This window comes from Geomicrobium halophilum (genome assembly GCF_014207655.1).
GTDB classification, from domain to species: Bacteria; Bacillota; Bacilli; order Bacillales; family Marinococcaceae; genus Geomicrobium; species Geomicrobium halophilum.
Window position 1 is genome coordinate 1 of record NZ_JACHHJ010000006.1, and the last position, 115343, is coordinate 115343.

Genomic DNA, 115343 nt, shown 5'->3' on the forward strand with positions numbered 1-115343 from the left:
CTCTTGGTGCCGAGGAGATTGGTCTAGTCGGCGGGTTTGAATATGTAGATCAGTTGTCTGATTCGGAAATTGATCGCAGTGTGGCCAATTTTAATATGGATATGGTTGGAACGGCCTGGGAACCGGCCACTCAATTATATGTAAATGTGGTAGATGGGCAACCGAATACGGTTTGGGAGCAGGCAGATTCAGCTGCCCAAAGGTTAGATAACGACATCCTTTTCCTTTTCGAAAGAGGGGCGTCTGATCATGTTGCGTTTCATGAAGCGGGCATTGATGCTGCGAATTTTATCTGGAGGGAACCTGGAACCCATGATTTAGAGCCTTGGTACCACACTCCGGAGGACACCATCGATAATGTGAGCCCTGAAAAGATTCAACAGGTCGGTGATCTCATCGATTCGGCAGTATCTGATCTTATTCTTTCATAGGACAACGCTTGGTTTTAAATAAAAAAGGATATCGGAGGTTATGATGCTATGAAACTGGGAAAAACATCGCTTTTGCTTTTCGCGGGTTTTCCTCTCGTTATTTCCCCCATACTTCAGAGCGGATCAACAGCATATGCACATGCGGGGTTATCGGAATTTCCAGATCCAGTCGATGAAGAGTCCTGGGTATTGCCGAGGGATATGACGTGGGACGATTACCAACCAGTACCGGGGATTGATTGGCGGGATACGGAAATAGAAGCAGATCGGGAAATCCGGGGGGCCCTAATACTTGTTGACTTCCCTGACCAGGAATTTATTTTGAGTCAGCCTGAAGGATCCGATCCGGCGGGAAATCCGATCGCTGCGAGTGAAATTCCCGAGGAAGAGCTTGGGGAATGGTGGGAGGATTTCCTGAACACTCCTCAATCGCTTAATAACTACCGAACAGTCGATGAGTTTTGGCGAGAAAATTCCTATGGGGGTTGGGCTGTAGAACTGGACGCCTTTGGCCCTTATACATTGGAACATAAGGAATTTCAGTATGGGCTCAACGAATTTGGGCAACAAGAAAATATGCCTGAAGGTTATAGCACACAACATTTGGTTCCTGATGCTCAGGAAGCAGCTCAAGAAGACATTGAAGCCTCTGGGGTGGACTATGACTTTGAATTCATTATCCATTCAGGTTATGATGAATCATCTCTTTGGCAGGAATTTGGGGAGATGATGTTCGAGTCCCCTGAGGACGTCACGGATGAATTCGGATCACCTTTCGAAGATCACCCAAACTCGGCTACGACCCGTTATGTTGATTGGACCTCATGGTTTGCGGCTAAAAGTATTTGGTCTCATGCCTATCCGGGTGGATCTGTCCAGGCTGAAAATAGCGGTCAATCTGTTTTTGCTCATGAATTTGGCCATATTGAAGGGCTGGGGGATAACTACAACAATCCATATGCTGACCCTGTATCCCGTTCCTATTCAGGACCTTGGGAACTTATGAGCCGGGGGGCTTTCAATGGACCAGGCGGCCCTCACACTCGTTGGATGATTCCGGCAACGGAAGGGTCCAGCGCACCTTCTCATCATATGCTCAGAAATAAAATTAAACAGGATTTCGTTACTGAAGGTGAAGATTACCTTGAGATTGATCGTGATGATCTGGCTGCAGAAGGGCCAGTGTTCCAGGATATTTTAGCGCGTGCCGTACCGTCAGGGCCTGAATTTAATCGCGATGAATTACACGGTATTAACATCACTATGGATGAAGATTTGACGCCTAAAAATGATTTGGAGGATGATTGGCGCGCGGATATGCAAGCGGGCGAAGATTGGTACGATAACTACACGATTGAGGTAGTTGATCAGGTCGGCTTTGACTCCTTCCAGCCAGATGCGGGTGTGCTGCTCGCGAAGACGAAAGATGAAGAGAGGCCGCCGTTCATTTGGGCGATTGACGCTCATCCTGAGGATATCAACGAAGTGGATTTCGAAAGACCAGATGGAACAACGCAAATGCTTTCGAAGGGTGATTATCAACAGTTAGCTGATGCCCTCTTTAAAGCAGGAACTGCAGATGGGGTCGTTAGCGAATATAAAGATGAGCATAACCGCCTTCATTTTTATGTATTAGATAAAAATTATGATGAAGATGGGGCTCTTTCTTATCGTACAGCTGTCCGTCATATGGATGAAGCTGGCCCATATGAACGTGGTGTAGATGTGGACAAGAATACCGTTGTACGAGCCGAACCCGGGCGAGTAGCAGAGTATAACTTCAGTGTGACCAATAATGGCGAAGAGACAGACTTGATTCGTCTTAGTGTCGACATTGAAGATGAATGGGAGTACATGTTAGAGCATGACGTTATTGAAGTAGAGGCTGGAGAATCGGTTGATGTTCCGGTATACGTCGATCTTCCCGAACATGAACAAGTTCCTTCTCAACTAACGTTCACTGCCACCTCTGAGACCGATGCAGAACAAGCAGCATCCGTCGATCGCGGCGCTGGAGTAAGTGCAGCGAGTATGGAGGCACTTGTTGAACAATATGAAGAGGAGGGAGTGTTTGAAAATAGTCAAGCTCCCCGTTCCTTAACGCGGCATTTAACTGCAGTGAGTCATTATGAAGAGCAAGGTGACACAGAAAAAGTGATCACTCACATGGAAGGTTTTAAAGATTTGCTCGATCATCAGCTAGATAATGTGCTGATTTCTCAAGAAGCGTTTGACACGCTCTATATGTATACAAATGAATTGATCGAGAAGTTAGATTAGAAGAAACGCCACCATTCTCTGTGGTTAGGCGTTTCTGCCACAGAGGATGCTATTTAACTATTAAATGAGGAAAATAAGTTGGTCACAATAAATAGAAGCTTATCACATCGTCATGGACCTTCGAATGATTTGGTTAAGTTGTGTAATAGATGTTTCCAAACTTTAGGTAAGATGGAGGGGCATTACATGAAAAAGTGGTCAGTGATGGCTTTAGCAAGTGTATTTTTGGTGTCAACACTATCAGCGACTGCGGCTAACGATGTTGGTGGGGAGAACCAAGATACGAATAACCCTGAGGATTTGCAACTCGGTGTTGATGTATTACTTGAAGATGAACTGGATGAGATTAAGGATAAAAACGTCGGTTTGATTACAAACCCTACAGGGGTCAATCAAAACTTAAACAGTATTGTGGATGTATTGCACCAGCATCAGGACGTTAACCTTGTGTCGTTGTATGGTCCGGAACATGGTGTGAGGGGAGACGCTCAGGCAGGGGATGATGTCGAATATTATATTGACGAAAGGACAGGCCTTCCGGTTTACAGCTTGTATGGAGATACAAGAAAGCCAACACCAGCAATGTTAGAAGATGTGGATATTCTCCTGTTCGACATTCAGGATGTAGGTGCCCGTTTTTACACTTACATCTACACCATGGCTTATGCCATGGAAGCAGCTGGTGAGAATGATATTGGGATGATGGTTCTCGATCGTCCTAACCCCCTTAGTGGTTTGGGTGTAGAAGGGCCGGTGCTTGAACCGGAATATTCTTCGTTTGTTGGGATGTACCCGATTCCTTTGCACCACGGAATGACTGTTGGCGAATTAGCCATGTTATTCAATGAAGAGTTCAATCTTGACGCTGACCTTACCGTTGTGGAAATGGAAGGCTGGGAGCGTGAGATGTACTATGATGACACACCACTTGAATGGGTGCTCCCGTCTCCGAATATGCCCACATTCGACACGTCCATCGTTTACCCTGGAGCTGCCCTTATTGAAGGAACGAATGTATCGGAAGGAAGAGGCACAACGAAGCCATTTGAACTGATCGGGGCGCCATTCATTGATGGCACAGAGCTGGCAGAAGACTTAAATGCACTAGATCTCCCTGGCGTTCAATTTAGGGCCGCGTATTTTACCCCTATGTTCTCGAAACATGAGGGAGAGCTTTCCGGTGGAATTGAGATTCATGTCCAGGATCTCGAAGAATATGAACCCATTGAGACAGGACTCCACATCGTGAAAATGATTCATGATACCTACCCGGATGAATTTGAATTTACGGACTTCTTCGACAGTTTGATCGGAAATAGCTGGATTCGTGAGGAACTGGAAAACGGGACAGCAATCGAAGAAATTACCGGGATGTGGGAAGAAGAATTAGAAGAATTTAAACAAACAAGAATCGACTATCTTCTTTACTTTGATGGTGTATCAGAAATAAAAGCCCTTGTAGAGGATTATGTGGAGCAGGGAGCATTTGCTAACGAAGAAGCTGCGCGTGCATGGCTGAATCACATGACTACCGTGGAACGTTTTGAACAGCAAGGGAACATGGGAAAAGTCGTCGAACACATGGAAAGCCTCTACCATTTACTCGATCACCAGCAGGAAAATGATCTGATTTCCGAAGATGCGTATCACACACTCAAGGAAGATGTAGATACCTTCATGATGCAGTGGCAATGATAGGAAAAAGGGGCTTTCTAGATTCCCTGGATCTTTTACCTTATGGTCGGTATGCCAGGTAAAAGCAAGAGACTAAGCAATAGTGGTGGAAGGGTTTATAGGTGCTTTCTCTGATCACTAACGAAGCTTTGGCAAACTACAGCACCAAGGGAAAGCACTCGTTACAAAACTAGTGCACCGTGCCAGAAGTTGTTACTTCATTCGGCTATGCTGTGCCCCGCGCCGAAAACATTCCCCAAGCGCCGAATAATATGCCCAGTGCGCCGAATAAACGTGTTGTTGCGCCGAAAAACCTATCCCCCGCACCGAATCCGGTTTAGACGCACTCGACCATTCGTTTAAGGAATTCTCAATGGACGGAAAAGAAACTTTTGAAACATTGCACTTGTAAGCTCACAATCTTAGAAACTATTCTCTTTAATGTTTAAAAAGGGTAAAGGTGGTTTTGAAATGACCAAGCGATATTTTTCCAAGTCTATGATGATGGCGTTTGCACTTGCTTTTGCGTCTTCATCGTTCTTCCCTGCTGTGTCTTCAGCTGAACAAAATCAGGATATAACAGATAAAAGGGTGACTCACCTTATCGAGGATGGAGTCACTCAACCTCATTTTTCTTATGAAGATGCGGTTAGGGAGACGGTATACGTTGATACTGATTTGGATACGAATGGCGATGGAAACAATGATCAAATTGCAGCGGATATTATTCGTCCTGCCGAAAGTGAAGAAGGTCTTGATGTCCCCGTCATAATGATTGCCAGTCCTTATAATGAAAGTCTGGGACGAGGAGAAGAATCGGAGCTCAAAGAATATGAAGATGGCGCGCCGGTGAAGTTTCCATTATACTATGACAATTACTTTGTTCCACGTGGTTATGCAGTTATTCATGTGGATATGGTAGGTACGAGTCTATCAGATGGCTGTCCGACGACGGGTGGCTTTGAAGAAACAGAGAGTGTAACAGCCGTGATTGATTGGCTTAATGGCAGAGCAGATGCTAGTAATGAGGAAGGTGGGGATGTCAACGCTGATTGGAGTACTGGAAAAGTAGGGATGTACGGGAAATCCTATGACGGAACTTTAGCAAATGCAGCTGCTGCAACAGGTGTAGAAGGGCTTGAAACAATTATTCCTGTTACAGCGATCAGCAGTTGGTATGATTACTATCGTTCCAATGGTCTCCTTTATTTCTATAACGGTCCGAATGGCCTGGCAAACAGAGTAGTCAATTCTGAGCGGGAATCAGAATGCCAACCTGTATTCGATCAAATGGCTGAAGACATGGATGACGAAAGCGGCAATTTCAATGACTTTTGGGACGAGCGCAGCTATTTAGATGATGCAGATAACGTTTCTGCCAGTGTTTTTCTGGTTCATGGTTTGAATGATTTGAATGTAAAAACCAATCACTTCGGTCAATGGTGGGAAGAACTTGAGGAACATGATGTCGATCGAAAAATCTGGCTGACACAGACGGGCCATACTGAGCCTTTTGACTTTCGTCGTGAGGAGTGGGTCGACACGGTTCATCGTTGGTTCGATCATGAGCTGCTGGATATAGACAATGGCATCATGGACGAGCCTATGGCGGACGTAGAAAGGGCTGCCAGTGAATGGAAGACCTATGATTCTTGGCCAGATACAGAAGCATCCACAGTCCATTTAAACTTAGGGTCTGAAGATGGCGATCGTCCAGGCATCCTGACAGATGCTCCTGTTCAGGAAGGAGAAACGCAGAGCTTTACGAATGATCCACAATCAGAAAGCGAGCTCGTTGCTGACCCATTTGAAGATAATGACAATCGATTAATATTCCTTTCCCCGGAACTTGAAGAGGAAGTACGATTCAGCGGTACCCCGAAAGTGGATATTAACGCTTCAGTGGATGGAGAAGCTATGAACCTAACAGCTTTAATTGTCGATTACGGAAAAGATGAACGAGTCGATCATCAAAGTGGTTCCGGGGGCATGGGTATGTTAGATGAAGTTGACTGTTGGGGAGAAAGTACCGAAAGAGACAATGCCTGTTATCACAAACATGAAATCTTAACCCATGAACAAGACTACGAAATTGTCTCACGAGGATGGATGGACGCTCAGAACTATGAATCTGTATGGGAAAGCCGCCCACTTACACCTGGCGAAAACTATGAATTCCGTTGGAACACAATGACACATGATTACGCTTTTAAACCTGGCCACCGTATTGGCATTATCATTGCCGGCAGCAACACCACTTATACCGTGCCAAATGAAGATGAAATAGACATTGAAGTCAACCTTGGAGAAAGCCACATTGAACTTCCGGTTGTGGGTGGTGAACAGGCGATTGATTTTGGACTCAGTGCAGCCGGTATACAGGAAATTGTTGAGCAATTTAATGAAGATGGAGAACTTGAAGATGAAGAAACCGTTCGTTCCTTAAATCTTCATTTAACCTCAGTGAGCCATTATGAAGAACAGAGAGAAGCAGAAAAGGTCGTGCAGCACATGGGAGGTTTTAAGGATCTATTGAATAATCAACTAGAAAATGAATTAATCTCTGAAACAGTGTTTGATCATCTCAACGCTCAAGCTGATGCTTTGATTAACAAATGGGAATAGTTCATAGATGTATTTTTTGAACAGATGAATGCTCTAATCCTAAAATAATCCCGTATCACTTTAAAAGTGGTACGGGATCGCTTGTTTTAAGTTGATTTTAACGATTCAAAGTGGGGGTTGAAATTCAGCTTTTGCGAAAGTCTTTCATATCAGGCTTTTCGATTTATCTTTGTTTCTTCTCGTTTGACTAGCAAACCGCCGCCATTGTCCAGGTATTGCTCAATCCCGTCGGCAGCTCGGTATGCCATAGCACCAACGGTTTTGGTCGGGTGATAATTGGGGAAGTGAGGATATGCGGATGCTCCCACGACAAACAAATTCTCAGCATCCCACATTTGTAAATAGCTATTGACTGCTGATGTTTCCGGATCATTACCCATAATAACGCCGCCGGCATAATGGGCACCAATGTACGCGTTGCTAAAGTGTTCAGGGACTTCATCGACATCAACAATATCTGCCCCCATCTCTTCTGCCACTTCTCTACATTTATCGATCCCGAAACACGAAAGGTTTCGATCTTGATCGGTATATTCGTTGGTGACACGTAGGAGTGGATCCCCGTAAAAATCCGTATAGGTAGGATCAAGATCCAAATAATTATGATACCAAGGCATAACCCCATGTTGAAAGCGCAAGTAGATATTTCGATTAGCATAAAACAAAGACTTCTCTTTAAACTCCCGCCCCCAAGATGGGGTGCCGTTTGGAACACTATTACTTTCGATGGGTCTGTCTCCGTATTGTCTAACCTCAACATGCCCCCCGTGAATAAAATCAAGGTCCGTATGGTCGATACTATCTCCACTATAATCATCGAAGGTAGCCCCTAAACCACCAGCTCCCATATAGAGGTTGAACTTTTTATCATTAAAAAATGCTCTAGCTCCTAAAAAATTAACGGAGAATTGCCCGGTAAAGTTTTTACCGATCACACCCTGTCGTGTGTCAGGATTATAAGGTGTACCAATTTCTGAGAGTAATAAAAGACGTGTATTCGTAAATGTAAAACCGGCTAGTACAACGACATCCGCTGGTTGTTCATATTCGTTTCCGGTAGCTGTATCCACATAAATAACCCCGGTAGCTTGATTACCATCATAGAGTACTCTTCGAACATTTGATTTCGCTCGTAATTCAAAGTTACCGGTTTCACGAGCAGTCGGGAGCACAGTTACGAGTGGATCTGCCTTTGCACCATAATCACAACCATATGAATCGCAAAAAGCACAATACTGGCATTGAGCAATCGTCTGTCCGTCCGGATTTTCATAGAACTCTGTAATGTTGGCCGATGGTTGTGCATAGGGGTGATAACCGAGGTTTTCTGCCGCCTCCTTAAATAAACGAAGATTAGGGGTTTCAACCATCGGGGGATTAGGATAATCTTCTGATCGATAGGGGCCAATAGGATTAGGCTCCCCAGATATTCCCGCGGTTTTTTCAAAGCGAGTATAATATTCTTCAAATTCGTCGTATGTAATCCCCCAATCCTGGATCGTCATCCCTTCTGGAATTTTATCTTCCCCATAACGATCAACTGTACGGCTGTAGATTTCGAAATCATAGGGTAGGAACCGGAACGTAGCACCTGCCCAATGTACACTTCCGCCCCCCATATCATTTCCAACGATCATGCTATCTTGCATTCTTACCGGCAGGGCGGTAATATCCCTTTTATGCCGGGAGGTGACGGTTTCCTTTGATAAATTCTGCATCATTTCATAACGTGTTGAGAAACGTAGCTCATCTTTTACGTGAATGTAATCTTCGATCGATTTTTCATCGCCTCGTTCTAAACAGACGACTTGATATCCTGCTTTTGCCATTTCTGCACTAACAATCCCGCCTGCCCAGCCACTTCCGACGACGAGTACATCGACTTTATCTAATTGTGTCGGCATTTTACCCTCCTGAAAAAGATGATTGGTTAACTATTAATATCATAGATATTTTTCCTAATAAGGATATCAGTTGTAGTATATCTGGGGGTTGTTAAAATGATGCATTAACTCCAAAATTTATTTAAAGGATTTAGACGCAAAATGGGGGTACAGTTTTTTCTAGAGGGAGATATGTCACTGTTGATTTAATGGAGTAACCAAAGATACTGTTTTTACTTGATTCACGAACATTAGTTCTGTATAATATAATTATAGTACCTGTAGCTTTAAGGTTTGCTTTTTAATTGATCCATACGTTTGAAGGGGGAAATTGATGAGCTTAACAAATGAACAACTTCTGGCAGCGATACAGGGTCTTCAGTCAGAAATGAATGGCATGAAAATAGAGCTTCGAGAAGAAATGGCCGGAATGGAATCAAGGTTCAAGGAAGATCTGCAATCGGTAAGAAGCGAAGTCAATGATCGTTTTAATAAGATGGATGACCGATTTGAGCGAGTAGACGATCGTTTTAATAAGATGGATGACCGATTTGAGCGAGTAGATGATCACTTTAATAATATGGGCGACCGTTTTGATGATGTAAATGATCGCTTAGATAGGGTAGAAAAAAAGCAGGACACAGCAAATAAACAATTGGTAAAAGTTACAGAAGATTTGACGGATATTAAGGGAACCATCGATCATCACGAGAGTGATATTAAGTCTCTCTTTAAAAGATCTTTCGACCTTAAAGGAAAGGTCGAAGCAATAAGGGAGCGCTAGCGGTACTTTTATATGCCCTGTTCTCATGTAGTGAGGGTTAGCTTATGCTTTTCAGACACCAATCGCAAGCTCTGGTTGAAAAGTGGGAATAGACCCAAAGGCGGCAGGATCCCATTGTAGCTTTCGGCTGATAAAAAGAACAGCCTGCCGGGGTTATAATCCTCGGCAAGCTTCTTGTTTACGCCGTGGCCTCTGCCGCTCCGCTCTTACGGTCTATCGCTTTCTTACGCAACCAATGAATGCTGATGAGTAGCGCAAAGAGCGCGATACCGATGAGATCGGAAATGAAAGGGGGGTAAATGAATACAAGCGCGGCACTGAGGGCCAGCACAAATTCATACCAGCGGTATTTCACGAACATATAGTTTTGAATGACGGTAACGAACGCCAGTATGCCAACCAGGGCAGTGAATATGGCCCATGTGATTTCATACCAGGCATACATTCCTTGATTTTCAGGCAATAACAGGATGATCGTATTCATGGCGAACACGAATGGAAGCAATAAGGCCCCGGCGTCATACTTAAAGCCTTGAACACCGGTAATGATAGGGTCGGATTTTGCGATCCCGGAGACGGCATAGGCTGGTAAGTTCACCGGCGGTGTATCATCTGCAAGCACACCATAGTACAGAACGAATAAGTGTGCGGCCATAATCGGAAGATCCATTTCGATAAGCGCAGGCGCAATCATGGAAGCCAAAATAACATAAGTTGCCGTTGTCGGCAGCCCCAGCCCGACGATGAGACAGGCGATAAAGGTAAACAAGAGCACAAGAAGCAATTGATCGCCTGCAAATCCTACAATGATGGTAGGAAGGGAACCGGATAGTCCTGTTAAGTTAATAATCCCAATGAGAATACCTGCGGTGGCACAGGCGGCAATGACGGTGAGTGCTTTTCGTGACGCCATTTCAAGGCTGACCATTAACTCGCGCAACCCGAATTTAATAGGGGCAGAGTCAATCTTGAATTTATTTTGAAAGAGCACGAAGAACACACAAATAAAGGTGCCGATCGCGATCATGATGGAGATTTCAATGTGCCAACCGAATAAGTGGTGCATTCCATAAGACAACCCTGCCAATACCCCTGCGATCAGCAATCCTGCTCCGAAGCGTGCCCTTAGGCGATGGGCGAGAACAGCAACCGTCAAAAGCATAATAATCGAATAAAAGGCAGCATTAAAGATAGTGTTGCCGTCCATGACAAAATACACAAGCGCGATGATTGGAACAATCAGGTAGCCTTGTTGTAGCAAACTTTTTCGTCCGGAAACGAGCGATTCCCTCGGCAGTCCATGAATGTTGTGTTTTACCGCTTCAATGTGTACCATCCAGATGATCGCGATATACGTTAAAATCGCAGGAATTAAAGCGGAAATCATAATTTGTGCATAGCTGTAGGGCGTGTATTCAATCATCAGAAAGGCGGCAGCCCCCATAACCGGCGGCAGAAATTGCCCGCTCGACGACGAGGCTACTTCGATCCCGCCTGACGTTTGCGGCCGAAAACCTACTTTTTTCATGAGTGGGATCGTGAATGTTCCGGTGGTGACAGCGTTGGCTACCGAGCTTCCGGAAATGGAACCCATAAATCCGGAACCAACGACGGCTGCTTTTGCCGGTCCGCCCCGATAATGGCCGACCGCACGGAGGGCCAGATCGATAAACATTTTGCCTGCACCGGTCGCTTCTAAAATCGCCCCGAACAGAATGAAAATGAAAACATAATTGGCAGAAACAGATAAGGGTGTTCCCAAGATTCCCGTTGATGTGTACATCATTTCATAAATGAACTGCTCAAAATTTGCACGGCCGTGCCCAAAAGGTGGAGGTAAAAACTCCCCGAAAAAATAATAAGCGATGAATACAAAAGCTATAATCAATAAGGGTTTGCCCACAACCCGCCGCGCAGCTTCGAGGAGCAACAAGATCATGATAATCCCGGCGATCATATGGCTTGTCTCCATGTTTCCCTGCAATATCGTTTGGTGGGTTTGGTTAAGCATGACAAACGAACCCACAATGAGTACGAAGCTCGCGAGTAGCAAGTCATACCAGACGATGGTGGTTTGACCCAGCCCTTTTTTCCTTGGGAATATGAGAAAAATGAGGGTAAGGCCCGCGAGCAGGTGAATAAATAAATGTTGGTTTGTGGATACGATCAAACCGAAACCGGCCGTATATAAATGATAAAGGGAAAGCGCAACAGAGATGATGAGAATCAGTATCGCTTTCCAACCAAAGACGCTCCGGTCGCTTCCTTCTACTTCCAGCGCTTGCTCTGGCGTTTCTTGCGGAGCTTCGATGGGTTCTTTATTTTCTTCGTTCTGCTTTGAAGTATCTGTCATCACGCTATCCTCCTTGCACGTGAATCACGACGCGGCGATTATCTTCTTCTATTTCTGATAAATAGACCGTTTCATTTTTAAATTGAAAGGTGTGTGTATAGAGATTGGATGGGATTAATCGTAACTCTTCAACGACTCTGCCATCATCGGGAATGACGTAAAAGTCATCCTCTTTACGGATCGAGTCGCTCCCTTCATAGGGGATGCCGGCCCCGAAGGCCTGGGTCCACGTTTCTTTCGGGACGACTTCGAAATTATCGTTGATCTCAAAAACTTCCCGGATCGGTGTTTTCATAACTGAATGGATATATTCATGAAAAAACGTATCTCCCGGCTCAATCTCTTCTTCGAATAAAACGTCATTGGAGTCTGTAGCTACAACTTGTAACTTCGGCGCTTGCTCCCAAAAGAGTGCCAATAGCAGAAGGGTGGCAAGGAAGATGAGGGAGACTCTCCATCTCCCTTGAAAAAATGCTACGATGCTCCTCATGTTGTCACCTATTGATCTTCAAAGAACTGTTCCGCACCGGGATGCAAATCAATCGGCATTCCTTCCTGAGCGGTCTCGAGATCAATATAGCTGCCGGACTCATGGGCAGTCGCGAAGCTATCCGTGTTGTTAAAAATTACTTCCATGACTTCGTAAACGACCTCTTCATCCAACTCGTCATGGGCAACAAGCATAGCTTGCACAGCGAGCGTATTCACAGCTTCTTCGTTCCCATACAAACCTTCTTCTAGCTCATGCTCGGTATAGTACGGATATTCGTCAATCAGATCGTTAGTCACCTCTTCGTCGACGTTAACCATTGTAATATCCTGTTGGGCAGACAACGCTTCAATCGCGCCCGTCGGTGTTCCTGCAACGATCAACGCGGCATCGATATTTTCATCTTGCAAGCCATCGGCAGCGTTTTCAAAGTCCTGGTATTCCACCGTAATATCGTCATACGTAATGTCGTGGGCTTCGAGAATTTGTTGGGAAACCACTTCTGTTCCTGAACCTGCGTCCCCGACAGCAACACTCATGCCTTCCAGATCATCCACGGTTTCAATGCCAGATGCTTCCGTGGCTACAATTTGGATAACTTCCGGGTAGAGAGTAGCCATGCCGCCGAACCCTTCCAGGGGTTCTTCAAAATCAACTTCCCCGTTGACCGCATAGTAAGCGGTATCATTTTGCGTTAAAGCAAGGTCTCCCTGGTCACTAGCAATATCGTTTAGGTTTACGACCGAAGCGCTCGTCGCATAATGGGACGCATCGTAATCTTCCACATTTTCATTAATTAATGTAGCAAGCTGACCGCCTAATGGGTAATACGCACCTTGTTCCCCACCCGTTAAAATTTCCAGCTCTTCTTCAAAATCCCCACATGCCGACAATATCAACGCGAGCGAACCAATGGTGCATACTCCCAGAAACTTTTTCATAAATATAAGACCTCCATTTCATCATTTTGACGAGAAGACCCCCTGGAAAGTCATAAAAGAGGTCAACTCGCATATTGCGCAGTAAAATAGGTAGGGGTGACGCTTGGAACCGAGGTACTTTCAAGACATCCAACTGCCATGTCATTGCCTACATTGGACGAAAAGATCTTAGTCTTGGATATAATGTGAAAATAGTTTTTTTGCCATATTGACAACGTCTTGTGTAATAAAAGGAGTATAGGGTGATTCTTCCCAAATTAACGAGATTGAGCTCATATAATCTTTTTCCGCGATCGGAACGATTGTCACGAGTTCACCCGTCATGACGCCGGCCATATCGTCGGGCATCAATGTGACCCCAATTTCGTGGCCGATTAAATTTTCAATGGTCATGAGCTCAGGCCCGACACAGAGTGTATTTGGCACAAAACCGGCTTCCAGACATGCTCTCTCTAGTAAATAATAAAGAGACGGTGAATTATTCGGGTGATAGTGAATAAAAGATTCATACTTCAGATCTTCGAGATGAATGGCTTCACTCCCGGCAAGTCGATGGTTCTTTGATAGAATGGCTCGCAAGGGGTGTTGACTCAATTCCAAAGCCATCATATCCAGATCACGCAATTCATTTGGATCGGTAGGTGTACGAATAAATGCTATATGACTTTGTTGCTGCTTGACTGCTTGAATGGCTGCTTTTGAAGTTGTCTCTTCTATATATAGTTCGACAGGCCCCAATGTAGTACGCATTTTTTTCAGTAATTTCGGGACCCATAAACTTGCCGCTGATGGGACAGATGAGATTCGAACCGTCGTTTGTGGAATTTGTTTGAATTGAACAATATCATTGATGATATTCTCGATTTTATTAAAAGACGGTTGTAAATTTTCATAAAGGTAAGCGCCTTCTTCGGTAAGAGACACCTGACGTGTTGTCCTTTTTAACAGTTTAAAGCCCATTTCTTTTTCCAACGTTGATATTTGTTGGCTTAAACCTGGCTGGCTCACATGCAAGCGCTTGGAAGCCTCACTAAAATTCAGGGTGTTGGCGACCTCCAGAAAATAGCGAAAGGAGAGTAAATTCATCGTTTATACCCGCTCTTTATTGCTCGGAAAAGGTCGAACACTGTGGAATGGTAAACCATTTTCAATCATGGTTAATAATCCGGATTGTTGCTGTGTGATGAGCCGTTTTCCGGTGTTAATGATCATGGAAGCGGTTGCAGTATCCCCGAAAATGCCATTTGGGATCAGGAGATGAACCGGGTCCGTACCTTTGATTATCATCTCGTCTTTTTGTTCAATGCCTAAAGCCATCGTTAGCTCCATTTCAATGGTTCGTCCCTCTGAAGTCGTCGCTTTCGCTTTTTGATATTGTCCGCTTACGTCGCCCTGAGCCAATTGACACCATGATAGTTCGTAATCTTGATCGGCATATGTTGGTTCTAGCTTCGTTGTAAGCTCATCAATGTGGACGTTTAACCCGGCGGCAACCATTCGAACGGTTTCCTCCAAGCCTACATGGCCAATTTTTCCTTCCTTTGCGAGTTCTCGAAACGTCTCTTCGCTTTTCGCGATACCGACTTTTTTCTGTAAGGGCACCCGGCGCTCGCCTACATTCACTTGCCGAATCGCTTTGACGGATTGAATCTGATCGGTTACGGTTGTCGCCATTAACGGGAGGGTATCCATGACAAATCCGGGATTAATCCCTGTGCCAATTACAGAAAGCCCCTTACTTTTCGCATAATCATTGATTTCTTGACTCAGTGATGGGTAGCGGTCCCAAGGGTAGAGCATTTCTTCACAAGTTGTAACGACATGGTATCCTAAATCAAGCAATTGGCGGATCTGCGGCCAAACAGTCGGGGCACTTGATCCGGTGGCATGGACGGCAATTTTTTGCTGATAAGATTGCGCAATACTAGAAAGCTCGGAAACATCTGAAACGATTAACGCATTTGCCGGTGCCTCCGAAAATATGGCTGTAAGAGGCTTACCCACCAAATCCGGGGCAATATCGACACCACCGAGGACGTTAAACGCATCATCCCTGATGCCTTTCTTTAGAATTTCTTTTCCAATTGGGCCAAGCCCATACGGAACCAGTGCAATTTCTCCATCGGCCATCCTACGTCCCCCTATGTTCTTTTGTTATTAATAAGATATCATATATTAGGAAAATTTATAAAATAATTAATCATTATATATTTATAAAAGGTGTGCATGATAAAAAGAAGTAGATAAGCAGATCATGTTCATGAAGAGAATTGATGGGAGATTTTTGTTTCGTGGCAGGGGAGATAATAAGCCCGATAAAGGGCAAGGGAAGGGCATATTCTAAATCGTTGAGGGTTCAACTCAACGGATAAAAAACTTGGGGCGATGCCTACCAACACTGAAAACCCCTAACTGTATGTATCAGCTAGGGGGAACTACTTACCAGAGAAGGGATATAGACTTAGATTATTCACCTACCGCTCTATAGACTTATCTAAACAAGATATCTTAAGCGTTCGCTCTGTACTCTTTACAACTAAAAGTGAAAAAGTGTACCAAAAAGGGAACTTATGGTATCTCCATCTTCCTACCGAAATCGCCCATGCAAGTTATTTTGCTTAAAGTTCCCACCTACGGGAAATTCTTCGATATTCAACGATAGGGCGAGGTAGCTGGATTCATAGATGCTCGCGAAATCGTTTTTGAGCACTTCAAACAAAGCGTTGCCCACACCTTCTTTTTGCTCAGATGTACGCCCAGGTCCGATTTTTAAAGTGGCGTGGACGAAGGCGTCATCCTCTTTACCATCAGCAATGACGTAGTTTTCGAGCTTTATGGCGCGAACGCGGATGCCGCCTGTGGGGAAAACATCTTCTTTTGCCCGCAGTGTTTCATTTAAATGTCGTAAAACGTCTTGGATCGATATTCGTGCGTCAAGGTTGTCAGTATATTCAAGAATTAAGTGGGGCATTAATGACCTCCTACCCTTATTCTGGTTTTGCAATAATCGTATTTTTGAGAGTGCCGAGGCCTTCGACTTCAGCTTCGACAATATCTCCTGCATTGACCTTGGCAAGCCCTTTCGGAGTACCAGTAAGAATAACGTCATCTGGTTGTAACGTCATAAATGAGCTTAAGTATTCGATTAAAAATGGAATAGAAAAGACCATATCTTTTGTCGTACCCTCTTGGGTGGTAACGCCGTTGACTTTTGTTCGCAAGGCGAGATTCATAGGGTCTTGTATGGCTTCCTTACTTGTGATCCAGGGTCCAATCGGCGTACAGGTATCGCGGTTTTTTACTTTTAGATTTGGACGGTAATAGTTCTCCAAGTAATCGCGAATGGCGTAGTCATTGGCGATTGTATAGCCTTCAACATAGTCATAAGCCTCGGCTTGTTTAATATGTTTTCCCTGTTTGCCGATGACAACGGCAAGCTCGCACTCGTAATGCATATGTGTCGCTTCTTCCGGTCGTTTGGTTTCAGCATTATGTCCGATAAACGTGTTCGGCCCTTTTAAGAAAACAAGGGGCTCTTTGGGGGGCTCAAAAGCAAGTTCACTCGCATGATCGGCGTAGTTTAACCCTAAAACAAATGTCGTTTGCGGTTCGACGGGGGGAAGCCAGGTGACTTCTTCTTCCTTGTAAGTACGCCCGTCTGATAATTGTACACCGTCTTCTTGTTGTACGACTTCTTGTATACTGCCACCAATTGCAATGCGTCCTTTTCTCATCACTTGCTCCCTCCTATTCCGGCTGAATCGTGTTTTCCAAGATTCCTACTTTTTCAATTTCAACCTTTACCGTATCACTGCTTTTTACCCTTGGGGTTCCGTGTGGGACACCAACCATCAAAACATCCCCCTTGCCAAGTGACATGAAAGCAGTTACGTCACTGATGAGGTGGCGAACGGAGCGAACAAGTGATGAAGTATTTGCTTCATGCACAAGTTGATCATTTACGTACGTTTTTATTTGTAAATGATCAGGATCCGAGATTTCTGATGTATTCAACACCCACGGTCCAATCGGACAGAAACGATCCCGTGCTTGTTCTTTAATCGCCGGGCGATGCAGACTTTCGTGCGGAATATGTACATCGTTGACAACGGTATAACCTGCGACGAAATCGAGGGCGTCCTCAGGGCTTACTTGGGTGGCTGTTTGTTTCAAAACAACTCCGAGAGCCGGACCTGTCTGCAATTCACTAACATCCTCTGGTACATAAACGGGTGCCTGATGGGGTGTCCATGTATTTTTTGGTTTGATGTAGAGAACGGGTGCTTCAGGGGGCTTATTATAAGGCTTTTCTTGAAAGGCTGATTCATAAGCTTGCAGCGTTTCCCGGTAGTTGAGAGCTACACCGTAAATCGTCCCTGTCACCGGAACTTCCCAGTTCATTTCCGTGTCTCTCACTCTTCCATTTTCGTCACAAATGTCCCAGTTTTTTGTAAATTGGACATCCAGGTTTTTGGTAAGGGATGAACCTTGAATTAATGCTTTAGCATTCATGGTTGAACACACCTCCTGTCATTCTGTATGGTTTCAAATGCACGCAATGTATTGAGTTTATGTTGACGAGCAAATGCTTCGATCTCAAGAGATGACTTGTTTTCCACCAGCATTTTCAGCAGCTCTTCATGTTCAGTGACTGATTGCGGAGCTCTCGCTGGGAAAAAACTTATGCCTCCATTACGAACACTGTCCAGTCGTTCCCATACTTTCGTAATATCCTGAACGAGCAGTTGGTTTGGGCAACGACTGTAAATAGCCATGTGAAAGGTTTTGTTCAGTTCCCCAAAATCTTGCAGCTCATAGGACTGTACGATTTCTTTCATTTTTTGGTTAATCGTATAAAGTTCTTCAATGTCATCTTTACGTAGGTAGGGGGCACTGTTTGCAGTAGCGTACCCTTCAAGAATGGCCAGCAGCTCAAGCGACTCTTTGTAAACGTTGTCATTAATGGAACGGACAACAGCACCGATATTTTGCTGATGTTCAATGAGTTGGTCTGACTCGAGTTGGCGTAAGGCTTCTCGTACAGGAATGTGACTTGAGCCAACCTCCCTTGCGATTTGATCAATGATAATACGCTGCCCCTGCGTGTAAATGCCGTCTAAAATGCGAGTGCGGATAACTTCATAGGCGTATTGGGTCTTATTGACCTTATTTTCATTTGTGTCCATGTTTCTAATATATATGGTTTCATATATGATTTCAATGATTTAATGCAAACGATTTCAAAGATAAAAAGACGAGTGCAACGTTTCAAGAGTACTTTCCCGTCCATGAAAAGTCCTTGGGCGAATGATCGGGCGCGTAAGACACGGGATCGGTATTCAGCGCTTGAGGAACTTTTTTCGGCACAGCGCAGCATTCATTAGCTGAACGAAGAAAGAACTTTCGGACCGGTGCACTAGAAAACGTAGCTTCGTGCATCCTGTTTGTCACCACGAAAGCATCCATTTCTCACGAAGGAAAAGTGGGTTTCTTTCTCGGGGAATGGTTTCACACGTGAGCACCTTTGTCCCGGGTGTTTGAACAACCTCTAATAAAGTTCCTCCATATTGGCAATCACTTCACGTGCAGGTTTTGATAGGTAACGATCTTTGGCCCATAGGAGGGCAGCTTCTGCTTGAGCGTGAAAATCTTTTAGCTCGAAAACTTTCAAGTTCTTATGGGAAAAAGCTTCAAGCGTTGATCGAGGTACGATGGTTCCGCCAGCGCCTGCTGCAGTGAGCGATAAAAGCATCGCGGCATCCGGACACTCCACCACAACATTTGGGGTAAATCCCAGTCGTTTAAATTCATTTGTCACAATTTCAAATTGGCCCTTTCCACTTAAGCGATGAAGTAGAAGGAGGGGAATGTTATCTAAATCTTTCATCTCAATGCTCGTTCCTTTTTGAACAAAACCTTCCCACTCATCAGAAATGACAAACATATAAGGTTCAGGAGGGAGCAGTAAGGTGGAAAAGTCTTCTTCATTGACGGGCAATCGCAGAATCGCAAGTTCAATCTCCCTTTCTTCGATTTCTTTTGTAAGGGTATACGTATCTCCTTCCCGAATCTTAAATTGTACGCCTGGAAACCGCTCGCGAATATAGGTGACCTGTTGGAGAAGATAAGCGAAGCAGGACTTATTAGCTCCAATCTTGAGTACACCCTTCACACCACTGTTTACAGCTTTGACTTCTACAATCGTATCTTCAATCTCATTTAAAATAAAAGAAGCTTTACGATACAGCGCCTCGCCAGATTCGGTCAATACGAGAGAACGCCCATTTCTTTCGAATAACGTAACATTGAGTTCTTCTTCCAATAGTTTGAGCTGCTGGCTTAGAGGAGGTTGTGCAATGTGTAATTTTTTAGCGGCACGGGTGATCTGACCTTCATCTGCAATGGTTTTAAAATAACGCAATCGTCTCGTTTCCAATGTTATGAGACCTCCCATATCTTTTTCATATCGAAACACTATTTTATAGATATTTATCATATTTATTTTTCCATGATATATTGAAAGCGTAAACATTACAACAGTTAAATGAATTCAAAAAATTATTGGAGTTGGTCGGTCAGGAAGAATCTGTTAAGGAGGAAATATCTTGAGCTTACAATTGAAGCATATAAGTGAAGCAGGAAAAAAAACCATTGAAGCCATTACGACGATTCAACAGTACATTAACGGGGGATTCGTTCCATCCTCGACGAATGAAACTTTTGAAAATTTGAGTCCATATACCAATGAGCCTATCAATCAAGTAGCATCAGGTAGCTCTGATGATATTCACCAGGCGGTTCAAGCAGCTAAAAAAGCTTTCAAAGGTGAATGGGGGCAGATGAAGTTAAAGGAGCGTTTAGGCTATATCTATAAAATTGCAGATCTTATTGATGAGCATATCGAAGAGATCGCACCGCTAGAGTCTTATGATACAGGATTGCCGATCCAACAAACAAAAAAGATGGTAGCCCGTTCCGCTCAAAACTTCCGATTCTATGCAGAGATGGTGTCTACCCGTTTAGTTGGGGATGTGTATCCGGTAGATGATGAATTTCTCAACTATACCATTCAAAAACCCGTGGGTGTAGCTGGGTTAATCACACCGTGGAATGCACCTTTCATGTTAGAAACGTGGAAAATTGCTCCAGCCCTCGCTACGGGAAATACGGTTGTATTAAAGCCGGCGGAGTGGTCCCCATTAACGGCGAACCGTTTAGCGGAGATCATCGATAAAGCAGATTTGCCGGATGGTGTCTTTAACGTCGTTCACGGTTACGGGGAAACAGCCGGAGCGGCTCTTGTTTCTCATCCTGATGCACCACTTATCTCTTTTACCGGGGAAACGACAACCGGTTCAGAAATTATGAAAAATGGAGCCGACGCCTTGAAGCGTTTCTCTATGGAATTGGGTGGGAAGTCACCGATTATTGTTTTTGATGACGCTGATATTGATCGCGCTCTGGATGCTTGTACGTGGGGAATATTCTCGTTTAATGGGGAACGTTGTACGGCAAACTCTCGACTATATGTTCAGGAAAGTATTGCTGAAGAATTTGTGAAGCGCTTACAAGAGCGTGTGGACAACATCAAGGTCGGCGACCCTATGGATGATAAAACGGAAGTGGGCCCACTCATTCACAGGAACCATTGTGAAAACGTCCGCGGTTATTTAGAGATTGCAAAAGAAGAAGGAGCAGACATTTACAGTGGAAATATCCCATCTGATCTGAGCCGTGGCAATTACATTGCACCGACGCTTTTGCTCAACGCCAACAATGAAATGCGCTGTGTGCAAGAAGAAATCTTTGGTCCTGTCATTGCTGTGATGACCTTCGAGAGTGAAGAAGAAGTTGTAGAAAAAGCAAACGATGTACGTTATGGACTGGCGGGGTACGTCTGGACGAAAGATATTCAGCGCGGACATCGTGTCTCCCAAGCGATTGATTCCGGGATGCTCTGGGTGAATGCGCAAAATGTACGTGATTTACGTACGCCATTTGGAGGCGCAAAGCACAGTGGTATCGGCCGTGAAGGCGGTTATTATGCGTTTGAATTTTATACAGAGCAACAAGTGATTCATGTGGCCTTAGGCGATCACCATATCCCTCAATTTGGAAAATAAATCGAAAGGATGGATTCAAAATGCCAGCGAAAACGGGAGCTCAATATAGACAAGGATTAAGAGAAGCAAAGAACAACGTTTACATTCATGGCGAGCGTGTGGATGATCCAACCACCCATCCATCTTTTCAAAATGTGGTTGAATCCATGGCAGGCTTGTACGATTTGCAGCACGAAAAACCGGAGAAGATGCTTTACACATCACCAACGAGCGGAGATAAAGTAGGCATGACCTTCCTTCGTCCAGCATCGATCGATGATCTTGTGAAAAGACGAGAGGCGATTCAGGAGTGGGCAAAAACTTCTGGCGGCATGATGGGGCGCTCTCCGGATTATTTGAATGCTGAAGTGATGGCCATGGGCGTTGCTAATGATCTATTTGCCGAAGATGACCAAATGTTTGCAGATAATGCCCGTCATTACTACGAGTACGCTAGAGAAAACGATGTCAGCTTAACGCATACGCTCATACACCCTCAAGTCAATCGGCAAAAAGCGCAGCACGAACAAAAAGATGCAAACGTTGCCCTTCATTTAAAAGAAAAACGCTCAGATGGGATCATTGTAGATGGAGTGCGGCTGCTCGCAACACAAGGCGGAATTACGGATGAAATTCTCGTTTTCCCATCAACGGTCAAGCCGGCTGGGGAACTTGATGACCCGTATTCTCTGGCGTTCGTAGTGAAAAACAACACGCCTGGATTGAAGTTCATTAGCCGTGAATCCTTTGATTATGGTAAGTCGGAATGGGACCACCCACTAAGCAGTCGTTTTGAAGAAGGGGATGCGATCGTTTACTTTGATAACGTATTCGTACCTTGGGATCGGGTCTTTGTTTGCGGAAACTCTTCAATCTGTAACCGTACATTCTTGGAAACGAATGCGGTCGTGCATATGTCCCACCAAGTGGTTGCGAAAAATGTTGTAAAAACAGAGTTCCTGTTAGGTACGGTCCTAAATCTTATGGATTCCATTGGCATCGATGGGTTCCAGCACGTGAAGGATAAAGGAACGGAAATCATGCTTACATTGGAAACGATGAAATCTCATCTTTTCCGTGCCGAGCATAACGCAAAGCTGGACAAATGGGGAACGATGACACCGGATTTTGATGCATTAAATGCAGCAAGAAACTGGTATCCGCGCGTTTATCCACGTATGGTTGAAATTCTTAGGATCCTTGGAGCTTCCGGTTTAATGGGAATTCCAACAGAGGCCGATTTCCAGCATGAAGAGCTCGGACCGATTGTTAACCGTGCACTCCAAGCGAAAAACCTGGAAGGATATGAGCGAGTACAGCTCTTCCGCTTAGCTTGGGATCTCACATTAAGCTCATTTGGAAGCCGCCAAATGCACTATGAATATTATTTCTTTGGAGATCCGATCAAGATGGGGATGAGTTATTTCGATGCGTTTGATAAAGAACCATATAAAGCGTACGTTCAAGATTTCTTAAATCAAACCACGTCATCTAAACCAAGCTATGCCAAAGCATAATAGGAGGGGGCTATATGAATTTTGATATTATTCGTGCCGGGCGTGTGATTTTTCATGTTAAAGATTTAGATCGTTCAAAAGCGTTCTACGACGCGCTTGGCTTCATCGAAACAGAACGGAATGAACACCACCTTTATTTACGGGGCCTGGAAGAGCATAATCATCATAGCATTTGTTTGAAAAAAAGTGATGACCCGGTCGTTGAAGTCATTAGCTACAAAGTAGCGGATGACCAGCATTTGGATTCCCTTGCTTCTTTTTTTGAAAGCAAGGGGCAGCCAATCACCTGGAAAGAAGCAGGGGAACAAAAAGCTCTTGGCCGGACGTTACGGACGACAGACCCCTCAGGTTTAACACTCGAATTTTATGCTGATATGGAATCCGTGGACATCATGCTTCAGCGTTATGACCTCTACAAAGGGGGGAAAGTCCAACGCATCGATCATTTTAATTGTATGATCCCGGACGTAGAATCAGCTTACAATTTTTACATTAACGAGCTTGGCTTCAGATGTTCAGAGTATACAGCAACGGAAGATGAGAAGATTTGGGCTGCTTGGCTCCATCGAAAGCCTAGTGTGCATGATGTCGCCTTTATGAATGGCCTCGGACCGCGTTTGCATCACGTAGGTTTTTGGCTCCGTGATCCGATGAGCTTGATCGATTGTTGCGATGTGTTGGCAGCATTGAATTACGGCCCCCATATCGAACGTGGGCCCGGCCGCCATGGACTATCGAATGCTTTCTTCCTGTATTTACGAGACCCGGACGGTCATCGTGTTGAACTGTACAATGGAGATTACTTGACGAGTGATCCCGATTTCAAGCCAAAACGTTGGGATCTGGATGATCCGAAACGTGCAACATTTTGGGGACATGAAGCACCCGATAGCTGGTTCGAAGAGGCCTCTTTGTTTTTGGACCTTGATGGTTTGAAAAATGTAAATGTATCAGAGCCTCTTTTAGAGAAGAAGAAACCGACATTTGTCATCTAAAATCATTCATAATGAGGTGAAAAGATATGGACGATAAAATGTTTCGAGCAGCAATGGGAAAATTTACGACAGGCGTGACCGTTATTACGACTGAAGTTGATGGCGATGTACGCGGAATGACTGCGAATGCGTTTATGTCTGTATCGATGGATCCTAAACTTATATTGATTTCAGTGGCTCATAAAGCAAGACTGAAAGAAGCCATTGAGCAATCAGGCCAGTTCGCGGTCAATGTGCTCTCGAATGAGCAAAAGGAGATGTCAATGATTTTCGCCGGACAGAAAAAGGATGCACCCGATATTGAGTTTAATTATTTTGAAGGGCTGCCGGTGATTGAAGATTCCTTGGTTTCCATTGTGTGTGATGTTCATAATAGCTATGTTGAGGGGGATCACACACTATTTGTAGGTAGAGTCAAGAATCTGGAATTACAAGACGGCGATCCACTAGCATTTCACGAGGGTTGTTATAAGCAATTACAAGAAGCTTAAATGGGGGAGGAATCAGACATGCACGAAGCTATTAAATCAAGGTTAAAAGGCTCGATTGCCCCAGTAATCACGCCATTTACAAATGACCACGAACTCGATCTTAACAAACTTTCTGAACTGATTGAATTCCAGTTGGAAAATGGAAGCCACGGGATTTCTGTGACAGGAACTTCCGGGGAGCCGAGCTCACTTACAGTTACTGAACGTGAACAGGTGATGGAAACAGCAATTCAAACGACAAATGGACGTGTGCCGGTAGCACCGGGAACAGGCTCTACAAATCATGACGAGACGATGCATTTGACAAAACGGGCACAAGAAATGGGTGCCGATGCTGCCATGGTAATCGTTCCTTATTATAATAAGCCGAACCAGCATGCGCTATATAGACATTTTAAGACCGTTGCAGATTCTGTTGACATTCCGATTATCATTTATAACATCCCTGGCCGCACTGCACAAAATCTCCATGTCGATACGTTAGCAAGGTTAGTAGAGGATTGCCCGAACATCATCGGGGCAAAAGAATCAAACAAAGATTTTGAGCATGTCAACCGCGTGCTTCTCAAGTGCGGAAGAGACTTTCTCCTTTTCTCAGGAATCGAGCTGCTTTGTTACCCGATGCTTGCCATTGGAGGATCTGGTTCAATCAGTGCAACCGCCAATGTGGAACCGAAAAAAGTTGCAGACCTTCATAATGCCTGGTTGGAAGGGGATGTTGCTACAGCCCAGCGACTGCACTATGAGCTCATGCCATTAAACGATGTATTGTTTATGGATACGAACCCAGCACCGGTAAAAGCCGCACTTGGGATGATGGGTAAAATCGATCCTGCTCTTAGATTACCAATGGATCTACCATCTGAGGAACTGCAAGGTAAAATCCGTCAAACGTTGCAGGAATATTATATTGAAGTGTAGTCTCGTAGCTGCTGAAAAGAAACTTTCTTTTTAAGAGTGTGTAAGAGGACAGAAAGACCCGAGTAGGTGTAGGCCGAAAAGGTAAGATGTAGCAGTGAAAATGATGCTTGATCATCTCGGAGAAGAAAAGCTTGACACGAAAATGCTCGATGCGACCTGAAAAAGGAATAGAGCGTGTAATTACGCCTGATATCGGTGGAAAAGCAGTAACAGAAGAAGTCATTCCGGGAAATATTCGTGAACTTTTAAAATAGGAAGTTAGCTCCTAAGGGAACTCATCATATTCATCACAAAAAAAGGCAGCCCCATTTCCGGAGCTGCCTTTTTGCATCAATGAATTATCGAAGTGCGTCAGGGAAAGTTGATAGGTCAACTCCCCAGACAAGTGGCACCAAAAAGTACACAGCTAAGACAATAATCATTGTCGCAACAATATTTACATAGAATCCGGTTTTCACCATTTCAATGATCCGCAGTTTGCCTGTACCGAAAATAATCGCGTTCGGCGGAGTTCCAACAGGTAGCATGAACGCCATGTTCGCAGCCATTGCACACGGAACCATTAATGCAAATGGGTGAACATTCAACGCAACAGCTAAGGCGGCAACGACCGGCAAAATCATGGTTGCTGTTGCTGTATTTGAGGTGATTTCAGTCAGAATCATAATAAATATGGTAGAAGCTGCGATAATAATAATTAAGTTAAAGCCGTCAAGAACGGTTAGTTGTTCACCAAGCCAATCGGATAATCCTGAAGCTGTAAAGCCTTGGGCGATCGCCAGGCCGCCACCGAAGAGAAGTAAAACGCCCCATGGAATATCCCGAGAGTCCTCCCAGCTCAAAATTCGACCGCCCTTTAGGCGATTGGCCGGAATAGAGAAGAGCAGTACAGCGGCGAGAACCGCGATTAATCCGTCTGATAGACCGGGGATTCCATAGATCAGCCCGGTATCGATATCCCAGAAAAATTCACGCGTGATCCACATGGTAGCTGCAAAAAGGAAAACGAATCCAACGATCCATTCTTCATATGTGGTTTTTCCTAATCCTTGACGTTCCTGCTGGATGACCTCCCGGCCGCCTGGCAATTCTTTAATACTCGTTTTGAAGGCTATTCGACCAAGATAAAGCCATGTAAATGCAATCATTATTGCGACGACAGGCAGACCGAATAACATCCAAGTCGCAAATGAAATTTCTACCCCGAAAATTTCACGCATTTGCCCAGCGAGAATAATATTTGGCGGGGTACCGATTAACGTACCTACGCCACCAATTGTACCCGCATAGCCAATCCCGAAGATTAATGATTTTTCAAACTTGGGAAACTCAGCTTCTTCCGGTTTCCCTTTTAAAGCCGAGGCTACCTGGGCAGTAATCGCAAGCCCCATCGGAATCATCATCATAACCGCGGCGGTGTTGGATACCCACATGGAGAGAAAACCAGTGCCTACCATGAAACCGAGCAAAATCCGCTGAGTACTTGTACCAATCATGGCAATAATTAAAAGTGCCATGCGTTTGTGTAAATTCCATTTTTCCATCGCTGTAGCGATGAAAAACCCACCCAAGAATAAGAAGATGATATTGTCGCCGTAAGAGGACGCAACTTCCCCGCCATCGACTGCACCTGTAATTGGTAACAGAATGAGAGGCAATAATGAGGTTGCGGGGATGGGTAGTGCCTCAGTCACCCACCAGCTTGCAATCCATAGTGTAACAGCTAAAACCGCTTGTGCATCCGGAGAAAGTCCTGGAGGCTGAAAAAATAACATCGTGAGTATGAAGAGTGTAGGGCCAAGAAGGAGCCCGATAATTTGTGCTCGCGAATAGGCCGGCTTTGGGGGTTCGGGTTCGATATTTCCTCCGCCCCCGCCCTGCGGCTGCGCAGGTTGCGGCTTTTCTTCCTGTTCACGTTTTTTTGCTGCCTGATCGACATCTTTTTTATATGAGAAAATATTAATAAGATCTTTTGTACGAGCATGTTGTTTCCATAAATATTGCCAACCTGTTTGAAATACAGCTTTCATCGAAAGTCCCTCCTAACTTGACTTGAAAACGCTTACGCTTATTCTCCATGATATGACGAATTTCGACTAGTTTTTTTAACTAAACGAAACCAGATTCTTTGGTTTTCATTCCTTGGGCGGTGAGTCGGTATTGCTGCAACGGCCTGCCTGATGGCTGATAAATGACGTCTTTGTCGATCCAGCTGTTTTCGACAAAAAACCGCAAATATTTGCGAAGCGATACGTGTGAAATTGAGGTGATTTCACTCAGAACCGCCGCTGTTAGCCATTCTTTCTGATTTTCAAAAGCGTCCAGTACTCGAATCGCTGTCTCTTTTGTAATGCCTTTTGGAAAGGGAGGGACCTCAACGCTGCGCGGGTTACGCGCATGAAACAGCCGGTCGATATCTTCCTGGCAGTAAGCAGAATGCTCACTGGGCTGTCGGTTTTTAAACATAAGCATCGCTTCTTGAAAACGTTCATACGTAAAGGGCTTTATTAAATAATCGACCGCGCCAAAACGATGGCCGACTTGCACAGATTCTCGATCGTTCGCGGAGGTAATTAGAACGACGTCGATCGCCAAATCTTGCTCCCTTATGTAACGAAGCAAATCCAAGCCATTTTCCCCTTGCAAATACACATCTAGGAGCAGAACATCCATATGGCTTTCTTTCACGAGTTTCATACCTTCGTGAAGGGTCGCCGCGGATCCCGCCCAAGAGAACCCGGCCATTTTCTCCAAATAGATCTTATGAAATTTCACGACTAAAGGCTCGTCCTCGACAGCCCCTACTTTAATCATTTTCCATCCTCCTGTCTGTGCAGCGGGATTCGCGCCGTAAACGCTGTCCCCGAGCCCGGAGTTGATTCAAACGAATACGTACCCCCGGCCTTCGTAATTGTTTCCACCATAATTGCAAGACCAAATCCGCGGTGCTCGCCCTTTGATGACACACCCTTCTTAAGCAGCCACGGAAGTTCCGTTACTTCAAATCCTTTACCACTGTCTTCTAATAAAAAGACGAGGGTGTCTTCGTCTCGATCGAACGTCAGGTCCATCGTTTTCTCGTTTCGGCCGATCATCGCTTCATACGCATTGTCGAGCGCGTTGCCGATAACGGTGATCCACCCGTCGAGCAGCTCAGTATTGTGAAGCACCGGCCAGCTCGTCTCTCCATGCAAGGTAACTGTCACCCCCGCGTTTTTTAAGCGTCCGATCTGATTTGTAATGTAGCCGGCAAGGGTGATGTCCTTGACATGCTGCCCAATTTCGTTCACTCCATCTTGATATTGAAAGGCGAGGGACTCGATGTAGTCTTTGAGCTCTGCATAAGACTCTGTATGTACCATTGCGCCAATAATATGGAGTTTGTTCATAAATTCATGGGTTTGCAGACGCAGCTGCTGGGCATAGTGCTCGACGCCGACGAGACGTTCGAGGACTCGATCGAGTTCGCTTCGGTCACGAAAGGTAATGAGGGCACCAACGGTTTCATTGCCGACTGTGACGGGGGTGCGGCTCGTAATCATTTGCACATTCCCGAGCCAGCGCATGTTATCGGTGATCGTCTCGCCGTCGTGAAGCTGTTCGTGAATGGAAAGCGTTGGCCATACGTCTTCGAGCGACTTTCCGATCGTATGTGGGCCGAGCGTTGCAGTGGCAGTTCGGTTTGTGACGATGATCCTGCCTTTATTGTCGGTCGCGATTACGCCTTCATAAACACTTTCAAGCATTGCCTCTCGTTCTTGGAGCCTCTGCGAGATTTCTTCTGGTTCAAGGTCGTGCAATGTTCGCTTAATTCTGCGGGCAAGTATGTAGGAGCCCGCCGCGCCTAATAACAGACTAAGGCCTGTACTAATAAACACGATCCGCTGACTTTGTAAAACGTAGTTATTGATGCGTTCAGTGGAGATGCCGACGGAAATCGCTCCAATCTGCTCACCTTCATCGATGATCGGCCGAAAGGCACGCATCGACGGGCCAAGTGTGCCCACTTCCTCGGACGTATAAGCAAGACCTCGCTCAAGAACACCGGTCACATCCTCACCGACGAATTCCTCTCCCACTCGTTCTGGTGTCGGGTGAGTAAGCCGAATGCCGTCCATATCCATGAGGACGATATAAAGAAGGTTGTTCTCAACGCGCAGTTTAGCAAGCAGGTTCCTAAGTTCTTCATCAGCTTCGCCAGCCCGGAGTGCATCAATAACCATCGGACTTTCGGCGAGGTGGCTTGCACTGAGCACAGCCTGATCTTCGAGCGACTGCCGCGCTTGATTTGCCTGAGAATGGGCGATAAGTATACCCGCCAGCAACAATGTCCCGAATAAAAGCGCCATCGCATAAATCATCACCCGATACTGCAGCGGCCATTTTTTCTTGCGCTTCACAGTTAGCCACCTCCTTTACTTGCATATATTGCTCTATTATAGAAAATCTTGATGGGCTACGCCAAGGGGGCAATTCACCGGTGTAAAGTTTCGTGTGCTGAGCACTCGACTGGTAAATATCCGTGAGGGGGATATCGACCGCATGGGGTACTCGGTACTTCATCGAAAAGCGGTCAAAAATTCGCCTCTCCCACAGAAGTTTGAAAACCTTTCCTTTCTACCTCACCTCGCTTACGAGTCGAGGTGAGGCAGTCCTAACTCAACAGACTGAGTTTCCTCTAGGTTTACACCTGCTGCGGGAAGGGAGTCATATCGTAAAAAGTGGAGTTGGATACGGAGGAAAATAAGATGAGGCTAAATCAAATCATTTCAGGTAAATGAAAAAATCGCTGAACAACTGCTCGGATAAATAGGGAATCATGTAGTCCTATAAGGATTCTAAAAGAACCCTCCAGGAATATTAAAGGTTTTTTCGTTCGAATGGAAGCAGGGATCCCTCATATTTGTATTTTCCACTAGAGCAGCCAGAGTCGGCTAAAAAAACAATATGAAACCGCCCGTAAACGGGCGGGAAATCAATCATACCCTCCGGCCGGATCAGAAAGTGTATCGTATTTGGGGCGTGGCATGAAACTTTATATATTAATTTTCTAACATTCTCCAACTATTCATCGGGTTCAGTGCCGCACATCTAGCCATTCTCTTTGGTGTTTCACCATTTATCGTTACGGTCAGCATGTTTTGTTTGGATGGTCAACGCAGGTTCTATCGCCGGCTTGTTCTGCGGGAGCTAACACATCAAATTCATTTATCTTTCATAAATCCGTATTCGTTCTTCTTCACTCAACCCATTTAATGAAGTGCTTTTTTTAGGTCTACAATGATGTCGTCTGGATGTTCCATGCCAACCGACAGGCGAATGAGATTCGAAGGAATTGCTGCAAGCTCGCGCCCTTCGTCTCCTTGCTGCTGGTGCGTGGAGATCGCCGGGATGACGGCGACACTTTTGTGACGGCCGAGATCGGTCGCCCGCCAAATGAGTTCAAGCTTATCGAGTACTTTTCTCGCTGCTTGTTCCCCGCCTCTTACAATGAAGCCCATGAGGTGTCCGTACCGGTTCACACCTGCGCCGTTTTCATCACCATCGACGAGCCACATATACTTGGACGCGACCTCGTACCCAGCATTGGAAGGCAACCCAGGATAATGGACGGCCTCTACGCCTTCATGCTGATCCAGGAACTCCGCCACTTTTATCGCATTTTTACTCATGACGTCAACGCGTGTCCGTAAAGTTCTCAAGTCATTCAGGATAAAATGAGCACTTAGCGGTGAAAGTGCGGTGCCGTGGTCACGCATCGGCCAGAGCTTCACGTAACCTGCAAAGTTCTCAAGCATGTCGTCGCTCCCCACTTTGCTCGGAATGTTGTTACGAGAGACGATCACCCCTGCGATCGCTGAACCGCTACCGCCGATCGCTTTACTGATCGAATGAACAACGATATCGGCACCATGGCAGATCGGCCGCATAAGTGCCGGTGTTGTGAGCGTCGAATCAACGATCAGCGGAATGCCATGATCATGGGCGAGGTCTGCGAGACGCTCCAAATCAACGACCGTTAAACTCGGGTTAGACGGCATTTCCACATAGATAAAACGTGTGTTTCCATCGATCATAGTAGTCCAGGCATCTATGTTCGAGGTGTCCTGCACCCAGCGGACATCGATATCGCGTTCTCTACCGTAGCGTTCATTAAAGAGCATGAACGTTCCGCCGTAGCATTTTGCATCCGCAACAAAGTTCACGCCGCTTACAGAGTTCTCCAGAAACGGGTTCGTCGCCATAAAGATTGCGCCCATACCCGAACCTGTCATCGCCGCAGTCGTTTCCCCGGAGAAGCCGTAGCCTTCCAGCATGGCAAGCGTGCCTTCAAGGTAGTGAAGTGAGGGGTTGTGAATGCGTGTATAACCCCAAGCCGGTGTGAGATAGGACAGTGCCGCCTCAAGATGATCGGAGTTTTCAAAATGCTGAGCAGGTGAAACGGTAAGCGGTTCCATTATACTGTCTTGATTATTCATCGCATCTTCCATGCCATACAAGCCATGAGCGGCAATCGTATCAAACCTTTTCGTTTTCATTAGGTTGCGCCGCGCCTGTTCCTCTTGCTGCTTTCTTTTCCCATCTTCCACGTATTTTTTAACCCCAGCATTGAGCCTCTCTGTCATCATCATTCCTCCTTGTAAAAGATCGGCAATTGTGTTGAAGACTTAATTTCACCATAGGATACGCTTGTTTGAATCCGTGTGACACTTGGCAGCGAACTTAAATTCTCTACGACGAAATTTTTCAGGTCTTTGCTGTTTTTAAGAACGACCTTCAAAATGTAGTCGCACTCACCCGTAACGTGATGGCATTCAAGCACCTCAGGCATTTTCACAACTGCCTCTTGAAAGAAATCAATGTGCTTTCTTTGATGCGCTTTCATGCCGACATAAATGAAGCATAGTAAATCGAAGCCGAGGTGATCTTTGTTTACGATCGTTACATAGCGGTCAATGAGCCCTTCAGCTTCCAAACGTTTGACCCTGGCGTGGGTTGCAGGCGGGGACAAATTCACTCTGCGGACAAGTTCGAAGTTACTCAACTGTGCTTCTCTTTGCAAAACGTCAAGCAAACGCTGATCCATGTCATCGAGCTTTCGATCTACAAATGATTTTATCACTAAAAACCCTTCTAAATGATGTTTTTTTCATTTTATAAAAAATTGAAAATAAATAATAGTTAGAGTGAATCACTGATGAATAAAATTCCGCTTCTTTTTTGTAAAAGAACATTTTCCGTACAATCTTCGTCAGTGCGTTTTTTTGGTTATAAATCTTTTGGTGTTGGGAGCTTCGGCGGGAGAGGGAAGAGATAGTGGTCATGGCAGTAGTAATCCAGACCGTTGCAGGTTCTGGATTTCTTATATGCATCGGATGTCCGTCAAATTCCTACATATGTAAAAACAGGGAATATCGAGGGGGTGCGGGGAAATTGTCGGAAGAGAAGCTTTTATCGTTTGGGGCGCAAATACCAGTCATGATTCTTCCTTGTCTTGGATGTTTCTCGTCAGCTTAACTTTCATATTGTTGCCGACCCAAATGTAAGGGAATTTACTTGTTGAAGAAAAAGAACAACAGATATGGCGTACCCTTGTACAACAAGGGGTTTCTCTTTATGGCGCTCGTAAAAGCATTGCTTACATCCATCATGATGCTTGTCATATCATTTTTTATTGTTTATTTAAGTGGCTTAAGTTTTACTACAGCATTAATCGTTTATGTTTTCATTACCCCGATCCTCCTGATTACACTTTCAATCGGAACCATCATAGCAGCTTACTCCAACAATAAAATAGAAGTTAATCTGTGGAAACACCAATCATCATTATTTTTATTTCCCTGGAAATAATTCATCAAGTTCTGTCGAAAGAGCTAGAAATGGGATATGAGGATCTGGAGCCAGTTAGATCAACGGTTGATAATGTTAATGTTTGTATTTTCACTCACCACTTTTACATGCAACGTTTTCTTGGAGCCAGTCAGAAACCTGTGCGCCAGAGATAAGGATCCATTTTCTTTTTTTGAAAATCCTTCTGCGTATAAACGATGAATATCAAAATAAGTCATGTAACGGTTCACTCCTGTTTCCTCCACTCCGTATGTACTGCTTTCAGTATATACAGGTGAGGATACTTGTGGACGAACTGTTTAATCTTAGTCTGGGTGTACCATGAGCGATTCTAGGCCTTGAAAAGCTTTCCCCACAGCAGCTTTATCGAACGATGGATGTGTTGCTGGAGGTCAGAGAAGTTTTGGAAAAACAGGTGTATTTTTCTGTGGCCAAGCTCTTAAACCTAGAGGTCGATTTGATTTATTTTGACATCACTTCCTCGTATTTCGAGGTAGAGCCACAGGAAGCCCCGGGAGGGGAAAGCTAGCGACTGTCGACTCCGAGTCGTAACTTGGGCTAGCGTAACGGGGTTTAATCAAAAATATGGCCTTATCCCTAAAGAATGAAGGATAAAGCCGCTTAAAAGTCCATTTTTCACATGGAGCAAGATGACTTTTTTCAATTAAATGTTGGTTGGCTTAGACGGTAGTCATTTGGTACCTAGTCTGTTTGTTCTTTATAAATAAAGTAATCAAAATCAGCTGGGATCTTTCCCCCGCTTAAATCCTGACAGCACATTCCAATAAATGTGCCAGTAAACCGCACATGAGGTGCAGAATCGTCAGACATATGGCGAACATCGATTTGATTTCCAATTTTCTTCCACTTTTCTTCATTCTGAGCAAGTGTATAATAGAGCTGCAACCATTCGTTCTCAACGACAGCTTTTAATCTTACTTCTGGTTCTTCCGGAATTTCAATATATCGCTCTAACAGTTCATAGTATTCACCATGCTTTGTCTGAATAATCCCGATACATTTTCCCAATCCTTCACGCTCTGTAATATTTAAGTAGACGTGATCAACGGTATCGTAATAAAAAATCAATCCTGCCATTTGTTGGAACGTTTCAGGATGGAAATCAACGGAAGTTTCCGCTTCAACATGAAATGCTTGTTGACGTCTCGCTATAAGGCTTTGTCTGTGTAAAGAAGATAATGACTCCATTCCTTTTAACCTCAGATATCCAGGGCGTTCAGTAAGGGAGAGCCAAGATGGTTCCGCGGGAATTCTAAGAGAATTCCACTCGCTTCGTAGTTCAGGTTTGTCAAAATTATCTTTTTCAGGGAGAGCTTCAAATGGTTGTTCCGGAACATCCAATCCCTTGACATGTAAAGATGGGGCATTTCCACCATGACTGAGGCGCAGCCAGCCATCATTGGTCCATTCACAACGTTGGAGAGCTGTTTCACGTCCTAAGGTACAGTATTTATCTTTTAAGGGTCGTCCGCATAAATGAGCCAGATACCATTCACCCTCTTGTGTTTCTACTAAACTGCCATGACCAGCTTTTTGCAGAGGCAAGTCATCTCGACCTGCAGAAGTTAATAACGGGTACTGATCATCTACTTCATAAGGACCGTCAATATTTTTTGATCTAGCCAGGGTCGCGGCATGTTCATATTCCGTACCCCCCTCTGCAGTTAATAAATAGTAATAGCCATTCACTTTATAAATGTGAGGAGCTTCCGTGAGTTTAATATCTGTACCTTTAAAGATATTTTTTACTCCCCCTACTAATTTCTGTTCTTTCTCTGAGTATTCCTGTAGAAGGATTCCACCGAAAGAATGGTTCTCAGGACGATAATCCCATACAACATTTGTCAGCCATTTACGCCCATCCGTATCATGAAATAACGAAGGGTCAAAGCCGCTGCTGTTTAAATATACCGGGTCGGACCATGGACCGGTAATCTCTTCGGCAGTCACTAAATAGTTATGGGTATCTTTATAAGCCCCGTGCCACGATTTAACATCTGTATAGATTAAATAATATAAACCATTACAATAACTGAGACATGGTGCCCATACACCTCCTGAATTTACATTTCCATCCATATCCAATTGCGAAACACGAGTTAAGGGGCTGTTAATGAATTGCCAATGCTTCAAGTCTTTAGAATGGTAAATTCTTACACCGGGGAACCATTCAAAGGTGGAAGTCGCGATGTAATAATTGTCCTTGACACGAAGGATGGAAGGGTCCGGATAGAAGCCTCTTAGAATAGGATTTTCAATCATAGACATGCTTAGCTCTCCTTTTGTAATAGATTGCGTAATATTTTATCGTCTTAGGTTGTTTCCTTCACTCATATCAAAGAAAAATGCGTTTCTGAAAAATATTTCTCTCCTGAGGGTATAAAACAGGTCGGCTTTCCATGAGAAGCGATTGCTTCAGGTAATCGTTGTGTTTCAACGCATAAACCTCGAAAAGGTGAAGCATATCCGTCTGTCAGTGTATACGTACTTTCCAGCTTTTGGCCTGTATAGATGACAGCACCGGGTTCTGTTGTTTCTATGATAAGCGAACGGTTAGAATCTGGATGGAATAATGTAATAGGTGTATATTCATCATTGTGAAATATGAAAAAATGGTCAACCCCGCCATGGGCGATTTCAACTTGTGGATGTTTAGAGTTAACGATGTCTTGTATCCGTTTTCTTTCCCGGATATCAAAAGGTGAATCAAGAAGTCGGTCGGTTGGGAGTAAATCAGAGTCAAGTTCTAAAGCAGCAAGTGTAGGCGCCTGTAGCGTATGATTCAAGATAGTGTCTCCTTTTAAAGGGGAGAGGTTAAAATAACTATGATTGGCTATACTTAACCAAGTATCATGATCGCTTACAGCCTCAATTTGCATGCTTAATTTGTCTGTATCCTTTTTCAAGGCATAGATTACTGTAGTATGGACATTTCCCGGATATCCTTCATCTCCGTACTTGGAAAAATACGATAAATGAAGCTGATATTCCGTTTCCGTCTCTTCATAGCGATACTCCCAAAATACGTTGCTAAAACCATTGTTCCCCCCATGTAAATGGTTACTTCCCTCATTTAAGGACAGTTTTCTTCTAACTCCGGAGATGTCCATTAATCCTCCCGGTATACGCCCTGCAACACGACCAATGATAGCGCCGAGAAAATGAGGGTCATTTAGGTAATGAATGGGATTTTCATATGCTAAAACGATATTATGGAAAGAATGGTTGGCTGGATACCAACCATTTATTCTTCCCCCATAATTAAGCACGCGTAAACAAGCTCCATGATCGTTGGTCATTTCTAATTGCATCAGTGGTTGCTCGTTTTTGTGCTGTTGTTGAACACACCATTCTTGAAACACTCTCTTGGCCTCCTTAAAAACTTCGAGCAATGCACTGAAAGGTATAAGTCACACTGCTAAATCCAGATCTCTTGTGATGAAATCACGGCAAACTTTTAAACTTTGATAAGGGGTGCTGGTTGATTGATCAATTTCAACAGTGACCCAACCTTCATACCGAATTTCTTTTAAATAGTCGATGATGGGAGAAAACTGTGAAGCTAATTCTCCTAATCCTAACTCGCAAAAAATGGGCATCGCTTCATTGCCTGTAAAACCTGTTCAACGTCCTCGTTAAAATAAGAGGGAACGTCCCGATAAGCATGACAATGGCCTTTCCTATAAATTGATAGCTACCATATATATATGGTTTTTAGTACGAGGCTTTCGCTCGTTTAGTTTTCCTCCCGTACTCCTAAATCATAATAGGTTAAATAATGTGTTAATTTTAAAATCTAATAACTCACTATAAAGCCTCCTTCACGAAAAATATGGCATCGATTCATTTTGATAGAAAATGATGTATATTTAGGTGGGAGTAGACGACAGTTGGGGCTTTTTTAGATAACTTCGTTTTAATTTTAAATAAAGTTATGCTGTGATTTCTTCAACTTTTAAAATGTTACTTTAAAAAGTTGTCAGGATGTGAATACGGAATTTATCCAAAAATATAGTTATTTTCCCTCTAATATTCATTATTAATGACTACAAACGTTCTGTCAACTTAAAATAACTTAAAAATCAGGCAAGTGAGATCGTCAGTAAAGGGTTGACAAGAGAACAGTATAAAATTATAGTTAGTTCAAACGATAAATTAACATTCAAATTTCGAGGGGGTTTGAAAAAGGTGATGAATTTTTATAAATAGAAACTAACATAAATTCCTATTCTTCCGAAGAATCAAGAACAATTATTGTAAAGTTCCTTTATATCTGCTGCATGACTAAATATTCAAAAAATATATCGTTAGGTGTTGTTTAATTGTAAGCGCTAACAAAAAATGGAGACTTCAAGCAGTTTAGAGTGATTGCGATAGTTTATAAGAGGGAGGTAGAGTATGAAAAATAAATATACTCTTTTTGGATTAGCGTCTTCGCTATTTATCATTACAGGCTGTGCAGGTGGAGATCTAGAAACTAATGGTAATGAGGAAGCAGATGGTGGTGAAGATCAAAGCAGTAATGGGGAAGCCATCGATTTCTGGTATATAGAAACCGGTGAAGCTGAAGAGGCGATCTTAAATGCTGTGGAAAGGTTTGAAGAAGAAAACCCAGAGTATACCGTTGACCCGCTTCAGATCGATAATGATGATTATAAACAAAGGTTAGTCGTAGCAATGTCCGGAGGCGACCCACCTGATGTCTTCCATTCATGGGGAGGGGGCTGGTTGGAGGAATTTGTTAAAGGAGACCAAGTTAAAAATTTATCTGAGACACAGATCGACAGTGATCGCTTTGTAGATACGGCTCTAGACAATTCTACATTTGATGGTGATATTTATGGCTTGCCTCTCTCATTATCGGTAGTTCCAATTTATTACAATCAAGAGATTTTTGAAGAACTCGATTTAAGTGAACCTGAAACTTACGATGAGCTTTTGGGGATTATAGACGATTTAAATGAACAAGGATATGCCCCTTTTGCTTTAGCTAACCGAGACAGATGGCCTGGTAGTTTCTTTTATATGTATTTTGCAGAACGTTTAGGAGGAGAAGAGTTATTTGAACAGGCTGTAAGCGGCGAGGGAAGCTTTGCAGAGGATGAGTATATAGAGGCAGGAGAACATGTTCAAGAACTTGTTGAGAAAGAAGCCTTCAATTCAGGTTTTAACGGGATGTCCTATGATGAAGGCCAGAGTAGGCAGCTGTTATATACTGAACAGGCCGCTATGATCATGGATACTGCTGCTTTTCCCAACAGTGCAATGGATGAGTATCCTGAATTTGTGGATAATATAGGTATGTTTTTGTTTCCGGATATAGAAGATGGAGAAGGGGATTCTGATAATTTAGTTGCTACGATATCTCCTACATGGTCAGTTTATGAGGATTCAGAAAATGAAGAAGCGTCTGTGGAATTAGTTAACCATTTAACAAGTACTGAGACTGCTGAAGAGTATGCAGAAACTTCACAGCCACCAGCTATTGAGGATGTAGACAGTGATGATCCATTCGTTAATGAGTTTAATGAACATATTGAAAATGCTGATTATATTCAAAGTGTCTATGATCAAGCGTTAGTCCCGTCACTGGCAGAAGTTCACCTTGATACTGTTCAAGAATTGTTAGGTTTATCGATGTCTCCTGAAGAAGTTGCCAAAATGATGGAGGAAGAAGCAGAGGATACGCGCGATTGAACTGATGAAGCAGATCAGAAGCACATTGGAATGGATTACAATAAGGGAATATCCGAATTAGCTTCACCGCTTTAGGTGTCTGTGGTGATCGGTGGGGTTCAGATATCTTAATGATTAAATGTTCTGATCCCCGCTCCTTTTTAGGGGGGCCTAACATACACAACTTCATTAACGGCAACTATCAAGGGAGTGATGTAAATGAATATGAGTTCCAACTATGCAAAAGAAGGGGACCCTGTAACAAAATCCTACATAAAAAAAAACAAACGCAAGAAAACACGGATAATCTTAGGGTTTATAATACCTGCTTTAGTAATCTATATGATATTTACAATATATCCTATAATAGCAACCCTTAATTACAGTTTAACTGATTGGAGCGGGGTCAGCGGGGAAAGTGATTTTGTAGGGATACAAAACTATATTAATTTATTAGGAGACAGTACTTTTTGGCAAGCATTACAAAATAATTTGTTTCTTGTTTTGGTATCTGTTTTTCTTCAAATACCTTTAGGGTTACTCATGGCACTAGTTTTATTTACACCTATCTTTGGCAAGCAATTGCTAAACATTGTATTTTTTCTTCCGTATTTGATGTCTACCGTTGCAATAGGGATATTATGGCTTTTTATGTATGATCCAAGTAGTGGGCCGATTAATCAGCTTACAGAGTTTTTGGGTATTGGGATGTTTGATTGGTTAGGAGATCCCAATTTAGCATTAATGTCTGTTTTATTTGTGTTAATTTGGCAGTTTTCTCCTTTGTATATGATTTTATTTAAGGCAGCAATGGTAGGTATTCCGGATGAATTGTATGAAGCTGCTAATATAGATGGAGCTAATGGATTCAAGCAATTTGTACATGTAACATTTCCATCTTTAATTCCAACGATTGTTACCTCTTCTGTATTAGCTGTAGTAGGGTCATTAAAAGCATTTGATATTTTCTATATCATGACGGGCGGTGGCCCGGGTACTGCTACAGAGATTTTGGGCACTTATATGTATGATCAAGCTTTTATTAATTTCAACATGGGCTATGCCAGTACAATCGCAGCAGCAATGTTCATCATTTCATTAATAGCTGTAATAATTATTCAGTATTTGGATTACAGACGTAAAAAGAAAGGGATTTTAATATGATAGCCTCAGGATTATTGAAGAAATTCTTTTTGTATTTGCTCGTATTAAGCTTGTTGCTTTTTACAGGGTACCCTTTCCTTTATATGATTAGTACATCTTTGAAAAGCATGGAAGATTTTTTTAACAATCCTTTTTCAATTTTACCTGAAAATATCACGTTTGATAATTATTTCTCGGTTTTTGATATGGGTTTAACTAGCTATTTTATCAATAGCATTATCATAACTTTTTCTTCGGTCATAATCGTTGTACTCATTGCCTCGATGGCAAGTTACCCTTTAAGCAGAATGAAGTTTAAGTTTAATAGACCTTTATTAATGCTGTTTGTAGTGGGGATGATGTTGCCGTTTCATGCTGCGTTGATTCCGATTTTTGTTTTAACACAGGAGATGGGGATATATGATACATTATTTGCACTACTGGGCCCCTATGTTGCTTTTAGTTTACCTGTATCAGTGTTTATACTTACTCAATTCATGGAGGAAGTTCCTAAGGAACTTGAAGAAGCTGCAGAAGTTGATGGGGCAAGTCATTGGAAAAAGTTTTGGAAAGTGTTATTCCCAAACACGATCCCGGCTATTTCTACGGTGGTCATTTATAATTTTGTTTTTTTGTGGACTGAATTTATATTCGCTTTAGTATTGATCAGCTCGCCAAGTAGTATGACTCTTCCACTTGGACTTCGAGATTTCCATGGAGAATTTTCAGTCGATGTACCGGGGATAATGGCTGCTTTAACTTTAGCTAGTCTACCTGTTATATTGGTCTATCTTTTTGCACAAAAACGTGTAGAAAAAGGTTTAGCAGGTGGGGCAGTAAAAGGATAGATACAGTCGGTTTATATATTGAGAATAGTGAGTTTTCAGTTGTCTATTAAACAATAGAGAGGAGATAAATAATAATGTCTTTTTTCACGAAATTTCCTGACATAGCATATGAGGGTGCTTCCTCAAACAATAACTTTGCATTTAAACAATATAACCCTTCCGAAATCATTGCCGGTAAGACAATGAAAGAACATCTACGTTTTGCCGTTGCCTATTGGCATACATTTACGGAAGATGGCAGTGATCCCTTTGGTTCAGGGACCATGCAACGTCCATGGGATCATCTGTCAGGTATGGACCAAGCCAAGGCGCGCGTAGAAGCAGCTTTTGAGTTGTTTGAAAAATTGGATGCACCTTACTTTTGCTTTCATGATATCGATATTGCTCCGGAAGGCGATAACTTGCATGAAACATTTAAAAACCTCGATACCATTGTGGCTATGATTAAAGATTACATGAAAACCAGCGATACAAAACTGCTTTGGAATACAGCGAACATGTTCACTCATCCGCGCTTCATGCATGGGGCGGCGACATCGAATGAAGTAGATATTTATGCTCATGCAGCTGCGAAAGTAAAAAAAGGTCTCGAAATCGGCAAAGAACTAGGTGCTGAAAACTATGTTTTTTGGGGCGGACGAGAAGGATATGAATCCTTGTTAAATACGGATATGAAATTTGAACTTGATAACCTTGCCCGTTTTTATGAAATGGCCATCTCTTATAAAAAAGATATAGAGTCTGACGCCCAATTTTTAATCGAACCGAAGCCTAAAGAACCGACGAAACATCAATATGATTTTGATGCGGCCACTTCCTATTCATTTTTACAAAATTACGGGTTAGACAAAGATTTCAAACTAAACATTGAAGCGAACCACGCGACCCTCGCGGGACATACATTTGAACATGAACTTCGTACAGCCCGCATCCACGGTATGTTAGGTTCGGTGGATGCAAATCAGGGCGATTTATTACTCGGGTGGGACACAGATGAATTCCCATCTGACTTATATTCAGCTGTACTCAGCATGTACGAAATTCTTGAAAATGGTGGTTTGGGGAAAGGTGGCTTGAACTTTGATGCAAAGGTGAGAAGAAGTTCCTATCAATTGGAAGATCTCCTCCATGCCCACATTACCGGAATGGACACGTTTGCCACAGGATTAAAAGTTGCTGCTCAATTACGGGAAGACGATTTCTTCAAAAACATCCTCAACGAACGATATAAAAGCTTTAGTAGCGATATTGGGAAAAAGATTGTTCATGGTCAAACGGATTTTTATGAGTTGGAACAATATGCTCTTAATAATGCCCCCATTGAGCATCAGTCCGGACGTTTGGAACTGATCAAAGCAAAAATTAATCAATACCTTCTCAATATTAATTAAGATTTTGTATCCGTTGCCATTTCTAACTTGGAGGTGATCAATTGTCATATGTACTCGGTATTGATTTAGGAACGAGCGCTGTTAAAGTGATGCTCGTAGGAAAAGATGGGACCGTTCATGATGAAGCGTCGAAACCGCTAACGCTCATTCAACCTCAATCGGGCTATAGCGAGCAGAATCCAGAAGAATGGTACAGCCAAACTGTGGAAGCAGTGAAAGAGATTATCACCCGAGCGCCTGCACGATCCCAGGATATTGAAGGTCTTAGTTTTTCTGGACAAATGCATGGGCTTGTCCTTCTTGATGAAAACAATGATGTTTTAAGGCCTGCCATCCTTTGGAATGATACAAGGACAAGCAAACAATGTGAACACATTCATCGTATTATAGGAAAAGAGCATTTACGTGAACTTACAGGAAACGAAGCGTTAGAAGGGTTCACATTGCCGAAATTGTTATGGGTGAAAGAACATGAGCCAGATATATTCGTAGAAACTTCCTATTTCTTACTTCCTAAGGATTACGTACGACTCCGGATAACAGGAAAACTTCACAGTGAATATTCAGATGCAGCAGGAACGATCATGTTAAACAAGGAAAAGAATGAATGGAGTGAAGAAATTCTTCATCGTTTGGGGATCCCTGCAGCCATTTGCCCGCCCCTTGTCCATTCTCATGCGTTTGTGGGTGAAATCCAACCATCGTTTGCCCAAGCAACCGGATTGAATGAACAAACGGGAGCTTTTGCAGGAGGCGCAGACAATGCTTGTGGGGCGATTGGAAGCGGCGTGCTTTCTGCAGGGAAAAGTTTGTGTAGTATCGGCACATCCGGGGTACTGTTATCTTATCAAGGGGAGGGGAAACGGGAGGTCTCCGGCCCTCTCCATTTATTTCACCATGGGAAGGCTGGAGCCTACTATACAATGGGGGTAACCTTATCGGCCGGGCAAAGTCTACATTGGTTTAAGGAACAGTTTGCTCCAGATGTAGATTTTGAAACACTCCTTAGCAATATGAGTGCAAAGCCTGGAGCGAGCGGGCTTTTATTTACTCCCTACCTCTCAGGCGAACGAACCCCTCATTCCGATGCCATGATTCGTGGAAGTTTCATTGGTCTAGATGCCAGGCACACACGGGGGCATCTTACCCGGGCCGTGATTGAGGGAATCACATTTTCTCTTAATGAAACGCTGCAGTTGTTGAGAGATGCAGGTCAAGAAGTAGATGAAATCATTTCGATTGGCGGGGGGCCAAAAGTGATGCTTGGTTACAGATTCAGGCGGATATCTTCGGAACCCACATTCTTACACTGGAAAATGAACAGGGTCCAGGTATGGGAGCAGCGATGTTAGCGGCTTACGGATGCGGATGGTTTTCCTCATTGCAAGAGTGCGCAGAGGTATTCCTTGCTTTTGGTAAAAGTTACGAACCTGATATGGAAGCTCATGAAATCTATAAAGAACTGTTCCTTCTCTATCGGGAGATCTATCCATCCACAAAAAAAGTGAGCGAATCTTTAAGCATGTACCGCTAACGGATGAGATTTCTGCTGGTGAACGCTTATGCATTTCACGGATTTATCCTTATAATAGAGAGAAAAGGTAGAGTTTTGAGGAGAGAAGCCAGATGACAAAAACCGTAAAAACAGGGGACATTCAATACGTACGTGATATGAACAGAGCAACCGTTCTAAACTATATCCGGAAACATGGCCCGATATCAAGAGCTCATATTGCCAAACAACTGAACATGAACAAGGCAACGGTATCATCGATTGTAGATCAACTCATATCTGAGGACTTTGTATTAGAAATCGGCGAAGGCGAATCTTCCGGAGGAAGAAAACCTGTCCTTCTAATGTTTAATAAAAATGTCGGTTCAATCATCGGTGTGGATCTTGGTGTGAATTATATTTATGTAATCGTTAGTAACCTAAATGCTGAAATTATTTGGGAAGAGCGAGATTTTATTGACCCTCAACAGATGTCTGCTCAGGAGATCATCGAAAAATTGATCCAGCTTATCCATAAAGCAACAGCGGAAAAACCTTCGACTCCCTTGGGAGTTATCGGGATGGGAGTAGGCATCCCGGGCTTGGTTAATAACAATGGTCATATTTTACTCGCCCCTAACTTGAACTGGGAGAATATTCACTTGAAATCCATCTTGGAAAATGAGTTTTCTTTTCCGATCTCGATTGACAACGAAGCGAACATGGGGGCCCTGGGTGAAAACAATATCGGCGTCGGTAAAGATGTTGAGAATATGATTTATGTCAGCGCGGGTATTGGCATTGGGGTGGGGCTCATCCTCAACAATATGATGTATCGCGGCCAGCATGGTTATTCCGGGGAGCTGGGTCATATGATCATTGAACGAAACGGATTGAAATGTGCTTGCGGTAGCCGGGGTTGCTGGGAGTTATATGCCTCTGAACAAGCACTTTATCGCCATCTTTCCAGTACCGATTATGAACATATAAACAAGGATCAATTGACGCAATTACTGAATGCTCAGGAAGAATTGCCCCATTCGATGATCACGGCCCTCAACAGTGTTGGTGATTCCCTGGGGGTAGGAATCACTAATATTATCAATACGTTTAATCCGGAAATGATCATTATCGGCAATTCATTGGCGAAGGCAGGTTCATGGATTCAGGCCCCGATCGAAAACAGCATTCAAGAGCGTTCCATGAATTACAGATTTTCAAATATGAAAGTCACAACTTCCTCATTAGGTGAAGAAGCTTGTGCAATCGGCGCTGCCAGTAGCATCCTTTTTAGCTATTTTAATGTGTGAAGCTAGACTGCCAAAACCTAATACTAAAGTCAAAAACTCCTACCAGAGGTAGGATGATCACAAAATACGTGCGTCAAAATCCTTTGTCGAACGCTAACGCCGAAAGCTGATATTAGCATAAGGAGGAAAAAATGGCTATTGAATATCATGTAGCAAAGAATGGATCAGATCAGGGTAAGGGAATGAAGCAAGATCCATTCCTGACTATCAATCAGGCTGCTTCTTTTGCAGTTGCAGGAGATACGGTTATTGTTCATGAAGGGGAGTACCGTGAATGGATAAAACCGAAGAATCCGGGACGAAGTGATAAACGAAGAATTACCTATCAGGCTGCCGATGGTGAAAAAGTAGTGATTAAAGGTTCGGAGCGAATTCAAGACTGGCAGCTAGTCGAAGGAAACGTATGGAAAACCATACTGCCGAATACATTTTTCGGAGAATATAATCCCTATACAGAAGAAGTGTTTGGCGATTGGTTATATAGTTTAGGCACAAGACATCTTGGGGATGTTTATTTGAATGGTATGTCTTTTTATGAAGTCGAGAGCTATGACGAATTGAAAGACCCTGGTGTGAAAACGTCAGTATTAGATCACTGGACGAAGAAGATTGTCCCTGTTTATAACCAGGAGCAGACACAATATGTGTGGTATACAGAAGTGGATGATGATACTACTGCTATTTTTGCTAATTTCCAAGGTGCTGATCCGAATCAAGAGTTGGTTGAAATCAATGTACGCAAAGCTTGCTTTTATCCAGAAGTAACAGGGATTGATTATATTACGGTAAGAGGCTTTGAAATGTCTCAGGCAGCAACTCCTTGGACCCCGCCCACAGCTGATCAGCCGGGGCTCATTGGTGCACACTGGAGCAAAGGCTGGATTATGGAAGATAATATCATTCACGATTCCAAATGCAGTGCCATCAGTATCGGGAAGGAAGTATCGACAGGAAATAATTATCGTTCAGTGCGAAAAGATAAGCCGGGTTATCAATACCAGATAGAATCCGTTTTTTCTGCAAAACGTGCCGGCTGGAGTAAAGAAAAAACAGGCTCGCACATCATCCGAAATAATACGATATATAATTGTGGTCAGAATGGGATTGTTGGTCACCTGGGCTGTGTATTCAGCGAGATTTATAATAATCACATTTATAACATTGCTCTGAAGCGTGAGTTTTTCGGGCATGAGATTGCGGGTATCAAGCTGCACGCAGCTATTGATGTGCAAATCCATAATAACCTTATTCATAATTGTTCATTAGGATTCTGGTCTGACTGGCAGACACAAGGGACAAGAGTTAGTAAAAATCTATTCTATCATAATAATCGTGATATGTTCTTGGAAGTCAGTCATGGCCCTTACATCATAGATCACAACATTTTAGCTTCCGAGTATGCGTTTGACAATTATGCGCAAGGTGGCGCTTATATCAACAATATCATTTGCGGAAAAATGGTTCACCGGAAGATTTTAAATCGCTCCACTCCATACCACCTTCCTCATAGTACTGAGGTAGCTGGATATGCGCTTGTTTATGGTGGAGATGATCGTTTTTACAATAATATTTTCATCGGCAACGATTCTTTAGACGAGGTAGGTACCGCGCATTACAATGGATACACGACTTCACTAGAGGAATACATTGAAGAGGTACATCAGGAATCAGGTGATGTTGAACGATTTGAAAGGGTGGAACAGCCTGTTTATATCAACAACAATGCTTATTTTAACGGAGCAAAAGCATTTGACCGAGAGAATGATAATTTAGTTGCAGATAGTTTTAATCCAGAATTTTCTATCGCGGAAGAAGGCAGTGAAGTGTATCTTTACTTTGAGCTTCCGGAAGCATTTGAAAAAATGTTTGGAAAGGTTCAGTCTACCGATACCTTGAATCGTGTAAGAATTGTAGATGCAGAATTTGAAAATCCGGATGGAAGTAAAGTACATGTGGATAAGGATTACTTTGGAGAGGAAAGACCGGATGAAAGTTTGTTTGGTCCATTTGTGAATGCAAAGAGAGGAAAAAATCGTGTGAAAGTTTGGGGATAGCATGACAGGGTATCCCCCTCTTCTCCCCATTAGCGAAAGCAGGATCCTGGATTCAATCTCCGATCGAAAATAGCATTCAGGAGCGTTCACTGAACTACAGATATTCAAACATGAAAGTAGCAACCTCCTCGTTAGGAGAAGAGGCCTGTGCGATCGGTGCTGTTAGTAGTATAGCTTTTAATTATTTTAATGAAGGAGCAGGTTTTAGAATTTAAGCTATGAGTTCACGTTATCTTCTATTCTATTGGCATGGAGCACAATATTTTTAAATGTATAAGGGAGGTATTAGACGGTATGAATATTCGGAAATGTCTTAAATTCGGGTTGGTTTTGGCTCTGATAATGCCTTTTGGAGCGAATACGCTATCTGCTCAAAGTGATTCTGACAGCGCATTAGAAGTTAATTCGATTGAAGAAAGGTATAAAGATTCATTTAAAATAGGAGCAGCAGTAGAACCGTACCAGCTCGAGGGAGAACAAGGAGAAATACTAAAACACCATTACAACAGTATTACTGCAGAGAATGTGATGAAACCTGAGTCCTTGCAACCTGAAGAAGGAAATTTTAACTGGGATGAAGCAGACAAAATCGTAGATTTTGCTAATGAAAATGATATGGATCTACGCTTTCATACACTTGTTTGGCACAATCAAGTACCCGAGTGGTTCTTCTTAGATGAAGAGGACAATCCTATGGTTGATGAAACAGATCCAAAACAACGTGAAGAAAATAAAAATTTATTATTAGAGCGTTTGGAAACACATATTAAAACTATTGTTGAGCGTTATAAAGATGATGTAGATGCTTGGGATGTTGTCAATGAAGCAATCGATGATGAAGGGTTACGCGAAAGCGAATGGTATCAAATTACTGGGACAGAATATATTAAGACAGCTTTTGAAACTGCAAGGCACTATGGTGGAGAAGATGCAAAGCTTTACATTAATGATTATAATACAGAAATAGAACCAAAAAGAACTCACTTATATGACCTTGTCAACAATATGTTAAATAAAGGCGTACCTATTGATGGAGTTGGTCACCAAGCTCATATTCAACTTGATTGGCCTACTATTCAAGAGACAAAGGAATCTATTGAAATGTTTGCTAATTTGGGTTTAGATACTCAAATAACCGAGCTTGATGTTAGTCTTTATGGTTGGCCTCCCACGCCGGCTTATCCGTCTTATGACGACATACCCGATAGTGCATTTGAAGAACAAGCAGACCGTTACAATGAATTGTTTGCATTGTATGAGGAATTGGAGACTGAAATCAGTAATGTAACCTTTTGGGGAATCGCTGATGATCATACATGGCTGGATGACCGAGCCGAAGAACATAATGATGGTGTAGGGAAAGATGCACCATTTGTTTTTGATACGGATTATAATGTAAAGCCAGCTTATTGGGAAATCATTGATTTTGATACCCCAACAAAAGAAGAGGTAGAAGGTGGTGAATTACCTAATACTGCAACTAATAACTTCATGTTTACTTTAATAGGAGCTGGTATGGTTCTTATAGCAGGTAGCTTGTTATTGTTCAGAAGGGGAAAGGTAAATCATTCCTCATAGTATTCTATAAAACACATTTTATATCAGGTTATGTGGCATGTATTCGGCATTATAGCGAACACATGCCGGATTTTTTAATACGACTTTCGTTGTAGTAAACTCATATAGGTGTCGATGGCCAATTGCATTTATGATTGTGTTGATGTTCGTTCTTTGGCTACGTAAAAACTAAAACACGGAGTACCCTCGTGGGCACATCCGTGTTTTTTAGCGATTTACTCGTGGTTTGCCCATTCCTTAAATGTTTCCCAGATCCATTGGCTGGCATCCATTTGTTGGCTGACTTTGCCGTTGGAAGTGGGGGATTGTACTTTTGGCCCTCCTGGCCACGTATGGCCGCCGCCTTTTACATGATAGAACATGACGAGCGGGCGCTTGTCTTTGTCCAGGTAACATGTTTGTTCAATGCGCGTAGGGTCGTTAAGTTCTCTGGGCTTCATTCGTTCTTTTTTGATTTCTGGAGCATGAGACGAACGGTAAGCGAAGGTTTCTGCTGTTTTCTTCGCGCCTATCAAGCTGGTTGTGGAGAATGTTCTTTCTCCGGCGGCATCAGCTTCGGAGAAGGGTACAATCGGGTCGGAATTTCCCATAATAAAGATGAGGGGAGGGACCGACTTCACGTTCTCGATCAAGTGTTTAGGGAGAGGTCCAGCCACGCTACCGATTGCCGCGAAAGTATTTGGAAGTTCAATCGCGAGTCGGAGGCTGAAGCTGGAACCATTTGAGAAACCAGTTGTATACACTCGTTGGGGGTCTACATGGCATATTTGCTGCCAATACACGATTAACGTTTGCACAAATAAAACGTCATCAACGTTTGCTTGGTAAACAGGGTTGTCTTCCACTCCTTCGTTCCATTGCTTGGAAGAAGGGTCCCTTGGGTTCGCCTGTGTGGATTCAGGGTATAAGACGAAAAATTGTTCTTCTTCCGCGAGCCTATGAAAATTTGTCAAGCGACTATGATGCTCCCCGCTGCTTGTCGCTCCATGAAAGCTAAGCAGGAGGGGGAGCTCATGTTTCTCATCATACGATGTCGGTATATAATATAAAAATGACCGTTGTCGCCCTGCAACTTCAATGATTTCTTTCGTTAACGTGCCTTTTTTCATATCTAGTCAATCAACCCCTTCTTCGGAGTTTACATATTTTTGCTTGCATCATTCGGTTTACTGCTATCTTCCTGGGTTTCTTCCGACTTTGTCAGCGTCCATCCTGTGTAGGCATAAAATAGAGCGATGAACGGAGTCACGAGACTAAGAAATACAAAGAAAACATATTCCATCCCCACATTCAAGGTGGTCATTACAAAGGCTCCAATAACTCCCCACGGGATGAGCGGATGCAAAATGGTTCCCCCGTCTTCAATGGTACGGCTCAGGTTTTTCGGATGGAGGTGGTGACTTCGGTATGCCTCTTCATACATTTGTCCTGGGAGAATAATAGATAGGTATTGCTCGCCAGTAACGATATTGACACCTAAACAGGAAGCTAATGTGGAAGCGATGGTGTTCCCTCTGCTTCTGAGTGCGTTCTTCATTCCCTCGATCAAGGCAGCTGCTATACCTATGCCCTGGATTAACCCGCCGAAAGCAAGCGCAATAATAATCAGCGAGACCCCAAAAAGCATGCTATCTAAGCCACCCAAAGTAAGAAGTTCATCAATGGCTTCGTGGCCGGTCTCAGCATCATACCCAAAGTGAGCAGCTCCCATAATATCCCCTAAGTTACTGCCAGGCATGGTGTAGAAGGTTGTCAAGGCAGCAACGATTAACCCTAACGAAAGGGAAGGAATGGGTTTAAATCTTTTAACGGCTAATCCAATAATTACAAGTGGAGATAAAAGCGTTACGATACTAATAGGGAATTCGGATTGCATCACTTGCATCATCTCATCAATTTGGCTCGTGTCAGCTGCACTTTCATGCGTGACTAACCCAATGACCCCGAAAATAATTAAGGCAATGATAAGGGCGGGAATGGTCGTCCATAACATATGGCGTATATGCTCAAAAATATTTGTCTTCGCCGTTGCAGCCGCAAGGTTTGTGGTGTCGGAAAGCGGCGATAGTTTGTCGCCAAAAATCGCCCCGCTCACGATAGCACCAGCGGTCATAGCAGGAGAAACATCCATTCCGTATGCCACTCCTATTAATGATACGCCAATCGTTCCTATCGCACTTAATGAGCTCCCGGTCATGATCGCCACAACAGCAGTGATGATTACGGTAGAAACTAAAAAAGTGGAGGGGGAAAGAAGTTGTAAACCATAGTAGGTAATCGTTTGTACGGTACCGTTCAATACCCACACACCGATCAGCGTCCCAATCAAACTAAGAATTAAAATGGCTGGAATGCCGTGTGAAATTCCTTTTACCAAATCTTTCTCCATATCCCCCCATGTATAGCCAAGCTTAAATCCATAAAGGGTGACAACCATTGCCCCCAATAAAATAGGGATATGGGGAGCGGCTTCATAATAAAGAATACCCAACGCGAGAATACCGATAATTAGGAGCAAAACCAATCCAGAACCTTTTGCGGATGCTTTGTGTTCCATTCCAAACCCTCCCTGCTATATTTAGGAAAAACGTATCGATGAAAACATATGAATCGATCATATACTTTATCCCTTCACAGCGTCAATGTCTAATTATGAGCTCGTACGATGAATCGCCATCCCAGTCAAAGCTTCGGATGCTTCAAGCCAAGCTTCATTCAAACTTGGATGGGGATAATAAGGGTATGTGAGATCCTCCATGCGTGCACCCATTTCTAGTGCTTGTACAGCTTGGCTGATGAATGCTACGGATCCTTCCCCGATTAAATGACATCCTAGAATGACATCTGTCTCTTTTTCACTAATGATTTTAAAAAGTCCCTCTTTTTTGTTAATGATAGATGCATAACCATTTGATGCTAAAGGGAATTCACCAATATGAATGTCATACCCTTCGTTTAAGGCTTCTTCTTCCGTAAGGCCAGTCGTTGCGATGGGTCTTATGCTATAACCAACGTTGGGACGTGCCCACGGGTCCCATACACTCTTTTTACCACCTATACGTTCTCCTGCAACTTTGCCCTGTTTGATGGCTTCTACAGCGAGAGAGCCATGAGCTGTCACATCACCAACGGCAAAGATATGTGGTTGGTTGGTTTGCGTTGTTTCTGTAATCGTAATAAGCCCTTCGTTCATCACTTCAATTCCGCAGACTTCAAGTCTCAATGCTTTCGTGTTTGCCACTCGTTCATCAGGCAAGTATATGTGAGAAGCTGTAATGGTTTGCTCTTGATCTCCGAGCCGAAAGGTTGCTTCGAGATGTTTTTCATAAGGAGACACTTTCTTAAGGGCAGCGTCTTTTAAAATTTTGATTTTGGACTTCTTAAAAAGCCTGATAAGTTCCTTGTTTATCGTTTCATCATAAGGGAGCGGCCCGTCGAGTGCGAATGTTATTTTTGTACCGAAAGCCGAAAAGGAGGAAGCAACCTCGATGGCTTGATAGTCTGAACCGCAAACGATGAGATGGTCCGGGCACTCTGTTTGCTCATAGATGGAAGTGGGATCGAGAATTCTCTCATGAGTGAGTGTAAAACCTTTTGGCCTGACGTATGATGATCCCGTTGCGATCACAGCTTGTTCAAATTCATATTTTTCAAATGAATCGCCGTTTTCAACCCCTACCTGATTGTCAGATAGAAATGTTGCTGTCCCTTGGATTACTTCTACGTTATGTTTTTTTAATAGTGCCTGCACCCCTTTGGTCAATGAGTTGATGACAGTGGCTTTATGCTTTTGCAGTTCGTTGATATCAAAGGTGAATGACTCGAATGTCATGCCAAAAGAGGGGAAGTCATGGGCATCACGCATTCTCTTGGCTGCTTCGGCAAACACCTTTGATGATATACAACCATTGTTCAAGCATATCCCCCCAAGTGCTTGCTTCTCGACTAACGTGACCTCCTTTCCGAGTTGGGCGGCACGGATGGCCGCATGGTAGCCGCCAGGTCCACCGCCGATAATAAGGACCTCTTTTTCATGGGCAAAATCTCCAACAACCACTTATATCAACTCCAAAAGCATTAAATTAGGATTCTCTAATAATTGTTTTACGCGCCTGGAAAAAGCAAGTGCTGTTAAGCCGGTCACGGCTCGAGTATCAAAGGTTAACGTTACGTTTACCATGGAGCGGGTGGTGATCTCCTGATTGTATACCATGGCTTTCTCATGGATAGGGGAAATGATGGCACCGCCGGCTTGCGAACCATGGATGGCAGCAGGGACAACCTCGTTTGCGTTCTCGAGGTGATGGATGGTAAACGTAGCCCCGCTTTTTAGATGGTCCTTGGCTAAACCGTCCTCAATGTCCCGGATAGATGACTGTTCCACATTTTGGATAACTTTCGTTTCGTATACTGGGTGGCTTACCTCAAAGTGGCATTCCGATGACAAATAAACCTTGCCTTCTGACTCATCCACGCGGGCATTTAATGATGGATAATCTTGTAAGGCCACTTGTATTCCTTTGATGAAAAAGGAATTGAACGAAATATTCAATGGTTCACTTATACGAAGGAGATACGTGACGTCAACCTCCTCTGAGTGGACCGCGCTCGGTGCCGTTATAAACGAACGAGTTTCCTGGGTATGCAGGCCTGCACCCGGATGTTGTACAGGCGCTGTACGTTGTTCAGGTGAGGGCTTTGTTTCTGGGAATGTTTCTTCTGGTACCGAAATCTCTTCAATATAGGCGTAGACATCTTCGTCAGTCACACGGCCGGCAGAGCCAGTTCCCTTGACTTGTTCAATGTCAATCTCGTGATCCCGGGCAATTTTCCGTGTATAAGGTGTGGCGAGCACTCGTCTTGTAGGAGGGGGTGATAGCACTTCCAAAGTTGCTTTCTGAGCTTCTTGCGGATGTTCATTCCGTTGTGCCTCTACTCCGTTGGAATCGTCAATTTTAAGAATTGTATCTCCGACTTCAATGACATCCCCCACATTTGCTTCTATGTGACTCACCACCCCGGCCGACGGAGCGGTGAGTTCAGCCGTCATTTTATCGGTTTGTACTTCTACAAGGGGGGCATCATTTTTTACTGCCTCTCCTGTTTCAACGAGAAAACTCAGAATTTCAGCTTCATGCATGCCTTCCCCGATATCGTGCAGTTTTACTTCTACCATCAATGATCCTCCTTTCGTTTAAAAATCCACCGCATGGAGAATGGCTGTTTGGATTTTTTCTGTGCTTGGCAAATATTCTTGCTCTAAGGAATAAACGGGCACTGGAGTGTCGAATCCCGCTACACGCTGGATGGGTGCACGCAAGTATAGAAAAGAAGTGTCATTGATGAGCGAAATCACATCGTTACTGACACCCCCAGTAGCTGGTGCTTCATGGATGATCGCGGCTCGACCGGTTTTTTGTACTGAAGCGGCGATGGTTTCTTTATCAAGTGGATAAAGGGTGCGCAAATCGATGACTTCGCATGAAACATTTTTCTTTGCTTCTAACTTTTCAACGGCTTTCATCGTATCTATAACCATGGCTCCCCATGTAAAGACGGAGATATCATCGCCTTCTTTGAGTACTGATGCTTTACCAATCTCGACGTTGTATTTACCATCTGGAACTTCGGTACGGCTGGAACGATAGCAGCGCATCGGCTCTAAAAAGAGAACGGGATCCGGATCATCGATGCTTGCGATCAGAAGTCCTTTCGCATCATAAGCGTTGGAAGGGACGACGACTTTAATGCCTGGCATTTGCGTGAACAGTGCTTCTACACTATCGGAATGAATCTCAGGAGCGCGTACACCCGCACCATATGGAGCACGTACAACAAGTGGCACAGTGAAACGTCCCATTGAGCGTTGCCGTAACCTTGTTGCGTGGGTCATAAGCTGGTTGAACGCTGGATAAATAAAGCCAAGAAATTGCATTTCCGCAATCGGACGGAAACCATTGACCGCAAGCCCGATGGAATTTCCAATAATCCCTGATTCGGAAATCGGTGTATCGATCACTCTATCCTCACCAAATTCTTCATATAATCCTTCGGTTGCGCGAAAGACGCCGCCGTTCACCCCGACATCTTCACCGAGGATCATCACGTCATCATGTTCTTTCAGCATTTCATGCATCGCATCCCGTACACCTTGAATCATGGTCATTTTTTTGGTGTTAATGGCTGTAGTTGTCATTGAGTCGTCCTCCCTTGTACAGCAAGATGATTATTGACTTGCTCTTGAATGGTCCAGGTCGGCGTATCATAGACGTAATCAAACAGTTGGCTGAGATCGGGCTCGGGATAGGATTCCATTTCAGTCAGTGCAGTTTCGATCTCAAGGGTAATCTCTTCCTCAATTCTCGTAAGCCATTCTTCCTCCCATGCTTCTTGTGTTTTTAAGTAACGTTCGATGCGAAGAAGCGGATCTGTCGTTTCTCGGCGTGCTTCCGTTTCTTTTTGATCGCGGTATTTCGACGGATCATCAGCAGTGGTGTGGGCTCCGTACCGCCAGGTGACAGCTTCAATCAGGGTCGGTCCCTTCCCGTCTCTTGCACGGTCAACAGCTGATTGGGTTGCAAAATACACAGACAGTACATCATTTCCATCGATGCGCAAGCATTCAATGTCATAAGCGAGCCCTTTTTGCGCAATCGTTTTTGTTTTCATCTGTCGTTTCATCGGAACACTGATGGCATACCCATTATTTTGATTAAAAAAGACGGTCGGAGTATTGAAGACGCTTCCAAAATTAAGCGCTTCATGAAAATCTCCCTCAGAAGTCGCACCGTCACCAAAGTATACGAGAGAAATACGGTCCGATCCACGCTTTTTTTCCGCCCAAGCTGCCCCTGTCGCGTGCAATAGTTGAGAAGCAATCGGAATTCCTGGTGGGAAAATATTAACTCCTTCCGGTGCCACATTTCCTTCTGGGCGGCCACGCCAATTCAAAAGCAGGTTCCGCATGGAATGACCAAATGTCAAAGTTGCGGCATGATCACGGTAAGTCGGAAACATCCAGTCTCCTTCTTGGAGAGCGAGTGAGCTTCCAATTTGTGCAGCTTCCTGTCCTTCGTACGGGACATATGTGCCGATTCGTCCTTGTCTTTGCAAATGTACGCACTTTTTATCAAGCATACGAGCGCGTAACATCTTATAATAAAAGGATTTAATCTCGTCTGTTGTTATATCTCCCATGGAACTGGAATCTACGATTTCTCCTTCTTCGTTTATGATTTGGTGCATGGGGAATTGTTCTAGCATTGCGCATCACCTTTCTATTGTCGTTGTTTTCCTAGATACTTAGAATTTCTTCCAAAGCACTGATAAACAGCTGGTTTTCATCTGTTGTGCCGATCGTTACCCGTATCATCGTTGGATATCCCATCATGTGGCCCGGGCGTATAATGATGCCCCTTTTCAAAAGTTCGTCGTTGATGGTTTCAGCTGCCATGTTCGTATCAACCATAATGAAGTTTGTATGAGTAGAAAAATAGGAAAGGTCGAGTCTCTTAAATTCATTTTCTAAATATTGGCGTCCGGCATTGTTTTGTTCTTGGGTGGTCCGCATAAATTCATAATCATCTAAGCAGGCAAGAGCAGCGGCCTGGGCAAAACGGTTGACGTTAAAGGGATCCTTGCTTTTGAGCAGCTCTGAAACAATGGATGGGTGCATGATCCCGTAGCCTATCCGTAAAGATGCGAGTCCATAAATTTTTGAAAAGGTGCGGAGGGCGATTAAGTTTGGATATTCGTCTAAGTAATGAAGTGTGGCAAAATAATCGTCACTGCGAATATATTCATAATAGGCTTCGTCCACGATGACAAGGATGTGTGGCGGCACGTTTTTTATAAATTCCAAAAGTTCATGGGCTGAAATGATCGTTCCCGTAGGATTGTTGGGGTTGCAAACAAAAATCATTTTAGTGCTCTCGGTAATGGCATTGGTCATTGCTTGCAGATCGTGGAGGCCCCCTTGTTTCATCGGTACTTCAATAGGGATCCCTCCATCGATGATGACATTCGTTTTGTACCGTGGAAAAGTAACGCTTGCCATGATGACTTCGTCATTTTCTTGTAAATAGGTTCGTGTCAGCATGCCAATGATCTCATCGGAGCCATTTCCGAAGATAAGTTGATTTTCGTTTACATCTAAACGATGGGCTAGTTTATGTTTAAGAACGGGCGCTGTAATCTCTGGATAATAATGGGTATCCTTGATTTCAGCAGTAATCGCTTTCTGGGCAAGCGGAGAAGCACCGTAGGGATTTTCGTTTGATGCCATCTTAATCACATGTGTGATGCCAAGCTCACGCTGCAGCTCTTCGATCGGTTTTCCGGGAGAGTACATCGAGATTTCTTCCATTTGACTTCGCGGCGAGATGGTGTTCATGAGAAATCCTCCTGAATCATTTTGGATGTTTTAGTCAGCATACAATTAACTAAATTTTTAATCAAGTCTGTAAATTAAAGCTTAAAAGCTTTTATGTGATAAAGCATTCTTTATACGAAAAACCTATCATCCATAGATGAAGAAGGTATAAAGAGGAAGGGTAAATAGAGTATTAAACGAGGACGTTTACTGATACAATTAATGAAAACGATTTCCTATAATGATATATAGGATCATATATGATAAAGGATCAGTAATAGGGAAGGGGACGTAAATGATGAAAGTTCTTGTTCCGGTATTGTGTGTGTTGGTGTTGTTAGGTGCTTGTGATAGTGGGGAAAAGGCCTCCGGCACGACGACTGAAGGAGAGCATACCGAGCTTATTTTTTCTCATTTTTTCCCCGCGAATCATATACAGGAAACGGAACTTGTCCAGGGCTTTATTGATGAGATAGAGGAAGCCACAGAGGGGAGGGTGACGTTTACATCTTATCCAGGTGGCCAGCTTGCAGATCCGGATGGGCATTATGAAGCAGCTGCCACGGGTGTTGCCGACGCTGGATTTAGTGTTCATAGTTATACCCCGGGTCAATTCCCGCTATCATCTGTGATGGAATTACCCTTTATGAGTGGGTCGGGGACAGAAGGATCGGAAACGTTATGGGCGTTATATGAAGAGTTTCCAGAAGTACAGGATGAATACTCGGATACTGTTCCCTTATGGTTATCCACTTCAGAGCCGGGATATATTTTTACAGTTGATGAACCTGTTGAGAGTCCCGAAGATCTTCAGGGAATGATTATTCGTTCTCCTTCGCCAGAGGTCAACCAATGGCTGGAAATGATGGGAGCGACCCCGGTATCAATGCCGATGGGTGATACTTATCAGGCCTTGGAGCAAGGGGTAGTAGATGGCACTGTTGGCCCGCCCCATACGCTGGTCGATTATGGTTTGCAGGAACTTGTTGATTACGTAACCGTTGGCAACTTTTATATGACTACGTTTTTTGCTGTCATGAATCAAGAGGCCTGGGACTCGATTGGTGAACAGGATCAAGAAGCCATTGAAAAAATTACTGGAGAAAATACAGCAAATGTAGCCGGTACCATTATTGATGATCGTGCTGAGGAGGCTATGATCGCTGCTGAAGAAGCTGGAGCGGAAATGATTGAACTGGATGATGAACAACTCGATGAGTGGGAAGAGGAAGTGCAGCCGGTCATTGATAATTGGATTGAGCGTATGGAAGAAGAAGGATTGCCTGGCGAAGAGGTTTACGATAGAGCTTTGGAATTAGGAGCTGAATAGGGGTAGATAGCTGATGTGGAGATATATCACGAAAGCTGAAATAATTATAACAAAAATTAGTAAATTCGCCCAAATAGGTGCGAGTGCTGCTTTGCTCTTTATCATGTTTCTGATTCCGCTCGATATCCTGTTGCGGCGTTTCTTCAATCAATCGATCACAGGGGCGTATGAATTGGTTGAAATCGGCACAGCGTTCACCATTTTTTTCGCGTTAGCGATGACGAGCCATTATAAAGAGCATATTGCCATCGGTTTTTTGGTTGATAAGTTATCTCATCGAACAAGGAATGCTGTCGAGGGGGTTGTCGATGTCGTTGTCTTCATTGTGGTGACCTTTGTAGGGATTCAACTATTTGAGCACGCGATGAGGATCATGGATCGGTCAACAACTACGAATGATCTAGGTCTCCCCCTTTACCCTTTTATCATCATTGTTTCAATTTCTACATTTATATTTGCGGCAAAAGTTCTTTGTAATGGGCTGAATCATTTTAGAGAGGTGGTGCAGAAATCATGAGTCCAGAGTTTATCGGCCTATTGGGCATCGCTGTACTCCTCCTTCTTTTTTTATTGAAAGTCCCTGTGAGTATTGCCTTAATTATAGTAGGGGCGACAGGGTTTGGGTTTATTAGAGGGTTTGATGCTGCATTTGTGCAAATGGGAAGCACTCCATTTAATACAGCAAGTGATTATTCATTAAGTGTCATCCCTCTTTTTATTTTGATGGGAATGTTTTTGTCTTACAGCGGGTTTGGGCAAGATTTGTATCAATCCGTCGACAAGTGGATTGGTCATCTCAAAGGTGGGATGGCAGTCACTACGGTGGGAACAAGTTCGATTTTTGCAGCGATTTCCGGTTCAGTTAATGCTACGACTGCAACGATCGCCAAAGTATCGCTCCCCGAGATGAAACGCTATAACTATAGCCCATCACTTTCAACAGCCTGTGTAGCAGCGGGAGGGACGTTAGGGCCGCTTATTCCTCCGAGTGTGATCTTGATTTTGTATGGAATTCTTACGATGGAGTCGATTGGTTCGCTCCTTATTGCCGGCATCATTCCGGGAATTGTGTTAATACTTGTTTTTTTGCTCACCATCTATATATGGATTGCAAAATATCCTGATGCAGCTCCTCCCACTGTTAAGTCGTCCTGGAGTGATCGTTTTCAATCGTTGAAAAGTGTATGGCCATTTGTACTGTTATTTATCGTCAGCATTGGCGGTATTTATTTCGGGATATTTACACCTACTGAAGCCGGTGCGGTCGGTGCATTTGGTTCTTTTCTATTAGCTGTATTATCCGGGCGATTAAACGTGTCAACATTAGTAGGGGCCTTAAGTGACACTACACGTTTATCCGCAATGATATTTTTAATTTTAATTGGTGCAGAGCTTTTTAGTCAGTTTTTATCGATTAGCCGTATTCCCACAGAGATTACGATGTTTGTTAATCAGCTTGATTGGTCACCGATGATGATTCTGATTGCTATCTTGCTCATCTATTTTCTGCTAGGTCTATTTTTAGAGGGGATCGCGATTCTTGTATTAACGCTGCCTGTTGTGTATCCATTAATCACAGAGCTTGGATTTGATGGTATCTGGTTCGGTGTGATCATGGTGATGGTGATTAATATTGGTCTAATTACACCGCCGCTTGGCATTAGCGTTTATATTATTAGTGGTGTCGTTAAGGACATTTCTATTGAGAAAATATTCAAGGCAGTTTTGCCTATGGTAGGAGCGATGATCTTCTGTGTCATCTTGTTTATTCTATTTCCAGAAATCATTACGATTTTACCAAAGTTAATGATGGGGAGTGGATAGTATGAAAAAATACATGAGGGGAGTACTGCGCTGAAATGTGGAAGCTTCCTGAGTGTTTTTTTTCCTCCTTTTTGAACAGGCATTATAAAGAAAAATCCGATGCGATGAAGGAACTCATCGCATCGGATTTTTTCTGTATATCCTTTTTACAAGGTTATTCTTTCAACGTTTTCACCAATTCACGTGCTACGCTAATCGATGATTGTGGATTTTGACCGGTGACGAGTTTTCCATCAGTTTGCGTATTGTCTGTCCAATCTTCGGCTGGGACAAATGAAGCGCCGAGTTCTCTAAGTTTCGATTCGAGTAGAAAAGGGACTTCATGATCTAGCCCAACGCCTTTTTCTTCGGAATCTGTAAATGCCGTAATTGTTTTATCTTGTACAATCGGAGTCCCGTCGCTAAAGGATGCTCCAACAAAACCGGCTGGTCCGTGACAAACAGCGCCGATCGACTTGCCTTCTTCGGCGAAGTTACGTAGCAGCGAATGTAATTTCGAGTTCTCAGGGAAATCGAACATCGTTCCATGCCCGCCGGGTAAAAAGATAGCCGCAAAATCGTCTGCATTTACCGTATCGATAGACTCAGTATTTCTTAATAGGTCGGCAATTTCTTTCCAACCGGCTGGGATATTACCATCTTCTAAACTATTGTTATCGATACGAGACTCTCCACCTTTTGGACTGACAACTGTGATTTCGAAGCCATTCGCTCGCAGTTCTTCATAAGGCTCCGCGAATTCTGATAGCCATATTCCAGCAAAATGGCCGTTGCTCATCTCCTGTCCATTGGTTACAACCATTAGAATTTTATTATTTTGGGTCAACATTGATTCCCCCCATGATAATGATGATTATTCAATATAAAGAAATACCCGGAAGAGCCTAAGATTAAACATCAACGATTGTTTAGGTATATTTTACCAAATGATGACGTGAGAATCGTCAATGTAACAATCATTGGCGTGATGGGAGTTTCCGTTGGTATAACCGAAGAAGAAATTGATTTATTGCAATCTAATGATATCCAACCCCTTGTGATCTGGAATCATACAACAGATATCACGGGCGACGACCACAGTCAAAACGAAGCAAATGAAGCGAATGGCAAGGGATCAAGGTGTTCCTGAAGGGTTGCATTATTCTTCTACGTTCATCATCCTAGGGTGTGATATTGGTGATCCTAGCGACGAACGATATGGGGCTTTCGAAGCTAGCTGCTGAAGAAAATAGCGGTTTACTGGATGAGATGTATGTCTGGACCGCATATCAAATGGAGGAATCACGAGCGAACAAAATACTCCTGCTTACGAATCTAATGATCCGGGAGGATCCTTGCTTGCTGGCTGGCAATGCGGGATCGAAGCCGAAACATGTCATATTGATACGAATCTCTTTGAGGAAGATTTGCTAAACGTACTTTGGTCGTATAAAAATTCCTCGCAACCTATATAGGAACATGATAAGGGTGTACTCTTAGGAATATCTCACTCCTACAATCCCTCCCATCTTTTCAGTGATATGATAAAATGATAGAGGATGTTCAAAAAGTCCGGGAAAAATAGCGGTCGTATTTCTTCGTCGACTTGCTTCTGCGCGCTTCACGTATGAAAACCATACGCTCCGGTGCTCGCAGCTGCGTCTTCTCGAACTACTCGGCTCTTTTTGTCCTCCTTTTTGAACACGCATTGATAGAGGTTTATGGTATTTTTTAAAAAAGGAGTGACCTCATTGCCCAGTAAAGTCTATGTAACGCGTAAACTCCCCGAGGAAATTGAGACTCGTTTAGCTGAGCATTTCGAGGTGAGATCTTGGGATCATGAAGATCAGCCAGTACCGCGCGAAAAACTGCTTGAAGAAATCAAGGACGTTGATGGTATTTTTTGTATGATTACAGAAAATATTGATGCAGAGGTTCTGGATGCAGGCAAAGACTTGAAAGTTGTAGCAAACATGGCGGTGGGGCATAATAACATTGATGTTGAAGCAGCCAACTCAAGGGGTATTACGGTGACGAATACACCTGATGTATTGACAGAAACGACGGCTGACCTCACATTTGCCCTTTTAATGGCTGCCGCAAGACGTTTGGTGGAGACCTCGGATATTCTTCACAGAGGTGAATGGGGCGCTTGGTCTCCAATGCAATTTACGGGTCAAGATGTTTCACGTGCAACCATTGGCATTATCGGCCTCGGAAGAATTGGCGAGACAGTCGTGAAACGTGCCCAAGGTTTTGATATGAATGTGCTCTATTATAGCCGAACACGAAAGCGGGAGAAAGAGACGGAGCTTGGAATTACGTATAGGGATTTAGAGACCTTACTACAAGATGCTGATTTCGTAGTTTTACTCCTTCCATATCATTCCGAAAGTCATCACTTGATCGGGCAGCGAGAACTTGCTTTAATGAAGAGGAGTGCGGTCTTGATTAACTCCTCCCGAGGTGGCATTGTTGATGAAGACGCTCTTTATGAAGCACTTGTGAATGAAGAGATTTGGGCCGCCGGCCTGGATGTATTTGAACAAGAACCTGTCCCTGTGGATCACCCGTTGTTGACGTTATCCAATGTGACAACATTGCCACATATTGGAAGTGCCAGTGTGGAAACAAGGCTAGCCATGGCTCATTTAGTGACTGATAATTTAATTCATGTATTAGATGGAAAAGAAGCCTTGACCCCAGTGTATTAGGAAGTTGGCTGAAGTTGCCTCCGAATAGGAGATGAAGCAGGGGGGATCCCTGTTTGTGAATAAATTTAGATGAAAGTTTGGAGAGAAACGATGTCCTATCAATTACAAGATACATTTAAGATTTTTACATTAAGTTCAAATCCAGCATTAACGGAAGAAGTTGTACGTCATTTGGGATGTGAGCTTGGAAAGAGTTCTCTTAAACGGTTCAGTGACGGCGAAATTCAGGTGGAGATTGAAGAAAGCGTTCGCGGTTGTGAAGTTTACGTTGTACAATCAACGTCGCAGCCGGGTAATGAACATGTCATGGAATTATTGATTATGCTCGATGCGTTAAAACGTGCATCGGCGAAAAAAATCAATGTGGTGATTCCATATTATGGTTATGCACGTCAAGACCGCAAAGCCAGGTCGAGGGAACCGATTACCGCGAAGCTGCTTGCTAACTTATTGGAAACAGCCGGGGCGACACGTGTGATCACAATGGATTTGCACGCACCGCAAATCCAAGGTTTTTTTGATATCCCGGTTGACCAGCTGCTAGGGGTGCCGATTCTTTCCCAATATTTCAGGGAAAAGCAATTAGAGGATCCCGTCGTTGTGGCGCCAGACAATGGCGGAGTAGTACGGGCGCGTAAAATGGCGGGAGAGCTAAATGCCCCAATCGCCTTTATCGATAAACGGCGGCCGCGACCGAACGTATCCGAAGTCATGAATATCGTCGGTGAATTTAAAGGAAAAAATGCGATTATCATCGATGACCTCATTGATACCGCGGGGACCATTACTTCTGCAGCCAATGCCCTTATGGAAAACGGGGCAAACGCTGTTTACGCTTGTTGCACACACCCGGTGCTTTCCGGCCCTGCCATTAGTCGTATTGATGGTTCCCCCATTCAAGAACTCGTGATTACGAACACGATTGAGCTACCTGAGGAAAAGAAAGTCGATAAGGTAACGACGCTATCTGTTGCTCCGTTGGTAGCAGAAGCGATTCACCGCGTGCATAAGGAAGTATCGGTAAGCACCTTATTTGAATAATGAGTCACTGAGGCTGTCCGAAAAGGGCAGCCTCTGCATTTCGATATTTTTTCCTCTTTTTTCGGGGGGAGGAGCCACTATTTCGGCGCTACGGCTAAGGAATTCGGCGAAATATGCTTTTAGTAAATCCCTATACTGGCCAGAGCAATTGCCGGGATAATAGAGATGATCGGAATGATCACAGCTACCACGGCTATATCTGCATATGATTCTTTGTGAGACATACCGGTTACGATTAATAATGTTAAAATTGCCCCATTATGCGGCAATGCATCAAGACCACCAGATGCGATAGAGGCCGCCCGGTGAAAAGCTTCAGGGTCTGGGCCTGTGGTTTCGGCGATTTGAAGATATCGTTCTCCCAAGGCTTCTAGAGCAATCCCTAAACCTCCTGACGCGGAGCCTGTGGCTCCTGCCAATACGTTGGCGGCTATCGCCTGGGAAATGAGAGGATTACCAGGAATACTTAAAAGACCGTCAGCGAGCCGGGCAAATCCGGGGACATTTTGTACGACCGTCCCGAAACCAACAGCCGCGCTCGTGTTAATGATCGCAAGAACTGAGCCGCTTGCGCCACTGTTCATGGCACTGACGAAACCTTTAAATTTTGAAATACTTAAAATCATAATTAATACAATTCCAGATAATAAGGCTACGACAATATCCCATTGCAATACATTTAAAGTAAAGATGACAACAAGCAGCGGAAGTATGGACAATAGCACATGCGGAGGATGCCCGATGTCATCCTCTTGTTCTTTTTCAGGTTCGGTATAAGTTTCCCCGGCCATTTTCACCTTATTTTCCCGCCATTTAAGATACCAATAACCGCCAACACCCATAACAATCGCAGCGGATAAACCCATGATGGGAGCGGCAGCTGCCGTTGTATGGTAATAATCCGTTGGAATGAGGTTCTGTATTTGGGGAGTACCGGGAAGAGCAGTCATCGCGAATGTTAACGTTCCACATGCGATGGTGGCTGGCATCAGTCTTCGTGGTAAATCAGCCTCTTTAAACATACTTAGTGCTAGAGGATAGATAGCAAATACAACAACGAAAACACTTACCCCTCCATATGCAAGCGCGGCACACGATAGAATCACACCTAAAATCGCCCGCTTAGCTCCAAAAGTAGTTGGGTGATGCGAATGGCAATTGATTTTGCCATTCCGGTATACTCCATTAATTTTCCAAAAATCGCTCCCAACATAAACACAGGAAACCATGTTTTTGCAAAATTAACAAACCCCCCCATATATGTCTCTGTATATGCTTCTAAGAGGTCAAGTCCCCCAAATAAAGCGACAATTCCTGCACATATCGGTGCAATCCAGATGATGGACCAGCCTCGATAGGCCAAAATCATCAGTAATAGTAAGCCCAGAAAAATTCCAAACATGAAGCAGCCCCCTTTTCATGAATGGCTGTAGTTAAGCCATCTTGGTCGTGTATTGATAACGAAAGGCCCGATGATATAAATGAATAATCTCTTTTTCTGTAGGAACTTTTGGGTTATTTCCGGGACTTCCACTCATCAAAGCATCTTGCGCCATTTTAGGGCATGCGTGGTTAAATTCTTCTTGGTTAATCCCCCATGATTCCAAGTTACCGATATCCAGGTCTTGGCATAGCTTAAGAATATGGTTCACCAACATGTTTGCACCTTCGTGTTGGGTTGTTTCTTTCAACTCGGGGTATACATGGCACCCCAGTTCATAGAGTCGTTTTTCACAGGAGCTCTGGCTGTACTCGAGCACAACTGGCAATAGCATGGCATTTGAAATACCATGAGGAACGTGGAAAAGAGCACCGATCGGTCTGGACATACCATGGACGAGACAAAGGGATGCATTGGTGAAAGCCATTCCCGCTTGCATGGAGGCAAACATCGTGTTGGTTCTAGCATTGAGATCACTGCCATCTTCATAAGCATCTCTTAAATTCTCCATGATTAATGTAAATGCAGACAAGGCTAATTGATCTGTGAACGGATGGGCGTCTTTGGAAATGTAGGCTTCAAGAGCATGAGTTAAAGAATCGATACCGACAGCTGCGGTAATGTTTTTCGGTGTGGAAAGAGTGAGCTTCGGGTCAACAACAGCAATTTTCGGCATAAAGGCTGGTTGCTTAATCATCATTTTTATATCACTTTTTACATTCGTAATGACGGTCGCATCCGTTGCTTCGGAACCGGTTCCCCCTGTCGTTGGGATCGCTATAAGAGGCAGCGCCTCTTTTGGAGCCATAGTTTTCTTGTTCATATAATCACTAACAAAACCGCCGTTGGTCATTAAGACGGAGACGGCTTTAGCGGTATCAATACAACTGCCTCCACCAATACTTACGATTAATTCACAAGCCGACTCCTGGCAAATAAACAAAGCTTCAGCAACGTACTCGTCGGTCGGCTCCGATTCCACGCCCAAGTAGGTGATGACTTCAACCCCCGCTTCTCCTAATAAACGAGAACAGGTATCAACAACGCCGAGATGATTCATTACTGGATCACTAATAAGAAGCGCACGTTTCCCTTCCTGGCGGGCTACTTCTCCTACTTTTTTCAAACTGTTTTCACCATAAATGACGTTCCTTGGAAAATGCATGGAATACATTGATCTACCTCCGTATCATATGGATGTCTCCCCCTCATTTCTATGCAAATGATGTGCCAGAGATTGATCGGCATTTCAAAGCTGTTTGTACCAAACGCACTTGTTAAAAAGTGTATAACTCATTAGACAGTTGTACAGATGTAAATGATCACTGGAAAATATGCAAAAAACCCCTCATAATAGACAGCAGGAAGAAAAGTTAAGGGGTGATAGAGAATGAATTTTTACAAAGATGAACCGGCGTTTCGGGAATGGCTGAAACATAACATGGATCCTGAACTTTTTGAATTTGCAGACATAAAATTAAACGAATTCGGTGAGCAGTGCGGGACCGTTATTGATGAACGGGCGATCCATACTGACCGCGAAGGGCAGCCGCAGCTCATTCGTTACAATCGCTTCGGGGAAGAAGTTTCGAACGTATGGGTAAATGAAGGCTATGAAAAAACAGCCGCATACGCTTACGGTGAAGGAATGGTGAGCTATGTGCATGAACCGATGCCAGGCTTGGGGGCTTCTGGGGGTTATCTCTATTCCTTGGCTCAAGGTTACTTGCTTTCCCAAACGGAAGCGGGGTTTTACTGTCCAGTGACACTTTCGATGGCAACGGCGCACTTGCTCGTGAATTATGGCGATGAAACGCTAAAGCATCGATTTTTGCCGCATGTTTTATCAACGGGAGAGCATGAAATCTATGAAGGGGCAACGTTTCTAACGGAACGACAGGGAGGTTCAGATGTTGGTGCCAACGATACGAAAGCGGTGAAAGCAGGGGATCATTATCAGCTTTACGGGGAAAAATATTTTGCTTCTAACGCTGGGCGTTGTGGGATCGCGATGGTATTGGCGCGTATGGAAGAATCCCCCACAGGGACGAAAGGCTTGAGTTTATTCGCGGTACCGTGGAGAAATGAGGATGGCTCGGTCAACGGACTACGGATTCGTCGGCTAAAAGATAAACTAGGGGTGCGCGCGGTGCCGTCTGGGGAAGTGGAGTTCGAAGGGGCTAAAGCTTATTTAGTCGGAGATGCCGATCGTGGTTTCTCGTATATGATGGAAGCGCTTAACCTTTCACGTGTGTGTACGGCGGTCGGCGGGGTAGGAATCATGCGACGGGCATATACAGAGGCCCGTGATTACGCTCGGCAGCGGGAAGCATTTGGGAAAGAGTTAGTTCAATATCCCATGATTCAAGAAATTCTCGGTGGTATGGCTGTGAAACAGGAAATGGGAAGGAATGCCGTATTTCAACTTGCCCAGCTTTTTGAAAATACAGCGAATAAACAGCAGGACGGCGATGAAGAAGTGATGATGATGCGCCTTTTAACCGCTCTGTTGAAAAATGAGGCATCGGAGCAATCGGTGCAATTTGCCAAGACAGCGATCGAAACACTAGGTGGAAACGGGTATATTGAAGACTTCGTTACCCCGCGATTGCTTCGCGATGCTCAAGTATTGACCGTTTGGGAAGGCACGGAAAATATTTTAGCGTTGGAGCTACTCCGTTTAGTAAAAAAACATCACGTGCAAGAATTGTTATTACAGGAAGTGAAGGGAGCGCTCACTCAACTTTCGGATCATCAACGGAGCGAAATAAAACCGCTTATCGATAATGGCCTGCAATTGATGCAAAGGCTGTTAACCCGTATGAAACAACCGATGGAAGAAGGAGAAGAGACACTTGCTGTTCGAAAACTCCTTAGAGTGATGACACACCTTTATGAAAGCACCATCGCGATATCGATGCTTGAAAATGGAAACGCCCGAGACGAAGCAGTTGGAAATGCTTATCTCATTTATACGTGGAAAGGCGAAAGTGACCTCGACCGCGCCAAGGTGTTAGCAAGCTATTTCCGGGAGTATGAAAAGTGATCGTAGGGGGAAGGAAATCCGCCGACTCAAAAAGCCTGGTGGAACGTCGATAACTACGATCTTATGTTGGAGCCTATTCCAGACGCCCCTGCCGGCTTTCTTTCCTCCCCAACGTCAATGCTCCAATAATGAGCGGAATTTGCAGGGGTAATCGTAACCACAGGATCCACGGATTCGCTTGTTTTCCCGGCCGGAAAGATATTCTTTTCATAGCCATGTACACATTAGCCGGGAAAACAGCGACCATGAAAAATGCTAAGAGACTTCCAGTGATGTGTTGTCCTTTTTTTACCCAGAGCAGGATGGCGAAGATCATTTCAAAAAAGCCAGAAACAAGCACGATACCTCGTCGGAAGGGTAGTGTTTTCGGGACAATTTTACGGAAGCCCCGTTCATGGACAAAATGCAGCACACCGGCTGCAAATAAAAGGATAGAATAAAGTGTTCGAAAAAACAGTTTCATTCTGTATGCTGTGCCACCTTTTTTTATCCTTCCATTCCCCTTCTTGTTCGTATGCAAACATTTATAGATAGACGTTCCTATCTCTAAACGCTTACAATGTAGTTTAGAAAGAAGGAATTGAGTGTGTCTGATATTTATATACAACCAGGAACAAAAACTTATCATTTTGCGAGTTTGGCGCTTTTTTTCGCGGGACTTGTGACGTTTGCGACGATTTATACGACACAGCCGCTTCTGCCGGTGTTTGCGAATGAATTCAATGTTTCAGCTTCGGCCGCGAGTCTTACTGTATCCTTTACGACTGGTTTGCTCGCGATTCTATTGCTCGTTGCAGCTCCGCTGTCGGATCGTTTTGGGCGGAAACGGGTGATGGCTTTATCGATGTTTCTCACTGCAATCATCGGGATGCTGACAGCCGTGAGTCCGGATTTTACGACATTGCTTTTGTTGCGGGCATTATTGGGTGTTGTAGTTGCTGGGGTTCCAGCGATTGCGATGACTTACGTCGTCGAGGAGTTTGACCCGGCTGCTTTAGGGAAGGTAATGGGACTTTATATTGCGGGCTCAAGCCTTGGCGGCATGAGCGGCCGCTTGCTGGCGGGTCTTTTTACGGATCTTTTTGATTGGCGCATTGCTTTAGGTTCTATCGGACTTATAGCTTTGATATTAAGTATTCTATTTGTGCTATTTTTACCAAATCCCAAACATTCAGCAGGGCATAAGATGCGCCCCCGGGAGATTGTTCATAATTATACGGATCTATTTTCCGATAAAAGGTTACTGGTGCTCATTACTCTAGGTTTTCTTCTCATGGGAGGATTTATAGCCCTCTATAATTATTTTGCGTTTTTGTTGATGGAGCCTCCATATGAACAAAGTTACTCTGTGATTGGCTCGATTTATATCGTTTATTTAGCAGGAACGTTCAGCTCCATTTATATGGGAAGAAAAGCAGATACCTTTGGAAAACCGGCAGTGATCAAAATTTCAATCGGGATCATGGCATCGGGCGGATTACTCACATTAATGCCGTCGTTAACCGCGAAAATCATCGGGATTGTGATTTTCACTTTTGGTTTCTTCGGTGCCCACTCGATTGCAAGTGCTTGGGTCAGTCAGAAAGCTGAACACCACCGGGCACAAGCATCTTCTTTATATTTACTCGCTTATTATCTTGGTTCCAGTATTGCCGGAACCATAGGTGGTTTTTTCTGGACGTCCTTTCACTGGATCGGGGTCATTTCATTTGTCCTCGTGCTACTTGCTCTCGCTTATCCGGTCATATGGTTTGCTCAAAAACGATAAGCGTCTTCATCAAGGTTGGTCAGTGTCGAGATACTGCCATCTTTGACACGGACTTCATAGACTTTATGATCGTGATGAAAAGCGAAAACCCCGTTATTAAAATCTGTGTTTAAATGTTTAAAAAAGATGCCTTCGTAGTCGACGTCTTCGCTATGATTGAAACTGAGTTGATACGTACCGTCCGTTTGTTGAAGCAGGTATGCCTGTACGCCGCGTTCAAAATCCCAGTCTTCAGGTTCATCCGCCCGTGATTTCGGAATGACGTGTACATCAGCATCGGGCACATCATGAAGCAGGATGTCGATAACAGATCCTCCGATGAGGTTGGTCCAAAGACTTTCAACTCTTTGTCCGATCATGATTTGGGTAGCATAGACATCGGCAGCTGTTTTTTTAATCACCTCGGTAATATCGTGGGCATGGCTTTTTTCGATAATAAGTTTGGCGTTATAATCATCGGCAAGCTCCTGGAATATCGACATGTCTACTTCTTTGTCATTTTTGTAATCCTCTTCTGGCAAGGAATCAAAAACAAGAACGAAAAGGGGGCAACGTAACTGCTTTGCAATGCTTGCGCCCCGCTTAATTAAACGTGCACCGTGGTGTCCGTAGTTGACGCATACGAGAATTCGTTCGCTCGATTGTTCCGGGGGCATGTCGTCCATTTCCTCCTTCTGTTAAAACATTACGAGGTTATTTCCTCTGCGATATTTTCTAAATGGGGGACGTGTCCTTTGAGAACGCGGACTTCATAGATGTTGCTTTCCTCATAATAAACAAAACGGCCATTATTAAAATCGGTTTGAATGTGCTTATAAAATACTCCCTCATGGGTAGCGATGTTATCGTGATGAAAAGCAAGATCATACGTGCCATCGTCATTCGCATGCAAGAACGCATTTACGCCGTGCTCATAATTCATCTCTTCATGCTCGTGGGATCTTGGAATGACACGGACATCCGCATGGGAAAGTTCGTTAAGCAGCCCGTTTAGCGTTGTGTTGCCAAGAAACCTGCGCCATAGACTTTCAACAAATTGGCCGACGATGATTTGTGTAGCCCCGATAGCTTTTGCTCGATCAGCAATAATTTTTTTCACGTTATACTGACGGCTTTTTTCCATGATTACGTTGGCGCCGTGACGATTGGACATTTGCTTAAATAAAGGCATACCGACGATTTTATCATGCTGATCTTCATCCTCAGGTAAGGACCCGAATACTAAGATTGTAAGTGGGGCATCCAACTGCGTCGCTAGTTTAAGACCCCGGCGAATGAGTTGAACACCTTGTTGACCGTAGTTTACGCATACTAATATATGTTCTTCGCGATTGGGCATAGGTTCACTTCCTTTTATGCATCATGAGAAGTAGTGTTCCAATTATGCCCAAACGCTTTTGAAGTTATACAGAAGAAAAAAGTTCTCGCTATTTCACAATTAATACTGGGCACCGCGCACGCTTGGCCACTTTATGACTAACGCTCCCGAGCACCATTTTCTGCCATTGATTTAATCCGCGGCTTCCGAGGACGAGGATGTCATAATCCCGTAGGTTGGCATGGGAAACAATGGCCGGACCAGGATCGCCGTGGATGATTTCCAGTTGGTAATGGACATTTGCTTCTTTTAATTGCTCCTCAATGTTGGCAATTTTTCGGCGTCTTCGATGATTTAAGTCATCGGTGCTAACGGTATCAAGCACTTCCGTTTTCGTTTTAGAAATATCAATGACGAGTAAAAGGTCAACAGTAGAATTCTCAGATGAGAGGTGGATGGCATGTTCAGCGGCTCTTTCCGAATGTTTGGATCCATCAGCAGCGAGTAAAATCTTCTTGTACATTCCGGACCCCCCTTCCCTCTACCTTCGTTATGACTGCATGTTGCTCGCTCTCTTAGGGTCTTGAGAATATCTCCTTTGCCTGCTCCCGTAGTTTGTATTTTTGCACTTTACCGGAAGCAGTCATCGGGTAGCTATCCACGAATGTGATATAGCGCGGAATTTTTTGATGGGAGATGGAGCCGCGGCAGAATTCTTTAATTTCCTCTGCTGTCGTTTCCTGATCTTCTTTTACACGTACATAAGCTCCGATTTCTTCCCCGTATTTAGGTTCGGGGACACCGACGACTTGCACGTCCAGAATCGCCGGATGACGATACAAAAATTCTTCGATTTCACGTGGAAAAATATTTTCACCACCCCGGATAATCATATCTTTGATCCGCCCGGTAATTGCACAGTAGCCATACTCATCCATGACCGCAAGGTCACCAGTGTGTAACCAGCCATCATCTGTTAACACTTCTTCGGTAGCCGCAGGATCGTTGTAATAGCCTTTCATCACATGGTAACCGCGTGTGCAGAGTTCTCCCTGTGTGCCGGCAGGTACTTCTTTTCCAGTGTTTGGATCCACAATTTTTGCTTCTACATGTGGAAGAGCACGGCCGACAGTTTCCGTTTTTCGTTCCAGGGTATCATGGGTTCGTGTTTGTGTGATCACCGGAGATGATTCCGTTTGGCCATAAGCGATCGTTACTTCGTTTGCTCCCATTTTTTCCATAACCGCTTTCATTACTTCTACTGGACAATTCGATCCTGCCATGATCCCGGTACGCAGGGAGGAGAAATTATACTGATCAAAATCAGGATGGTTGAGTTCGGCAATAAACATCGTTGGCACTCCATGGAGCCCTGTACATCTTTCCTGATGCACGGCTTCCATAACAAGCTTTGGATCGAATTCCTCCACAATCACCATGGTAGTACCCTTATTGACACAAGCCAACGTCCCAAGCACACAACCAAAACAGTGGAAAAAAGGTACAGGGATACAGAGGCGGTCTTCGCTAGTGAGCTCCATACATTCAGCGATGTTTAGTCCATTATTAACAATATTCGAATGGGTTAACATGACCCCTTTTGGAAAGCCTGTTGTACCGGAGGTGTATTGCATATTGATGACATCGTCATGATCCAGGCTCTCCATTCGTTCATCGAGTGCCTGGTTGGTAACCGTATCCCCGGCCTCCAGCAGGGATTCCCAGGAAAACACACCGGGGTAATCCTCTTCGCTCCCTACTATGATTACACGCTTCAAATGGGGGAATCGATCGGACTGTAAATGTCCAGGATCTGCTGTACGTAATTCAGGAATAAGATTATATAAAATCTCAATGTAAGAAGTTGTTTTAAATTGAGGTTGTAAAATTAATGTGGAAGATTCTGATTGGGACAAAAGATACGCCAACTCTTCTTGCTGATAGCTTGTATTAACGGTGACAAGCACAGCACCAGCCTTCCCGGTAGCGAATTGTGAGACGAGCCACTCTGGTTTGTTCGCTGTCCAAACCGCGACGTGATCTCCTTTTTCAATGCCGTATGCCATCATTCCCCGGGCGGCTTGCCGGCACAAGTCGTTAAACGCCCGGTAGGAGAGCCGTAAATCTCGGTCGGGATAGACAACGGCTTCCCCTTCACCTTCGCGAGCTGCCACATCCTCTAACAACTGGCCGGTAGTCACTTCTAAAAGTTCTGCCATGAATGGACCTCCTTTAAGTATGTGTATTCCTATGCAATAGATTCTCTACATATCTCGATTTCCCTCTGTATTTTTTGCAAAACTTTCATAAGTCGCGGGAGCAGTAAGCTGCTAAGTCAATCAAACAGAGGTCTTTCTCCTTTTTCTGTTTCCAGAAGGTTTGGATGAACGGAATGGACTGGTGCTTTCCCTATGTGGAGCTATACATGTAAACTAGCAGTAGAGGAGGGAAACACTTATGAAGGAAGATGTCAATACGGTAGAGGATGTACAGACCATATTGTCAGAACATCGGCAGTTTTTTCTGACGGAATCGACGAGAGATGTTTCTTTTAGAATCAAACAGCTGAACCAATTAAAAAAAGCGATTCAGGACCATGAAGCGGAGATATCCGCAGCTCTGGAGGAAGATCTCGGTAAGAGTACATTTGAAGCGTATGTAACAGAGATCGGCATCGTGTTAAATAGTATCAGTGATGCCATCAAACATTTAAAAACATGGGACAAGCCTGTGAAAGTGAAAACGCCTGCGTACATGCAGCCGTCCAAAAGCTACATTGTCAATGAACCATACGGGACGGTACTGATCATCGGCCCTTTTAATTACCCATTTCAACTGTTGATGGAGCCTTTGATTGGCGCCATTGCTGCGGGGAATTGTGCAGTATTAAAAGCATCGGAACATACGCCGGCAACCGCGCGGGTCGTGAAAGGGATGCTTGCAAAGATTTTCTATAAAGAATATATCCGTGTTGTTGAGGGCGGTGTGGATACGAACACAGCATTGATTCACTCGCGTTTTGATTATATTTTTTTCACAGGAAGTCCGAGAGTGGGGAAAATTGTAATGGAAGCAGCTGCGAAAAATCTAATCCCTGTGACATTGGAGTTAGGTGGCAAAAGCCCGGCAGTTGTTCATAAAGATGCCAACCTCAAAAAGGCGGCTGAGCGGATTACCTGGGGGAAATTTCTCAATGCTGGGCAGACGTGCATAGCGCCCGACCATGTAATGATTCATGCGGATGTAAAAGAAAAGTTTATGAAATTATTAAAAAAGAAAATCGAAAAGTTTTACGGCTCCGATATTCAGCACAACGATGATTACGGCCGCATCATTAACCAAGGTCACTTTGACCGGCTGACAGGCATTATTGAGAAGGATCACGATGCGCTTGTATATGGTGGAGGCCATGATCACAGTGACCATTACATCGAACCAACGATTCTTGATATTTCTTCCCGAGAGGCTGCTTCGATGCAGGAAGAGATTTTCGGACCGATTTTACCCGTTCTTACTTTTGCAGATATTAACACGGCCATCGCGGATATCAACGGGCAGCCGAAACCACTTGCTTTTTACTTGTTTACGGAGAATGAAAAGCTACAAGAAACCATTATGGAGCGTGCGTCTTATGGCGGTGGATGTGTCAATGATACGATTATGCATGTTGGGAATCCGCATTTGCCTTTTGGCGGTGTTGGCTCATCAGGGATGGGAGTCTATCACGGTTATTACAGCTATCAAACGTTTAGCCACCAGAAAAGCGTGATGAATAAAAGTACAAAGGTCAGTACTTCCTTCATGTACCCGCCGTATAAAAATAAACTGAAACTTGTAAAGAAGTTTTTAAAATAGGCCGGTGAAGTACAAATGACGAATACGTATTTTTTTACCGGGTATCCCGGTTTTATTGCGAGATCCATGATATCAGAAGTCATTGATAAGCATGCGTTAGGCATCGGTCATATGTATATACTCGTACTTCCTGCGATGAAGAAGGTGGCGGAGGAATCTCTCAATCAAATCGTGCGACAGTCCCCGTTATCCAGGAATCATTTTACCATTGTGGAAGGCGACATTACGAAAGAAAATCTTGGGCTGACATTGCCACAATCACACAATCTGCAACAGGAAATTACCCATGTCTATCACCTCGCAGCGATCTACGATTTGGCGGTAAAAAAACGAAAAGCAGAAACGGTCAATATTATTGGCACGCACCATGTGAATCAGTGGGTGGAGAATATTCCGGGATTGAAACGTTACACGTATTTTAGCACCGCTTACGTATCAGGAGAACGAGAGGGAACCATTCTTGAAACAGAATTAAGGCGCGGCCAAGCCTTCAAAAATCATTATGAACGAACAAAATATGAAGCAGAAGGGTTCGTTGAGGAAACATTAAAGAAGGTGCCGACGACGATTATCCGCCCGGGCATTGTCCGTGGCCACTCCGAAACTGGTGAAACGACGAAGTTTGATGGCCCCTATTTTTACCTTAATTTACTTGAACGCATGCGACAAATGAAAATGCCGGTCATCCCTTATTTCGGTCGAGAAAGTAATGCGGAAGGAAACTTTGTACCTGTCGATTATGTGATTAAAGCCGCGGTCTATTTGAGTCACGCTGATGTAGGGGAAGGGAAAACTTATCATTTGACTGATCCAGATCCATACAAAATGCATGAAGTGTTCCGCATGCTTTCTGAAGAATATCTTGGTAAAACACCGAAAGGCTCGTTTTCTGGGAAAATGTCGAAGTCACCTCTGATGAAACCGCTCGAGAAATTTTTGGGAATTGAAAAAGAAGCATTGGCCTATGGGGCTAGCCATACGAAGTATGATTGCTGGCAGGCACAACATGACTTGGAAGGAAGTGGCATTACCTGCCCGTCGTTTAAGGAGACGCTGCCGGCAATGGTGGAGTATTATAGGAAACATCGAGAGGATCGGCAGAAACATGTAGGGTGGAAAAGCTAGGACTAAAGGAAGGAGCGCTAGTCTTGCGGAGTATGAATACTCCCTTGTTGCCGCCATTTCTTATAAAGGGTGCAATTTTTTAAAAAGAAAATTGTAACCTTTTTCCTTCTTTTACCGTATATATACAGGAGATTTTTCTAGGGAGGATTACATAATGGAAGATAAGCAGCAACAATTACTAAATATGATGGAAGAACTCGTTCGTCGAGCGGAAGCCAGTCCGAAAATGACACCAGAAGAAGCCCTTGTGTTTATTTCAGAAAATATGACGGAGCTTACGTCGTAGACGGTTACTGATGGATAAAAAGAAGAGAGTGATCTTACTCATGGTACCACCGCTGATTTGGGGCTTGATCATTGCTCTTTCATCATCGATGTCTTATGGTGATCAGGACATTCGTCCGTATCTTGCGAATGTTGGCCGTGAACATTGGATTGTGGAATGGTTTGGATGGGTCCGATTTACATACGGTTCTTCTGTCGTAAGTGTGGACTATTTAGGACCCTACACGTTTATCGAATTTTTTATCCGAAAAGGGGCGCATGTTGTTGCGTTTGCCATCCTTTCGTTTTTGCTTTATCGAATGTTCAAGGGGATGAACTTGAGAAGTTGGGTCAGCGCTATTGTTACATTAAGTGTTAGTATAGGTTTCGCGAGTATCGATGAGTTTCGCCAATATTTTCACCTGGATCGAACCGGAATGTGGCAAGATGTTGTGCTTGATACGGTCGGTGCCATCTTTGGGGTATTCATTTCCTGGATGGTGTACCGAAAGAAAAATAAACGGACACCTCCTTATACGTAGGCGGTGTCCTTATTCTTATAACAACCCTTTTTCCATCATTTTCGCAAGCGGAGTATCGAGTTTTTCTTTTAGCTGTTTCGCTTGTGTTGATAACGCATACGCGTGCTTCTGACCTTCTACGACCGCTTTTTGTTCGTCGACGGTTTGTACGACTTTTTCATCAATAACGACTTGACCGTCAATGATGACCGTTTCTACTTCGCTTCCATTAGCTGAAAATACGAGATTCGGGACGATGTTTCGTATCGGGCTTTGAATTTCTGGGAAAAGTGCTGGGGATTTCAGATCTAAAATGATCAGATCCGCTTTTTTGCCTGCTTTCAATGAGCCAATGTCTTGATCCAAGCCTATAGCCCTTGCCGCATTGATCGTCGTCGTTTTTAACATTTGCCATGCCGGAAAAGAACGGGGATCCCTTTGCTTACACTTATTTAATATGGATGTGAATTTCATTTCGTTAAACATGTTATTGCAATTGTTTCCGGGAGCTTGATCAGAGCCAAGGGCCAAACGATCACTCACATCCAGAAATTCGGCAGCAGGGGGAATGATCCCGTCGATGATTCCGATGCTTCCAGAACATAAAATCATTGCGGCCCCTGAACGGGCAATAACCTTTGTTTCTTCTGGAGACGCTTCTGTTAAATGAACAGCCATCAACCGTTCATTAAGATAACCGAGGTCATCCAAATATGGAATGCTCCGTTTTCCGTAACGTTTCACCATTTGATCAACTTCTCGGTCTCCTTGGGCCACGTGCATGTGAATATTCGTATTGTACATTTCAGCAAGGTTTTTGACTTCTAAAAGAAGTTCTTTGGACATCATGTCCGGTCCTTGCGGGCCAAAGAGACAAGTGATTCGGCCATTTTCACTTTTATGATAGTTTTCAATCAGGTCGATGTTTTCCTGAAGCTTCCTTTCACCAACAGCGGGGTCAAGGGGATAGAGATCACCAACTTCGCGATCATCACCCATGTCATCCGGCATCTCGTTAATCATATCAGTAACGTGGGCGCGAGTACCAAGAACGATGTGATTTTGAACGAGTGTATTCATCCCTCCGTTATAATCACAAAAGGTGGTCGTCCCGGCTTTCAGTCCTTCCATGATGTTGACGAGCGATCCTGCTTTGGCTTGTTCATGCGTTAAAAACTGCATAAACGGCCAAAGTCCTTTTTCCATCCAGTTATCGGTATCTTGAGCAACCCCGCGTAAGATTCCGAGTCCGCTATGTAGGTGCGCATCAATCAGACCGGGCATCACCACCTTGTGGCTGGCATCAATCGTGCGGTGAGCGGAGTAGTTCCGGGAAACGACTTCACTCTCATCAACGATCGTGATTTGGTTTCCGTCAATGCCGACGGCTCCTTTTTCGATAATGCCGAGTCCTTTTCCTTCCATTGTAATAACTGTTGCGTTTTGAATGATGAGATCAATAGTTGTCATTGAGGTACCTCCTAACGATATGGATCATTCTATTGGGCCCTAACGTTGATCAAAACTCGAAGCGATCAAAATCTTTTGACAAATATCTTTACATGAAAAAGACGCTTGAGCCAAAACCCAAGCGTATGTGTGCAGATTCATTTTGAAACGCTTATAAATCGTGATATAATGAATGTCGTTGAAAATAGACCTTAACAAACAATTTAAATACACCCTTCTATTATACTATATTATTGGAAATATGTCAAATAAGGAGATGATTAGGTGAGCGATGAACATAAGGAATGGGACGAAGAGAAAGCTAGGCTGCAAACCGTCATCTCTCAAATTCAAAAGAAAAAGGAGCAGCTGCAAGAGGATATATCGGAACTAAAAGAGGATGTTCTAGAACTACGGCAGACATTTTGGGATGATGTGACGGTCAATCTTGACGAACCAGATGATGTTATCGAAACGCAGGCAAGTATGAAGCAGCGCGCAGAGTTGCTCAGCGAACGTGAACGCAGTCACGGCCTTTTCCATCAACAATCCAAGACATTAAGAAGGTTGGAAGATGCCCCTTATTTTGGCCGGATTGATTTTAGGGAAGATGGGGATACAGAAGCTGAATCTGTATACATAGGCATCGCCTCATTAATGGATGAGAACGATGAGGAATTCTTGATTTATGATTGGCGGGCTCCGATCTCTAGCATGTACTATGATTTTGCACCTGGGCGTGCCCATTACCCTACATTGGACGGTGGAGTAGAAGGAGAGATTACGTTAAAGCGTCAGTACATCGTTAAATCGGGAAAGCTCGAGGGGATGTTTGATACCGGGCTCACGATTGGTGATGAACTGCTGCAGTCATTGCTCGGACAGCAATCATCCCCGCAAATGAAGAGTATCGTGGCGTCCATTCAACGGGAGCAAAATCAAGTGATTCGTAATGAAAAAAGCAAAACCCTCATCGTTCACGGGGTTGCAGGCAGCGGAAAAACGTCAGCAGCTTTGCAGCGTGTGGCTTACTTGCTCTATAAGCACCGGGAGAAAATGAATGCTGGCAATATGGTGTTATTTTCACCAAACCCCCTTTTCAATAGATATGTTTCCAATGTATTGCCTGAATTAGGCGAAGAGAATCTCCAGCAAACGACGCTGCATCAGCACTTTCAGAAACGTTTAGCGAAAGGTTGGCAATTGGAAAGCCCCTATGCCCATCTGGAGTATTTTTTATCGGAGCAGGAAAACTCTGTTCGTTCTAGAGGTTTAGAGATTAAAACGAGTCCGCAGCTTGGCGAGCAATTGGATGCCTATTTATCTTCTCTTTCTGATGCCGGTCTTATTTTTAAAGATTTATTTCTCTTAGGAGATATCTGGGTGTCCAAGAATCAGTTACAGGAATATTTCTATCGACTTGACGTAAATATCTCCATCCCCAATCGTCTGGAGCTGGTGGCCGAGTGGCTCCAAACGATGCTAAGAATTACGGAGAGAGAGGAACGGTATAAAGCTTGGGTCGATGAAGAAATGGAGATGTTAGATCAGGAAACATATAGGCGTGCGTATGAGAAGGTTCATCAGACATTTAATGATCAAATGTCGGAAGAGGAACTATTACGTAAGCTTGTTGTGCGTCGTAAGGTTAAACCGTTAAGAAGGAAAATCGAAGCTTTTGATTTATTAGATGTGGAATCATTATATATCCAGTTTTATCGTTGGCAAGAAAATAAAGTGATTGCAGAAGAAACGGTCTATGCCTTTCAAAATAAGGAGATGCATTGGGAAGATGCCGCCCCTTTTTTCTTTCTTGAAGATCAGTTAAAAGGCCGGCCTGCATACGCAGATATTCGTCATATATTCATTGATGAGGCTCAAGATTACTCGGGGATTCAAATCCGATATTTGCAAAACTTGTTTCCCTATACCCGAATGACTTTGTTGGGGGATGTAAATCAGGCGGTTCATGCCCATACAAGCGCTGGATATTCCCCCCTTGTCCAAGAAGCCGCTGAGAAAAACCAGGAAACGATCACTCTCTTGAGAAGTTATCGCTCGACACAACCCATTGTAGAGTTTACAAAGCAACTGATTCCGAACGGAGAACAAATTGAATCATTTGAACGTTCAGGTCCTAGGCCTGAAATCATAAAAACAGAGAGCTTAGAACAGCATGAACAGTCGTTAGGTTCTATGGTGGAAGATTTGCAAAAACGCGCCCCTGGAACGATCGCGGTTATTACCAAAACGTTTGCTGAAAGTGAGCAAGTATGGCAGTGGCTCGAGAAAAAAGGCCTTAATGCACAACTCATCAATGAACACACGACTGATTTTAAGGAAGAATTGATGGTCTTGCCTATTTACCTTGCCAAAGGTATCGAGTTCGATGTAGTGGTCATTGATGATGCATCTTCAAACAAGTATCACGAGGAACGGGATCGCTATTTGCTTTATACGGCATGTACACGTGCGATGCATGAGCTCTACCTCTATACAAATGGTCAGCCGTCGCCTTTTATTACCGGTCTTTCTCAGGAAAGTTAAGTCGCAGGCTAAAATCAAGGCGATGTCTCAAAAATATTTGCGCCGGTGAAAGCACTTTCGCCGAATTCCTTAGCCTTAGCGCCGAATAATCGTGCTGTGCGCTGAATTCTCGCTTGCTTCCGCCGAAAAACGAAGGATTGCGCCGAAATATTGGATCTTCCCTCTGAAAGGGAAGAAGAGCCGATTGAAGGAGGCCCTTTTGGAAAAGCCTCTTTTGGTTGACATGTGTACACGCTTATACCCCTAAGTCCGATGTAGGGTTACTTCTACGGTGGTTTAATGATGTATAACATTGAGCGAGTATCCGTGTAGAAGCATATATGACTTAGTCCAAGCGTAGTTCCGGTGTCTTACTCACTGGGAAATTTTTTGTTTCCTTATTATGTAAGCAAAGCCACTCAGCCGAAACCGGCGTGTTGAACTTAACGTTTGACGATGGCGAGATTTTTGTTGATTTTGTTCCTTATTTGTTCACGATAATCAGATTGTGTATCAATACCTAGAAGAGATTTCGATCAATGCTGCTGTAGATAAAGAAGGAACAATTACTGAGGTAGAATAGTACGGAGGCGTCGCGCATAAGCGGCGTCTTTTTTTGTTCCCAGTAATTTCTAGTTATAAAACGAACAAGAGTTTGCTATACTGTTGTGTAGAACATTAGTTCTCGTAAGAGGTGACATTCGTATCATGGTGGCGCAGCATTCAAGAACGGTTTTTCTCATCGATATGCAGTCGTTTTTTACAAGTATTGAAAAGGTGGAGAATAGCAGTTTGGATGATCAACCTGTCGTGGTTGCAGGAGATCCGAAAATTCGCAGCGGGGTCATCCTTGCCGCTTGTCCTCTGGCGAAGAAATGGGGTGTGCAAACGGCAGAAGCGTTATGGGAAGCGGAAAGTAAATGCCCTTATCTTGTGGTAGTGAAGCCGCGCATGCAGTTGTATCTTGATGTGTCGGTGAGTATCGCGGCTTCGTTAGAGTCTTTCACCGATGAAGTAGAACCATATAGTATTGATGAAATCTTCGTGGAAATGACGAATATCCTTCCTGGATTGGGCAGGACCGCTGAAGAGGCTGCGGAAATGATCATCACAAAAATTTACCGTGAAACGGGGGTCGTCGCTCGTGTCGGCATTGGCCCGAACAAAGTGATGGCGAAAATGGCGTGCGATCATTTTTCAAAAAAACAGCCTGGCGGCGTCTTCCATCTTCATGAAAATAACCTGCAGGAGAAACTGTGGCCGCTTTCGGTCGGTTCCATGTTCGGCGTGGGCATGCGGATGGCCCGTCATTTTCAGGACATGGGTATTCGTACGATCGGGCAGTTGGCGCGGGCAAACCTGACTGATTTACGAAAACGCTGGGGTGTTAACGGGGAGTTGCTCTTTCGGACAGCGCACGGTAGGGATGAGTCACCTGTTACTATTGACACCCATATTCGCAGAAAAGCGATCGGGCACCACATGACGTTGCCGCGGGATTATCGGTCGTGGGACGAAATTAAGGTAGTTCTTTTGGAATTAAGTGAGGAAGTGGCTCGGCGTGTGCGGGCGAACCATTATCTCGGGACGACGGTGACCGTAAGTGCCCGCGGGCATGATTTTTTCGATCGGCCTTCAGGTTTTCACCGTCAGGTCAAGCTCTATGACTTCACCAATGATGGGAATGTGATTTACGAGACGGTGAAAAAGTTATTCTTGACTCATTGGAATCGTGATCCAGTACGAAGTCTTGGCGTCAGCCTCGATGGGTTAACGACAGATGAAGAGCGGCAGCTGAGCTTATTTTACCCCGAGCGGGACCGGGAAATGCTCAACCATACCGTGGATGATTTGAAAAATAAATATGGTTCGGCAGCTGTGCTGCGGGCGTCCTCCTTGACCGCGGGAGGGCAAGCGCTACTGCGTGCCCAAAAGCTCGGCGGCCATTATAAATAGGGGGGATTGTGATGAATAAGTTAACGCCTGGAAGTAATATGCGGTGGGAAAGCAGCCGGATGATATTGCCAGAACACCGGGAGCAATGGCTGTGTTATCGCGAGCAGCAACAAAAGGTGGCTCGGCCGCTGCTTGATGAGCAGCGCTGGTCTGAAATTGAATGGGTACTTAGGGAAGGGATGAATGAAAACGCTTCCCTCGTCTTTACGTATTGGGAGAACGGGGCCGTTTACAAGGTAGTAGGCACTTGTCAGTTCATCGACCATACATTCAAACAATTCCGTGTACATGCGGAAGACGGGGAAGCGTATTACCTCGATTTTTCGGCGATTGTCAACGTGGAATGATCGATTTTTGATAAGAAGGGGGCTCTCTGCGATCATTGTAGCCCCTGTTAAAAAAAAGGTGACGCATTTCACCGCTTAGAGGGATCATTGATCAAAAAGCGGTGTCATAAACGACTCATGGCACCACAAATATCGAAAATGTCAATATGAGGTGCATAGAGGGATATTTCACTAAATGTTGGAGTGAGTGATTCAGCCATCGTGCACGATACAAACGACAGAGCAAAGGCTGAATGATATGTTAGGAATCTTATTCACCGTTGTCACGTTCTCTCAGCCATTTTGTTGGTATCGTGGGTGTCTATGAAAGCAGAATAGCGGAAGGGTGTTCGTAGCCTTCCGCAGATCCGCCCTTTCATGTTGTCCTTTGGTTACAAAATCGGTGAGAGTAAGCGGGAGATTGATTCCTTGAAACGGATCCACATTCCCCGGTCATGGTAACGTTGTTGGGTCATTTCAGAAGAGTTTTTCTGATCTTCTTCAAAAATCGCCGCTAATTTTTCACCCGTTGCTTGATGATATAAGAAAACGTTCACTTCGAAATTCAGACGAAAGCTGCGCATATCGATGTTCGCGGTGCCAATCGAACCGATGCTGTGATCGACGACGATCATTTTTGAATGAATAAAACCTTTTTCATAAATATAAAAACGCACGCCGGCCTTAAGGAGTTCTCCCATGTGGGAATATGTCGCCCAATAGACGAAAATGTGATCCGGCTTGTTTGGAATCATAACGCGAACATCCTTGCCAGCAAGGGCGGCAATGCGTAAGGCATCGAGGAGGCTGGCATCCGGGATGAAATAAGGTGTTTGGATAAATACAGACTCATGGGCGGATGTGATCATTTTAATATAACCGTTTTTAATTTGTTCCCACTCAGAATCGGGGCCGCTCGAGACGATTTGCGCAGCGATATCTCCTTTTGTTTTTTGCTCTAGAAAAAAGCGGGGGGCATATTCTATCTCGTGATTTTTAGAAGCTTGATTCCAATCGAGAATGAAGCGGGTTTGTACCGCATTGACGGCAGATCCTTGCAAACGTAAATGGCTGTCGCGCCAGTAGCCCATTTTTTTGCTATGCCCCAAGTATTCATCACCGACGTTAAACCCGCCGACATATGCGATTGCTCCATCAATAATGACCATCTTGCGGTGATTGCGGTAATTGAGCCGGGAGTTTATATAAGGAATACGAGAAGGGAAAAACACCCCGACCTCACCGCCCGCTTCAGCCAGCGCGCGAAAGTGCTTGCGGGAAAGCTTCCTCGATCCCATATCATCGTAGAGTACGCGAACTTCTATCCCTTCCTGGGCTTTCTCTGTGAGGAGCCGGATAATGCGCTGACCGATATTATCGTTCCGGAATATGTAATATTGTAAATGAATATGATCCTTCGCAGCTGCAATATCAGCTAGTAATTGCGAAAATTTATCCACCCCGTCTGTAAAAACATCAATGTCATTGTCTTGGGTTAATACAGCACCATCGCTTCGTAGAAGCATCGTGATCAAGTTACGGCTATTGCTTGATGTTTCACACCGAAAATCAAAGCTATTGTCATTCATGGTACGCAATTGCTCAGTAATTAAATCTTTTAAACCAATTTTTTCAATGCCATCCCAATGGAACAAACGCTTTCGACTTAAGTTTTGACCGAGCACCAAATACAGCACGAATCCGAGGAAGGGGATAAATGTAAGAATGAGCAGCCAGGCCCAGGTGGCTTGGATATCGCGTCGTTCCATAAAGACGATAATAGCGCCAAATACGATATTAATAAATACTAATAACCCGAATAAAATTGAGAAAACTTCCATAGTCACCCCCGTATTTCCCTTTCTCCATATTATCATGATTGGCTAAGCCATGTCTTTCCTCAGAAGTGAGAAGTATACCCACAACTGACTATAACTATGCTATGATAAAGAAAGGAGAAAAACCACTAGGGGTGCGCGAAAAGCGCTGAGAGAAGATGAACTTCAACCCTTTGAACCTGATCCGAGAATACCGGCGGAGGAAAGTGGCGATGAGACGCAGAGATTTACGTAAGTTTCCTGCTCATATTTCCGCCACCTTCGCCGGGTGGCTTTTTTAATAGAGGGGGAAACAGACATGACAGAAATCGCGAAAGCGTTAACCATTGCAGGTACGGACCCGAGTGGAGGTGCAGGGATCCACGCAGATTTAAAAACATTTCAGGAAATCGGTGTGTATGGCATGAGTGTCATTACATCGGTGGTCAGTCAAAATACGCTCGGTGTTAAGTCTTTTGTTGATCTCGAGCTTGATTTTGTAGAAAGCCAGTTCGATGCCGTATTCGAAGACATTCATCCCAATGCAGTGAAATCCGGAATGCTTTCAACACCTGAAGTGATGAACCTTACAGCACAAAAATTAAAAGAAGCACGTGTAGCCAACTATGTGCTCGACCCCGTCATGATTGCGTCAAGTGGACATGAGCTTATTTCTGAAGAGGCGAGGGTTGCGGTCGCCAAAGAGCTTCTTCCGTTGGCAACGGTCGTTACACCAAATTTGCCAGAAGCGGAGATGCTGACGAAAAGGACGATCAAAACGGTTAGTGATATGAAAGAAGCAGGTCGTGTGCTTGTAGAGGAATATGGAGCGAAAGCTGCTTTAATTAAAGGCGGGCACTATGAAGGTGAAGCCGATGATTACTTGTACGACGGCGGAACGTTCGAGAAATTTTCCGCGGAGCGCTTTGATACGAAGCATACTCACGGCAGCGGCTGCACGTATGCGGCGGTAATTACCGCAGGGCTTGCGAATGGGAAAAGTCTCTATGACGCGGTTTCAGATGGAAAAGCGTATATTACGGCCGCCATATCCAACCCTTTAAATATCGGGAAAGGACAAGGTCCCACGAATCATTGGGGTCATCGGTGGTCAGCGATTCAATCAACTTGATTCAAGAGGAGAAACGTAGATGAAGGCGATCAAAGTGAGTAAAAAGGGCGCCCGCCAGTTTTTGATTACAAAATTAGGTCTTGGGGGTGCGGTCGATCAAAATGTGGCAACGGCACTCCGTTATTTGGAATGTGTACAGTTGGACCCTGTGGCCATTATCGAGCGCAATCATCATTTTGTATTCTTTAATCGTCTAAAAAGATATGAACGCTCAGATATGGAGCGGCATCTGCGCGATCGGGGAGCGTTTGAGTACTTTGCGAACGCAGCCTGCCTTATTCCTATGGAAGATTTTCCGCTTTTTAAAGCGAAAAGAAAGGAAAGCGTCCAAGATTGGAACGACAAGAGATATTTGTATAAGGATCGTATCCAGACCATCTATGATGAGCTGGCAAATCGGGGGCCATTACCGTCAAAAGCTTTCGCATCTGATAAAAAAGTTGTCGGTGCCTGGGATCGTCCTGCGAATGCAAAGACGAAGGAAACAAGTCACGTACTGCGGATGCTCTTCGAGACGGGAGAAATTCAAGTATGCGGCCGTCATGGGTCTGAACGTTATTTTGCATTAAGTCAGGACGTGATTCCTGATCAATATCAGCGTGAATCAGAAGAGCTAAGTGAAAAAGAAGCAAACGAGCGACTGGTTTATAAGTATTTACGAGCCTATCGCCTGATTGATGGGAGTGACCCCCGCTTTGGCTGGCAACGAATGAAAGCAGCGAAGCGACAGAAGAAGATGGACGAGCTCATGACCAATGGTACGCTCATCCCTGTGGAAATTGAAGATGTATCTAGAGAATACGCGGTATTAAAAGAGGATGTCGATGAGTTAATCGCTTTTGAAGCTGGTCGTCAAAAGGGAACAAACACGGTTACTTTTTTACCGCCCTTAGATAACATTATGTGGCGAAGAGAACGAATTGAGGATTTGTTCGATTTCACTTATCGATGGGAAATTTATATTCCTCCGTCGAAAAGGCGATATGGGCCGTATACATTGCCAATTTTAATGGGGGATCAATTGATTGGGCGTGCAGACCCATGGATGGATCGAGCGAAAAAAGTTCTAACGATTACGATCCACGAAGAAGGTTCATGGTCAAAAACACGCGCTCAACAAGTGGAGCGAGCGGCTATACGATTAGGGAAACGCTTAGGTGCCGCTGATGTTCAGCTTACAAAAAAACTGTAGGCGTTCTTCCTATGTCTAAAATAAAACGCATCACATATCGAAAAAAGCAGGAACATTAACAGTCCCTGCTTTTTCGAAATAAGAGGATGTTCAAAAAGTCCGGGACACGCTGGCGCTTTGCTCCTTTGAAAAGAAACCCACTTTTCCTTTGTGAGAAGTGCATACTTTCGTGGTGCAAGCAGGATGCTCGAGACGGGCTTCCTTGCACTCCAGAGTATAAGGAAATCTAGACTCGCTATTTTGTGGCGATAAGCTAACCTTTTTGAACACGCACTATAAGTTTATTGTTGCTGGAGGCTGCCGCTACTTTCAAGCTTAACGACATTTTCTTTAGAAGCGCTGTCGATATCAGCGACGATGGCGCGACCCTCAAATGAACCGTCATCGGTTTCAAAAATGAAATACATAGGGTCCTTTGAACTGACAGCGTCGAAGAGGAGGTTTTGTTCTTCCACTCCGTAAAAAGTTGCTGTCCAATTTTCGTTATCGGTGACTTCCACATCTCCACGGCGGAAGTTAAATACTTTTCCATCTTTTGTTCTTAATGCATCTACTTTCATGATTAGTTCCTCCTCATTGCGGTCAAATATATCCTTTGTCCTATAAAATGTTTCCCTAAGGCGTTTGCTGATAAACATGAAATATTGGTATAGATTACGATACAGTGATAGGATTATCCTATAAAAGAAAGGGTGACGCGGTATTTATGGACGGGGCTGAAACGATGATTTTATACGGAATGAAAGTCGTAACTCGTGATCGAACCATAAAAAATGGCTATCTTCTGATGGAATCTGGGAAGATTAAAAGTGTCGGCGCCAACCTCGCAGAGAATGATTACCCAGGTGTTAAGCGTATACGCTATGACAAGGACGATATCGCTATTCCTGGATTTATTGATATCCATATCCATGGTGGATATGGCGTTGATGTTATGGATGCAGAACAGGGTGTGTTTGAAACATTAGGGAGGCAATTGCCCTCAGAAGGAACGACGTCGTATTTGGCAACGACGATTACACAGGCGGAAGATCAAACCAAACGCGCGCTGGAACATGCCGCCTTTTTTCAAGGAGACAGTGGGCAGGCTGAACTTCTTGGCATTCACCTTGAAGGTCCTTTTATCAATGTAAAAAGAAAAGGTGCGCAGCCGCAAGAACACCTCCAAAACGGGGATGTTGAAAAATTCCAGATGTTTCAGGAGGCCTCGGATCAGAACATTCTAATTAGCACATATGCACCGGAGATTCCGGGCGGGGATGCTTTAACGAAGCATTTTAACGAAACAGGAGTGATTCCTTCCATTGGTCATTCTGATGCAACGCAAACCGAGGTAGAGGACGCAGTAAAAGCGGGGGCAAAACATGTGACGCACCTCTTTAACGGAATGAGGGGATTTCATCATCGGGAGCCCGGCGTGGTTGGTACTGCTTTTTCAACTGAATCGCTTATGACTGAACTGATTGTCGATGGATTGCATAGCGTACCAGCGGCGGTGGTGGCAGCTTATCGGGCGATCGGCGCGCAGAATTTGATGTTGATTACCGATAGTATGAGGGCGAAAGGTTTGCAAGACGGAACATATGACTTAGGTGGACAAGGTGTTACCGTTGAAAATGGACAGGCGGTTTTAGCTGACGGCACTCTCGCGGGAAGTATCGCGACGATGGAAACCTGCTTTTGTCGTATGCATCAATTTACGGATGCACCTCTTCATGAATTGGTGAAGATGACGTCTGCCAATCAGGCAGAAACACTTGGGGTTTCGGAACGAAAAGGCGCTATACAACCCGGCATGGATGCGGATATCGTACTATTAAATAACCGTTGGAAGGTTAAAAATACCTGGTGCCGAGGGCAATTGGCGTATGAGGATAAGGAGTGGTAACATGGACGTTATTGTCGTAAAAGACTACGAAAGTTTAAGCACCCAGGCCTGTCGAATGGTAAGCGGGCAGGTGCAGTCAAAAGCTAATAGTGTACTAGGGTTAGCTACCGGGGGGACCCCTGAAGGAATGTATCAGGCCCTCATTGAAGAATACGCCGCTGGTAATCTTTCCTTTCAAGAAACACGGACCTTTAATCTTGACGAATACATTGGGCTGCCAACCGATCACTCCCTTAGTTACCATTCATATATGTACAAACAATTGTTTAACCACATTGACATCCCGCCTGAGAATATCCATTTGCCGGATGGTAATGCTTCTGACTTACAAGCAGAATGCAAAAAATACGAGGCGTTCATTCACGAAGCTGGGGGGATCGATTTACAGATCTTAGGTCTTGGTCACAATGGTCATATTGGATTTAATGAGCCAGAGACTTCTTTTGCTTCAAGGACCCACATTATCGAACTTGATAACGAAACAAGAGAGGCCAATGCCCGCTTTTTTGAGCAGAAAGAGGATGTACCAAAGAGAGCAATTACAATGGGGATCGAGACCATCTTATCAGCGAGGAAAGTGCTTGTACTCGTGTCAAGCGCTGATAAGGCTGAAGCCGTCAAAGATATGGTTTGTCGAGAGATAACCAGCGCTTTTCCGGCCACTGTTTTGCAAAAGCACCCGGCAGTCACTGTTCTCGTCGATGAAAAGGCCGCCTTACGTCTGCCACAAGAGAGGATCACTCGCTATGAATAGAATCAAGGTAAAAGAGGAGTTGGACCTAGGGAATAACGACTGGGAGGATTTATAGGCTAGGTGAAAGGCGGTTGTTGACCTCGTACGTTACTACCTACCGGGCGAGCCCAGTATACGTTTATTCAGCAAGTGGATCGTTTCCTTGAGCCTCATAAGTCAAGTTGTTGGTTCATAGGTATATCATTGGGTCAATCAAGAGCCACATTTTTTGTAAGAAAATGTGTCTTCATACGACACAATTTATGATATGATATGTAATGATGTTGGTTCGATGAAAAAATTGGACGCATGAAAGATAAGAATGGGGCGTATTCACGTGTTTATAGATATAAATGGCAGCCAGGTTCACTACCATCGCTCGGGTCAGGGGAAAGATGTGCTTCTTTTACATGGCTGGGGAGCCAATATTGATACGTTTGCTCCTGTTCACCGTAATCTTGAGCAGTATTTTACCGTTTGGTCGATTGATTTTCCAGGATTTGGCGAAAGCTCGGAACCACCGGAGCCGTGGAGTGTAGATGACTATACGAATATGTTAGACACATTTATTAAAGAAAATGGGATTGAGCGCCCAATCTTAATTGGTCATTCATTTGGAGGCAGGGTATCGATTCGTTATGCTTCTGATCGTGACGTTCATAAAATCATTTTAGTGGATAGCGCAGGGATTAAACCGAAGCGCAGTTGGAAATATCATGCTAAGGTTTATACATATAAAGCAAGTAAATTAGTTTTGAATTTGCCAGGCTTAAAATCTCGTAAAGATGATATTCTTGCAAACGTAAAGAAGAGACTAGGTTCTACAGATTATCAGAATGTATCAGGTGTCATGCAGCAAACGCTTGTGAAAGTGGTAAATGAAGATTTACAACACTATTTACCCAAAATATCAGTGCCTTCTCTGCTCGTTTGGGGTGAGCACGACGACGCTACACCTGTGTCCGATGGGAGAACCATGGAAGAAAAGATCCCGGACGCTGGTCTTGTCGTTTTAAAGGGCGCAGGTCATTATGCTTATCTTGATAACCTCCAAGAATTTTTGATTATCCTGAACCATTTCCTGGATAAAGATAAGGAGGCCCGAAAGACGAATGAATAGTCTACTTATTATTTTACTCATCGTCGCCTGGGCGGTTTATAACACGGTTCGTATCAAAAAAAATGTACACATGTTGCAGCTTAATTCCTATCGGAATGAACGTTATTTTCGCTGGATGAAAGAACATCCGGAAAAGGCGATTTATCTCCGTGATATTTGGCCGGCATTATCTTTTGTATTCTTATTACCGTTATGGGGTTCCTGGTGGTTCTGGCTAGCCATGATTTGGGCGATTGCTAGCTATATTTTATTGACCGTCAATCGCCCGAAAACCGCAGAGAAGAAGAAGCTTGCCATCACTCCTCGCGTCAAGCGGCTATTTATGACAACAGGGGTGCTCTATGTGCTCGTTATGGCCCTTTCCTTACTGATTGGCTTTAATGACACGTTTGCTCTTGCCTGGTTTTTGCTTATTCTTGTGCTTTCTAATTTCCTATCTTATTTTATGGTGTTGATCGCCAATACGATTAATATGCCCATTGAATCCCAAGTCCATCAATATTATTTTAATGATGCTGAAAAAATCATTCGTTCATCGCCCGATCTTGAAGTGATTGGTGTGACTGGAAGTTATGGAAAGACCAGTACAAAGCATATTTTAAAAGAAGTGTTAGCAAGCGAATATAACGTGTTGATGACGCCAGAAAGCTATAATACAAAAATGGGTGTAACAAGGACGATCCGTACGTACCTGAAACCCTATCACGAACTGTTTATTGCCGAAATGGGTGCGAAGCAGGAGCATGATATTCAGGATATTTGTGAGCTTGTTCATCAAAAATACGGGATCATTACAGCCATTGGTGAGCAGCATTTAGAAACGTTTAAAACCCTCGACAATATTAAGAAAACAAAATTTGAGCTCGTTGAAACGCTGCCTAATAATGGCACGGCTTTTCTCAATAAAGACGATGAAAATATCAACTCCTATCAGCAAAAGAATAATTGCCGGACCATGTATTACGGCATTGATGCCGATGATTTACATTACCGAGCAAAAGACATTCAGTATTCAGCGAAGGGAACGACATTTACAGTTTTAAAATATGATGGCACGAACGTCCAGATTGAGACAAGATTATTGGGGCGGCATAACATCTATAATATTCTGGCGGCCATTGCGATCGGCTCGGAGAAAAATATTTCGCTCGAAAAGATGGCCCGCGCGATCAAGGGCGTGAACCCGGTCCCCCACCGTCTCGAGTTGAGGAAAACAAGCGAGCAATTGACGCTCATCGATGATAGCTTTAACTCTAACCCCACTGGGGCTAAAATGGCTGTTGAAGTGCTTGGTTCCATGCCTGAGAAGAAATTACTTGTAACACCTGGAATGATCGAGCTGGGCGATCGGGAATATGAACTGAATAAAACGCTGGCCCATCAAGCTGCTGAAGTCTGTGATTTTATTATTCTCGTCGGCAAAAAGCAGACACGGCCGCTTCAAGACGGCTTAGTGGAAGCTGGGTACCCGGAGGCGCAATCCTATGTCGCTTTTGACTTGCATGATGCGTTGCAAAAAATGCGTGAGGTGACGGCCGATCAATCTTCAGTTGTTTTATTGGAAAATGATTTGCCTGATACGTTCAATGAATAGTTTGGGGGAAGGAAAAAACTTATGAAAACAAGAGTTGGTGTGTTTTTCGGGGGGATCTCGGTTGAACATGAAGTTTCCGTGATTTCAGGGTTGCAAGCCATCGACGCGATGGATCTCAATCGCTATGAACCGATTCCCATCTATATGGCAAAAGACCGGACTTGGTATACCGGTGAACGATTGACCGATATTGAAGCCTATAAAGATTTGGACGGTCTGTTGCAGGAGGTGCAAAAGGTTACCCCCGTCGCTGCTGATAACGGCGGGGTTGTTTTGCAGAAAAAACCAGTCCCAAAGTTTGGAAAAAGAGACGTCGCGCAAATTGATGTTGCCTTTCCTGTACTGCATGGAACATTTGGTGAAGACGGTGCGCTGCAAGGATTCTTTGAATTGTTAAATGTTCCATATACAGGCTGTGACGTCGCGGCTTCTGGAGCCGGAATGGACAAAATTACAATGAAGCAGATGCTAAGAGATGAAGGGGTGCCTGTGCTTGAAGATGTCTGGTTTTACCAGCATCAATGGGCAGAGCAACAGGAAGCGCTGCAAAGTAAGATTGAAGAAAACCTGGGTTATCCCGTCATCGTCAAACCTGCAAACCTTGGTTCAAGTGTCGGTATTGGCATCGCAAGAGACAGCGGTTCACTTGAGTCAGTTGTGGAAGAAGCACTAACGTTTGCCCCCAAACTTGTTGTAGAACCTTTAATTTCCAACTTGACGGAAGTAAATTGCTCGGTACTTGGAGACCCCGAGGAAATGAAAACGTCCGCTTTAGAAGAAGTGCTGAAAACCGAAGATATCTTAAGTTACGCGGATAAATATCAGGGAGGCTCCGGAGGCAAAGGAGATCAATCGGGCACAAAAGGCGGCAGTGGGATGGAAAGCACTGACCGGATCATCCCGGCCCCGGTTTCTGAGGAACTTTCAGAGGAAATTCGTACGTTAGCCAAAGATACATTTCGGATTCTCGGTGGCAGTGGTGTGGCTCGGATTGATTTCATGATTGATAAAAAAGACGAAAAAGTGTATGTGAATGAAATTAACACGATCCCAGGATCACTTTCATTTTACCTATGGGAGCCTGTTGGGAAAGATTTTACGGCACTCACTCATGAAATGATTCAACTAGCACTTAAACGCGAACGGAACCGGGAACGCTTAACGTTCTCTATTGACTCCAACTTGTTCTCGCTACAAGGAAACAACAATGGAAAAGGCGGGAAACAAGGTGGAAATAAGCGCTAAATATACGCTGTATAAAAAGCTGGTACGGGGGTTTTCCCGAACCAGTTTTTTTTAGCAGATAAGGATTTCCCCATAAAAGCTTGACGAAAAGCCAAGTTTTCTAATGCTATAAGATGAAGGACTAAAGCTGCGCGCCGCGCCGAAAAAGTTCCTCAAACGCTGAATAAAATGCCTAGCGCGCCGAATCATCTAGGTTGTGCGCTGAATAAGCGTGTTGCTGCGCCGAAAAAACCATTTCGCTCGCGCTCGATCATTCGCCCAAGAATTTTTCAATGGACGGGAAAGAACTTTTGAAGCATTGCACTAGTTTAAAGGGGAGAGTAATTGGGAACAGATTATAGAATCACTATTCAGGAGGAATTATCATGAGGCAAATTATATTACATGAAAGACCCGATGGTATGCCGACAAAAGATACGTTTCAATATCAAGAAGTGGACGTTCCTGCTCAAAAAAGCGGAGAGGTGCTATTAAAGACGCTGTATTTGTCTGTGGATCCTTATATGCGCGGGCGGATGTCAGATCTTCCTTCGTATGTGGAGCCTTTTCAGGTGGGTAAGCCTTTAAATGGGGGAATAGTAGCAGAAGTTATTGAATCAGATGGTTCCGTATTGAATACGGGGGATATCGTGACAGGTGCGTTACCTTGGCAAGAGTATATCGCGGTTTCACCGGATGAATTACGACGGGTGGATGTGCATGGAGTTCCGATTTCATCAGCGCTTGGCGTTCTTGGAATGCCTGGCTTAACTGCATATTTTGGAATGTATCATATTGGTGAGCCAAAAGAAGGGGAGACCGTTGTGGTATCTGGCGCAGCTGGAGCCGTTGGTTCACTTGCAGGGCAACTGGCAGCAAAACGCGGGGCCCGTGTCACTGGCATTGTTGGCTCAAGGGAGAAAGCCGACTATATAGTGGAAAAGCTAGGATTTGATAATGCTGTCAATTATAAAGAAGAAAATGTAAGCGATGCGTTAAAAGCGAAATGCCCCGATGGTATTGACGTTTATTTTGAGAATGTGGGTGGCGAGATTTCAGATGCGGTTTGGCCGCAGCTTAATACGTTTGCTCGTGTTCCGCTATGCGGTGCAATCGCGTCATACAATTTGGCAGAAGGAGAAAAAGACATTGGTTTACGTGTGCAAGGGCCCTTTATAAAATCCCGAGTAAAAATGCAAGGTTTCATCGTCGGTGATTTTGCAAAACATTTTTCCGAAGCTTATCGCGAGTTGTCCTCGCTCGTTCAGTCAGGAGATATTTTGTTTGAAGAAACGATTCATGAAGGATTTGATCAAGTACCTGATGCGTTTCTCGGTTTATTTACCGGTGAAAATATAGGAAAGCAATTAGTGAAAGTCGCAGCGCCAAACGGGGAGAAGTAGCCTGTAATGGTGGCGCAGCGTTTCATTTAGAGCGCATAGAAGGTTAGATGCGCTGGTTCTCTCAGGCAAGGTCTGGTGACTTTGCCTATTTTAATGGGTTTTTGGTATGAAATTCCAAAGGATGATTCAAGGATCCTTTAATGCTCTATATCGAACATTAGGTGATGGTCCCTTTTTGCAAGAGATCGAAAAGGGAGGCTGTAAGGTTTCCGATATATTCAGGGACGACAGCAATGAAGAAAACCATCGCAAACACGAGCAAACAGAAGCTCATCTTGAACCATAATCGATACCTGAAAAAATAAACAGCAAATCCACCTAAAGTGAATAATAAAACCATTGGACCATTCATTATACCGCCTCCGAGTAAAAAGTAAATCTTTCATTCAAGAAATGGCTCATATGATAAAATATCATCCTCCTGCTCTCCACTCTGATGCCAATATTCCCATAAAATATGTGTCATAATGATTTCCGTCAATATAAGCGTGATTCCGTAGTTGCCCTTCTATTACAAATGGTATTTTTTATACAGGGCACAAGCATTATCGTCGTACCTCTAGTTGTCAAATATAATTTATTGAGACGAAGCTGATTACATTTTTTCCAAAACCTTGGCCTCTAGCTTCGGGGCAAGAAGGATGCCAATACTACTGGCTCTACCGTGTTCATATTCTATATTTTGAAGAAAAACGTACCCAATGAGTTTATAATCCTCATTTTCAATGGCTAATAATAGATCGCCATTTTGCTTTTTTTCTCTACCTGATGTTATCCCTTTAAGAACTTTATGATAGTCGAAGTGAGTGATGCGAAACAATAGTCTCTTGTTCCTTATAAAACTTCCCTGTTGACTGATTTCTCAAACTTGTAAAATCGAAGGTCGTAAGAACACATTATATGTCGCTTTCCAAAAGCACTTATCTATTTTTTGTAAAAATTCTTATCCAAGATTCTTTATAAGTGCGTGTGAAGACCAGCTGCGAACATCCTGCTTGCACCACGAAAGCATTCCCTTCTCACGAAGGAAAAGGGGCTCTTTTCCGTGGATATGGTACGCAGTTAAAGGTATATGAAAAAGGTGAAGCATTCATACACCGTAATTGACTGCTTCAATCATGATATGGGTCATGAGGTTTGAGATCATTGAAGGAAATGTTTTGCGCAGGAGTATATTATGATATCATACCGGGGGGATCGGCATGATTAAATTCAATCTTTATGATCCTCGGCGTGATGGAATCTACTTCGATCGATGATCATGGAAAGGATTTTCCTCCGAAAAAATCTAGGAAATGATTAAATTTCTACTTGCATTTTACCTTTCAGACGCATATAATATAATTTGTCAGCTTAAGAGTTAGCAACTGGCCCGTTGGTCAAGGGGTTAAGACACCGCCCTTTCACGGCGGTAACGCGGGTTCGAATCCCGCACGGGTCACCATTCATGGAGGAGTAGCGAAGTTGGCCAAACGCGGCGGACTGTAAATCCGCTCTCTCTGAGTTCGGCGGTTCGAATCCGTCCTCCTCCACCATTTGCATTAAGCGGGAGTAGTTCAGCGGTAGAACACCACCTTGCCAAGGTGGGGGTCGCGGGTTCGAATCCCGTCTCCCGCTCCATAACCTTGGTTTGACAAGGTTTATTTTTAAATCATTGACGCCTGAGGAAAACAGTGGTAAAATATTAAGCATTCCAGTCAAAATAACATTATGCGGGTGTAGTTTAATGGTAAAACTTCAGCCTTCCAAGCTGATAACGTGGGTTCGATTCCCATCACCCGCTCCATAGTTGAAGATGAAAGCAAAACATGGTTTTGCTTTTTTTTTAATGCTTTTTTAGACAATGTCTAGAGACAACCGATTCCCACGGTTTCGCGGAAGCGTAAAAAGTTATTTTAGAAGAAACTTGGTTTTTTTATAAAAATTCTGTCTGTACTCAGTGCGCCATGCTACCATGTTAGAGAGACTTATTTTGAAACCTTGCGAATATGTTCATCGTATTTGTATTGGGTGGTGAAGCCGGGGGTCATGTTTCATGGATGAGTGGATGAAGCGATGTGTTCAAAAGGTTCAGGAAGGAGACACCGATGCGTTTTCGGAAATTGTGAATGCCTTTAAGGACAGGGTGTATCAAATTTCATACCGCATGTTGGGGAACTCTCAAGAAGCCCAGGACATTGCTCAAGAAGCCTTTCTCCGTGCGTATACAAACCTCTCAAGCTATGATCCGAATCGTAAATTTTCCACCTGGTTGTTTCGGATTACCACTAACTTAAGTATTGATAAGCTTCGTAAGCGAAAGCCGAACTACTCTCTGGATGCTGAAGTAGAGGGGACAGAAGGTCTGGATGGATATTCACAATTAGCCGCACAAGATGTCTTACCCGATGAACAAGTCGTTATGCTAGAGTGGCAGGCTTCCATTCAAAAGGAAATTTCCGCACTCCCTCCTAAGTATCGTGCCGCGATTATTTTAAAGTATATGGAAGATTTGTCATTGCAGGAGATGAGCGAAATCCTTAACCTACCTGTTGCAACGGTGAAAACGCATGTACATAGAGGCAGGGAAGCGCTGCGTAAACGCCTGAAGAAGTGGTGATGAGGAGGTTGCTCAACATGGAATGTTTTGTGAGTGTAAACGATATTCGCCGATACTTCGATGGTGAAATGAAACAAGAAGAAAGAGACCAGTTTTACCTTCATTTGCCTGATTGCATAAAATGCCAAGAACACTTTGAGGAAGTCAAGAAAACCATTGCTCTTACGCAAAGCGCTTCACATATTGAAGCTCCTCCTGCATTTACTTCAAAAGTGATGGACAACCTTCCGCATAAGAAACCGAGAAGAAGATGGAAAACGTGGATACATAACCACCCGCTTATTGTTGCAGCTCTTGTCTGTTTTATTTTTTCATCTATTGTGTTTTGGCTCATTTGGATAGGGAGCGATGAAGTCACCATTAGCGGTGAAGGTAACGTTGAAGTCATTCGTGAAACGAATACGGTTCTTGTGCCTGAAGGAGAAATGATCGAAGGTGATCTCGTTGTTCGCAATGGAAATGTAGACGTTCAGGGTGAAGTGCACGGGGACCTCACTGTTATTCATGGGGAGATGTCCACCACGGGTCAAGTTACCGGAGATGTAGAAGAAATCAACCAAATGCTTGCCTGGATCTGGTATGAGATAAAGACATTAACAAAAGACACTTGGTCAAGTTCATAGGTTGGGAACTCATATTTTCACATCTGTTTACCGATACTCTGCCGGGATTGTGCGATTATTTTCGACTAAAAGTTTGTAACAAAACCTCCCTTACATCGTTATATATGAATGAGTGCTTAAAAGATAGATAGGAATATTGAAGCGGAGAATAGAGTATAATGAATAGGTGTGGCAAAATTATCCTTATCATGTTTGCTGTGGTATAATGAGGGTATTGGCCCCTTGGGGTTCTCGGTTTCAATTCCTAGTGGGAGGAAAACTGATGTTTGGTGATGATTTTTTAACGTGGTTAGCGAGAATTGTTGACATCTTGCTCGTGGCGTTTGTTGTATATAAAGTAATTACCATTGTTCGTGGTACGAGAGCTGTCCAGTTAATTAAGGGTATTATTGTCATACTTGCGGCTTGGTTCCTTAGTAGTTTATTAGGTTTACAAACCATGCAGTTTCTGATGAATCTCGTTGTTACATATGGCGTTTTAGCGATCATTATTATTTTCCAGCCTGAGATGAGACGGGCGCTTGAGCAATTGGGACGCGGCCGTTTATTTGGAAGGGGACCTACGCCAGAAGAGAAGAACTCCATTAATACAATTGATGCTTTAATGAAATCTTTAAAATACATGGCAAAACGTCGAATTGGTGCTTTGATTTCCCTGGAAAATGAAACAGGAATGAATGACTACGTCGAAACAGGAGTTCCGGTGAAAGCACAAATTTCATCTGAACTACTTATTAATATTTTTATCCCGAATGCCCCTCTCCATGATGGTGCTGTTATTATTCATAATAATATTCTAAGTGCAGCTGCTTGTTATTTACCGCTTTCAGAAAATCCATTTATATCCAAGGAATTGGGGACAAGACACCGTGCCGCTATTGGAGTAAGTGAAGTGACAGATGCACTCACGATTATTGTATCTGAAGAAACTGGAGCGATATCCGTTACGAAAAATGGAGAAATTCATCGAGACCTTGATGAAGAGCGCCTTCGAAAAATGTTGGAAAACCAACTGTTAAAAGGTGTAAAAACAAGTAGTCCGTCACGTAGGCAGCGGGGAGGACGTAAAAATGGATAGACTCTTTAATAATCATTGGTTTCTTCGGTTCACTTCGTTGGTCATCGCCTTTATGTTGTTTTTAATGGTCAATATGGATGAAGTAGGGAATCAACCGGGCATGTTTCCAGTAGCGAGCTCGGAGCAATTGACCATTGAAGATGTAGAGGTCAATGCTTATTATGATGAGGAAGATTACGCCATTCTTGAGATGGAAGACGTGGTTGATGTACAGGTCTCCGGGACAAGGAGCTCTCTGCAACTTTTTCAAGTGACGAATCCGAATTATGAAGTGTACGTGGATCTTGAAGGTTTAGGCCCTGGCGTGCATAATGTAAATGTTGAACATAGTGATTTCCCATCTGGGCTTAATGTAGAAGTTGTCCCAGATACGATTCAGGTAACGTTGGAAGAGCGAGAAACAGCAATGTTACCTGTGGAAGTAGAGATTATGAATGAAGAGGAAATTGAAGAAGGTTACACGATCGGGGATCCGGAAGTTTCGCCGGAAGAAGTCGAAGTACATGGGGCGACGTCTCAGCTTCAGGATATAGGGTCCTTGCAGGCGTTCATTGATGTGAGGGAAGCAGATGAAACGATCACTGAGAACGTCGATGTTTCTGTGTATGGCCCTTATGGGGAAGAGATGGATTTTGATGTAAATCCAGAAACCGTTGAGATTGTTGTTCCTATTACCCCGCCTTCCACAGAGGTGCCGCTCGAAGTGGTTACCGAAGGCAACCTTGATGATAACCTTGAATTGGTTGATATATCTCCTGAAACCGAAAATGTCACGATTTATGGGCCATTGGATGTGATCAATGATATCGATGCTGTCGAAGCAGGCCCCCTTGACTTAGTTGAGATTACGGAGAATGAAACGATTGAATTAGAGGTCATCCCGCCTGAAGGTGTGGAGTATATCCTTCCTGAATCCATTAATGTAGAGGTTTCTGTTGAAAACGGGGAACCTGTTGAAAACGACGAATCGGCGAGCGAAATGATCGAAGTACCTGTGGATTTTGATAATGTTCCTGAAGACGTTGAGGTCACGCAGGAAGAAGAGACGCTAGAAGTGACCATTTCTGGCGAAGAAGAGGAATTAGAAGCTGTAAGCGAAGAGGAGATACGACCGTACCTTGATTATGAAGATGTCGAAGATGATGTTGAAAATGAGGAAGAAACTGACGAAGATATAGAGGGAGAGACGGGTACGGACGAACTACCTGTACACGTTGAAGGTCCAAATGATGTAATGTATGAAACAGACGTGGAAAGCATGGAAGTGGAAATAACAGATAATGGCGAAGATGAATAGCCTACAAGTGTGTGCTGTTGTTGCAACCCCCTAAATAAAGAATTTCCAGGATTTTTTCGAACAACCTCTAAGCAGGGGGAGCAGAAGGAGAGATATAAAATGGGAAAGTATTTTGGCACAGATGGTGTAAGAGGGGTAGCGAATACCGAACTTACACCTGAATTTGCATTTAAGATCGGGCGCGCAGGTGGTTACGTGTTAGCGAAGGACAATCGTGAGCACCCCAAAGTGGTCATCGGTCGTGATACCCGTATCTCTGGTGAAATGTTAGAAGGTGCACTTGTGGCAGGCCTTCTTTCAATAGGCGCAGAAGTCATGCGCTTAGGCGTAATCTCTACCCCTGGTGTCGCATATCTTACGAAGGCTATTAATGCCGATGCAGGCATTATGATCTCAGCTTCTCACAACCCTGTAGAGGATAATGGCATCAAATTCTTTGGCGCGGATGGATTTAAATTGTCGGCTGAGCAAGAAGAGGAAATTGAACAATTAATTGAACAAGGGGCAGAATTACCTCGTCCAACCGGTGTTCAACTTGGAAATGTGAACGATTATTTTGAAGGTGTTCAAAAGTACATTCAATTTTTGAAACAAACAGTTGAAGAAGACTTTACAGATTTGAATATCGCTCTTGATTGTGCTCATGGAGCTGCTTCTTCTGTCGCACCGCGGCTATTTGCAGATCTTGATGCTGAGATTTCCACCGTGGGCAATAATCCTGACGGTACAAATATCAACGATGGGGTTGGCTCGACACAACCGGATCAGCTTGTGGACCTTGTGAAAGAAAAAGGAGCAGATGTTGGGTTAGCATTTGATGGAGATGCGGATCGGCTCATCGCGGTTGATGAGAAAGGAAATATCATCGACGGGGACAAAATTCTCTACATTTGTGCACGATACTTGAAAGAAGAAGGCCTGCTAGCTCACAACACACTTGTTACGACGGTAATGAGCAATTTAGGCCTGTATAAAGCCTTAAAAGAGATCGATATCGTAACGAAGAAAACAGCGGTTGGCGATAAATACGTAATGGAAGAAATGCGCCAGGGGAAATATAGTCTAGGCGGAGAACAGTCGGGCCACGTGATTTTCCTTGACTATGTAACAACAGGCGACGGACTGTTAACAGCATTGCAACTTGTGAATATCATGAAAGTAAAAGATAAGAGTTTATCAGAACTTGCATCCCATGTTGAAAAGTATCCCCAACGCTTAGAAAATGTTCGCGTTGTAAACAAAAATGCGGTAGAGGAAAATGAAGCCGTAAAGGCAGTTATTGCAAAAGTAGAGAAGCAAATGGCAGGGAACGGTCGTGTGCTTGTGAGGCCATCAGGGACGGAACCGCTCGTACGTGTCATGGTTGAAGCGGAAACCGAAACGCTCTGTCAAGATTATGTGGAAGAAATTGAAACTGTGATTCGGGAAGAAATGGGTATGGCTGAAGATGGATAGGTTGCGCTGTTAAAGCACGGCGCAAACCATTCATTTCATTTTTCATTGACGAAGGTTTAAGCATTATAGTATTCTAAGTTTGTTGTTTAATTATGGAAAATGAAGGGAGGATCGTAAGGCTTACATTTCGAATGGGGATCTCCATTCCAAAAGCGCCCGGACTGTTTTGGACGGTACAAAAAACAGTTGACGAGGTGGAGGTGTATCGAAGATCGGCGGATACCTCCCGGTTGAACATGTCACAACCGCAAGCCTGAGCTCAAAACGAGGAGGCGACTCTTCGCACAAAGCAATGGCATTGACGAAATTATGATAAAGAGCGGGGCAAGGGTGCCCCGACTTGCAGCATGCCTTGCCCCCTCTGAAACGGAGGAATCGGGTTATGTGTGGAATTGTAGGATATATTGGGACAAAAAATGTAAAAGATATTTTGTTAAAAGGTCTTGAGAAATTAGAATATCGCGGGTACGATTCGGCGGGGCTCGCGATTGCAGATGAGAATCAAGGCGACACACAGATCGTAAAGGAAAAAGGACGCATCGCGACATTGCGCGCAGAAGCTGATGCGGCCGATCTGGATGGAACTACCGGTATCGGTCACACCCGTTGGGCCACACACGGAGCGCCGAGCGCCCGGAACGCTCACCCTCACCAGAGTACGAGTAAACGATTTACGCTCGTTCATAATGGTGTTATTGAGAATTATGAGGAGCTAAAAGCGGAATATTTAGCGGATGTAGAGCTTGTAAGTGAGACGGATACTGAAGTCATTATTCAAATGATCGAGCGTTTTGTCACTGAAGGTCATGAGGTTGAAGCGGCCCTCCGCAAGACATTATCGCTGTTAAAGGGGTCCTATGCCCTTGCTTTACTTGATACAAATGCGAAAGACCGGATTTATGTTGGGAAGAATAAAAGCCCTTTGCTCGTAGGACTTCATGATGAAGCAAACGTTGTCGCTTCAGACTCTATGGCGATGCTTCATATTACGAAAACTTTTGTCGAGCTGATGGATAAAGAAATCGTAACAGTCACTCGCGATGGAGTACGAATTCAAGACCTTGAAGGTACAGAAGTCACCCGAGAACCATTCACGGCAGAATTAGATGAAAGTGACACTGAAAAAGGAACGTACACCCACTACATGCTCAAGGAAATTGATGAACAACCATTCGTCATCCGTAATATTCTTCAAAAGTATCAAGATGATCATAATGAGATTAAGCTTTCAGACGATATCCGTTCCGCCCTAAATAGTGCTGATCGCCTGTATATTATCGCAGCCGGAACGAGTTATCATGCCGGACTCGTCGGCAAAGAAATAATGGAAAAAGCCGCGGGCAAACCGGTGGAAGTTCATATTGCCAGCGAATTCTTATACAACCAGCCATTGCTGTCCCAGAACCCGCTCTTTATTTTTATTTCACAAAGCGGTGAAACAGCAGATAGTCGCGGGGTGCTCGTAAACGTGAAAGAAGCGGGTCACCCAGCGCTTACGATCACAAACGTACCAGGTTCAACCCTTTCCCGTGAAGCTGACTTTACGCTGCATACCTATGCAGGACCGGAAATTGCTGTTGCCTCTACAAAGGCCTACACTGCCCAAATGGCTGTTCTCTCCATCCTCGCGATGGACGGTGCCCATGCTCGGGGAATCGATACTGACTTCGATGCGATCCATGAGCTTAGCATCGCTGCCAACGCCATGGAAGTGCTTTGTGATCAGAAGGATAATATGGAACAAATCGCCCGGGATTATTTACTCGAATCACGTAATGCCTTTTTCATTGGACGCTCCTTCGACTACCACGTTGTCCAGGAAGGCGCCCTGAAACTAAAGGAAATCTCGTATATCCAGGCAGAAGGCTTTGCCGGCGGAGAATTAAAACACGGGACCATTGCCTTAATTGAAGAAGGAACGCCGGTCATCGCACTGGCTACGCAAGAGAATGTTAACCTGAACATTCGTGGAAACTTACAAGAAGTCGTTGCCCGCGGAGCTAATCCTTGCGTCGTGAGCATGGAAGGATCGCACCGCGACACAGATCAGGTCGTGCTCCCTCCGGTACATTCGTACTTGGCACCACTTGTATCTGTAGTCCCTCTGCAATTGATTTCGTATTATGCCGCACTGCATCGTGGATGTGACGTTGATAAGCCAAGGAATTTGGCTAAAAGCGTAACGGTGGAATAGGGGATATTGTTTTAGTGGATTTAAATGTTGAGTGACAAAAAGGTTCTTTACGCTGTTATTATGAGATAATCATAATAACAGCTTTTTTCTATATTTTTCATCTGGAGAAACTATGCCGAAGTACAGATGAAAAATGTGAATGCCTCCGTGTGATTGCGCTATAGCTTGATAAGGTCATTAGTCTTTAAGCGCTTCTATCATGATTGAGAACCTGTCATATTATGGGTATTAGGAAAAGGGCACTTTCCTTATAGGTGGCGCCCTTCATAAATAATGATTCCAACAAGGTAAACAGTGGAAGCAGTTCTCTGATTTCTTTTCCTCATTTCCTTGTATTCCCTCTTAATGAAAGTAATATTTGAGATACAATCGCCAATATAGGTAACTCAATGAGTGGTCCAATGACTAAGACCAATGCAATCAATGGTTGATCTGGAAAGGCTGCTATTACGATTGCCAAAGCAATAGGGGAATTACGTGCAATGACGGTTAAACTTAGACTCACTGTATCTTCATAAGAAAACTTCAATGCTTTTCCAACCGTTTGTGCCACAACAAAGTTTATGGCAAAGAATAGCAAGACTGGAATCAATAATATTAAAATGATCTCTAGATTGTTGATTAAATAAGATCCCTCTGAAGCAAACATTGCTGTAATAGCTAATGCTAAAAATAGAATTTGGGCGGAAGAGAAAAAGGGAATCAGTTTATCGTTTAAAAATGTTCTCTTGTTCTTTAATAAATAACGGGATAATTGAGCCATTGCAAATGGTATGACTAAAACCAATACAACACTTTTGGTAACGGTGGAAAGGGAGACAGATTCCATAGTACCTACAAAGATAAACAGATACATCGGTATCAATAACATTTGCAGAATTAAATTGATGGGCAATACAGAGGTCGATAATGACATGTTACCTTTAGCGATTTTTGTAAAAACTAAATACCAGTCTGTACATGGTGTTACCATGAACATGATAAATCCTAACCATAATGCAGGATAGTCGGCGAGGAAAATAGCACCAAGACCCCATGCTAGTAATGGCGTCCAAACAAAATTGATAATAGTACTTGTGTTTAAAAACCTTATATTTTTAAATGCATCTTTAAAATCTTTTAATGGGATCGCTAGAAATAATCCATACAGCATGAGTAATAAAAACGGAATGATAAAGAACTCTGCATTCTGTTCAAAAAGGGTGAACTGCCCTAATAAAAGTCCGGCTCCTACTGCGATTAAAATGATGACCGTTTGAAACTTCTCTAAAATATTCATGATCATGCCCCTTCTGGAAAAGTAGAGGTACGTACGCGTTACTCATTGCATTCAGGATAACTGATATGGATGTCAATTGCTTTGATAATATTGACTTCGAATTCGAAATGAAAAGTAAGAGATTATATTGATAGACATTATAAAACACATTTATATTGAACGATTTAAGCGATGTTTTGCAAAAAAACGCCTTTTATATTCAACGTGCATTTAAAGAAGTTATGGGAATCTCACCCATTAACGATTTACATGATGTTCGAATTCATAAAGTGAAGCAACTGCTTCAAAATCAATCTTATTCATCACAGAGATTGGCCTAGAAGTGGGTTACAGTGACAGCGCCTACTTTTCAACGAAATTCAAAGAGGTAGAAAATCAGACACCCAAGGAATTTCGAAAGAGGTTTTTGATTCATGAAAAAACAAGAGCCATAATTTGACTATACCACGAATGCCGTGTGCTAATTGAAGTATGTCTAGCAATTAATTATTTGAGTTAAAATACACAAATAGAAACGACTAACTAATTAATGAAAAATTGATGTAATATAATCATCATAGGAGGTGGACATTCAGGAGCACAGATTGCGGTCGAATTATCAACAAATAGAGAAGTAATACTTTCTATATCGTATAAACCTAAGTTTCTCCCTTTGCGAGTATTAGGAAAAAGTATCTTTTTTTGGCTGGAGAAATTTTGCTTTTGTACGCTGGGACGAACACAGTTATTCGAGTAAATCAAATCATCTGGGCAACTAGTTTTATTCCATCTTATGTAATGATTCATATGATGAAAACGGAAAACCTCTACATAACCGAGGCGTTAGTCCAATTGATGAGTGATATTATATTGGTTTGCCTTGGCAGCATTCACGGGGATCAGCCCTTATTTGTGGTGTCGGATGGGATGCAGAGTATTTGGTAAATAAATTTAGTTGATAAACACAGGAATAGGCTTGCTGCCATTCAGTCTTTTTTTAACGTTAAAGAAAGAGAGGGTGTTGGGAGTCTTAAGGCACAGGACGGTTATCTTTTTGAGCACCTGATGACTACTTTTTTCCTTTTTTTGTTTTTTGTACACTGAATATGTGATCTTGAACGCCTCTGGCAACGGGTTATGCTATCTTTGCCACAAAGTTACTGTTGATCACTTACACTATCTCTGAAGCGGGGTATAACAAGTGAATGTGAAAATTGATCTTAATGACAAACATGAGGAAACAACGGTCATCATTCAGGCTAGGGAGTGGTCTCCTGAGTTGGAGGCGCTTGTCAGACAATTGAATAACGCAAAAAAAGGGCGCATTGTCGGTGTTACTGAAGACCAATCTATTTTGCTTGACCCGCATGACATTGACTTTGTATATGCGGAAAAAAGGAAAGTGTTTGCCGCCACGACCACGAAGCAGAACATTGAGCTGAAGATGAAACTATATGAGGTTGAAGAATTGCTTGAATCCCATCATTTCACGCGCTTTTCTAAATCAGTTATCGGTAATATTCAGCATATTCAGCGTTTTGAGTTAGCGTTTAACGGCAATTTGTGTATCCATTTTGAATCAGGAAACAAGGAGTATGTATCCAGAACATACGTGGCAACATTAAAGGAAAAATTGGTGATAGGGGGCGACTCAAATGCTAAGTGAAATCGTATACAGAAGTTTTGGCGGCCTTGGTTTCGCCTGTTTGATTACATTTATTGCTTTGACCGCCCTTATGCTTCAGAACATTGAAGTGCCCATTGCGGAAGTTTGGGTACATATGCTGGGAAGCATGATCCTGGGTGTGTATTTCGGTGTTGCCTCATTCATCTTTGAGATTGAGAAGTGGAGTCCTTTGAAACAAGTCATAGTTCATTTTTTTCTTTCTGTTACGCTTTGGTTTCTCATCGCCATTTTTATGGCAGGGTGGGTTCCCTTAACTCCGCTCTCGATTGTGATTTCTTTTTGTATGTTCGTCGGTATATATGTGCTCTTCTGGTTAGGTTTCAATGCTTATTATAAAAAGATAGAGGCTGATATGAATAATTCGGTAAGGTGATGGCGAAAACCAAAAATCTATGTCAGTGTGAGATACAGACGTAACAGCTAATCGTGAGTATCTTAACTCTCTAGAATTGATTTTAATGGGAAATCAAAGGAATGAATCATAAGAAAGAGGGATTGAACATGATTACCATTCAAAATGTAAACAAACGTTATAAAGAAACTAGAGCATTGCAAAATATCGATTTATCAATCCCATCAGGCGTGTGTTATGGGTTCGTCGGTCCTAATGGTGCAGGGAAGTCATCTTTAATTAAAATTCTAGCAGGAGTAGTTAAAGATTACGAGGGATCGATTCACGTATCTGATGCGAATCCACCTTCTCTTGGCTATGTTCCCCAGGAAGTTTGTTTAGAAGAAACATTATCAGCTACCACGAACCTCCATTTTTATGGAAAAATTCAGGGTTTGAAAGGAGAGAAACTTATTCGTCAGGTAAAAACCGTACTTGATGATATTGGGTTAACCAATCGTGCCAACTCAAAAGTGAAGACATTTTCAGGTGGGATGAAACGTCGGCTTAATATTGGATGTGCGCTTATGCATGAACCGGATCTTGTGATTATGGATGAACCGACCGTTGGCGTCGATCCCCAATCTCGTCTACATATTTTTCAAATGATTCGTTCATTAAAACAACAAGGGAAAACAATTATTTATGCCAGCCATTATATGGAGGAAATTGAAGAGCTTTGCGATGAGGTTGCCTTTATTGATGGCGGAAAAATTGTGGAACAAGGGAGCATCGACGATTTACTGACTAGCTATGCACAACCTGCTGTGTTTATCAAAGGAGATATTCCGAAAGCCTGGCTAGATTTCGAGAACGTCATTCAGCAAAAAGATGGCGGGTGGCTTTTCGCTTCATCGAACCCTATGCAACTTCTGGGTAAATTAGCCCAGCGTTGCGAAGAACAAAACATTATGCCTTCGCAGTTATCATTGATGCAACCTCGTTTGGAAGATGTATTTTTTACACTAACTGGCACTGCTTTGCGGGACACGGCATAAGGAGGCAGAATCATATGTGGGCTGTAGCAAATTTAGAAGCTAGAAAACAACTGCAGGACAAATCGTTATTGTTTTGGAACCTGGCTTTACCGATCATATTTATTATTGGATTTATGGCTATTTTTGCTGACGATGCACCGGATCAGACAGCGATTGCCAATCAAATTATTACAGGGTTTAGTGTCTTTTTTGCCGTTTTTATCATCATTTCCATGGTCATCAGCTTTGTCAAAGATCGGGAAAACGGGTTTGTGGCGCGTATGGCCAGCACACCACTAACGCCGGGCGGTTACTTTATCGGGAAATGGCTACCGTTTGGTGCCATCGTTGTCGGACAAATCATGATATTAGTGATCATGGGTATCATTGTTTATGATATGAGCATTGATCAACCCTTTTTTTATCTACTCGTTGCCTGTTTTGTGGCGATGATGGTGACATCCTGGGGTGTAGCTATTGCAATGTTTTCAAAAACGGAAAACACAGGGCTTGCACTAACGCAAATCATTGCTTTTGCCGGGGCTATCCTTGGCGGTCTTTGGATGCCGTTTGAAACGTTACCTGAAACTATCCAAACGATCGGTACGTTTTCACCTCAATATTGGGCTCACCAAGCATTCCTATCAACCCTTCCTGGACAGCCGGATGGGGAAGACGTAGGGATAGCTCTACTCATTTTACTTGGTTACACAGGTGTTGGTTTTGCCTTGGCGTTTGTTGGTTACCGGAAGTTTTTGCGCGAATCAAGAAGTTAGCTTGTATCCGTTAGCACGGTCTACCATTTGTTACGGGCGGACGTTTATGCGGAACAAGGAACAGCGTCCGGTTTTGTGGAAAAGAGCCAATTAGCGGGATAAATACCGTTCGAAACATTCGGGCGGTATTTTGTGTTTGCGTCTGCATGACAAATACGGGAAATGATTGAAGACGAAGTGAAGTCACGCACGCTCCTATGAACGCAAAAGGCGGGAGCAAAAACCCCAATTGGGGAAAAGCAACCATCGCAATGGTTGCAGCAAGCCCCCCTCCAGCTGTCACCCCAATAATACCGGCATCCGCGAGGGAATTACGCATGACGCCTTGTAATGTTGCACCGGAAACAGCCAAAGCCGTACCGACGAGAGCAGCAAGTAAAATTCGTGGCAAACGTACTTGCCTTAAACGACCCACCTGCTAAAGCAGGTGGATTTGGACATAAATTGTCTGCGACTGAAAGTCACATTTCAGACTGAAGTCTGCTGAAAGACCTTAAGCTCAAGCATACTGATTTTGACTGGAACTCAATCATCAATCCTGAATATATCGTTCCTCTTCTCGCTGGTCTGGTTTTCGATATAATTTCTAATGAGAAAAAATAAGATAAACTATAGCTATGAGTAACAAAAGAAAAACATACAGCCCAGAAGAAAAAGCCAAGATTGTATTGGAAATTTTAAGGGAAGCAAGCACCCTCAAAGAGATATCCCAAAAATATGGGGTGAGTCAACAGTTGATCAGTCGATGGCGGACGGAATTCCTGGATAATATGCCTACCGTCTTTGATAAAAAGGCTGCCAAAACCGAAAAGTTAAAGCAGGATCATGAAGCTGAAAAGGAGGAGCTCATTATCAAATCGGTCAGCTTACGGTAGAAATGAACTGGTCCCCCAAAAAACAGAAGCAGGTCTCGGATTGGAGGAGAAAAAAGCATTAATCGATTTTGACAGTAAAGAGGTCTCTGTTAAACGCCAGTGTCAACTCTTGAGTCTATCGACGGCTTATTATCCAACCACCGATTATCAGCCTGATCAGTAGGAAATTGCGATTAAGAATGCCATCGATCGGATCCACTATGGATCATCATATTCACATCATCTATACACCTAAAAACACTATCTATACCCAAACCCCCTGTCTTCTATTCTATATTGACTCACGTGATAGAAGCTCGGTAAATGGAGTCCACTGCTTTTTGCAGTGTGTCATTAAACGCTTCATCGGATTGGTCGACATTCAAATCTTGGGTGAGTGCGCGGGAGAAACTGGCGATGAGCTCCTTGTTTTCCGCCAGTTTTTCGTTTGCTTCGTCTGTCGGGTAGCCGCCGGATAGCGCGACCACACGAACGACCTTCGGATGGTCAATCAGCTCTTTATGCGTGTTCACGACGGTTGGGATCGTCAGTTTTAACATCACGTGTTCGTCTTGGCCGAGTTGGTCGAGGTGTTTTTGAATTTCCGCCTTCAACAGATCCTCGCATTTTTCTTTTTCCGGGCTGTTAATATCCACTTCCGGTTCAATAATCGGAACAAGACCCGCTTCGATAATCTTCTTGCCAATCTCGAATTGCTGATCGACGACTGCTTTGATGCCTTCCGGGTTGGCTTCTTTGATGACGGAACGCATCTTCGTGCCAAAGATGTTCCGTTCATTTGCGCGCTTCAGCGTTTCACCGAGGTCATTGATTGGTTTCATCAATTGCACGCCATTTGATTCTTCCGCGAGGCCTTTATCCACTTTCAAGAACGGGGCAACGCCTTTTTTTTTCGCTAAATAATCGCCGGTGTACATCCCTTCGATTTCGCGATCCATCGTTTGTTCAAACAGGATGGTGCCGAGGATGTGCTTGGAATCAAAAGCAGGAGAGGTGATAATTCGTGTGCGCATCTCGTGCACCAAGTCAAACATCTCATCGTCGTTGGCAAATGCATCGTCCGAAATGCCATATAGGGCGAGGGCTTTCGGCGTACTTCCGCCACTCTGGTCAAGTGCTGCAATAAACCCATCTTCGTTTTTCATTTGTTCAAAATGACGATGTTGCATAACTGACACTCCTTTATGAAAACTGTTCTGTCAAGGTTTTCACTTCATTTACGATATTATCTTCGTGAAATCCGAAAGCTTCCATAACCACATTGCCGGGAGCCGAAGCACCGAATTGATCGATGCCGATGGTCTTGCCGCCCTCTCCGGCATAACGTTCCCAGCCGAACGTAGCCGCTGCTTCCAGCGTGACGGTCGGAATGGCATGGTCGATGACCGATTGCCGGTAAGCTTCCGGTTGGTTTTCAAAACGATCCCGGCTTGGCATACTGATGACCCGAATCGCGATCCCCTGCTCGGATAGTTGTTTTCTGGCTGCCATCGCGAGCGAAACTTCGGACCCTGTCGCGACAATCGCGGCCGCCGGCTGGTCGGCATCCGCCAAAATATACGCGCCTTTTTTCACGTTTTCATACGCATGGTCCGGATCCGTCAGCGTTGGAAGCCCTTGCCGCGTTAACACGAGGGCGGTCGGGTGATCCTTTGCTTCCAGCGACAGCCGCCAAGCGGCAACGGTTTCGTTCCCGTCCGCCGGCCGGACCACGGAAAGGTTCGGCATCGCGCGCAACGCTGGCAGCTGCTCAATCGGTTCGTGGGTCGGTCCGTCTTCGCCGACCGCAATGCTGTCATGGGTGAACACATAGGTAACGGGAACTCCCATTAACGCCGACAAGCGAACCGCCGGCCGCATATAATCGGAAAAGACGAGAAAGGTTGCTCCGTATGCATGCAAGCCTCCGTGAAGCGCAATCCCGTTCAAAGCCGCGGCGGTGGCAAACTCTCTTACCCCAAACCAGACATTGCGGCCTTCGCGGTTGTCTTTTGTAAAATCATCATACGCTTTCATCAACGTATTATTGGAAGAAGCAAGGTCGGCGGAACCGCCGAACAGCCCGTCCACTTGGGACGAAACCGCCTGAATCGTTGCCCCCGAGGCTTTCCGGGTGGCAAGTCCTTCTTCTCCGTCCTCGTACCTCGGCAGCTCCTTCAACGCATCCGTTCGCCAATCACGGGCAAACGCTCGCGCCAGTTCCTTGGCTTTTTCTGGAAACGCTTGGCTGTACGCCTCGTACGTCTCTTCCCATTGGCGGTAAACAGCGGCGGCTTCCTCTTGTTTCTGTTCAAAAAAGCTACGGACGTCGTCGGGGACATGGAACGGTTCGTGGTCCCATTCATAAGCTTCTTTGGCGAGCGTGGCTTCTTCATCCCCCAACGGCTTTCCATGCGCGTCATTCGTGCCGGCGCGGTTCGGTGAACCGAAGCCGATGACGGTTTTTACTTCAATAAAGCTGGGGCGGGGATCTTCTTTCGCTTCTTGAATCGCCCGGTCAATGGCTTCCACATCATTGCCGTCTTCAATAAAGATCGTGTGCCAGCCATACGCTTCATATCGTTGGCAGACATCCTCCGAGAACGCTCGATTCAAATCGCCGTCGAGGGAAATATCATTGGAATCGTAAAGCACAATCAAGCGTCCCAATTGCTGGTGGCCGGCGAGCGAGGCGGATTCCGAAGCCACCCCTTCCATGACATCCCCGTCACTGCAAATCACATACGTATAGTGGTTGAATAATTCATACCCTTCCCGGTTGTACGTGGCGGCCAGATGGGCTTCGGCCATTGCCATCCCTGTCGACATGGCAATACCTTGCCCGAGCGGACCGGTCGTTGCATCCACGCCCGCCGTATGGCCATATTCAGGGTGGCCAGGCGTTTTGCTTCCCAAATGCCGGAAGTTTTTCAATTCCTCGAGGCTCAAGTCGTATCCGGTTACATGCAGCAAGCTGTACAAAAGCATGGAGCCGTGGCCCGCGGATAAGACAAAACGGTCCCGGTCCCACCAGTCCGGTTTTGCCGGATGATGTTTAAAGTGTCTGCTCCATAGGGCAAAAGCCATCGGTGACGCCCCCATGGGCAGCCCCGGGTGGCCGGCATTTGCTCGATTGACGCTGTCGATGGACAATGTCCGTATGGTATTAATGGCGCTTTGTTCTATGTTTGAAGTCAATACTGACACCCTTTCCGCCTGACTTCTGTTTTTAGATCAAAGTGCCTTACTTTCTGGAAAGCACAGCACCTTGATCAATTTAGACTCAAATGGGAAGTTTTTGGTTTAAATCAATAAAACTGAAGAGTATTGGTCATCAAATAATACAATGTGCCATTACTTATTTATAGCTTCTAGGATCATCCGATCACTCATACAAAATTTTTTTTGATGTATTACGTATTGACCCATGTTTTCAGATCGATCCCAACAATTTTAATGTTTTTGATTACCCTCCCCCTTACTGATATCTTCCTTCTCTGGGATTTACCCTCTGCTTTCATGCACTGTAGTTAAAAACTGATTACTGAAGTCATGAGATATAAACGTTTCAGTTTCAACAGTCCCGTCTGTTTTTCTTTGTATCCCTTTAAGTAAATCACCATTGGTGACACCCGTGGCAATAAAGAAACAATCATCCGTTTTGATTATATCCTCAAGGAATAGGTGTTTTTCAGGGTTTTTCATACCCATTTGCATACATCGGTTATATTCGTTGTCTGATTTAGGCTTTAATCGACCTTGAAAGTCACCACCTAATGTTCTTGCAGCAACTGCACCAATTACTCCTTCTGGTGCTCCACCGATCCCGATGAAAATGTCTGCATCATAATCCTCCAAACAGGTAGCCACTATTGCCGTGATATCCACATCGGTGAATTGTTTAACATTAGGACCAATCGATCTCACAGTTTTTACGATAGACTCATGCCGTTTACGATCTTGAATCAAAACGTTAAGTTCTGTAAGTGGCTTCTCAAGTGCAAATGCCACTCTTTTAAGATTCACTTCAAGCGAATCAGTAAGATCGATATGACCGGCTGCCTTTGAACCCACTGCGATTTTTTCCATATACATATCCGGGGCATGTAGAAGACTCCCCTTCGTTCCCCCAGCAAGAACTGATATTGCCTGGTTTTGACCATTAGCAGCGAGGGTTGTTCCATCAATAGGGTCAACAGCTAAATCAAATTCGGGATAGCCTACCTTGCCGAGTGTTTCTCCAATGTAAAGCATTGGTGCTTCATCCATCTCTCCTTCACCAATGACCACCGTTGATTTCATTTCCAACTGCTGAAGAGTTGTGCGCATCGCTTCGGTAGCCTGTC

Annotated in this window: 98 protein-coding genes, 4 tRNA genes, 5 pseudogenes and 1 riboswitch (1 of these 108 running past the window's edge); of the genes and pseudogenes, 63 read left to right on the plus strand and 44 right to left on the minus strand. The window is 43.9% G+C overall.

The window, feature by feature from the left end:
- The 5 genes and pseudogenes from HNR44_RS16005 to HNR44_RS16020 form a co-directional block, all read left to right on the plus strand.
- On the plus strand, window positions 1-431 hold a 431-nt coding region (locus HNR44_RS16005; protein WP_184405370.1), incomplete at its 5' end, for a M28 family peptidase.
- 48 nt (window positions 432-479) lie between these two features.
- A complete protein-coding gene (locus tag HNR44_RS16010) occupies window positions 480-2711 on the plus strand; it encodes an FIMAH domain-containing protein (RefSeq protein WP_184405371.1) in 2232 nt (743 codons plus the stop codon).
- 186 nt (window positions 2712-2897) lie between these two features.
- A pseudogene (locus tag HNR44_RS16015) lies at window positions 2898-4139 on the plus strand (exo-beta-N-acetylmuramidase NamZ family protein); the annotation flags it as partial.
- A gap of 18 nt (window positions 4140-4157) precedes the next feature.
- Window positions 4158-4406: an FIMAH domain-containing protein gene (locus HNR44_RS18130; RefSeq protein ID WP_425489463.1), complete on the plus strand. Its 249-nt coding sequence runs from the start codon at window positions 4158-4160 to the stop codon at window positions 4404-4406.
- 450 nt (window positions 4407-4856) lie between these two features.
- The gene (locus HNR44_RS16020; protein WP_184405373.1) at window positions 4857-7010 is read left to right on the plus strand and encodes a Xaa-Pro dipeptidyl-peptidase; all 2154 of its coding nucleotides are present in this window, start codon (window positions 4857-4859) and stop codon (window positions 7008-7010) included.
- 149 nt (window positions 7011-7159) lie between these two features.
- On the opposite strand, the gene HNR44_RS16025 is transcribed toward HNR44_RS16020, so the two are convergent.
- Window positions 7160-8914 (minus strand): GMC family oxidoreductase, encoded by a 1755-nt coding sequence (locus HNR44_RS16025; RefSeq protein WP_184405374.1) that lies wholly within the window; start codon window positions 8912-8914, stop codon window positions 7160-7162.
- Between the two features lie 313 nt (window positions 8915-9227).
- Between HNR44_RS16025 and HNR44_RS16030 the strand changes: the two genes are divergently transcribed.
- Window positions 9228-9677 carry a hypothetical protein gene (locus HNR44_RS16030; protein ID WP_184405375.1) on the plus strand — a complete coding sequence of 150 codons (450 nt, stop codon included), beginning with the start codon at window positions 9228-9230 and terminating at the stop codon, window positions 9675-9677.
- A 178-nt stretch (window positions 9678-9855) separates the two neighbouring features.
- On the opposite strand, the gene HNR44_RS16035 is transcribed toward HNR44_RS16030, so the two are convergent.
- The 10 genes from HNR44_RS16035 to HNR44_RS16080 all read right to left on the minus strand — a co-directional run bounded on the left by HNR44_RS16035 (window position 9856) and on the right by HNR44_RS16080 (window position 19897).
- Window positions 9856-12030 carry a TRAP transporter permease gene (locus HNR44_RS16035; protein WP_184405376.1) on the minus strand — a complete coding sequence of 725 codons (2175 nt, stop codon included), beginning with the start codon at window positions 12028-12030 and terminating at the stop codon, window positions 9856-9858.
- A gap of 4 nt (window positions 12031-12034) precedes the next feature.
- Entirely contained in the window at window positions 12035-12520 is a 486-nt protein-coding gene (locus HNR44_RS16040; RefSeq protein ID WP_184405377.1) for a DUF1850 domain-containing protein, read from the minus strand.
- Window positions 12521-12528: 8 nt separating this feature from the next.
- Complete coding sequence (locus HNR44_RS16045) at window positions 12529-13461, minus strand: TAXI family TRAP transporter solute-binding subunit (protein WP_184405378.1); 933 nt, start codon at window positions 13459-13461, stop codon at window positions 12529-12531.
- A 168-nt stretch (window positions 13462-13629) separates the two neighbouring features.
- Complete coding sequence (locus HNR44_RS16050; protein ID WP_184405379.1) at window positions 13630-14547, minus strand: LysR family transcriptional regulator; 918 nt, start codon at window positions 14545-14547, stop codon at window positions 13630-13632.
- Window positions 14548-14550: 3 nt separating this feature from the next.
- Window positions 14551-15591 (minus strand): hypothetical protein, encoded by a 1041-nt coding sequence (locus HNR44_RS16055; RefSeq protein ID WP_184405380.1) that lies wholly within the window; start codon window positions 15589-15591, stop codon window positions 14551-14553.
- Between the two features lie 457 nt (window positions 15592-16048).
- Window positions 16049-16432, minus strand: a complete 384-nt coding sequence (locus HNR44_RS16060; protein WP_184405381.1) for a 5-carboxymethyl-2-hydroxymuconate Delta-isomerase — start codon at window positions 16430-16432, stop codon at window positions 16049-16051.
- Window positions 16433-16448: 16 nt separating this feature from the next.
- Complete coding sequence (locus HNR44_RS16065) at window positions 16449-17195, minus strand: fumarylacetoacetate hydrolase family protein (protein ID WP_184405549.1); 747 nt, start codon at window positions 17193-17195, stop codon at window positions 16449-16451.
- A 13-nt stretch (window positions 17196-17208) separates the two neighbouring features.
- Entirely contained in the window at window positions 17209-17973 is a 765-nt protein-coding gene (locus HNR44_RS16070; RefSeq protein WP_184405382.1) for a fumarylacetoacetate hydrolase family protein, read from the minus strand.
- On the minus strand, window positions 17970-18647 hold the full coding sequence (locus HNR44_RS16075) for a GntR family transcriptional regulator (RefSeq protein WP_184405383.1): 678 nt from the start codon (window positions 18645-18647) through the stop codon (window positions 17970-17972). Before HNR44_RS16075 ends, HNR44_RS16070 begins: the two co-directional genes overlap by 4 nt.
- 362 nt (window positions 18648-19009) lie before the next feature.
- Window positions 19010-19897: a LysR family transcriptional regulator gene (locus HNR44_RS16080; RefSeq protein ID WP_184405384.1), complete on the minus strand. Its 888-nt coding sequence runs from the start codon at window positions 19895-19897 to the stop codon at window positions 19010-19012.
- A gap of 190 nt (window positions 19898-20087) precedes the next feature.
- Between HNR44_RS16080 and hpaE the strand changes: the two genes are divergently transcribed.
- The 6 genes from hpaE (at window position 20088) to HNR44_RS17890 (ending at window position 25741) form a co-directional block, all read left to right on the plus strand.
- A complete protein-coding gene (gene hpaE, locus HNR44_RS16085) occupies window positions 20088-21584 on the plus strand; it encodes a 5-carboxymethyl-2-hydroxymuconate semialdehyde dehydrogenase (protein ID WP_343069568.1) in 1497 nt (498 codons plus the stop codon).
- Window positions 21585-21604: 20 nt separating this feature from the next.
- A complete protein-coding gene (gene hpaB, locus HNR44_RS16090; RefSeq protein WP_184405386.1) occupies window positions 21605-23080 on the plus strand; it encodes a 4-hydroxyphenylacetate 3-monooxygenase, oxygenase component in 1476 nt (491 codons plus the stop codon).
- Between the two features lie 14 nt (window positions 23081-23094).
- Entirely contained in the window at window positions 23095-24075 is a 981-nt protein-coding gene (gene hpaD, locus HNR44_RS16095; RefSeq protein WP_184405387.1) for a 3,4-dihydroxyphenylacetate 2,3-dioxygenase, read from the plus strand.
- Window positions 24076-24101: 26 nt separating this feature from the next.
- Window positions 24102-24566, plus strand: coding sequence for a flavin reductase family protein (locus HNR44_RS16100; protein ID WP_184405388.1), 465 nt, complete (start codon window positions 24102-24104; stop codon window positions 24564-24566).
- A gap of 18 nt (window positions 24567-24584) precedes the next feature.
- Window positions 24585-25487: a 2,4-dihydroxyhept-2-ene-1,7-dioic acid aldolase gene (gene hpaI, locus HNR44_RS16105; RefSeq protein WP_184405389.1), complete on the plus strand. Its 903-nt coding sequence runs from the start codon at window positions 24585-24587 to the stop codon at window positions 25485-25487.
- Window positions 25488-25618: 131 nt separating this feature from the next.
- Entirely contained in the window at window positions 25619-25741 is a 123-nt protein-coding gene (locus HNR44_RS17890) for a hypothetical protein (protein ID WP_281381442.1), read from the plus strand.
- A gap of 84 nt (window positions 25742-25825) precedes the next feature.
- On the opposite strand, the gene HNR44_RS16110 is transcribed toward HNR44_RS17890, so the two are convergent.
- From HNR44_RS16110 to HNR44_RS16130, 5 genes are all read right to left on the minus strand, one after another.
- Window positions 25826-27517, minus strand: a complete 1692-nt coding sequence (locus tag HNR44_RS16110) for an SLC13 family permease (RefSeq protein ID WP_184405390.1) — start codon at window positions 27515-27517, stop codon at window positions 25826-25828.
- A gap of 79 nt (window positions 27518-27596) precedes the next feature.
- Entirely contained in the window at window positions 27597-28301 is a 705-nt protein-coding gene (locus HNR44_RS16115; RefSeq protein WP_184405391.1) for a response regulator, read from the minus strand.
- The gene (locus tag HNR44_RS16120) at window positions 28298-29887 is read right to left on the minus strand and encodes an ATP-binding protein (RefSeq protein ID WP_184405392.1); all 1590 of its coding nucleotides are present in this window, start codon (window positions 29885-29887) and stop codon (window positions 28298-28300) included. The genes HNR44_RS16115 and HNR44_RS16120 overlap by 4 nt, the downstream gene beginning before the upstream one ends.
- An 852-nt stretch (window positions 29888-30739) precedes the next feature.
- A complete protein-coding gene (locus tag HNR44_RS16125) occupies window positions 30740-32119 on the minus strand; it encodes a PLP-dependent transferase (protein ID WP_221434335.1) in 1380 nt (459 codons plus the stop codon).
- Complete coding sequence (locus HNR44_RS16130; protein WP_343069570.1) at window positions 32116-32607, minus strand: Lrp/AsnC family transcriptional regulator; 492 nt, start codon at window positions 32605-32607, stop codon at window positions 32116-32118. Before HNR44_RS16130 ends, HNR44_RS16125 begins: the two co-directional genes overlap by 4 nt.
- Before the next feature lie 497 nt (window positions 32608-33104).
- Between HNR44_RS16130 and HNR44_RS16135 the strand changes: the two genes are divergently transcribed.
- Window positions 33105-33338: a hypothetical protein gene (locus HNR44_RS16135; protein ID WP_184405393.1), complete on the plus strand. Its 234-nt coding sequence runs from the start codon at window positions 33105-33107 to the stop codon at window positions 33336-33338.
- Between the two features lie 59 nt (window positions 33339-33397).
- On the opposite strand, the gene HNR44_RS16140 is transcribed toward HNR44_RS16135, so the two are convergent.
- Complete coding sequence (locus HNR44_RS16140) at window positions 33398-33556, minus strand: hypothetical protein (RefSeq protein ID WP_184405394.1); 159 nt, start codon at window positions 33554-33556, stop codon at window positions 33398-33400.
- Between the two features lie 107 nt (window positions 33557-33663).
- Between HNR44_RS16140 and HNR44_RS17755 the strand changes: the two are divergent.
- A pseudogene (locus HNR44_RS17755) lies at window positions 33664-33864 on the plus strand (IS1634 family transposase); the annotation flags it as partial.
- A gap of 176 nt (window positions 33865-34040) precedes the next feature.
- On the opposite strand, the gene HNR44_RS16145 reads toward HNR44_RS17755, so the two are convergent.
- Both HNR44_RS16145 and HNR44_RS16150 read right to left on the minus strand, forming a co-directional pair.
- On the minus strand, window positions 34041-35627 hold the full coding sequence (locus HNR44_RS16145) for a glycoside hydrolase family 43 protein (RefSeq protein ID WP_184405395.1): 1587 nt from the start codon (window positions 35625-35627) through the stop codon (window positions 34041-34043).
- Between the two features lie 62 nt (window positions 35628-35689).
- Window positions 35690-36721 (minus strand): aldose epimerase family protein, encoded by a 1032-nt coding sequence (locus HNR44_RS16150; RefSeq protein WP_184405396.1) that lies wholly within the window; start codon window positions 36719-36721, stop codon window positions 35690-35692.
- 1036 nt (window positions 36722-37757) lie between these two features.
- Here HNR44_RS16150 and HNR44_RS16155 point away from each other — a divergent pair.
- From HNR44_RS16155 to HNR44_RS16190, 8 genes and pseudogenes are all read left to right on the plus strand, one after another.
- Window positions 37758-39056 carry an extracellular solute-binding protein gene (locus tag HNR44_RS16155; protein WP_184405397.1) on the plus strand — a complete coding sequence of 433 codons (1299 nt, stop codon included), beginning with the start codon at window positions 37758-37760 and terminating at the stop codon, window positions 39054-39056.
- Between the two features lie 198 nt (window positions 39057-39254).
- Window positions 39255-40199 (plus strand): carbohydrate ABC transporter permease, encoded by a 945-nt coding sequence (locus HNR44_RS16160; protein ID WP_246407596.1) that lies wholly within the window; start codon window positions 39255-39257, stop codon window positions 40197-40199.
- Window positions 40196-41026 carry a carbohydrate ABC transporter permease gene (locus HNR44_RS16165; RefSeq protein ID WP_184405398.1) on the plus strand — a complete coding sequence of 277 codons (831 nt, stop codon included), beginning with the start codon at window positions 40196-40198 and terminating at the stop codon, window positions 41024-41026. The genes HNR44_RS16160 and HNR44_RS16165 overlap by 4 nt, the downstream gene beginning before the upstream one ends.
- Before the next feature lie 74 nt (window positions 41027-41100).
- Entirely contained in the window at window positions 41101-42417 is a 1317-nt protein-coding gene (xylA, locus tag HNR44_RS16170) for a xylose isomerase (protein ID WP_184405399.1), read from the plus strand.
- 41 nt (window positions 42418-42458) lie between these two features.
- Window positions 42459-43951 (plus strand): annotated as a pseudogene (xylB, locus tag HNR44_RS16175) (xylulokinase).
- Between the two features lie 92 nt (window positions 43952-44043).
- Window positions 44044-45219 carry an ROK family transcriptional regulator gene (locus HNR44_RS16180; RefSeq protein WP_184405400.1) on the plus strand — a complete coding sequence of 392 codons (1176 nt, stop codon included), beginning with the start codon at window positions 44044-44046 and terminating at the stop codon, window positions 45217-45219.
- Window positions 45220-45350: 131 nt separating this feature from the next.
- A complete protein-coding gene (locus HNR44_RS16185; RefSeq protein WP_184405401.1) occupies window positions 45351-47273 on the plus strand; it encodes a right-handed parallel beta-helix repeat-containing protein in 1923 nt (640 codons plus the stop codon).
- A 294-nt stretch (window positions 47274-47567) separates the two neighbouring features.
- Window positions 47568-48851, plus strand: a complete 1284-nt coding sequence (locus tag HNR44_RS16190; RefSeq protein WP_184405402.1) for an endo-1,4-beta-xylanase — start codon at window positions 47568-47570, stop codon at window positions 48849-48851.
- A 215-nt stretch (window positions 48852-49066) separates the two neighbouring features.
- Here HNR44_RS16190 and HNR44_RS16195 read toward each other — a convergent pair whose 3' ends face one another.
- From HNR44_RS16195 to hisC, 7 genes are all read right to left on the minus strand, one after another.
- On the minus strand, window positions 49067-49960 hold the full coding sequence (locus HNR44_RS16195) for a CE1 family esterase (RefSeq protein WP_184405403.1): 894 nt from the start codon (window positions 49958-49960) through the stop codon (window positions 49067-49069).
- Between the two features lie 29 nt (window positions 49961-49989).
- Window positions 49990-51408 carry a Na+/H+ antiporter NhaC gene (nhaC, locus tag HNR44_RS16200; protein WP_184405404.1) on the minus strand — a complete coding sequence of 473 codons (1419 nt, stop codon included), beginning with the start codon at window positions 51406-51408 and terminating at the stop codon, window positions 49990-49992.
- A 93-nt stretch (window positions 51409-51501) separates the two neighbouring features.
- Window positions 51502-52908: an FAD-dependent oxidoreductase gene (locus tag HNR44_RS16205; RefSeq protein WP_184405405.1), complete on the minus strand. Its 1407-nt coding sequence runs from the start codon at window positions 52906-52908 to the stop codon at window positions 51502-51504.
- A complete protein-coding gene (locus tag HNR44_RS16210) occupies window positions 52909-54027 on the minus strand; it encodes a 2-oxo acid dehydrogenase subunit E2 (protein WP_184405406.1) in 1119 nt (372 codons plus the stop codon).
- 18 nt (window positions 54028-54045) lie between these two features.
- Window positions 54046-55047, minus strand: a complete 1002-nt coding sequence (locus tag HNR44_RS16215; protein ID WP_184405407.1) for an alpha-ketoacid dehydrogenase subunit beta — start codon at window positions 55045-55047, stop codon at window positions 54046-54048.
- A complete protein-coding gene (gene pdhA, locus HNR44_RS16220) occupies window positions 55044-56114 on the minus strand; it encodes a pyruvate dehydrogenase (acetyl-transferring) E1 component subunit alpha (protein ID WP_184405408.1) in 1071 nt (356 codons plus the stop codon). The genes HNR44_RS16215 and pdhA overlap by 4 nt, the downstream gene beginning before the upstream one ends.
- Window positions 56115-56145: 31 nt before the next feature.
- Window positions 56146-57243: a histidinol-phosphate transaminase gene (gene hisC, locus HNR44_RS16225; RefSeq protein WP_184405409.1), complete on the minus strand. Its 1098-nt coding sequence runs from the start codon at window positions 57241-57243 to the stop codon at window positions 56146-56148.
- A gap of 274 nt (window positions 57244-57517) precedes the next feature.
- Between hisC and HNR44_RS16230 the strand changes: the two genes are divergently transcribed.
- From HNR44_RS16230 to HNR44_RS16240, 3 genes are read left to right on the plus strand one after another with little or no spacing between them, the layout of a single operon-like run.
- Entirely contained in the window at window positions 57518-58552 is a 1035-nt protein-coding gene (locus HNR44_RS16230; RefSeq protein ID WP_184405411.1) for a TRAP transporter substrate-binding protein, read from the plus strand.
- Between the two features lie 13 nt (window positions 58553-58565).
- Complete coding sequence (locus HNR44_RS16235; RefSeq protein ID WP_184405412.1) at window positions 58566-59069, plus strand: TRAP transporter small permease; 504 nt, start codon at window positions 58566-58568, stop codon at window positions 59067-59069.
- Window positions 59066-60376 (plus strand): TRAP transporter large permease, encoded by a 1311-nt coding sequence (locus tag HNR44_RS16240; RefSeq protein ID WP_184405414.1) that lies wholly within the window; start codon window positions 59066-59068, stop codon window positions 60374-60376. The genes HNR44_RS16235 and HNR44_RS16240 overlap by 4 nt, the downstream gene beginning before the upstream one ends.
- A 154-nt stretch (window positions 60377-60530) precedes the next feature.
- Here the strand turns inward: HNR44_RS16240 and HNR44_RS16245 are convergent, their stop codons facing one another.
- Entirely contained in the window at window positions 60531-61205 is a 675-nt protein-coding gene (locus HNR44_RS16245; protein ID WP_184405415.1) for a type 1 glutamine amidotransferase domain-containing protein, read from the minus strand.
- 75 nt (window positions 61206-61280) lie between these two features.
- Here HNR44_RS16245 and HNR44_RS16250 point away from each other — a divergent pair, with 75 nt between their 5' ends.
- The 4 genes from HNR44_RS16250 (at window position 61281) to HNR44_RS16265 (ending at window position 64110) form a co-directional block, all read left to right on the plus strand.
- Window positions 61281-61505 carry a hypothetical protein gene (locus HNR44_RS16250; RefSeq protein ID WP_184405416.1) on the plus strand — a complete coding sequence of 75 codons (225 nt, stop codon included), beginning with the start codon at window positions 61281-61283 and terminating at the stop codon, window positions 61503-61505.
- A 47-nt stretch (window positions 61506-61552) separates the two neighbouring features.
- Window positions 61553-61789, plus strand: a complete 237-nt coding sequence (locus HNR44_RS16255) for a hypothetical protein (RefSeq protein WP_184405418.1) — start codon at window positions 61553-61555, stop codon at window positions 61787-61789.
- Between the two features lie 317 nt (window positions 61790-62106).
- Entirely contained in the window at window positions 62107-63069 is a 963-nt protein-coding gene (locus HNR44_RS16260) for a 2-hydroxyacid dehydrogenase (RefSeq protein WP_184405420.1), read from the plus strand.
- A 90-nt stretch (window positions 63070-63159) separates the two neighbouring features.
- Complete coding sequence (locus HNR44_RS16265; protein WP_184405421.1) at window positions 63160-64110, plus strand: ribose-phosphate diphosphokinase; 951 nt, start codon at window positions 63160-63162, stop codon at window positions 64108-64110.
- A 119-nt stretch (window positions 64111-64229) separates the two neighbouring features.
- Here HNR44_RS16265 and HNR44_RS16270 read toward each other — a convergent pair.
- Window positions 64230-65512: pseudogene (locus HNR44_RS16270) on the minus strand (GntP family permease).
- 31 nt (window positions 65513-65543) lie between these two features.
- Window positions 65544-66725 (minus strand): iron-containing alcohol dehydrogenase, encoded by a 1182-nt coding sequence (locus tag HNR44_RS16275; RefSeq protein ID WP_184405423.1) that lies wholly within the window; start codon window positions 66723-66725, stop codon window positions 65544-65546.
- A 216-nt stretch (window positions 66726-66941) separates the two neighbouring features.
- Between HNR44_RS16275 and HNR44_RS16280 the strand changes: the two genes are divergently transcribed.
- Window positions 66942-68597, plus strand: coding sequence for an acyl-CoA dehydrogenase family protein (locus HNR44_RS16280; protein WP_184405425.1), 1656 nt, complete (start codon window positions 66942-66944; stop codon window positions 68595-68597).
- A 73-nt stretch (window positions 68598-68670) separates the two neighbouring features.
- Here the strand turns inward: HNR44_RS16280 and HNR44_RS16285 are convergent, their stop codons facing one another.
- Window positions 68671-69060 carry a DoxX family protein gene (locus tag HNR44_RS16285; RefSeq protein WP_184405426.1) on the minus strand — a complete coding sequence of 130 codons (390 nt, stop codon included), beginning with the start codon at window positions 69058-69060 and terminating at the stop codon, window positions 68671-68673.
- Between the two features lie 123 nt (window positions 69061-69183).
- On the opposite strand from HNR44_RS16285, the gene HNR44_RS16290 reads away from it, so the two are divergent.
- Window positions 69184-70365, plus strand: coding sequence for an MFS transporter (locus HNR44_RS16290; protein WP_343069561.1), 1182 nt, complete (start codon window positions 69184-69186; stop codon window positions 70363-70365).
- Here HNR44_RS16290 and HNR44_RS16295 read toward each other — a convergent pair.
- From HNR44_RS16295 to HNR44_RS16310, 4 genes are all read right to left on the minus strand, one after another.
- Complete coding sequence (locus HNR44_RS16295) at window positions 70353-71030, minus strand: adenine nucleotide alpha hydrolase family protein (RefSeq protein ID WP_246407598.1); 678 nt, start codon at window positions 71028-71030, stop codon at window positions 70353-70355. The two genes, HNR44_RS16290 and HNR44_RS16295, sit on opposite strands and share 13 nt — an antisense overlap.
- A 20-nt stretch (window positions 71031-71050) precedes the next feature.
- Complete coding sequence (locus HNR44_RS16300) at window positions 71051-71704, minus strand: adenine nucleotide alpha hydrolase family protein (protein ID WP_184405427.1); 654 nt, start codon at window positions 71702-71704, stop codon at window positions 71051-71053.
- An 88-nt stretch (window positions 71705-71792) separates the two neighbouring features.
- Complete coding sequence (locus tag HNR44_RS16305; protein ID WP_184405428.1) at window positions 71793-72206, minus strand: universal stress protein; 414 nt, start codon at window positions 72204-72206, stop codon at window positions 71793-71795.
- Between the two features lie 52 nt (window positions 72207-72258).
- Window positions 72259-73902, minus strand: a complete 1644-nt coding sequence (locus HNR44_RS16310) for an AMP-binding protein (protein WP_184405429.1) — start codon at window positions 73900-73902, stop codon at window positions 72259-72261.
- A 238-nt stretch (window positions 73903-74140) separates the two neighbouring features.
- Here HNR44_RS16310 and HNR44_RS16315 point away from each other — a divergent pair, with 238 nt between their 5' ends.
- The 4 genes from HNR44_RS16315 (at window position 74141) to HNR44_RS16325 (ending at window position 77469) form a co-directional block, all read left to right on the plus strand.
- On the plus strand, window positions 74141-75538 hold the full coding sequence (locus tag HNR44_RS16315; RefSeq protein WP_184405430.1) for an aldehyde dehydrogenase: 1398 nt from the start codon (window positions 74141-74143) through the stop codon (window positions 75536-75538).
- Window positions 75539-75553: 15 nt separating this feature from the next.
- Window positions 75554-76663, plus strand: coding sequence for an SDR family oxidoreductase (locus tag HNR44_RS16320; RefSeq protein ID WP_184405432.1), 1110 nt, complete (start codon window positions 75554-75556; stop codon window positions 76661-76663).
- A 154-nt stretch (window positions 76664-76817) separates the two neighbouring features.
- Window positions 76818-76949 carry a hypothetical protein gene (locus HNR44_RS17895; RefSeq protein ID WP_281381443.1) on the plus strand — a complete coding sequence of 44 codons (132 nt, stop codon included), beginning with the start codon at window positions 76818-76820 and terminating at the stop codon, window positions 76947-76949.
- 10 nt (window positions 76950-76959) lie between these two features.
- A complete protein-coding gene (locus HNR44_RS16325; RefSeq protein WP_184405433.1) occupies window positions 76960-77469 on the plus strand; it encodes a VanZ family protein in 510 nt (169 codons plus the stop codon).
- 15 nt (window positions 77470-77484) lie between these two features.
- Here the strand turns inward: HNR44_RS16325 and HNR44_RS16330 are convergent, their stop codons facing one another.
- Window positions 77485-78918, minus strand: a complete 1434-nt coding sequence (locus HNR44_RS16330) for an amidohydrolase family protein (RefSeq protein WP_184405434.1) — start codon at window positions 78916-78918, stop codon at window positions 77485-77487.
- Window positions 78919-79182: 264 nt separating this feature from the next.
- On the opposite strand from HNR44_RS16330, the gene helD reads away from it, so the two are divergent.
- The 3 genes from helD to HNR44_RS16345 all read left to right on the plus strand — a co-directional run bounded on the left by helD (window position 79183) and on the right by HNR44_RS16345 (window position 83726).
- On the plus strand, window positions 79183-81444 hold the full coding sequence (gene helD / locus HNR44_RS16335) for an RNA polymerase recycling motor HelD (RefSeq protein WP_184405435.1): 2262 nt from the start codon (window positions 79183-79185) through the stop codon (window positions 81442-81444).
- 687 nt (window positions 81445-82131) lie between these two features.
- Window positions 82132-83379 (plus strand): DNA polymerase IV, encoded by a 1248-nt coding sequence (locus tag HNR44_RS16340; RefSeq protein WP_184405436.1) that lies wholly within the window; start codon window positions 82132-82134, stop codon window positions 83377-83379.
- Window positions 83380-83390: 11 nt separating this feature from the next.
- Window positions 83391-83726: a YolD-like family protein gene (locus HNR44_RS16345; protein ID WP_184405437.1), complete on the plus strand. Its 336-nt coding sequence runs from the start codon at window positions 83391-83393 to the stop codon at window positions 83724-83726.
- Between the two features lie 371 nt (window positions 83727-84097).
- Here HNR44_RS16345 and cls read toward each other — a convergent pair whose 3' ends face one another.
- The gene (cls, locus tag HNR44_RS16350) at window positions 84098-85546 is read right to left on the minus strand and encodes a cardiolipin synthase (RefSeq protein ID WP_184405438.1); all 1449 of its coding nucleotides are present in this window, start codon (window positions 85544-85546) and stop codon (window positions 84098-84100) included.
- Window positions 85547-85663: 117 nt separating this feature from the next.
- Window positions 85664-85765: riboswitch (TPP riboswitch) on the plus strand.
- A 76-nt stretch (window positions 85766-85841) separates the two neighbouring features.
- Here cls and thiD point away from each other — a divergent pair.
- On the plus strand, window positions 85842-86654 hold the full coding sequence (gene thiD / locus HNR44_RS16355; protein ID WP_184405439.1) for a bifunctional hydroxymethylpyrimidine kinase/phosphomethylpyrimidine kinase: 813 nt from the start codon (window positions 85842-85844) through the stop codon (window positions 86652-86654).
- A gap of 19 nt (window positions 86655-86673) precedes the next feature.
- Window positions 86674-87846, plus strand: coding sequence for a DNA glycosylase AlkZ-like family protein (locus tag HNR44_RS16360; protein WP_184405440.1), 1173 nt, complete (start codon window positions 86674-86676; stop codon window positions 87844-87846).
- 281 nt (window positions 87847-88127) lie between these two features.
- On the opposite strand, the gene HNR44_RS16365 is transcribed toward HNR44_RS16360, so the two are convergent.
- Entirely contained in the window at window positions 88128-88406 is a 279-nt protein-coding gene (locus HNR44_RS16365; RefSeq protein WP_184405441.1) for a hypothetical protein, read from the minus strand.
- A 146-nt stretch (window positions 88407-88552) separates the two neighbouring features.
- Here HNR44_RS16365 and nagA point away from each other — a divergent pair, with 146 nt between their 5' ends.
- From nagA to HNR44_RS16395, 6 genes are all read left to right on the plus strand, one after another.
- The gene (nagA, locus tag HNR44_RS16370) at window positions 88553-89734 is read left to right on the plus strand and encodes an N-acetylglucosamine-6-phosphate deacetylase (protein WP_184405442.1); all 1182 of its coding nucleotides are present in this window, start codon (window positions 88553-88555) and stop codon (window positions 89732-89734) included.
- A 1-nt stretch (window position 89735) separates the two neighbouring features.
- Window positions 89736-90488 carry a glucosamine-6-phosphate deaminase gene (gene nagB, locus HNR44_RS16375; RefSeq protein WP_184405443.1) on the plus strand — a complete coding sequence of 251 codons (753 nt, stop codon included), beginning with the start codon at window positions 89736-89738 and terminating at the stop codon, window positions 90486-90488.
- A 316-nt stretch (window positions 90489-90804) separates the two neighbouring features.
- Complete coding sequence (locus HNR44_RS16380; protein WP_184405444.1) at window positions 90805-91587, plus strand: alpha/beta fold hydrolase; 783 nt, start codon at window positions 90805-90807, stop codon at window positions 91585-91587.
- Entirely contained in the window at window positions 91580-93181 is a 1602-nt protein-coding gene (locus HNR44_RS16385) for a UDP-N-acetylmuramoyl-tripeptide--D-alanyl-D-alanine ligase (RefSeq protein ID WP_184405445.1), read from the plus strand. Before HNR44_RS16380 ends, HNR44_RS16385 begins: the two co-directional genes overlap by 8 nt.
- 21 nt (window positions 93182-93202) lie before the next feature.
- A complete protein-coding gene (locus HNR44_RS16390) occupies window positions 93203-94426 on the plus strand; it encodes a D-alanine--D-alanine ligase family protein (protein ID WP_184405446.1) in 1224 nt (407 codons plus the stop codon).
- Window positions 94427-94791: 365 nt separating this feature from the next.
- Window positions 94792-95808, plus strand: a complete 1017-nt coding sequence (locus HNR44_RS16395; RefSeq protein WP_184405447.1) for an NADP-dependent oxidoreductase — start codon at window positions 94792-94794, stop codon at window positions 95806-95808.
- Window positions 95809-95965: 157 nt separating this feature from the next.
- Here HNR44_RS16395 and HNR44_RS16400 read toward each other — a convergent pair whose 3' ends face one another.
- A complete protein-coding gene (locus HNR44_RS16400; RefSeq protein ID WP_184405448.1) occupies window positions 95966-96160 on the minus strand; it encodes a hypothetical protein in 195 nt (64 codons plus the stop codon).
- 243 nt (window positions 96161-96403) lie between these two features.
- Window positions 96404-96628, minus strand: a complete 225-nt coding sequence (locus HNR44_RS16405; RefSeq protein ID WP_184405449.1) for a hypothetical protein — start codon at window positions 96626-96628, stop codon at window positions 96404-96406.
- Between the two features lie 549 nt (window positions 96629-97177).
- Here HNR44_RS16405 and HNR44_RS16410 point away from each other — a divergent pair.
- The 10 genes from HNR44_RS16410 (at window position 97178) to glmS (ending at window position 105054) form a co-directional block, all read left to right on the plus strand.
- Window positions 97178-97252 (plus strand) — tRNA-Glu (locus tag HNR44_RS16410).
- Between the two features lie 5 nt (window positions 97253-97257).
- Window positions 97258-97343: transfer RNA gene (locus HNR44_RS16415), tRNA-Tyr, on the plus strand.
- 10 nt (window positions 97344-97353) lie between these two features.
- A tRNA-Gly gene (locus tag HNR44_RS16420) sits at window positions 97354-97428 on the plus strand.
- Between the two features lie 92 nt (window positions 97429-97520).
- Window positions 97521-97594, plus strand: a tRNA-Gly gene (locus HNR44_RS16425).
- Between the two features lie 249 nt (window positions 97595-97843).
- Entirely contained in the window at window positions 97844-98407 is a 564-nt protein-coding gene (gene sigW / locus HNR44_RS16430; RefSeq protein WP_184405451.1) for an RNA polymerase sigma factor SigW, read from the plus strand.
- Window positions 98408-98424: 17 nt separating this feature from the next.
- On the plus strand, window positions 98425-99030 hold the full coding sequence (locus HNR44_RS16435) for an anti-sigma factor (RefSeq protein WP_184405452.1): 606 nt from the start codon (window positions 98425-98427) through the stop codon (window positions 99028-99030).
- 262 nt (window positions 99031-99292) lie between these two features.
- The gene (cdaA, locus tag HNR44_RS16440; protein ID WP_184405455.1) at window positions 99293-100108 is read left to right on the plus strand and encodes a diadenylate cyclase CdaA; all 816 of its coding nucleotides are present in this window, start codon (window positions 99293-99295) and stop codon (window positions 100106-100108) included.
- Window positions 100101-101405, plus strand: coding sequence for a CdaR family protein (locus tag HNR44_RS16445; RefSeq protein ID WP_184405457.1), 1305 nt, complete (start codon window positions 100101-100103; stop codon window positions 101403-101405). The genes cdaA and HNR44_RS16445 overlap by 8 nt, the downstream gene beginning before the upstream one ends.
- 99 nt (window positions 101406-101504) lie before the next feature.
- On the plus strand, window positions 101505-102860 hold the full coding sequence (gene glmM, locus HNR44_RS16450) for a phosphoglucosamine mutase (protein WP_184405459.1): 1356 nt from the start codon (window positions 101505-101507) through the stop codon (window positions 102858-102860).
- Between the two features lie 382 nt (window positions 102861-103242).
- Window positions 103243-105054: a glutamine--fructose-6-phosphate transaminase (isomerizing) gene (gene glmS, locus HNR44_RS16455; RefSeq protein WP_184405462.1), complete on the plus strand. Its 1812-nt coding sequence runs from the start codon at window positions 103243-103245 to the stop codon at window positions 105052-105054.
- A 322-nt stretch (window positions 105055-105376) separates the two neighbouring features.
- Here the strand turns inward: glmS and HNR44_RS16460 are convergent, their stop codons facing one another.
- The gene (locus HNR44_RS16460) at window positions 105377-106333 is read right to left on the minus strand and encodes an arsenic resistance protein (RefSeq protein ID WP_184405464.1); all 957 of its coding nucleotides are present in this window, start codon (window positions 106331-106333) and stop codon (window positions 105377-105379) included.
- Between the two features lie 310 nt (window positions 106334-106643).
- Between HNR44_RS16460 and HNR44_RS18135 the strand changes: the two genes are divergently transcribed.
- The 6 genes from HNR44_RS18135 (at window position 106644) to HNR44_RS16490 (ending at window position 110143) form a co-directional block, all read left to right on the plus strand.
- Complete coding sequence (locus tag HNR44_RS18135) at window positions 106644-106772, plus strand: AraC family transcriptional regulator (protein WP_425489464.1); 129 nt, start codon at window positions 106644-106646, stop codon at window positions 106770-106772.
- Between the two features lie 263 nt (window positions 106773-107035).
- Complete coding sequence (locus tag HNR44_RS17960; RefSeq protein WP_184405466.1) at window positions 107036-107257, plus strand: hypothetical protein; 222 nt, start codon at window positions 107036-107038, stop codon at window positions 107255-107257.
- 256 nt (window positions 107258-107513) lie between these two features.
- The gene (locus HNR44_RS16475) at window positions 107514-107978 is read left to right on the plus strand and encodes a LytTR family transcriptional regulator DNA-binding domain-containing protein (protein ID WP_184405467.1); all 465 of its coding nucleotides are present in this window, start codon (window positions 107514-107516) and stop codon (window positions 107976-107978) included.
- A complete protein-coding gene (locus HNR44_RS16480) occupies window positions 107968-108372 on the plus strand; it encodes a DUF3021 domain-containing protein (protein WP_184405469.1) in 405 nt (134 codons plus the stop codon). Before HNR44_RS16475 ends, HNR44_RS16480 begins: the two co-directional genes overlap by 11 nt.
- Window positions 108373-108500: 128 nt before the next feature.
- The gene (locus tag HNR44_RS16485; RefSeq protein ID WP_184405471.1) at window positions 108501-109388 is read left to right on the plus strand and encodes an ABC transporter ATP-binding protein; all 888 of its coding nucleotides are present in this window, start codon (window positions 108501-108503) and stop codon (window positions 109386-109388) included.
- A 14-nt stretch (window positions 109389-109402) separates the two neighbouring features.
- Complete coding sequence (locus tag HNR44_RS16490; RefSeq protein WP_184405473.1) at window positions 109403-110143, plus strand: ABC transporter permease; 741 nt, start codon at window positions 109403-109405, stop codon at window positions 110141-110143.
- Between the two features lie 175 nt (window positions 110144-110318).
- Here the strand turns inward: HNR44_RS16490 and HNR44_RS17765 are convergent.
- A pseudogene (locus tag HNR44_RS17765) lies at window positions 110319-110540 on the minus strand (iron chelate uptake ABC transporter family permease subunit); the annotation flags it as partial.
- Window positions 110541-110760: 220 nt separating this feature from the next.
- Here HNR44_RS17765 and HNR44_RS16500 point away from each other — a divergent pair.
- Window positions 110761-111018, plus strand: a complete 258-nt coding sequence (locus tag HNR44_RS16500; protein WP_184405477.1) for a transposase — start codon at window positions 110761-110763, stop codon at window positions 111016-111018.
- 281 nt (window positions 111019-111299) lie between these two features.
- On the opposite strand, the gene HNR44_RS16505 is transcribed toward HNR44_RS16500, so the two are convergent.
- From HNR44_RS16505 to glpX, 3 genes are all read right to left on the minus strand, one after another.
- A complete protein-coding gene (locus HNR44_RS16505) occupies window positions 111300-112187 on the minus strand; it encodes a fructose bisphosphate aldolase (RefSeq protein WP_184405479.1) in 888 nt (295 codons plus the stop codon).
- Window positions 112188-112200: 13 nt separating this feature from the next.
- Entirely contained in the window at window positions 112201-114195 is a 1995-nt protein-coding gene (gene tkt / locus HNR44_RS16510; protein ID WP_184405565.1) for a transketolase, read from the minus strand.
- Window positions 114196-114501: 306 nt separating this feature from the next.
- Window positions 114502-115343, minus strand: partial view of a class II fructose-bisphosphatase gene (gene glpX, locus HNR44_RS16515; protein WP_343069564.1) — the 3' portion only. It continues 97 nt past the right edge of the window; only the last 842 of its 939 coding nucleotides appear in the window; its start codon lies beyond the right edge, outside the window — the gene reads right to left on this strand; the stop codon is at window positions 114502-114504.

Excerpts from the sequence above, each read along its gene's own strand:
- hpaD (WP_184405387.1), top strand. The coding sequence starts at position 23,095 with ATGAATTTTGATATTATTCGTGCCGGGCGTGTGATTTTTCATGTTAAA.
- pdhA (WP_184405408.1), bottom strand. The coding sequence starts at position 56,114 with ATGCTAGAACAATTCCCCATGCACCAAATCATAAACGAAGAAGGAGAA.
- HNR44_RS16400 (WP_184405448.1), bottom strand. The coding sequence starts at position 96,160 with ATGAATGGTCCAATGGTTTTATTATTCACTTTAGGTGGATTTGCTGTT.
- HNR44_RS16240 (WP_184405414.1), top strand. The coding sequence starts at position 59,066 with ATGAGTCCAGAGTTTATCGGCCTATTGGGCATCGCTGTACTCCTCCTT.
- HNR44_RS16020 (WP_184405373.1), top strand. The coding sequence starts at position 4,857 with ATGACCAAGCGATATTTTTCCAAGTCTATGATGATGGCGTTTGCACTT.
- HNR44_RS16295 (WP_246407598.1), bottom strand. The coding sequence starts at position 71,030 with ATGGACGACATGCCCCCGGAACAATCGAGCGAACGAATTCTCGTATGC.
- sigW (WP_184405451.1), top strand. The coding sequence starts at position 97,844 with ATGGATGAGTGGATGAAGCGATGTGTTCAAAAGGTTCAGGAAGGAGAC.
- HNR44_RS16065 (WP_184405549.1), bottom strand. The coding sequence starts at position 17,195 with ATGAGAAAAGGACGCATTGCAATTGGTGGCAGTATACAAGAAGTCGTA.
- HNR44_RS16160 (WP_246407596.1), top strand. The coding sequence starts at position 39,255 with ATGAATATGAGTTCCAACTATGCAAAAGAAGGGGACCCTGTAACAAAA.
- cdaA (WP_184405455.1), top strand. The coding sequence starts at position 99,293 with ATGTTTGGTGATGATTTTTTAACGTGGTTAGCGAGAATTGTTGACATC.
- HNR44_RS16040 (WP_184405377.1), bottom strand. The coding sequence starts at position 12,520 with ATGAGGAGCATCGTAGCATTTTTTCAAGGGAGATGGAGAGTCTCCCTC.
- HNR44_RS16210 (WP_184405406.1), bottom strand. The coding sequence starts at position 54,027 with ATGGTAGAAGTAAAACTGCACGATATCGGGGAAGGCATGCATGAAGCT.
- HNR44_RS17895 (WP_281381443.1), top strand. The coding sequence starts at position 76,818 with ATGGAAGATAAGCAGCAACAATTACTAAATATGATGGAAGAACTCGTT.
- HNR44_RS16265 (WP_184405421.1), top strand. The coding sequence starts at position 63,160 with ATGTCCTATCAATTACAAGATACATTTAAGATTTTTACATTAAGTTCA.
- HNR44_RS16445 (WP_184405457.1), top strand. The coding sequence starts at position 100,101 with ATGGATAGACTCTTTAATAATCATTGGTTTCTTCGGTTCACTTCGTTG.
- HNR44_RS16115 (WP_184405391.1), bottom strand. The coding sequence starts at position 28,301 with ATGATTAAAGTAGGGGCTGTCGAGGACGAGCCTTTAGTCGTGAAATTT.
- hpaI (WP_184405389.1), top strand. The coding sequence starts at position 24,585 with ATGCACGAAGCTATTAAATCAAGGTTAAAAGGCTCGATTGCCCCAGTA.
- HNR44_RS16320 (WP_184405432.1), top strand. The coding sequence starts at position 75,554 with ATGACGAATACGTATTTTTTTACCGGGTATCCCGGTTTTATTGCGAGA.
- HNR44_RS16070 (WP_184405382.1), bottom strand. The coding sequence starts at position 17,973 with ATGAATGCTAAAGCATTAATTCAAGGTTCATCCCTTACCAAAAACCTG.
- HNR44_RS16100 (WP_184405388.1), top strand. The coding sequence starts at position 24,102 with ATGGACGATAAAATGTTTCGAGCAGCAATGGGAAAATTTACGACAGGC.
- HNR44_RS16500 (WP_184405477.1), top strand. The coding sequence starts at position 110,761 with ATGAGTAACAAAAGAAAAACATACAGCCCAGAAGAAAAAGCCAAGATT.
- glmM (WP_184405459.1), top strand. The coding sequence starts at position 101,505 with ATGGGAAAGTATTTTGGCACAGATGGTGTAAGAGGGGTAGCGAATACC.
- HNR44_RS16145 (WP_184405395.1), bottom strand. The coding sequence starts at position 35,627 with ATGTCTATGATTGAAAATCCTATTCTAAGAGGCTTCTATCCGGACCCT.
- HNR44_RS16140 (WP_184405394.1), bottom strand. The coding sequence starts at position 33,556 with ATGACTTATTTTGATATTCATCGTTTATACGCAGAAGGATTTTCAAAA.
- hpaB (WP_184405386.1), top strand. The coding sequence starts at position 21,605 with ATGCCAGCGAAAACGGGAGCTCAATATAGACAAGGATTAAGAGAAGCA.
- xylA (WP_184405399.1), top strand. The coding sequence starts at position 41,101 with ATGTCTTTTTTCACGAAATTTCCTGACATAGCATATGAGGGTGCTTCC.
- HNR44_RS16010 (WP_184405371.1), top strand. The coding sequence starts at position 480 with ATGAAACTGGGAAAAACATCGCTTTTGCTTTTCGCGGGTTTTCCTCTC.
- HNR44_RS16480 (WP_184405469.1), top strand. The coding sequence starts at position 107,968 with ATGCTAAGTGAAATCGTATACAGAAGTTTTGGCGGCCTTGGTTTCGCC.
- HNR44_RS16340 (WP_184405436.1), top strand. The coding sequence starts at position 82,132 with ATGGTGGCGCAGCATTCAAGAACGGTTTTTCTCATCGATATGCAGTCG.
- cls (WP_184405438.1), bottom strand. The coding sequence starts at position 85,546 with ATGGAAGTTTTCTCAATTTTATTCGGGTTATTAGTATTTATTAATATC.
- HNR44_RS16285 (WP_184405426.1), bottom strand. The coding sequence starts at position 69,060 with ATGAAACTGTTTTTTCGAACACTTTATTCTATCCTTTTATTTGCAGCC.
- HNR44_RS16215 (WP_184405407.1), bottom strand. The coding sequence starts at position 55,047 with ATGACAACTACAGCCATTAACACCAAAAAAATGACCATGATTCAAGGT.
- HNR44_RS16180 (WP_184405400.1), top strand. The coding sequence starts at position 44,044 with ATGACAAAAACCGTAAAAACAGGGGACATTCAATACGTACGTGATATG.
- HNR44_RS16195 (WP_184405403.1), bottom strand. The coding sequence starts at position 49,960 with ATGAAAAAAGGCACGTTAACGAAAGAAATCATTGAAGTTGCAGGGCGA.
- HNR44_RS16075 (WP_184405383.1), bottom strand. The coding sequence starts at position 18,647 with ATGGACACAAATGAAAATAAGGTCAATAAGACCCAATACGCCTATGAA.
- HNR44_RS16315 (WP_184405430.1), top strand. The coding sequence starts at position 74,141 with ATGAAGGAAGATGTCAATACGGTAGAGGATGTACAGACCATATTGTCA.
- HNR44_RS16060 (WP_184405381.1), bottom strand. The coding sequence starts at position 16,432 with ATGCCCCACTTAATTCTTGAATATACTGACAACCTTGACGCACGAATA.
- HNR44_RS16300 (WP_184405427.1), bottom strand. The coding sequence starts at position 71,704 with ATGCCCAATCGCGAAGAACATATATTAGTATGCGTAAACTACGGTCAA.
- HNR44_RS16360 (WP_184405440.1), top strand. The coding sequence starts at position 86,674 with ATGAAGGCGATCAAAGTGAGTAAAAAGGGCGCCCGCCAGTTTTTGATT.
- HNR44_RS16050 (WP_184405379.1), bottom strand. The coding sequence starts at position 14,547 with ATGAATTTACTCTCCTTTCGCTATTTTCTGGAGGTCGCCAACACCCTG.
- nhaC (WP_184405404.1), bottom strand. The coding sequence starts at position 51,408 with ATGGAACACAAAGCATCCGCAAAAGGTTCTGGATTGGTTTTGCTCCTA.
- HNR44_RS16230 (WP_184405411.1), top strand. The coding sequence starts at position 57,518 with ATGATGAAAGTTCTTGTTCCGGTATTGTGTGTGTTGGTGTTGTTAGGT.
- HNR44_RS16165 (WP_184405398.1), top strand. The coding sequence starts at position 40,196 with ATGATAGCCTCAGGATTATTGAAGAAATTCTTTTTGTATTTGCTCGTA.
- HNR44_RS16385 (WP_184405445.1), top strand. The coding sequence starts at position 91,580 with ATGAATAGTCTACTTATTATTTTACTCATCGTCGCCTGGGCGGTTTAT.
- HNR44_RS16365 (WP_184405441.1), bottom strand. The coding sequence starts at position 88,406 with ATGAAAGTAGATGCATTAAGAACAAAAGATGGAAAAGTATTTAACTTC.
- HNR44_RS16345 (WP_184405437.1), top strand. The coding sequence starts at position 83,391 with ATGAATAAGTTAACGCCTGGAAGTAATATGCGGTGGGAAAGCAGCCGG.
- thiD (WP_184405439.1), top strand. The coding sequence starts at position 85,842 with ATGACAGAAATCGCGAAAGCGTTAACCATTGCAGGTACGGACCCGAGT.
- HNR44_RS16245 (WP_184405415.1), bottom strand. The coding sequence starts at position 61,205 with ATGTTGACCCAAAATAATAAAATTCTAATGGTTGTAACCAATGGACAG.
- HNR44_RS16025 (WP_184405374.1), bottom strand. The coding sequence starts at position 8,914 with ATGCCGACACAATTAGATAAAGTCGATGTACTCGTCGTCGGAAGTGGC.
- HNR44_RS16030 (WP_184405375.1), top strand. The coding sequence starts at position 9,228 with ATGAGCTTAACAAATGAACAACTTCTGGCAGCGATACAGGGTCTTCAG.
- HNR44_RS16395 (WP_184405447.1), top strand. The coding sequence starts at position 94,792 with ATGAGGCAAATTATATTACATGAAAGACCCGATGGTATGCCGACAAAA.
- HNR44_RS16125 (WP_221434335.1), bottom strand. The coding sequence starts at position 32,119 with ATGATGATGACAGAGAGGCTCAATGCTGGGGTTAAAAAATACGTGGAA.
- glmS (WP_184405462.1), top strand. The coding sequence starts at position 103,243 with ATGTGTGGAATTGTAGGATATATTGGGACAAAAAATGTAAAAGATATT.
- HNR44_RS16460 (WP_184405464.1), bottom strand. The coding sequence starts at position 106,333 with ATGAATATTTTAGAGAAGTTTCAAACGGTCATCATTTTAATCGCAGTA.
- HNR44_RS16310 (WP_184405429.1), bottom strand. The coding sequence starts at position 73,902 with ATGGCAGAACTTTTAGAAGTGACTACCGGCCAGTTGTTAGAGGATGTG.
- HNR44_RS16435 (WP_184405452.1), top strand. The coding sequence starts at position 98,425 with ATGGAATGTTTTGTGAGTGTAAACGATATTCGCCGATACTTCGATGGT.
- HNR44_RS16035 (WP_184405376.1), bottom strand. The coding sequence starts at position 12,030 with ATGACAGATACTTCAAAGCAGAACGAAGAAAATAAAGAACCCATCGAA.
- hisC (WP_184405409.1), bottom strand. The coding sequence starts at position 57,243 with ATGAACACCATCTCGCCGCGAAGTCAAATGGAAGAAATCTCGATGTAC.
- HNR44_RS16055 (WP_184405380.1), bottom strand. The coding sequence starts at position 15,591 with ATGGCCGATGGAGAAATTGCACTGGTTCCGTATGGGCTTGGCCCAATT.
- HNR44_RS16135 (WP_184405393.1), top strand. The coding sequence starts at position 33,105 with ATGGCGCTCGTAAAAGCATTGCTTACATCCATCATGATGCTTGTCATA.
- HNR44_RS16390 (WP_184405446.1), top strand. The coding sequence starts at position 93,203 with ATGAAAACAAGAGTTGGTGTGTTTTTCGGGGGGATCTCGGTTGAACAT.
- HNR44_RS16275 (WP_184405423.1), bottom strand. The coding sequence starts at position 66,725 with ATGTATTCCATGCATTTTCCAAGGAACGTCATTTATGGTGAAAACAGT.
- nagB (WP_184405443.1), top strand. The coding sequence starts at position 89,736 with ATGGACGTTATTGTCGTAAAAGACTACGAAAGTTTAAGCACCCAGGCC.
- HNR44_RS16280 (WP_184405425.1), top strand. The coding sequence starts at position 66,942 with ATGAATTTTTACAAAGATGAACCGGCGTTTCGGGAATGGCTGAAACAT.
- HNR44_RS16330 (WP_184405434.1), bottom strand. The coding sequence starts at position 78,918 with ATGACAACTATTGATCTCATCATTCAAAACGCAACAGTTATTACAATG.
- HNR44_RS16305 (WP_184405428.1), bottom strand. The coding sequence starts at position 72,206 with ATGTACAAGAAGATTTTACTCGCTGCTGATGGATCCAAACATTCGGAA.
- HNR44_RS16485 (WP_184405471.1), top strand. The coding sequence starts at position 108,501 with ATGATTACCATTCAAAATGTAAACAAACGTTATAAAGAAACTAGAGCA.
- HNR44_RS16490 (WP_184405473.1), top strand. The coding sequence starts at position 109,403 with ATGTGGGCTGTAGCAAATTTAGAAGCTAGAAAACAACTGCAGGACAAA.
- HNR44_RS16155 (WP_184405397.1), top strand. The coding sequence starts at position 37,758 with ATGAAAAATAAATATACTCTTTTTGGATTAGCGTCTTCGCTATTTATC.
- HNR44_RS16190 (WP_184405402.1), top strand. The coding sequence starts at position 47,568 with ATGAATATTCGGAAATGTCTTAAATTCGGGTTGGTTTTGGCTCTGATA.
- nagA (WP_184405442.1), top strand. The coding sequence starts at position 88,553 with ATGGACGGGGCTGAAACGATGATTTTATACGGAATGAAAGTCGTAACT.
- HNR44_RS16235 (WP_184405412.1), top strand. The coding sequence starts at position 58,566 with ATGTGGAGATATATCACGAAAGCTGAAATAATTATAACAAAAATTAGT.
- HNR44_RS16325 (WP_184405433.1), top strand. The coding sequence starts at position 76,960 with ATGGATAAAAAGAAGAGAGTGATCTTACTCATGGTACCACCGCTGATT.
- HNR44_RS16505 (WP_184405479.1), bottom strand. The coding sequence starts at position 112,187 with ATGCAACATCGTCATTTTGAACAAATGAAAAACGAAGATGGGTTTATT.
- HNR44_RS16110 (WP_184405390.1), bottom strand. The coding sequence starts at position 27,517 with ATGAAAGCTGTATTTCAAACAGGTTGGCAATATTTATGGAAACAACAT.
- HNR44_RS16185 (WP_184405401.1), top strand. The coding sequence starts at position 45,351 with ATGGCTATTGAATATCATGTAGCAAAGAATGGATCAGATCAGGGTAAG.
- HNR44_RS16045 (WP_184405378.1), bottom strand. The coding sequence starts at position 13,461 with ATGAAAAAGTTTCTGGGAGTATGCACCATTGGTTCGCTCGCGTTGATA.